This window comes from Actinocatenispora thailandica (genome assembly GCF_016865425.1).
Classification (GTDB): domain Bacteria; phylum Actinomycetota; class Actinomycetes; order Mycobacteriales; family Micromonosporaceae; genus Actinocatenispora; species Actinocatenispora thailandica.
Genome location: NZ_AP023355.1, coordinates 3,504,885 through 3,618,388, shown reverse-complemented (window position 1 = coordinate 3,618,388; position 113,504 = coordinate 3,504,885). Strand labels below are relative to the sequence as shown.

Below are 113,504 nucleotides of genomic sequence, written 5' to 3'. Positions count from 1 at the left end.
CAGGCCAGGAGACGCCGATGCACCCGACGACCGTCGAAGTCGAAGCCTCACTCCAGCTTGTTGCCCCTGACTCGGTGATGCTCCCGGTCCGGTCGAGCCTGCGCTACGACCCGACCGACCCGTACGCGGTGCACGTGCTGTTCCACCCGGACGGCGTCACCGGTGGCCCGGTGAGCTGGTCGTTCGCCCGGGATCTGTTGGTGTCCGGGCTGACCGAGGCGACCGGCATCGGCGACGTGCGGGTCTGGCCGTGGTCCTCGTCGCGCGGCGACGTGGTCGCCCTCGCGCTGTCCTCGCCCGACGGTAACGCGCTGTTCGAGGTGCCGCGGGAGATCCTGGTCCGGTTCCTGCGGCGTACCTTCGCCGCGGTGCCGACCGGCGAGGAGAGCCGCTACCTCGACGTGGACTCCGCGGTCGGCCGCCTGCTGCGCCAGTCCCCGCGCCCGGAGTAGCCCGGGGCGCGGGCCCGGCGTGTTGCTGGCCCACGCCCGTGGTGGCCGCTCGTCGGGATCGGTCCAGCCGGCGTGTCGGTGGCCGCCCGGACGGTCCTGCGGCGTCAGCTCGGATCCCCCGGGTACTGGGTCTCGGTGATGCCGAACGTGTCCGCGAGCATCCGCCGGCCGCCGTCGGTGACCCGCAGGCCGCGGTGCCCGGAAGCGCGGAGTACCAGCAGGCCGTGGGACAGGAAGTGGGCGCAGAGCGCGGCGCCGAGCGCGCCGGCCAGGTGGCTGCGCCGCTCGGTGAAGTCCAGGCAGGGCCGGGCGAACGCGCGGCGCGCCGAGCGCGCCGCCGCCACGTCCACACCGAGGCCGGTGAGCAGCTGCCCGCCGGCCGGGGTCAGCTGGTACCCGTTCGGGACGGTGCGCAGCGCTTCCCGGGAGACGAGCGCGTCGTGCACCGCGACCCCGACCTGCCCGGCGAGATGGTCGTAGCAGGTACGGGCGACGAGCAGCGCGGCGTTCGCCCGGGACTGCCGCAGGGTGCGCACCGGCTTGGGCTGGCCGACCAGCGCCAGCGCCTCCAGTACCTGACCGACTTCGGGGGACGCGAGCCGGTGGTAGCGGTGCCGGCCGGCGGCCACCACCTCGACCAGCCCGCCGTCGCGCAGCCGGGCCAGGTGCTCGCTGGCCGTGCCGGGGGAGACGCCGGCGATGCGGGCCAGCTCGCCGGCCGCGAGCGCCCGGCCGGCGAGCAGCGCGTCCAGCATCGCCGCCCGCGCCGGCTCGCCGATCAGCCGAGCCACCGCGGCCACGTCCACGTCGCCGGCGCCGACCGGCCGCGCCGGTGCGTCGCCGGTGGCGGTCGCCGACCCGACCGGTTCGGTACTCATGCCTGCACGCTAGCGCGGGCACGTTTCGGCCGGCGGCGAAGCGTGCGGGCCGTAGCGTCTGGCGGCGTGACCCGCTATCTGAGCATCGAGGACGACGACGGATCGGTACCCGAGACCGACGAACGCGACGTGACCACCCTGATCCCGGACGCGGTGGACGCGGTGCTGGCGATCGCCGAGACGTGGCTCGCCTTCGACGGGAGCCCCGTCGTACGGGACGGGAACGCCTGGACGCCGCACAAGGCACTGCGCCGGGTGGCCGACCACCTCATCGACCATCTCGCCGAGATCGAGTGCCGGCTCGCCGGCGTACCCACCGAGCCGGATCGCTGGCACGGCCGCCGGCTCACCCTCGACGCCGATTTCGCCCGGTTCACCGAGGCGGACCTGGACGAGGCGACGAGCCGGCTGCGGCGGCTGGCACTCTGCTACCGGTCCCGGCTGGCCGGGTTGCCGGCGGCGACGCTCGACGCACCATCGGCCCCGGCCTCCGGCGCCTGGACGATCCGCCAGATCGTCCACCACGTCGCCGGCATCACCGCCTACGCGGAGCTACTCGGCCCCCTCGCCTGACAGTGAGGATTCCCCTCGCGCCCGAGGACCACGGCGTGGCCGATGGCCTCCATGGTCGGATCGGGCGCGGCGGAAGTCTCGGTCACGAGATTGCTTCGGTCCTTGCCATCCTGGGTGGGCGAACGGGGTCGTCGAGCACTCGTTCAGGGCGCCGCGGGCGGCGTGCGTCCACGATCGGCGGTGCCCAGCCCGGCACGGCGCCTCGGGTGGCGGGGTGCAGCTGCGTAGCCTGAGCCGATGCGAGCTGTCCTGCGGTACCTGGCCGCCGCGGTCGCGGTGGTCACCCTGGCGGCGTGTTCGTCGAGCGGCGACCGGTCGACGGCCGGTGCGCGCCCCTCACGTACCCACGCCACCGCGAGCCCGAGTCCGACCGGGCCGCCGACGATCACCATCGATTTCGCCGGCGACGTGCACTTCACCGGCCGTACCGCCGGGTTGCTCGACCACCCGGACACCGCGTTCGGCCCGGTCGCGAAGCAGCTGTCGGCGGCGGACGTGACGATCGTGAACCTGGAGACCGCGGTGACCACCGGCGGCACGCCGCAGCCGAAGGAGTTCCACTTCCGCGCGCCGCCGGCGGCGTTCGACGCGGTCAAGGCGGCCGGGGTGGACGTGGTCACGATGGCGAACAACCACGCGATGGACTACGGCCGTACCGGCCTCGCCGACTCCCTGCGCTACGCCAAGGCGGCGGGGATGCCGGTGATCGGGGCGGGCGCGAACGAGGCGGCCGCGTACCGGCCGTGGATCACCACGGTGCGCGGGGTGCGGATCGCGTTCCTGGCGTTCAGCCAGATCACCGAACTCGCACAGCAGTGGCGGGCGACGCCGGACCGGTCCGGGATCGCCGAGACGTTCGACACCGCGAAGGCGGTCGCCGCGGTACGGGCGGCGAAGAAGCGGGCCGACGCGGTGATCGTCTACCCGCACTGGGGGCAGGAGGGCAACCACTGCCCGATCGCCGACCAGCGCAGCTTCGCCGCGGCGATGGCGAAGGCCGGCGCCACCGCGGTGGTCGGCACCCACGCACACCTGCTGCTCGGCGCCGGCTGGGAGGGTCGCACCTACGTCGACTACGGGTTGGGCAACTTCCTGTGGTGGCGAGACGACGCGTACAGCAACGACACCGGGGTGCTGCGACTGACGCTGACCGGTGGCACGCTGACCGGCACCCGGTTCCTGCCGGCCGAGATCTCCCGCCGTACCGGTCAACCGATCCCGGTGACCGGCGCCACGGCGCGCCGCGTCACCAGCAAGGTCGACGATCTTCGTGGCTGTGCTGGATTGTCCGATACGCCGGGATGAACGACCGCATCGGTGCTGTTCGATGCCGGGGGAGTCGGTACGACCCCGGGTTTGGCCGGTACCGAGCGATCGGCTACAGTTTCACTCGCCGCCGGGGCAGCAAGCACCGGCGACGTGCGGACGTAGCGCAGCTGGTAGCGCATCACCTTGCCAAGGTGAGGGTCGCGGGTTCGAATCCCGTCGTCCGCTCGGATGCGGCGCCCGCGTGGCGTTCGTCCCTCGCCCGGCGGTGCCGGGACACCCGGTGGGGTGGCCGAGTGGCTTAGGCAAGGGCCTGCAAAGCCCTGTACGCGGGTTCGATTCCCGCTCCCACCTCGCGCGGTTAGCTCAGCGGGAGAGCGCTTCCCTGACACGGAAGAGGTCACAGGTTCAATCCCTGTACCGCGCACCAGGCACAACGCCCCGGTCCGATCTCGGATCGGGGCGTTGCCAGCTACGAAGTACAGCAGTAGGTCACTCACCCAGGCTCTCCCCAGTCGCTTGAGCGCGTCCCGGGTCTTCGCCGAGGTGGCCTGCGCGTAGACCTTCATCGTCATTGCGACCTGTGCCATCAGCCGGCAAACGATCCAAGATTGGATCCGGCGAGGCAAGAGCGAGCCGAGCCACGCGCCGGCACAGCTCGCCCGCCGTGTCCATGTCGACAAGTAGCCGATCGACTCTGGACGTACTCTGATGGCCATGTTCGCCGTAGAGGCTCCGGCCCACAACCCGACGCGTGCCGCCATGGCCGCTGGTGCTCTGTTCGTGGACGACGCCGGCCGGGTCATGCTGGTCGAACCCACGTACAAGAACTACTGGGACATCCCCGGCGGCTACGTCGAACCAGGCGAGAGCCCGGCCGATGCTTGCGCCCGCGAAGTGCGGGAGGAACTGGGGATTGAGCCGAGGATCGGGCGGCTGCTGGTCGCGGACTGGGCGCCCACGAAGAAGGACGGCGACAAGATGCTGTTCATCTTCGAGGGCGGCCGACTCACCCCGGAACAGCACGACGCGATCCGATTTCCGGACGGCGAAATCAGCCGCTACGAGTACATCGCGCCGAATGACCTTGCCAAGTACACGATCGATCGCCTCGTCCAGCGCATCACGGCAGCCGAGGAAGCGCGTCGCGCTGGCCTGTCGCTCTACCTGGAAAACGGTGCGGTGGAACGCCAGCAGTCGTAGCAGTTGCGCACTCACCAGCTACAGCGATTCGGCTTGCTCGGTGAGGGTGAGCCGGTCGTCGGTGAGCGTGGCGGTGACTGGAATGGTGCTCCCGTCCTGGAATCGCAGCATGAACAGCGGATCCAGGCCGTACAGGAAGGCGAAGGTCTTCCGGTCGTCAGGGTTGACCAGGTAAGCATGTGCATCCCAGCCATCCGAGGTTGAGGCGATCACCGCAGAGACAGCGATGCCGGCAAGGTTGGTGGCGGAGTTGGCCCACCAGTCCAGCCAACACTCGCCTGCGAAGCAGTCCATGCTGGTCATCATGCCCCGCCGCCGTGCGGCCCCATCGCTCGAATCGTGGCTACTTGCCGCGCCGGTCACCGCCGGCGCCGGGCGGCGGGGGCACGCCGGGCGGTCCCGCCGGACAGCGGTCGTCAGGCGGTGCCGGTTACGGCGCCTCCGGCGGGGCGCTCAGGCTCCAAGGTGGCCGGGGACCGCTGGCCGGCCGGCGGGTTGCGGGGTGGTCACTGGCCGCCATCCCGTCACCGTCGCCCCAGGCACAGCCGAGCAGACCGCCGCCGGGGCCGCCAGCGTGGGCGGGCACGTCCAGGCCGTCGGCAGGTGGCGGCCCCGAAACCGGCCCGCTCCCCAGACGGTGGGACGACGGCGACGGGATGGCTTGAGTGGCTTGCAGTGAGACGAGTCAGCTATCTGGAAGCCTGACCACAGGTAGTTCCTTAATTTGTATCATGGCGCTTTTACGCTTCTGAAGCCATTCGCGGCGGCGGTCTTCGGCAACCTCGCGGCTCATGAGAGTTGCTATGGGGCCCGGGCTGAATCGGCCTGATCCTTTAACCCGTTGCTCAATTTCTCGGATTTTTTCTGCTGTCTTCTTTTGGAGATACATCAATTGAAGATCAACGGAATATGGATCGACCCTTTGGTCATCGAAGAGCAATAGTCCACCTTCGGGGTAAAAGATGCGTAACCCCACCGCGGTTTGGTGGCCGTTCTGCGGCGTCATCATGACGGTACCGTCTGATATGTACCAATCGCTGACGCACTCGGCTCCTGAATCGATCCTCTGATCGAGTCTTTCGTCGAAATGTTCAAATGCGTTTCGAACTTCGGCAACTTGCAGAAGAGGTGAGTCATCTCCCATGTCTAGAAGATCTTTAATGCGATCCGATCGGTTGGTCGACACTGCCCGCGCATGGTGTCGGTCCCCATTTGTTGGCTGCCAAAGGATCCGATCTGATGAGTAGATCAATCTAACTACACAAATGCATGCAAACAATGAAGTCTGAATAGATGCCCAAACCTCTGGATCGCGGGAGTCGTGATTCAGTCCGAGACGCAGAGCTTTCACGATGGCCTCGCTGCCGATAGTCGCTTGCCTGGCGACCTCTTGGAGATAGAGGATTTCCATCGCAGCGTCACTTGCGTCTTGGGTCGGGAACTTCATGGTTTGCATTGGGATGCGACGCTCCACGGCACCTCCTGGTATTGTGCTCGATTAGACTTAGAGCGTGTCTCACTTGGTTGGCGCCTGATCAGGTGTGATGATCATCCACTGTGGATGATCGGCTTGCGAAGCGGCTTGTTCCGGACGGGTTGTGGGAGATCGTGGCGCCGTTGCTGCCGGCGCCGAAGCGTAGGCGGCAGGGTGGTGGGCTGCGTCCAGTTGACGATCGGGCGGTGTTCACGGCGATCGTGTACGTGCTGACCTCGGGTTGTGCGTGGCGGCATCTGCCGGCAGAGTTCGGGGTGAGCACGCCGACGGCGCATCGCCGGTTCCAGGCGTGGACGCGGGCCGGGGTGTGGCGGCGGCTGCATGTGGCTGTCCTCGACCAGCTCGGCGCCGCGGGTGAGGTGGACTGGTCGAGGGTGGTCGCCGACGGCGCGGTGGTACGGGCGAAAAGGGGGGCGCGCTGACCGGGCGAAACCCTGTAGATCGGGGCAAGAAGGGCTCCAAGATTCACGTGCTGGCCGACCGGACCGGCCTGCCCCTGGCCGTCGCGATCTCGGCGGCCAACACCCACGACAGCCTTGCTCTGGAGCCGCTGGTGCAGGCCATCCCCGCGATCCGGTCCCGTCGCGGCCGGCGGCGCCGCAGACCCGACAAACTGCATGCTGACAAGGGCTACGACTTCCCACACCTGCGCGCCATGCTCCGCCAGCGCCGGATCACGCCGCGGATCGCCCGCCGTGGAATCGAACCATCCGACAAACTCGGCCGACACCGCTGGATCATCGAAAGCTGCATCGCCTGGCTGTTCGGCCGACGGCGCCTGACCATCCGCTACGAGCGCTACCCCCACCTGTTCCTCGGCCTCGCCGCCGCCCTGATCTGCTACAACCGCCTCACCAAGTGAGACACGCTCTTATACGCTCGTCCGTAGACATTCTCATCCACTTTTTGGGCAGATCAGCGAGGCGGGCGGCGGTGGGTCGGGCGAAGGGTGCTTGGCTCAAGCGACCTCCTGGCGCGCCATAGGTAACCCATGTCGTTGGATGGGAAGTGATGGGAACTGAGGGCAACCAGAAGGCTCGATGGTTGGCTAACGTCGCAGGTGGGGAGGGGTAGAGGGAAGCAGTGGGCAACGCTGAGAGTGAGGGCCCGGAACCGGCAGGTTCTTGGTCGACGCGGTAAGCCGTTTGGAGAAGATGCACGGTTTGTGTCGCGTTGACGACACTGGGTGCACTCGGTGTCCCGTTTAGTAGATAGAGTCCGGTCCATGAAGGGGATCGGGAAGTACTGGGGCTACCTTGTGTTGCTTCTGCTGATCACGGCGTGGTGGACGTCGGCGGTCGGTCCATTGGCCTTGGTCGTGCTGTCGGTGCTGGTCATGGTGTTCTTTCTGTTCCGGGCGCCGGTGTTCTGCTGCGCGGTGAACCGCGATGGTTCGCTGTGCCGGAACAACTCTCGCGGGCTGCTGCTGGGTTGCAGCTATCGGCAGCACAAGTTGCAGAAGTTGAAGATGACGATCGTTCCGCACCAGTGGCGGGCGTTGAATCGGGGTCTGTGGGTGTCGCCCAAGGAGGGGCTCGCCACGCTGGTATCGGTCGGCGGGCTCGTGTCGACCGTAACGAGCTTGGTCATGTTGGCGGTCAAGAGTTGACGATGTCTGTCCCGCGCGGTGCCGAGCGAGGCTCTGTGCGAAGGCCGGGCGGGTCGATGTACAGCAGAGAAGTACCGCAACGAGCCCAGCCAGACGCGACCTGATCATGACGCGCCAGGCCGCTGACCTGCGGTGAAGGCTGCATCGGACCTCGCTGCTGGTAACTGACGCGGAACAGGTTCGATCCCTGTACCGCGCACCAGGTACAACGCCCCGGTCCGATCTCGGATCGGGGCGTTGCCCGTTACCGAACGGCCCTGTCCGTCATCGCGGTTCGCACGTTGTGCTGGGTAGGTGGGCGTTCGGTAGCTGTTGGGCAGGGCGCTGGCGTGGGCCGGACATGATGTGGCCATGACGCACACTGCTCGGCGCATGTTCGAGCTTCTGGAGCCGATCTGCCTGGTCACGTTCTTCGCCGACGAGTGCAACGAGGCGTTGGCGGCGCTGGGGCACCGCGCCTACTGGGACGGCTACTTCGCCAGCCGCGCGGCGCCGCTGGGGCGGGTGCCGGCGCAGGTCGTCCACGCGGCGTTCTACAACTTCGCCGACGGGGAGGCGGCGCGGCACATCCCGAGTGCGTGGGAGACGATCCCGCCCGAGGCGTCGGTGGCGGCCCGGGAGCGGGGCAGCGCGGCCTCGCTGCGGCGCATCCTCGGTGCCGAACTGGCCGCCTCCCCGGGGCTGGTGCGCGCCGCCGATCTGACCACCAAGGCCGCGACCAGTGCACCCACCGAGGGGCGGGTCATGTACGCGGGGATGCGTACCCTGCCGGTGCCGGCCGACCCGGTGGCCCGGCTGTGGCACTCGGCGACGATGCTGCGCGAGCACCGCGGCGACGGGCACATCGCCGCGCTCGTCGGCGCGCGCATCGGCGGTACCGAGGCGCACGTGCTGTCCGCGCTGCAGATGGGCGTCCATCCGCCGGAGTCGTTCGGGCGCATCCACCACCTGCCGAAGCAGCGGCTGGCCGCGGTCATGAACGGGCTGCGCGAGCGGGGGCTCGTCGACGCGGACGGTCGGTTCACCGACGCCGGACGCGCGACCAAACAACGCATCGAGGACCTGACCGACGAGCTCGCCGCCGCGCCGTACGAGACCCTGGCGCCCGCCGAACTCGACGAGCTGGTCGCCGCGCTGGAACCGATCACCGCGACGCTGGTGGCCGCGGGGTCGCGGTGACGATTCGGCCGGGCACGAGGTCACCTCGCGTCCCGGGTCGGTCGGTGACGCCGGACCGGATCGGGTGATCCGGCCGGTCCGGACCTGGCTGTGCCGTGGGCGACCCGGCGTCGTCGCCGAACCGCGCACCAGAGGATGACCCGGTCGAGCGGGTATCCGGGCGACTTCGCGCTCGTACCGGGGCAGGCCTTGCGCAAGGCAATAGACTCCGGGCACCCGTATATTTCCAACATGTTGAGGGTGTGCGTTGAAAACCAGCTACCCCCGCGCCGAGTTGGCCCGGCCGGCCCGAGGCCGGCACCTGCGGCGACTCGCCGCGACGGCGGCTGCGGTCGCCGCCGCCCTCCCGATGGCCGCCGCCGGGCCGGCCCACGCGTCCGACCAGGCAGCGCCCGCCACCCCGCCGGCCCATGCGTCCGACCCGGCGGCGCCCGCCACCCCGCCGGCCCATGCGTCCGACCCGGCGGCGCCCGCCACCCCGCCGGCCCATGCGTCCGACCCGGCGGCGCCCGCCACCCCGCCGGGCACGATCGCCGCGGCGCCGTACTACTACGTCGACTCGTACAACCGGCCGGACCCGGTGGACATCATGCGGCGGACCGGCGTGCGCTGGTTCACGCTGGCGTTCGTCGTCGCGCCGGACGCGACCACCTGCTCCCCGCAGTGGGACGGGGGCGCCTCGCTCGACCCGGAATCGGCTCCGAGCAAGGCGATCGGTGCCATTCGCAGGGCGGGCGGGGACGTGATTCCCTCGCTCGGCGGCGGTGGCGAGGACAAGCTGGGGCAGGCGTGCGGCACCGCGCAGGCGCTGGCCGACGCCTACCAGCGGGTGATCGACGCGTACCGGTTGACGGCGGTGGACCTCGACATCGAGGGTGCCGAGTTCGCCGACCCGGCGGCGCGGCAGCGCAACGTCGCCGCGCTCCGGCTCCTGCAGGACCGCAACCCGGGCCTGAGGGTGTACCTGACGGTGCCGGTGTTCGACACCGGGTTCAGCGGCAACGGCGTCGCGCTGGTGCACGAGGCCCGGGCGGCGAGGCTGGACGTGACCGCCTGGGCGGGGATGGCGTTCTGGTTCGGCAAGGGAGCCATCGACATGGGCGACGCGTCGATCCGGGCGATGAACGGCATGCAGGCCGTCGTTCGGGACGTGTACGGGATGAGCGACCGCGAGGCCTACCGGCGCATCGGGTTGTCCAGCCTGGCCGGCGTCAACGAGGACCCGGGCGAGGTGATCACGCTGCAGGATTTCCGCCAGGTGCTCGGCTACGCGTACCGGCACCGGATCGGGCGCCTCACGTTCTGGAACGTCAACCGCGACCGGCAGTGCCGCGCGGACGGGTCCGACCTGCCGGACACGTGCAGCGGCGTGCGACAGGCACCGTACGAGTACACCAGGATGGTCGCCCGGTACCGCCAGCCACCGGCGTGAACCCAGGCACGGCAACGGTGCCGCCGTGGCGCCCCGGCCGGAAGCCGGGGTGTCGCCGGCGTACGGGCACCCGATCGGGCGGGACCGATCGGCCCGCCTCGCCGCCCGCTCGGCCGGTGTTCGTGACCCGCGTGCCTGCGGGATCATGGGCACCATCGGTAAGGCGGTGATGGCGATGCGTACCGTGATGCGCTTCGAGATCGACACCGGGGCCGGCAACGACCTGCTCAAGGACGGCGCGTTGCAGAAGGGCCTCGATCGGATGCTGGAGATGCTGAAGCCGGAGGCGGCCTACTTCTTCCCGATGAACGGCTGCCGCGGCGGGATCCTGGTCTTCGACCTGGCCGACCCGTCCCAGCTGGTGTCGCTGACCGAGCCGATGTGGACGTCGATGCGGGCCCGCATCGACGTGAGCCCGGCGATGAGCCTGGACGACCTGCGGGCCGGGTTGGGCTCGCTGGCCTCGTCGTAGCCGGCCCGGGCCGGTGCCCGGGTCAGGTGAGAATCTTGTTGGCCAGGTTGGTGGCCTGGTCGGCGTCGAAACCACCGGATATCTCCAGCTCGCCGCCGGCGATCGGGTCCTGAACCACCGGGGCGGACACCACCTCGTCGCGCACCACGATGGCGAGCTGGTTTCCGGGTGGCGAGGCTGCCGAGATCTTTTTCGTCAGGTCGGCGAACCGCTTCGCGTCCGCGGGCCGCAGCGAGATCTGGATCAGCACGCCGCCCCCGTACGGGCTCGGCTCGACCCTGAGATCCTGCACCGCGCTGAGGCTCATCCCGGAGTCGAGCCGGAAACAGAGCGCCTGCCCGGTCGTGTCCTTGCCCGGCAGGTCGTCGCCCTTGCAGGGCGCGGGATGCGACGCGCCGACCGGGCGCAGCCCGACGAAGTGGTCGAGCGTGCGCGGCCCGCTGTGGTCGCCGACGCCGATCGGCCCGTCGCTGGACGAGCGCCGGACCAGCACCACGGCCGTGATCGCACCGCCGACCACCACGACGACCCCGAGCACGAGCACCAAGATCAACCACGCCGGCACGCGGCGCCGGGCGGTCGGGTCCGGTGGCGTGAACGCCGGTACGCCGTCCGATTGCTGGGGCTGCATGCGGTGAGCGTACCGATCGCCGCCAACCTCGCCGCCCGGACAGCGGGTCGGGGTGCCGGTGCAGCAGTCCGGAGGGCCGGCCGACCCCGATCAGGTGGCCGCCCGGATCCCGGTGTCCGGGTCCGGGTCACGTTCCTTCCCGGTCGTCGCCGAGGGCGAGCAGGTCGGTCAGGGCGTACGTCGCGCCCGCGGCCGGCAGGTTCGGCTGCCAGCCGGGTTCCAGGCTCAGGTAGCTCGCCGGATCGGCGCGCAGCAGCCCGATCAGCACCTCCGCCACGATCGTGCCGCCCACCGGGCCGAGCCGGTCACCGCCGCCCCGGTGCTGCGCCTCCCGGAGCACGTAGTACCAGAGCGGGGTGCCGTGCGGATGGTCGTGACCGAGCTCGTCGGCGGTCAGCGGGGCGGCGCCGAGCAGCCGGGCGACCGCCTCGCCGCTGGGCAGTCCGGTCGACGCGCCGCGGAGCAGGTCGCGGGCCGCGAGTGACCGCCGGTGGCCGGCCTCGACGTCGCCGGTGACCGTCTCGGGCAGGCCGACCAGGCTCGTCGCGAGCCGCCCGTCGAGCCGCTTCGCCCGCTGCGCCGCCGGGCGGCCGGGCAGGTCGAAGAGCTGCGCGAAGTCGAGCCGCCGGTCCGCGCGCAGCGGCCCGAAGCCGACCAGGTCGGGAAACAGCGGTACCGCCGTGCCGCCCGCGACGAGCCGGTAGCTGTGCCGGATCTGGCCGTGCCCGTACCGGTAGGCGGCGTCGGCGAACTCCAGCGGGACGTACCCGTGTCCGGGCTCCGGCGCGAACCACCGGCCGCCTTCGACGAGTACCCGCTCGACCAGCTCGGTGCCCACCAGCCGGGGCAGGAAGTCGTGCACCACGATCCACTGGTAGTGCCAGGTGAGTGTGACGCGCGCGGCGTCGACCAGGTCGGCCTCGGCCACCCCGGCGGTACGCAGCCGGTCGACGATCCGGTTGTGCGCCCGCAACAGCGCGACGTGCAGGCTCAGCGCGAACAGGTGTACGTCGTTGCGCGGGTCGCCGATCAGCGCGACGCCCTGCCGGTTGCGCGGTACGTCCCGGCCGTCCGGCCCGAGCAGGAACTTCGCCGGATCGTCGAGGTCGAACAGGAACGGTGAGCCGATCGGGCCGTCGGCGTACAGCAGCTGCAGGTCGAGCTTCGGGGCGCGCGCGTCGTGCGGTTGGCCGGGTTCGGTCGCGCCGTCGGCGGGGGAGCGGCCGGCGGTGATGTCGTGCCCGACGAGCTGCCCGAAGAACGGCCAGCCGGCGGCCTCGGCGGCGTCGTCGCCGGCGCCGTCCGGTCGGTCCAGGGCGGCGCCGGCGTCGTGGGCGTCGCCGGCCCGCAGTACCGACGTCGGGTCGCCGGCGAGCGGTTCGAGCTGCGGGAACATCCGGCCGTACCGGGCCGCGGCGCTCGGCCGGCCGGCGGCCCGCGCCGGGTTCAGGCAGTGGTCGTGGGCGGGCACCCGGCTGCCGTGCCGGTACGGCACCGCGGCCATCCGCCGCGCCGCGCCCAGGGTGTCGGACGTCGACGCGGTCGGGCGGGACGCGTGGCCGGCGCCCGGCATCACCTCGTGTACCGAGTCCTCGGCGGCCTCGACCGCGCCGAGCAGGTTCCGCAGGCCGATCTCGTACCGCTGGGCGTCCGGGTCGAGCCACTCGTCCACCGGCCGGGGATCCGGTCGCCCGTCGGGCCCGTCCTCCGCCAGGTCGAGCTCGGCCTCGACACCGTGCTCCAGCTCGTGCAGAAAGCCGTCGTGCGGTAGGCGCCGTCGCCGGATGTCTCGCCTGGCGTCCTCGTCCCCGGTAGGGCTGCTCATCGTGTCCCCTTTTCGTCGATCCCGCTCGTCAGCTACGACAGCGTGGTCCGGCCGGACGTGACGGGTCGGCTGTCACAACCCGGGTGCGTGCCCTGTCAGACGAGATGGAGGGCGATCGCCCTTCCCGGCGGCTGCGGGGGCGCGGTCGCCGAAGCGGACGACGGCGGGGCACACATCCCGCACGGCGAAGGAGACAACAGATGCCGGACAGCGAAACCAGCACGGTGGGTGACGAGCGGCGCGCGGGTACGTGGCAGACCGCGCTGACGATGATCCAGGAGGTCGAGCCGCCGACGATCCCGGCCGGCGCCCACGCCATGACGGTCATCGTCGAGTTCCCGGCCGGCGACCCGGGTACCCCGCCGCACCGGCACAACGGCCCGTGCTTCGGGTACGTGGTGTCCGGCGAGATGCTGTTCGAGCTGGAGGGCGAGGCGCCGCGGGTGGTCCGGGCCGGTGAGGCCTTCTGGGAGCCGGGCGGCGACGTCATCCACTACCAGAACGGCAACAACCGGGACGACATGCCGGTACGCTACACGGTCACGATGCTGTGCCCGCCCGGCTCACCGATGCTCACCCTGGTCGACGAGGACGAGCTGGCCGCGCGGGCGGACCGCCGGGTCCCGGCGACCGCCTGAGGCACACCGGCCCCGGGCACGCCATCGCGCGGTGCCCGGGCCCGGTGTGACGCGGTTCCGGACGGCCCGACCAGGAGGATGCGGTGACCACCAACCGGTTGGAGGCGTTCAGCGACGGGGTGATGGCCATCATCATCACCGTCATGGTGCTGGAGCTGGCCGTGCCGTCCGGTCACCAGCTCGCCGACCTGGTGCACAGCACCGGGATCGGGTTGCTGACCTACCTGCTCAGCTTCGTGTACGTCGGCATCTACTGGAACAACCACCATCACATGTTCCAGCTGGCGAAGCAGATCACCGGCGGTGCGCTCTGGGCGAACCTGGCGATGCTGTTCTTCCTGTCGCTGTTCCCGTTCACCACCGCGTGGATGGACGAGTCGCGGTTCGCCCCCACCCCGGTCGTGCTGTACGGCGTGGACCTGCTCTGCGCCGCCGCCGCGTACCTGGTGCTGCAGCGGGTGATCATCCACCTGGAGGGGCCCGGATCGCCGCTGCGCCGGGCGATCGGTGCCGACGTCAAGGGCAAGGTCTCGGCGGTGCTCTACCTCACCGGGGTACTGGCCGCGCTGACCGTCGACCGTGCCGGCCACCTCGGCGTCTGGATCGCGCTGGCCTGCTACGTCGCCGTCGCGGTGCTGTGGATCGTGCCGGACCGCCGGATGGACCGTGCGGTCCGCCAGGCGGTCGCGGACCGGTCGGGCGAGCGGGGGTGAGAAGTCTGTCGCGGTTCCCGCCCCTCGCCCCTTCCTGACCCGCCAGCGGGCCGACGACCTCGGTACCGAAGTGGCGAACACCTCGTGCGCGACCGCCGGTGACGGCAGATGATGGAGATCGCGTACGCAGGGAAGGGGACGTCGCCGGATGCCCGAGATCGAGACGCCCGAGGAGGACCTGTCGGATGCCACGGCGGTGTTCCTCGCCGTGCGACCACGCCTGTTCGGCATCGCCTACCGGATGCTCGGCAGCGCCGCCGACGCCGAGGACCTGGTGCAGGAGGTGTGGCTGCGCTGGCAGCGCACCGACCGGGCCGCGGTGCAGAACCCCGCGGCGTACCTGGCGACCGCGGTGACCCGGCTGGCGATCAACGCCAGCCGCAGCGCGCGGGCCCGGCACGAGACGTACCCCGGGCAGTGGTTGCCGGAGCCGGTGGACACCGCCGCCGACCCGCAGCTGGGTGCCGAGCGTGGCGCCGCGTTGGAACTGGCGGTACTGCTGCTGCTGGAGAAGCTGTCGCCGACCGAGCGCGCCGCGTACGTCTTGCGCGAGGCGTTCGACTACCCGTACCGGCAGATCGCCGACATCGTGCAGACCACCGAGGTCGCCGCCCGGCAACTGGTCAGCCGGGCCCGGCGCCGGCTCGCCGCGGACCGGCGCCGGCCGGTCGACCGGGAACAGCACGAGCGGATGCTGACCGCGTTCGTCGGCGCGGCCCGGTCGGGGGACCTGGCGGAGTTGGAGCGGCTGCTCAGCGCGGACGTGGTGAGCACCTCGGACGGCGGCGGGCTGGCCCGGGCCACCAAGATGCCGGTGGTGGGCGTCGAGCGGGTCGCGAAGTTCGTGCGGGCGATCGGCCCGCGGTTCTGGCCCGGTACCGAGGTGGTCGTGGTCGAGGCGAACGGTCAGCCGGTGCTGTTGGTTCGCCGGGACGGCGAGCCGGTCGGCCTGGTCGCGCTCGATGTCGCCGCGGACGGGATCCAGCGGGTGATGTGGCAGATCAACCCGGAGAAGCTGGCCACCTTCCGGCTGTGACCCGGTAGACGCCGGACACCGGTCACGAACGGGCCCGCCGCGTTGTCGAACAGGGTGAACCCACAGATCGGGGGTACACCGTGAAGCGGATCCTCATCGTCGGCGGCGGGTACGCGGGCTTCTACGCGGCGTGGAAGCTGGAGAAGCGGCTGCGGCCGCGGGAGGCCACCCTCACCATCGTCGACCCGCGCCCGTACCTGACCTACCAGCCGTTCCTGCCGGAGGTCGCGGCCGGCTCGATCGAGCCGCGGCACGCGGCGGTGTCGCTGCGCCGTCACCTGCGCCGGACCCGAGTGGTGCCCGGCTGGGTGACGAAGGTCGACCACGCGCACCGCCGGGTGACGGTACGGCCGGATCCGGGCCCGGAGTTCGACCTGGCCTACGACGTCATCGTGCTGACCGCGGGCGCGGTCACCCGCAAGTTCCCGGTGCCCGGAGTGACCAGCCAGGCGATCGGGATGAAGCACGTCGAGGAGGCGGTCGCGATCCGGGACCGGCTGCTCACCTCGTTCGACCGCGGGTCGGTGCTGCCCGCCGGGCCGCTGCGGCAGCGGCTGCTGACCGTCACGTTCGTCGGCGGCGGCTTCTCCGGTGTGGAGGGTTTCGGCGAGACGCTGTCGCTCGCCCACTCGCTGCTTCGCCGGTACCCGCAACTGCACCGCGACGAGCTGCGGTTCCACCTGGTCGAGGCCACCCGGCGGATCCTGCCCGAGGTCGGCGAGCCGGCCAGCCGCTGGGTGGCGCAGTCGTTCGCCGAGCGCGGCGGGCGGGTGCACCTGGACACCAAGGTCGCCTCCACTCTCGACGGGCACGTGGTGCTCTCCACCGGCGAGGAGTACGACTCGGGGCTGATCGTGTGGACCACCGGCAACGACGCGAACCCGGTCGTGCGCAAGGACACCGACCTACCGATCGGTGACCGCGGCCAGCTGGTGGTGCGCGCGGACCTGCGGGTGGGTACCGAGGCCGAGCCGGTCGCCGACGCCTGGGCCGCCGGTGACGATGCCGCGGTGCCGGACCTCACCGCCGGCACCCCCGGCCGGTACGTGGTGCAGAACGCGCAGAACGCGCTCCGGCAGGGCAAGCTGCTGGCCCGCAACATCGCCGCGAGTCTGCGTGGCCGCCCGACCAGGCCGTACCTGCACCACAGCCTCGGCGCGGTCGCCACCCTCGGCATCGGCAGCGGGATCTTCCAGTACAAGCGGATCGTGGTGAAGGGGCTTCCGGCGTGGCTGATGCACCGCGGGTACCACGTGCTCGCGGTGCCGACCTGGGAGCGCAAGATCCGGGTACTCGCCGGGTGGCTCACCCAGGCGATGTTCGGCCGCGACATCGTCTCGCTCGAATCGGTGGAACACCCGCGGCGGGCGTTCGTCGCGGGCGGCGAACCGAAGTGAACCGGCCGGATCCGGAGCGCCGCCCCGGGACCGCCCGGCTGGCGTCCCCGGCCGGGCCGGGGGTCAGCGACCGGCCGGCGAACCGAGCGTGACGGTGCGCGGCAGGGCCCGGGCCGTTCCGGCCGGTCGGTCCGGGCGCCGGAGCGCGCGCAGCGCCAGCACCGTCAGTACCAGGCCGGCGAGCATCGCGACCAGGCACACCGCCACGTATCCGGGTTGCGGCGAGTGGTCGCTGCTCAACGCGACGCCGGTCGGGCCGGACAGCGCGATGACCGCGGTACCGGCCCAGCCGGCGACGTAGCGCACCCGGCTCGGGCGGCGTGCCGCCGCCACGGCGAGCACTCCGACGACGACCAGCACCGCACCGGCGGCCAGGTACGTGCGCTGCGCGAGGGTCTCGAACCCGGCCGGCCCGGCGAACCGGCTGCCGGTCGCCGCCCACAGCGTCAGCGCCCCGGCGTACCCGACGGCGACCGCACCGGCCACCCGGACCGCCCAGCGCGGGCCGGGGACCACGCTGGCCGCGCGGTCGCGCAGCAGGCCCGGCCAGCGACCCCGGACGTACCCGGGAAACAGCGCGAACAGCCCCACCGCCTGCACCAGGAAGCCGCCGTAGACACACCCGTACACCCAGCCGTGCAGCCCGTTGCCGGCCGGCGCGGGAGAACCACCGGCGACCGCCTGAACGGCCAGTCCCAGCGGCACGCCGGCCGCGATCGGGGCGAGCAGTCCGGTGCCCACCCACATCGGGAACAGCACCAGCACCGCCGGCACCCGGCGTCCCCAACCGCAGGTCAGCGCGAGCGCCAGCGCGATGGCCGCCACCTCGAGCCCCGCGGTCACCACATCACCGACCAGATGCACGGTGTCCAGCAGAACCGCGCCGCCCGCGGCGTCGGCCGCCCCGGTGCCGTGCCCGGTCAGCCACAGCGCCTTCAACGTCAGGTAGGGCAGGGTCGCGGCGATCGTCATCGCGCAGACCGCCCGTCGCGTCACCAACTTCTCCGTCATGCCGCACAGCTTCGCGGTGATCGCGGCCGGTCGGCTCCCTCCGGCGGGGGACGGCGTTCCGACCCGGGCGTGAACCGGCCGCCGCGTCGGATCGACGCGGCGGCCGGTGGGTGTCCCGGTGCACCGGGACGGTGCCAGGTGTCCCGGCGCCGGGACGGTGCCAGGTGTCCCCGTGCCGGGACGGTGGCTCAGACCAGGTCGTACCGGTCGGCGTTCATGACCTTGTGCCAGGCGGCGACGAAGTCACGGACGAACTTCTCCTGCGCGTCGTCGCTGGCGTACACCTCGGCGACGGCGCGCAGCTCGGAGTTCGAGCCGAAGATCAGATCGGCGCGACTGCCGGTCCACTTCAGCTCCCCGGTGCCGCGGTCCCGGCCCTCGAACGTCTGCGCGTCCTCCGCGGTCGGCTTCCACTCGGTACCCATGTCGAGCAGGTTGGCGAAGAAGTCGTTGGTCAGCGTGCCGGGCCTGTCGGTGAGCACGCCCAGCGACGACTGCTGGTAGTTCGCGCCGAGCACCCGCAACCCGCCGACCAGTACGGTCAGCTCCGGCGCGGAGAGGTTGAGCAGGTTGGCCCGGTCGACCAGCAGGTACTCCGCCGGCAGCTGGCTGTCCTTGCCGAGGTAGTTGCGGAACCCGTCGGCCTTCGGCTCCAGCGGCGCGAACGACTCCACGTCGGTCTGCTCCTGGCTGGCGTCGGTGCGGCCCGGGGTGAACGGCACCTCGACCTCGACACCGGCCTGCTTCGCCGCCTGCTCCACGGCGGCGACGCCGCCGAGCACGACCAGGTCGGCCAGCGAGACCTTCTTGCCGCCGGTCGCCCCGGCGTCGAACGACTGCTTGACGCCCTCCAGGGTGCGCAGCACCTGGGCCAGCCGGTCCGGCTCGTTGACCTCCCAGCCGCGCTGCGGCTCCAGCCGGATCCGGCCGCCGTTCGCGCCGCCGCGCTTGTCGCTGTTGCGGTACGTCGACGCCGCCGCCCACGCGGTCGACACCAGCTGCGCCACGGTCAGGCCCGAGTCGAGGATCTGCCGCTTCAGCGCGGCCACGTCCTCGGCCGACACCAGCTCGTGATCGACCGCCGGTACCGGGTCCTGCCAGATCAGCCGCTCGGTCGGCACCAGCGGGCCCAGGTAGCGCTGGATCGGGCCCATGTCGCGGTGCGTCAGCTTGAACCAGGCCCGCGCGAACGCGTCGGCGAACTCGTCGGGGTGCTCGTGGAAGCGGCGCGAGATCCGCTCGTAGACCGGGTCGAAGCGCAGCGACAGGTCGGTGGTGAGCATCGTCGGCGGCCGGGACAGCGAGCCGTCCTGCGGGTCCGGGACCGTGTTGGCGCCGGCACCGTCCTTCGCCACCCACTGCTTGGCCCCGGCGGGGCTGTCGACCAGCTCCCACTCGTAGCCGAAGAGGGTCTCGAAGAACGTGTTGTCCCACGCGGTCGGCGTCGGGGTCCAGGTGACCTCCAGGCCGCTGCCGATCGCGTCCCGGCCCTTGCCGGAGCCGTAGCTGCCCTTCCAGCCCAGCCCCATCTCCTCCAGCGGGGCGGCCTCCGGCTCGGGGCCGACGTACTGGTCGGCGTCGGCGGCACCGTGCGTCTTGCCGAAGGTGTGGCCGCCGGCGATCAGCGCGACGGTCTCCTCGTCGTTCATCGCCATCCGGCGGAACGTCTCGCGGATGTCGCGGGCCGCGGCCACCGGGTCCGGGGTGCCGTTGGGGCCCTCCGGGTTGACGTAGATCAGGCCCATCTGCACCGCGGCCAGCGGCTTGTCCAGCTCGCGGTCACCGGTGTAGCGCTCGTCGCCGAGCCAGGTGCGCTCGGGGCCCCAGTACACGTCCTCGTCGGGTTCCCACACGTCGGGGCGGCCACCGGCGAAGCCGAAGGTGCGGAAGCCCATCGTCTCCAGCGCGCGGTTGCCGGCGAAGATGTACAGGTCGGCCCACGAGATCTTCTTGCCGTACTTCTTCTTGATCGGCCAGAGCAGTCGCCGGGCCCGGTCCAGCAGGACGTTGTCCGGCCAGCTGTTCAGCGGCGCGAACCGCTGCTGGCCGCCCCCGGCCCCACCGCGCCCGTCCTCGATCCGGTAGGTCCCGGCGCTGTGCCAGGCCATCCGGATGAACAGCGGGCCGTAGTTGCCGAAGTCCGCCGGCCACCAGTCCTGCGAGCTGGTGATCAGCGCGTCGACGTCGGCGGCCAGCGCGTCGAGGTCGAGCGAGGAGAACTCCTTCCGGTAGTCGAAGTCGGCGTCCATCGGGTTGGCCGCCGCGGTGTGCTTGCGCAAAATCGCCAGGTTGAGCTGGTTCGGCCACCAGTCGCGGTTGCCGCCGACCACGGTCGGCCGGCCGGCCCGACCGTGCACGACCGGGCAGCCGGCGGCACTTGGCTCGTTGACCTCGCCCAGCGCGGCGTCAGAACTGTCAGACACGGGATTCCCTTCGCTCTCACGTGTTCAGTTACTTGCTGAGATGGAGCAGTCGGGGCACAGCCCCCGGTAGACCACCTCGGCCTCGTCGATGACGAAACCGTGGTCGTCCGACGGGGTCAGGCAGGGTGCGTCACCGACGGCGCAGTCGACGTCGGTGATCACGCCGCAGGAGCGGCACACGACGTGGTGGTGGTTGTCCCCGACCCGCGCCTCGTAGCGCGCCACCGAGCCCGGCGGTTCGATCCGGCGCACCAGGCCGGCCGCGGTCAGCGCCCGCAGCACGTCGTACACGGCCTGGTGGGACACGCCGCCGAGGCGGGTCCGGACGGCGCCGATGATCGAGTCCGTGTCGGCGTGCGGGTGCTCGTACACCGCGGACAGCACCGCCATCCGCGGGCGTGTCACGCGCAACGCGGCGGCACGCAGCATCCGCTCGAACTCCGATGTCGTGGGCACCCTCCGAAGTCTGCCGCAATTTCTGGAATCAATCAAGAACAGCCGCGCCCGGAGTTGCCGGATCTTCCCGGGGCACCGGGTCGTCCGGCGGATCTTGACGGAATCACCGGGTCTGCATACGTTCGTTCGCGGACGCCGCCATCGTCGCCGGCGACGCCGTTTCTCCGGGTCCGGGCGCCTCCGGGGCCGGCCGGGATCAGCGAGCTGACCGCAGGAGAGTGCCGTGCGACCGAGAACCATTCTGCCCGCGATGGGTGCCCTACCAGCCAGGATCGGTCGACGCGCGAGGATCGCGAGCGCCGTCCTGGCGGCCGGGCTGGCCGCCCTGGTCGCCCTGTCCGGGGCCCCGGCCGGCGCGTCACCGGCCTCGGCCGCGGCCCGCGCCGCGGCGAGCTACCGGGCGTTGCAGACCTACTTCGCCGCATCCGACGGCTCCGGGCTGTACCACGAGCAGTACCCGGTGCAGGCGGGTGACAACGTTTACTCGTACGAGTGGCCGTACTCCCAGGTGCGCGGCGCGACGCTGGACCTGACCGGGATGCCCGGCGCGCTCGGCGCCCGGTACCGCGCCGACCTGGCCGCCCGGGACGCCGGCCAGCAGCGGTACTGGCTCGGCTCGGGCGGCACCACCGGCGTGCCGGGCTACGCCTCGTACCCGGTGGCGCCGTACGGCGGCGGTGGCGACTTCTTCTACGACGACAACGAGTGGGTCGGCCTGTTCGACGTCCAGCGCTACCTGGACAGCGGCGACCGGCAGGCGCTGGGCCGGGCCCGGCAGATCTTCGACCTGGTCGTCTCCGGCTGGGACACCGACGCCAGCCACGCCGATCCCGGCGGGGTGTTCTGGACCCAGGCGAGCTGGAGCACCGACCGCAACACCGTGTCGAACATGCCCGGTGCCGAACTCGGGCTGCGGCTGTACCAGATCACCGGCCAGCGCAGCTACCTCGACTGGTCGCGCCGGATGTACGACTGGACCAACGCGCACCTGCTCGGCCCGGACGGGCTGTACTACGACCACCTGGACCTGGCCGGCACCGTCGAGCAGACCTACTGGTCGTACAACCAGGGCGTGCCGGTCGGTGTGGACGTGCTGTTCTACCAGGTGACGCACGACCGCAGCTACCTGGCGCGAGCCCGCCGCACCGCCGCCGCGGCGTACGACTACTACGTCGGGCAGGGGCATCTCGCGACGCAGCCGCCGTACTTCAACGCGATCTTCTTCAAGAACCTGCTGTTGCTGGAGTCGGTGACCGGCGGGCACGCCTACCGGGACGCGTTGCGTGCCTACGCCGACCGGGTGTGGGTCACCGACCGGGACGCCGCGACCGGCCTGTTCCACTTCGACGAAAACGGTGCGACGCAGGCGATCCAGCAGGCCGCGATGGTCCAGATCTACGCGGTCCTGGCCTGGAGCCCGCAGCGCTACCGGCTGCTGTACTGACGGTCCACCGAACCGCTGGCGGCGCCCGCCTACGATCGGCCGCATGATGATGTCGCGGGCGCTGCCGCGCCGAATCGTCCTGCTCGCCGCGGTGCTGGCGGTGGCGCTGGCCGGCACCGTCGTCGGCGCTGCCGGCCGGGCGGCTGCCGCGGCGCAGCACCCGTGGCCCGGCCGGCAACTGCTGTTCTTCAACCACGCCTACGGGGTGTTCGACCGGGTCACCGCCGACGCGATCGAGCACTCCGACTACCTGCGCGGCTTCGCGAACTTCCAGGTGCGGACCACCACCGGGGCCGGCGGCGAGACCTGGACCGGGCGCTACCTGCTCGGCCACCAGACCTACCTGGAACTGTTCGGTACCGGTGACGTGCCCGGAAAGGACGGCGAGCTGGGCGCGGCCGGGATGGGCGTGTCGAGCGAACACGCCGGTGACCTGGCGACCGTCACCGGCCGGCTGCCGGCGGAGGGCGTGCCCGACCCGGTCACGTTCCAACAGACCCGCGACTTCGGCGACGGCGTGCCGGTGCCGTGGTTCGACGCGGTGTACACCAGCGAGCAGTACGACACCTTCGGCGCCTGGGCGATGGAGTACCGGCCGGAGTACTTCGCCGATCCGCGCAGCGGCACCGAACCGGCCCGCTTTCCGGGCGACGTCGGCCGCGACCGGTACCTGTCGAACGACTACCGCCAGCACCTGATGCGCGACGTCAGCGGCATCGAACTCGCGGTCACCCGGCGCGACCTGGACAGCACGCTGCCGCTGCTGCGGGCCGGCGGATTCGTGGTGCGCGCCGACGGCACCGGGGCGGTCGCGTTGCGCGGCGGCACCACCATCCAGTTCGACGCGGTCCCGGTCGCCCACGTCGGCCTGCGCCGCATCACCATGTCCCTCAACCACCCCACCGGCCGCCGGGACACCGAGACCATCGGCCACTCCAGCCTGGCCGTGGGGCCCGGCCCGCGCGCCGTCTGGACCTTCGCCACCAACTGAGCCGCCCGACCGGTGCCGCACGATCCGGCCGGCGAGCCGGTCACGGCCGACGGTGCCCCGGCGCGGCCGACGACCGGTCAGCCTGGCTGCCGTTCGGCCACCGGTGCCGGTGCACCGAGCGGAGCGGTGAGCCGCCGGATCCGGGGCACGAGCAGGATCGCCCCGGTGCTGCCGACCGCGACCGCCGCCGCGCCGAGAACCAACGGCGTCGCGTGATGGGAGAACCGCGCGGTGAGCGCGAGAACCGAGACCGCTCCGGGGCCGAGCAACCGTAGCCCGGCGGTCCGGCCGATCACCGCGGCCGAGACGTGCAGCTCCAACACCGTCTCGGACAGCAGATCCAGCACGCTGTGGCTGATCGAGGCCACCCCGAGCGCGGCGAGCAGCAGCCAACCCGGCGCGGCGGTGGCGCCGACCAGCAGGACAGGTACGGCGCCGAGCCCGACCAGCAACGCGAGCCGGGCCGGCCGGCGTACCGGAGCGAGCACCAGGATCACCGCGACCGCGGCCACCCCGGTCGCGGCCACCACCGAGCGGATCGGCCCGACCGTCCCGACGCCGTACCCGGCCGGTGGACCGGTGGCCGCCGCCACCGTCGCCACCGCGGCGAGGATGCCCAACTGGCCGGTCAGCAGCCACCTCCACCGGCGCGGCAGTGCCGGCCCGTGCGGGACCGAAGGGCCGCGTCGGGGGCCGGCGCGGCCCGGAGCGAGGTTGCCGGTCGCAGGGTCCCGATGCAGCAGCAGGCTGCCGGCGCCGGCGAGCGCCGCCAGCACCGCGGCGGCCGCGAGGGCCGCCGCCCAGCCGACCAGCGCGATCAGCACCCCGCCGAGCAGCGCGGCGAGGAACGCGGTCAGGGAGCTGGCCAGCAGCAGGACGGCGTTGCGGCGCAGTAGCCGCGGCGCCGGCACCAGCTGCTGCATCAGCGCGGTGGCCGCCGGCAGGAACAGCGCACCGGCGGCACCGGCGATCGCGGCGCTGGCGCAGGCGACCGCACTCGAGGCACCCCAGCCGGCGGCCACCGCCCACGCCCCGGCGGTGAGCGCCGCCCCGGCTACCAGCGGTAGCGGCCTGCCCAGCCGGTCGGTGACCGCGCCGCCGGCGCCCCCCAGCACCCCTTGCACCGCAGCCACCCCGAGCGGGATCGCCGCCGCGCCGGCCACGCCCCGCGGCAGCAGCGCGAACGGCAGCGCCAGGGTGCCCATCGACACCGAGCCGAGCTGCAGCGAGCGGGACACGATCAGCAGCACCACGGTGCGGCGCGTCCCGAACCCGACCATCGTCTGATTGTGCCGCGATCCGCCCGGCCCCGCCGAGCGGCGCACAGCCCGGCCGGCCGTGCCGAGCAGTCCACGACCCGCCCCGCCGTGCCGAGTGACGCGACCCGCCGGGGGATGCCGAGCCGGGTGCGAGGTGCCGGCGGCGGTAATGCGCTTCCCGGTGCGGGGCGGCGCGGCTAGCGTGCCGGCTGAGCGAGGAGGCGCGGATGCGGCGACGCGAGGCGGGCGGCGGCGCCGACCTGCGGGCGATGCAGGCGGCGGTGCAGCGCAGCTGGAGCCCGCGGCAGCGCTGGCACGCGGGCGATCTGGCCTGGCAGTGCCATGCCGGCTTCGCGGGCCCGGCGGCGATCTGGACCGAGGGGGCCACGCCGATCGCCTGGGCCATGGTCGAACCATCCGGCGAGGCCGGCCTGCACGTGGATCCGGACCGGCCGGGCGCCGCCGACCCGGTACTCGCATGGCTGCGCGCGCACGCGCCCGGCGGGCGGCCCGCGGTGACGGTGCTCGACACCGAGACGCACCTGACGGATGCCCTGCACCGCAACGGCTTCGGCCCCGTCGACGATGCACCGTACTTCCTGCACTGCGAGCGGGCCCTGGATTCGCTGCCGGATCGGCCGCGGCTGCCGGCGGGCTTCACCACCAGGGCGGTACGGCCCGGTGAGATCCCGGCGCGGGCCGCGGCGCATCGCGCTGCGTGGCGGCCGGCACGGGTCGGTGCGCTGCTGGTACCGCCGGTCGCACTCGCCGGCGAGTCCGAGATGTCGGCGCAGCGGTACCGCTCGGTGACGACGACCTGGCCGTACCGGCCGGAGCTGGATCAGGTGGTGGTCGCGCCGGGCGGCGGGTTCGCCGCGTTCGCGCTGGGCTGGCTGGACGGCGCGAACGCGGCCGGTGAACTGGAGCCGGTCGGTACCGATCCGCGGTACGCGCGGCGTGGCCTGGCCGCCGCGGCGAGCATCGCCTGCCTGCACGCGCTGCGTGCGGCCGGCGCGACCCGAGCCGTCGTCTACCCGCGCGGCGATGCCGCCTACCCGGTGCCCCGCCGGCTCTACACGGCGCTCGGCTTCCGCCCGGTGGCCCGCACCGTCACCTATCGCCCGCGGCCCTGAACCGCTTCGTGACCGGCGCCGGTCGCGGCCCTGAACCGCGCCGTGGCCGGTGCCGGTCACCGGTCCGGGTGCCACCACTCGGGATGGCTGCGGTACCAGTCGACGGTGTCGGCCAGGCCGTCGGCGAACTCCACTCGGGGCCGGAAGCCGAGGCGTGTGATCCGCGCCGAGTCGAGCGAGTAGCGCAGGTCGTGGCCCTTGCGGTCGGTGACGTGCCGGACCAGCCCGGGATCGGCGGCGCAGAGCCGGACCAGCCGGGCGGTCAGCTCGGCGTTGGTCAGCTCCACCCCGCTGCCGACGTTGTACACGCCGCCCGGCGCTCCCGCGGTCAGCACCAGCTGGATCGCCGCGCAGTGGTCCGCGACGTGCAGCCACTCGCGCCGGTTCCGGCCGTCCCCGTACAGCGGGACCGGCGCACCGGACAGCAGGTTGGTGACGAACCGGGGGATGAGCTTCTCGACGTTCTGGTGCGGGCCGTAGGTGTTGCAGCCGCGGGTGATCCGCACGTCCATGCCGTGCGTGCGGTGGTACGCGCGGGCGAGCAGCTCGGCGCCCGCCTTGGCCGCCGCGTACGGCGAGTTCGGCGCCAGCGGGGCCTCCTCCGACCAGGAGCCGACGTCGATCGACCCGTACACCTCGTCGGTGGACACGCACAGCACGGTGCCGATCCCGGCGCGACGGCAGGCGTCGAGCAGCCGTTGGGTGCCGAGCACGTTGGTGGACACGAAGTCGTCCGCGTCGGAGACCGATCTGTCCACATGCGACTCCGCCGCGAAATGCAGCACCGCGTCGTGGCCCGGCACCACCTCGGCCAGGGTGGCGGCATCCCGCACGTCGCCGTGCACGAACCGCAGCCGCTCGTGCCGGGCCGGCAGGTTGTCCCGGCGACCGGCGTAGGTGAGCAGGTCCAGCACGGTGACCTCGGAGGGGCCGGTCGGCCCGTACTCGCCGGCCAGCGCCGCCCGCACGTACGCGGAGCCGATGAACCCGGCGCCGCCGGTCACCAACACCCTCATGCCGCAACCGGCGGCACGGCCCGCCGCAGGTTCGCGCCGCTGGCGCACCGGTAGCCGATCACGGCGCCAATCTAGCCGATGCCGGCGGCCGGCCCGCCGGCCGTGACCGGTCCGCCGCAAGGCTGCCACGCCGCAGCGGGCGGACCGGACGGATCGCTAGGATCCACCCGGCGGCGATGACCGACACGCAAGCACGGCCAACCGGTACGGAGGCGGGACAGATGGACAGCGGGCGGCACGGCGAGGCGGGCTCGGGCGGCTTACGCCGCGCGCTGCGCACCCGGCAGATCCGGATGATCTCGGTGGGCGGGGCGCTCGGTACCGCACTGTTCCTCGGCTCGGCGCAGGCCATCTCGATGGCGGGCCCGTCGGTGGTGGTGCTGTTCGCGATCGGCGCGGCGTTCGCCGCGGCGCTCGCGTTCGCGCTGGCCGAGATGGTGTCGGTGCATCCGGACGCCGGTGGGTTCGGCGCGCTCGCCGACCGGTACCTCGGCCCGCTCGCCGGCTACCTGCAACGCTGGGCGTACTGGGTGAGCATGGTGGTGGTGATCGGCGCCGAGATCGTCGCCGCCGCCATCTACGTCCGGTACTGGCTGCCCGGGTTGCCGGCGTGGCTGCCGGTGCTGGTGTTCGCGGCCCTGGTGATCGTCGTCAACTGCGCCTCGGTCGGCGTGTTCGGCGAGCTCGAGTACTGGCTGGCGATGGTGAAGGTCGCCGCGGTGCTGGCGTTCATCGTGGTCGGCGCGGTGTTCGTGGTGGTCGGCGGGCCCGGCCGGGACCCCGTCGGGTTGCACAACTGGACCGCGCACGGCGGCTTCGTGCCGAACGGTCCGGTGCCCGCGCTGATGGCGCTGGCGGTCGTGACGCTCGCGTACGCGGGGACGGAGACGGTGGCGATGACCGCGGCCGAGTCGACCGACCCGGCGCGGGAGATGCCGCGCGCGGCCCGCGGCACCGTGCTGCGGCTGCTGCTGTTCTACGTGCTGGCGATGGCGGTCGTGGTGTCGCTGGTGCCGTGGCAGCAGGCCGGGGACGTCCAGCACATCGGGCAGAGCCCGTTCGTCCGGCTGTTCACGCAGGTCGGGTTGCCCGCCGCGGCCGGGGTGATGAACGCGGTGATCCTCACCGCCGCGCTGTCGACCGCGAACACCAACCTCTACGTGGCGACCCGGATGCTGCACTCGTTGGCGCTGGACGGGTACGCGCCGCGGCGGCTGCGCGGGCTCGGCCGCCGCCGGACCCCGGTCGCCGCGGTCCTGGCGTCGGCGGTCGGCCTGCTGGTCGCGCTGGTCGCCTCGGTCGTGTCGCCGAACCTGGCGTTCCCGCTGTTGCTCGGTGCGGCGCTGTTCACCGGCCTGGTGGTCTGGATGATCATCTTCGGTACCCACCTGGCGTTCCGCCGCCGGCGCGCCGCGACCGGCGCGCCGCCCGCCCCGGTACGGCTGCCCGGCGGTCCGGTGATCCCGGTCGTGGCGCTGGCGTACGCGGTGTTCGTCGTGGTGTTGACCGCGTTCGTGCCGGGCTACTCGATCGCCTGGCAGGTGGGCATCCCGGCGATGCTGCTGATCCTGGTGTCCTACCTGGTCGTCCGGCGCCGCCGCGCGGTGCGCACCGTCCGGGAACCAGAGCCGGCCGCCGAACCGGCCCTGCCCGACCGCACCTGACCCGCCGAACCATCTACAGTGGGTGGCGCCGCGGCGGTCGGCGCTGCCCGCCGGCGCGTCGCCGGCCGGGGGAGCGAGGTGAATCGGTGATGTGGTGCATACTGGCGTTCGACAGCGGAACTGATCGCGTTGCCTGGAGCCGTGATCTGCCCGAACTCCGCTGGAATACGGTGTGGCGGATCCTTGGCCTGTCGGATTGCCGGGCCCAGAATGGAGACTCGTTCGAGCTGAGCCCAGACCTCGCGACGACGTTCGCGCGGGCCGGCGGGATCCGTTGCCTGCCGGCCGAACTCTCCTCGTATGCCCTGTTCCTGGACGAGTACGAGGCCGGGCGTTGACCGTGGTCGCACCGGCGATCCGGCCACGCCGCCGCGCCTTCGGGAGGATGTCGATGGCAGGTTCTTTCCTGGCATGCGGTGCCGAGATCGCGCCGATCGACGGGGTGGCCGGCGCGGTGGTTCGTTGAGTACCAGCGGGGCACAGGCGGCGGCGTTCTTTCGGGAGATCGTGCGGCATCCCGTCGTGTGGTCGGTTCGTGACGACGAGGGTGGGCCGACGTGGCCGTCGGCTTCCGGCGGGCAGGTCGTTCCGTACTGGTCGTCGGAGGTGCGGGTGAAACGCGCCGTCGCGATCTGGGGGGCACGGTTTCGCGCCGTGTCGATGCCGTTGCGGCACTGGCAGCAGGTGGAACTGCCGGACCTGGCGGCGGGACGGCTGCGGGTCGGGATCAACTGGAGCGGGCCACGGCTGACCGGTTGGGACTTCACGGTCGCGGAGGTCCTCAACCGTCTCGCGCACGCGCTTGGCGAGCCGCCGTACGACAGATAGGTCCGGCCCGCGGCGGTTGCGACCCGCGTCGGCTCGGGCCGTCGTGGCGTGCCGGCAACGGTGGCCGCTCGCGCCCTGCTGGCCGGGCCGAGCCGACGCGGGTCGCCGGAGGACGTCCGACCCGGCCCGGTCAGGACCGGTGGGCGTCGGTGGCGAGGGCGAGGGCACCGTGCAGGGCGCCGTCGGTGCGGAAGCGGGCCGGAACCAGCTCGGGCGGGAACGGGACGGCCGCGTCGAGGCGGGCGCGCAGCGCGTCGAACAGCGGGGCGCCGATGCCGGTGAGGCCGCCGCCGACCGCCACCCGGCGCGGGTCGATCGCGATGCACAGGTTCGCCACGTGCATTGCGAGTTCGGCCAGCACCTCAGCGGCGAGCTGACGTGCCGCCGCGTCGGTACGGGCGAACAGCTGTCCGGCGGTGACCGGTTCACCCAGCACGGCTGCCGCTCGCTCGGCGACACCGCGCCCGCCGACCGCGCGTTCCAGCGGGCTGTACCCGTCGGCGGCGGCCCGCGGCTCGTCCGGGGTGCGCAGGTCGTAGCCGAACTCGCCGGCCGCGCCGTGCGCCCCGACGAGTACCCGGCCGCCGACGGTGATCGCCGCCGCCACACCGGTACCGAGGCTGACGAACAGGCCCGGGTCGGTGCCGCGCAGCGCGCCGTGCCGCAGCTCGGCGAGACCGGCCGCCTTGACGTCGTTGTCGACGGCGACCCGCGCGGTGCCGAACCGGGTCGCGATCTCGTCGGCCAGCCGTACCCGGTGCCAGCCGGAGATGTTGGGGGACAGGGCGACCCCGTCCGGGCGGACGATCCCGGGACCGACCGCGCCCACGGCCACGACCGAGCCACCGCTACCGGCCAGCAGCCGGTGGCCGGCGGCGGCGAGCCGGGTCAGGATCGCCTCCGCACCCTCGTCGGCGCCGGTGGGCAGCACGTCGGTGGCCAGCACCATACCGTCCATGGTGGACACCGCCAGCGCGATCTTGGTGCCACCGATGTCGATACCGAGCAGCCGGCCCGCGCTGCTGTCCTGCGGCGCGCCGTCCCCGCTGCCGTGCGGCGGGCGGTCGCCGCCGTCGTGCGGCGGGTCGCCGCCACCGCGACGCGGTCGGGCGCCGGTGCCGGGCTGCCGTACCTCGGTCACGCGCGCACCGCCTCGGTGCGGTACGCCTCGCGGATCTGCTTGGGGCCGAACGGCCACGTCCGCTCCACCCGGGCCCAGATCAGGAACGCCACGCAGCCGGCGGCCACCCAGGCCAGCGACAGCTCGATCGGGTGCCGCCCGGGCGAGGCGGCGTCCGAGTACACGTAGATGACGATCCAGCCGACCGCCGCCACCACCGCGGGCAGCGGGTAGAGCCACATCCGGTACGGGCGGGGCAGGTCGGGTTGCCGGCGGCGCAGCACGACCACGGCGACGATCTGCGCGAGCGCCTGGACCAGCACCATCACCGTGGTCAGCAGCTGGATCAGGGTGGCCAGGTCGGTGAACCGGCCGAGCAGGAAGCCGGCCGCGGTGATCACGCCCATCGCGGCGAGCCCGACGGTGGGGAAGCGGTGTTTCGGGTGCACCCGGGCGAAGGCACGGAAGAACACCCGGTCGCGGGCCGCGTCGTAGGGCACCCGGGAGCCGCCGAGCAGCCCGGCGAACACCGAGGTGCAGGCGGTGATCAGGATCAGCACGGTGACCACGACCGCCGCGGCGTGCCCCCAGGTACGTTCCAGCAGCGCCGAGGCGACCGACCGGGCGGCGGCCGAGTGCGGGTCGAGCAGTTCGTGCCAGTCGATGACGCCGAGCACGCCGACCTGCATCAGCAGGTAGATGCTCATGATGCCGACGATCGCGACGACGATCGAGCGGGGGATCACCTTGCCGGGCCGGCGGATCTCCGCCGCCAGGTACGAGGTGGTGTTGTAGCCGAGGTAGTCGTAGATGCCGATGGTCAGCCCGCCGGCGAAGCCGACCCAGAACCCGCCCCGGGTGATGTCGAACGCGTGCGCCGGGTAGGTGAACGCCAGCGACGGGTGGAAGTGGGTGTACGCGGCGAGGATGACCGCGAGCACGCTGACGATCATGACGACCCACAGCACCACGGTCAGCTTGCCGATCGACTCGATCCGGCGCCACAGCGCGCCGATGATCAGCGCGATCAGCAGCAGCCCGACCAGGTCGCCCTGCCAGCCGGTCATCGACGGCCACAGGTAGGTCAGGTACTGCACGAAGCCGATCACGCCGGTGGACATGATCAGCGGGATGAACAGCATCGCCGTCCACACGAACAGGAACGGCATCAGCCGCCCGGTCCGGTACTGGAACGCCTCGCGCAGGTAGATGTAGGTGCCGCCGGAGCCGGGCATCGCGGACCCGAGTTCGGCCCAGACGAGGCCGTCGGCCAGCGCGAGCACCGCGCCGGCGATCCAGCCGACGATCGCCTGCGGCCCGCCGAACGCGACGACCATCGCGGGGATGGTGATGAACGGTCCGACCCCGCACATCTGGCTCATGTTCAGGGTGGTGGCCTGGAAGCCGCCGATCCGCCGGCGCAGCGCGCCGTCGGGTCGTGCGGTGGCCGGCGCGGCGTCGGATGTGCGGCTGTCTGCCATGGCTCCTCCCGGGGGACGGACTCGCTTCAAGTTAAATACCTTTACTTGATCGGGTCAATCCCCACCGGCGCATACGGGGGCGGTACAGTCGCGCTGCCGGCCGGGGAAGCGGAGGACGATGGGCGAGCGCGACGAGTCCACCTTCACCCGGGCGCGGCTGCGCGGCATCAACGAACGGCTGCTGCTGGACCGGCTGCGCGCCCTCGGCCCGACCTCGCGCGCCGAACTCGCCCGCCGTACCGGACTGTCCAAGCCGACCGTCTCGGCCGCGCTGGCCAGCCTGGAGTCCGCCGGACTGGTTCGGGCCGCCGGCAGCCGCCCACCGGCCGGTCGCGGCCGGATCGCGCTGCTGTACGAGGCGGACCCGACCGCCGGCTACGTGGCCGGCGTCGACATCGGCCGCGGCCTGGTCCGGGCCGCGCTCGCCGACCTGTCCGGCGAGATCATCGCGCGGGCCGAAGCGCCCAACCGGGCCCGTTCCGGCGCCGCGCTCGCCGAGCTGGTCGTGGCCACCGCACGGGACGCGGTGAGTGCCGCCCGCATCGGGTGGTCCCGGGTCGACCGGGTCGTGATCGGCACGCCCGGGGTGTACGAGCCGGACGCCGACCGGATCCGGTACGCGGTGAACCTGCCCGGCTGGGGGCGCCCCGGCGTGCGGGAGCGGCTGCACGCCGCTCTGGGCACCGACGTCGAGCTGCACAACGACGCCAACCTCGCCGCCCTCGCCGAGTACCGGTACGGGGTCGGCGCCGGCAGCCGGCTCTTCGTGTACCTGTGGATCGGCACCGGCCTGGGCCTCGGCGTGGTGGCCGGCGGGGCGCCGTTCGTCGGCGCGCACGGCGCCGCCGGCGAGATCGGCTTCCTGCCGATGGCGCCGGACGCGCCGGTCGGTACCGGGGCGCCGCGCGGGGTGCTGGAGACGGCCGTGTCGGCCGACTCGGTGGTGCAGACCGCGCAAGAGCTCGGCATGCCCGGCCGGCTCAGCGCCCGGCAGGTGTTCGACGCCGCGCGCGCCGGCGACGAGCGGGCGGTGGCCACGGTACGGCGGGAAGGGGAACGGCTCGCCTACGTCGCCGCCGCGGTGTCCGCGGTGCTCGACCCGGACCTGATCGCGCTCGGCGGAACCGTCGGCGGCAACGCGGACCTGCTGCTCGCCCCGGTGCGGCACACCCTGCCCCGGCTCACCCCGCTGCGCCCGCACGTCACCGTCGGTACGCTGGCCGATCCGGTACTGCGCGGTGCGTGCGCCCGCGCCCTGGACACCGCCCGCGACGACGCCTTCGTCCGCCGCGCCGGTACCGGCTGACCGCCGCACCCGTCACACCGGGCCGCACCCGCCGCACCGCCGCGCCCCGCCGGCCGCGCCCGACCGCCGCACCGCGCGGGCCGGCGGTCCATCCCGGCCGGCCTCGCCGCCCGCGGTGGCGGGCGCCGACGGCGACGCTACTGGTAGGAGATCATGTCCGGGCGGGGTTGCTTGGCCAGGGTCTGTCCCGGGCTCAGCATCGGATGGTCCTTGGTGCAGAAGTTCTTCCAGCCCAGCGCCACGCCGTCGGGCCGGGCACCGACGACTCCGGACCAGGTCTCGTCCTTGAGATCCGGACTGCCCTGCCCGTCCATGTGGATCAGCAGCGACAGGTTGTCGTGTCCGGTGTCCAGCCGGTCCTCGTGTCCGATCATGGACAGCTGGAACTGGTGCAGCACCAGCAGCTTCTGCGGCAGCCGGTGCGTCGCGGTCAGCCCGGACAGCCAACCGCTCACCCGGTTGATCTCGCTCGCGTCCACGGTGCCGATCTGCTCCAGCGGCCGCTGCCCGGCCGCGAGCTTCCACTCCGGGTCCAGCGCCAGCCCGACGTAGGGCAGGGCCAGCAGCGACCGGTAGCGCTTGGCCTGGTCGAGCAGGTCGGCGCGGCCCGGCTGCAGGTCGAGCACCACGTACATGCCGGCGGCGCCGGCCGCGCGCACCCACGGCCGCAGCGACGCGACGCTGGACACCGCCGAGTACCGGCCGTCCGGACCGGGGGAGGCCTGCGCGGTGGTGGCGATGATCTCGAAGGTCGGCACCACCGGCACCCCGCCCGTCCGGTACGGCTGGGCGACGCGCTTGGCGCGGGCGATGCTCGCGGCCAGGTCCTGCGCGCCGAGCGCGCCGAGGACCGGGGTGCCGGGATGGCCGTACAGGGCGACGAGCCGGCGGCCGGGGAACATCACCTGGCCGCCGCCGGGCAACTGCCGGCCGGCGACGGCCACCGCGAGCCGCTCGGTGAGCCGGTCGGCCGGGCCGAAGCCGGTACCGGCCGCCAGCACCGCCGCCGGGTCGCGGTGCGCGAGGGCGTCGATCGCTGCCGGGTCCGCGCGCGGGTCGTCGCCGTGTACCGGCACCACGCGGGCACCGGCCGCCCGAGCGGTGGCGGTGGCCGCCGCGGCACCGGCCCGGGTGGCCTGGTCGCCGCCGGCGTGCACCAGCACGGTCACCCCGGGCAACCCGCGCGCCGGCCGGGTGGTGGGCACGGCCGCCGGATCGGTCCGCACCGCGGTGGCCCCCGACGCCGAGCCGAGTGCCGAGCGCACCGCCCGCTGCGCCGCCGGGTCGACGGTGAGCACGTTCTGCGGGTGCAGCCGGCGCAGTTCCGCGCCGAGCGCGGCGGTACTCGCGTGCGTCGCCGCGCCGCCGGTGGCCGGTGGGGAGTCGGCGGCGGACGGGGAGCCGCTGGGCGCGCCACCGGCGCGACCGGTGCCGGCCGCGGTGCCGGCGACGAGCATCGGCACGTGGCGCTGCGCGGCCAGGGTGGCGGCCTGGTGCAACCCGCGCGGGTCGGTCGCCGCGGCGACGATCACCGCGGGCGTCGCGGCGAACAGGTGCCGGCTGACCGCGACCGACAGCTCCGTCGGGCTCGGGTCGTCGAGCACGGTGACCGACCGTACCGGCGTGGCGACCTCGGCCGGTGTCGGATCGTTGCCGGCGGCCGGCCCGGTACAGCCGGCCAGCGTCCCGGTGAGCAACGCGGCGGCGCCGACCAGCACCGCGTACCGCCGGCCGTGAGCACCATCCGTTCGCACGACTCGCCCCATATTCCCGCCTCATACCGAATGTCGGCGTCGACCATACTGGCCCCGCGATCGCGTGTCGCGCCGCCACACCGACGGACCGCGACGGGATGGCGGCCGACGGTCCACTATGGACAACGCTGCGGTGATGACGAGGTGACGCCCGGTACGGAAACGGTGTGACCGCCGAGCCAGAGGCCCGGCGGTCACGGGGTGGTACGACGGCTCAGTCGTGGTTGGTGGCGAGCGCCCGGAGCCGGGTCATGCTGCCGTTGAACTTGTCCTGGTCGCCGGGGAACGTGCCGGAGTCGGCGTTCTGCCACATGGTCCAGGTGGCGGTGCCGGCCGGGATCGACGTCGGCGGGGTGGAGCGGTAGATGGCGATCCAGAACGGGTTCGTCGAGGCGAACGCGCTGGAGTTGCCGGTGCAGGTCTTCCACCAGTCGAACGTCGTGTAGATCATCGGGTACTTGTTGTACCGGGCGTGGATCTCGTTGGAGAACGCCTTGATCCAGCTGACCATGCCCGAGTGCGTCTTGCCGTAGCAGGTGCCGCCCGAGTACGGGTTGTACTCGATGTCCAGCGCCGGGGGCAGCGTCTTGCCGTCGGCCGACCAGCCGCCACCGTGGTTGGCGAAGTAGTCGGCCTGCGCCTTGCCGCCGGACACGTTGGGCCGGGCGAAGTGGTACGCGCCGCGGATGAACCCGGCCTTGTACGAGTTGGTGTAGTTGGTGTTGAAGTTCGGGTCGCGGTAGCTGCTGCCCTCGGTCGCCTTCATGTAGGCGAACCGCGCGCCCTTGCTGTACTGGCTGGCCCAGTTGATCGTGCCCTGGTAGTGCGACACGTCGAAGCCCTTGACGTACGTGGCGGCCTGCGCGGGCGCGGCCATCCCGACGCACGCGACGCCGGTGGCGAGTACTGCCGCCGCGGACACGAGGACGCGTCCCACGGCGCGGGGAATGCGGACGATCATGCAGAACCTCCCGTAGGCGGCAGGCCGGACATGGCCGGCTCGGTCGGCAAACATTCTCATTGCCGGCGGAAGGTCTCAAGACCGTTTGAAGGATTCTTCCAGAATAGTTTCCGTTAGGTCGCTTTTGTGCCATGCTGCGGTTGCGGGCTGCGCGCCGGCCGGAGCCGGCGCGCAGCCGTTTCACCAGCGCCAGGACGTCACCGGCGAACTGCGCACGATCGGGTTGCTCGCCTCCGGCGGCTCGGTCACCGAGGACACCGCGACCCGGCCCGGTCCGATCAACCGCAGCCACACGTTGCGGTAGCTGTAACTGCGGGTGAAGAACCCACCGTTGCTGCGCGGGTACTCCAGGTGCAGGTGCATCTGCACCGACCGGTCCCGGTAGAGCAGCGCGGACGGCTGGATCAGCAGCGGCTGGTTCGGCGCCAGGTCGCGGACGAACGTGTTGCCCGGCGAGTGCAGCAGCAACAGCCCGGGTGCGTCGCGGGCGGTGAACACGTCACCGAACATGCCGATCGGGTAGTGCGTCTCGGTCTCGTCGCCGTTGCGGGTGCGAAACCAGATGCCGGTGTTCTGCCAGTCGTAGGTCACGTTGCCGGTCGCGGCGAGAAACCGGTGCTCGCGCGTCCAGATCGACTGGCCGTGCTCCAGCGGCAGACAGACGAGATCGCCGGCATGGTTGTCGGACAGCGCGATGTGCCCCGGCCCGCGTCCGGTGATCATGAACAGCGGCAGCCCCGACATCACCCGCTTCCAGCCACCGGACAGCCCCATCGAGGCCAACCGGGCCTGCGGGTCGGTCCACAGCAGCGAGTGGTGCGAGAAGTAGATGGACTCGTCCCCGGCCAGGGTGAAGTCGGCGACCGGCACCTGGGTCCCCTCGACCTGCAGGTACGACTGGCCGAACTGGATGCGCGCCATGTCGGTGATCGGCTCCTGGCGCTGCCAGCCGGACCGGGTGACCGCCGCGGTGACGTCCACCGGCGCCCCGCAACGCGGGCACGACACCCCGGTCGGGTCGCTGGAGTGCCGGCAGTACCGGCAGGTGTAGTGGTGCGTGGGTGCGGTCATCGGCGGCTCACCCGGTCTTGTGGTGCACGTACATCGACTGGATGCCGACCCGGCCCGGCCCCGTCATCTCCGCCAGGTACATCTTGCGCATCAGGCCGACCTTCAGCTCCTGCTGCACCGCCTGCATCTGCACGCTGGCGTCCTTGTACAGGAAGCCGCCCGGCTCGACCAGGATCTTCTCGCCCGGCCGCAGCATCCGCTCCATCACGTTGCCGTTGCCGTGCAGCATCAGGATCCCCGGCGCCGGCCCGGTGACGAACCGGTCCAGGTACATGCCGTTGCCGCCGTGCAGGATGTTCGCGAGGCCCTTGATCCGGATGAACGAGTAGCCCACCGAGCCCGCGGCGAGCAGGAACGCGTGCTCCCGCACGTCCAGCTCGATGCCGGCCGGCATCGGCAGCACCACCAGCTCACCCGGCGCGTCCCGGGAGAAGGCCACCCGGCCGGGGCCGCTCGCCACCGACAGCACGAACGGCATCCCGCCCAGCATCCGGCGAAACCCGCCGCCGGTCTGCATCGCCGACAGCGGCACCCCCTCGTCCTTCCACAGCATCACCTGATGCTCGAAGTACACCCAGTCGTTCGGGGCGAGCGCGAGTTCGGCCACCGGCACCAGCTCGCCCTCGACCTGGCACACGCTGCCGGAGAAGCGGAACTCGGTCATGTCGCGCAGCCGCGGCGCCTCACGCCACCCCGAGTCGCTGACCTTGTTGCGTACGTCCAGCGGCGCGCCGCAGGTCTGACACGTCGTGGTGCCCGGCGGGTTCTGCACCCGGCACCACTCGCATGCGATGCGATCCACCCTGGCTGCCTCCGTCCCGCCCCCCTCGGGGCCGGGTCGAAGGTAACAACCGGTGGCGAGGCACCGCGCCGCGGCCGCGCCCGCGCCGGCCCGCGGGTACGGCCGGTGACGGCCGGGTGGCAGCTCAGCCCTGCGGTCCCGCGGACCCGGGCGGTCGCCCGATCCCCCGAGTGGGCTGCGCGGCGCCGGCCGGGTACCCCTTCGGGTACAGCGTCAGCACCTGCACGATGCCGACGAGCGCGTCCGTGGACAGCGTGGGCTTGGTGCGCTGCGCGTGCGGATCGGTGGCCTTGCTCGGCGGCTGGTCGTGTTCGGAGTAGTTCTCCTCCATCAGGTCGATCGCGGTGCCATCCGCCCGCTGCGCGTTCACCGCGTACCGCAGGACGCCGTTGCCCAGCTCGTCGACCTGCACGGTCAGCGCCGTCCCGTCGGCCAGCTGGCGCCGGGTGCAGGAGCCGGGCGCGTCCGTGCAGGTGTACGGGTAGACGCCGGCGCCCGGGTTGACGTCGATGAACAGGTACGACTTGCCGGCCCGGTCGTTGAGGATGCCGGCCGCCTTGTATCCACCCTGGCTGCCGTAGTAGGTGAACGGGGCGTCGTGCCGTCCTTGGTACAGCGCGACCCAGCTCGACGTGGCCTGCGGCGCGGCGCGCTGTAGCGCGTCCACGGTGACCGCCCGCAGGCGCGCGGTGGCGTGCCGGGGAGGCTCGGTGACCGAGCCACCCGGCGATCTGCTCGGGGCCGATCCCGGCGTCCGGCTCGGGTGGGCGCGCGCGGACGACGCGTGACCACCGGTCGGCCCGGCCGGCTCGGCCCGCTGCCGGTCCCCGGACGGTACCGCGAGCGCACCGACCACGACCGCGACGGCCGCGGCGGTGCCGCCGCCGGCCGCCAGCCGCCGGCGGTGCCGCCGCCGGTCCTCGGTGCGGACGATCCTCGTCACGTCGAAGCCCGGTGGCGGCGGCGCGGCGCTGGCCCGTTCCAGCAGTTCGGACAGCTGTTTCATGTCAGTACTCCCTTGCGAAGGCGATCCCGCTACCCAGCCGGCCGCGCAGCGTCTCCAGGGCCCGAGCCGTCTGGCTCTTCACCGTGCCCGTGCTGCAGCCCATCGCCACCGCGGTCTGCTCCACCGACAGGTCGTTGAAGTAGCGCAGCACCAGCACCGCCCGGCGGCGTGGCGGCAGCTCGGCCAGCAGCGCGACCACCGCCATCCGGTCGTGTGTACCCTCCGGGCCAGACCCGGCGTCGGCCGGCCGTTCCGGCGGTGTCGCGGTGGCGTGCTCGCGCCGCCACGGTCGCCGCCGCTCGTCCAGCCAGGCGCGCAGCAGCATCCGCCGGGCGTACGCGTCGAGGTCGGCGAGGTGCTCGACCCGGCGCCAGCGCCGGTACAGCTTGGCGAGCACGATCGCGGTCAGGTCGTCGGCCGTGTGCCAGCTGCCGCAGAGCAGGAAGGCCGTGCGACGGAACCGGTCCAGCCTGCTGCGGGCGAACTCCGTGAACGATGTGGCCGCGTCCGGCCCCGTGCTCGTCACCTGCCACCTCCTCGGTGCACCTGGAAGCTAAACGGAGCCCGGAGGCGTCCCGGTTGCCCGTGCGCACGAGGAATCCGCGAGACCGTGCGCCGCACCGCCGGGCCGCTCGAGGTCGGCTCCTGCCGGCCGACCGGCGCACTCGGCAACGGACGCGGTGCCGGGCTGCGGGCGCCACCGGGGGTGCCCGGCCGCTCAGTGCCGGATCGCGAGGACGCAGTCGCCGCAGAGGTTGCCGGGCCGGGCGCGCCCGGCCGTCCGGTAGATCAGGCAGCAGCTGCGGCGGCGCAGTCGGCCGGCCCGGTCCACGGTGGCCGTACCGCGCAACGGCTGGGTGCGCAGCAACGCCGAGAGCAGCGCCAGAGTCCGATCGCGGCGCTCGGGCGCGCCGGCGGACAGCATGCCGGCCGCCCCACCGAGCGCGGATGCCACGTTGCCCCAGCGGATCCGTACCGACAGCGGCCACCGGCCGGCGGCACCGACCAGGTCGCCGGCCACCGTGTCGAGCACTGCGCGCCGGAAGTCGCCGGCCACCGCGTCGGTGTGCCATGGCCGGCCGGGCGCCGGGTTCGGTACCGCGAACGGGAACGGACCGCCGAGCGCCGGCTGCCAGTACAGGTTCCGGAGCGACCACGGCAGTACGGTGCCGGTTTCGACGGCGACCGCCAGTGCCGGGGACAGCACCCGGGCCATCAGCCCCAGCTGGGTGACCGACGCCGCGACCCGTTCCTCGACGGCGGTCGGCGCCACACCGGCCGCCATGGCGAGCCCGGCTCGTACCCGCTCGACCCGGTCCGTGAGCACCGCCGGATCGTCGGTCAGTTCCCGCATCGGCCGCCACGGTGGGCCGGGCGGCGTCGCCGGGTCGAAGGCCTGGACCGCGAAGAACGGGCCCAATCCGGCCAGCATCGCGACCGGATCCGCCGGACCACCCGGCTCGGCCGCGGCCGAGCCGACCCCGCCGTCAGCCATCCGCCGGCTCAGCCGCCTGCGGTGACGACGACGCCGGCGAGGGCGGCGCCATCGATCACGGTGCCGCCGGAGCCCGCCGCGGTCGGGATGTTCGCGGCGGTCAGCCCGTCGAGATAGAGCCCGGCCTGGTCGCCGGCGCCGGCGACGGTCGCCGCGCGGTGGCCGACCTCGATCCGCCGCACGGTCACCTCGCGCGGGCCGTCCGGCAGCTGGATGACCGCCTGCGCTCCGACCTGGACGGTGCCCTCGACGACCGAGCCGACGGCGACGACACCACGCAGCGGCACCACGAAGGCGTTGTCCAGCACGAACCGGAACGAGCCGGCGGGCGGGGTGGTGCGGTGGCCGCGCAGCCTCACCGGCGTCCGAACAGGCGGGCGAAGAAGCGCCCGATCGGCCCGGACGGCCCCGGCTCGCGGCGGGTCACCGGCGGCGGGGCGGGGCCGTCGGCGGGCGGCTCCGGCTCGGTGCCGGGCTGCCCGGAGGCCACGTAGACCAGCCGGAACTTGCCGATCTGCACCTCGTCCCCGCTGGCCAGCGTCGCGGTGTCGATGCGCTCCTTGTTCAGGTAGGTGCCGTTGAGGCTGCCGAGGTCACGGGCGACGATGCGACCGCCGTGCCGGGCGAACTCGACGTGCTTGCGCGACACGGTCGCGTCGTCGAGCAGGATGTCGCTGTCGGCGTGCCGGCCGGCCACCGTGCTCGGTGCGTCGAGCAGGAACTGGGCCGGCGCGTTCGGGCCGTTCTTGACCACGAGCATCTTCGCGCCGGGCGGCAGGTTGCGGGCCAGGTCGGTGGCGGCCACCTCGGTGCGCGGATCGTCCAGGACGTCAGCGAGGTCACCGAGATGCAGCACCGAGGTTGCGTCCGGCGCGGCGGGCGGCACCTCATCGTCACGTCGCATCGGCCCACCCTAGCAGCGTGTCGGACGCGGACGGCGCACCGGCCGCACACCGGTACGAACCGTCCGCCGGCCGTCGCCGACCGCAGCGGGCGCCGAGGTCGCAGAACAGGATGAATCTGTTCGTACCGCGACGATCCCGGCGCCGCGCTCAGCGCTCGCTGACCGCCGCGTCGTCGAAGGTGGCCACCTCGTGCAGCGTGCGTGCCGCCGCCTGCACCAGCGGTACCGCGAGCAGTGCGCCGGTGCCCTCGCCCAGGCGCAGATCGAGGTCGATCAGCGGCCGGAGCCCGAGCTGGCGCAGCGCCGCCTGGTGTCCCGGCTCGGCCGACCGGTGGCCGGCGATCATCACGTCGACGGCCCGCGGCGCCAGTGCGGTGGCGACCAGCGCGGCGGCGCCCGCGATCACCCCGTCCAGGACCACCGGGACCCGGGCCGCCGCCGCGCCCAACAGGTAGCCGGCGAGCCCGGCGTGCTCCAGCCCGCCGACCGCGGCGAGCACCCCGACCGGGTCGGCCGGATCCGGCCGGTGCCGTTCCAGCGCTCGGCGCACCACGTCGACCTTGTGCGCCAGCATCGCGTCGTCCACCCCGGTACCGCGGCCGGTGACGGACTCGGCGCCGGCGCCGGTGTACGCGGCGATCAGCGCCGCCGACGCGGTCGTGTTGGCGATGCCCATGTCACCGGTGACGAGCAGTCGATAGCCCTCGTCGGCCAGCCGGCCGGCGACTCCGGCGCCGGCCACCAGCGCCGCCTCGGCCTGCTCCCGCGTCATCGCCGGCTGCCTGGTCAGGTCGGCGGTACCGGGGCGGATCTTGGCGGCGATCAGGTCCGGCCCGGCCGGCAGATCGCTCGCCACGCCGATGTCGACGGTGCGCATCGCGGCGCCGACCTGGCGGGCGAACGCGTTCACCACCGCGCCGCCGGCCCGCATGTTCGCCACCATCTGTGCGGTGACCTCCTGCGGCCACGCGGTGACGCCCTGGGCGTGCACCCCGTGGTCGGCCGCGAAGACCGCCACCGCCACCGGCTCCGGCAGCGGCGGCGGGCAGGCGCCGGCGACCCCGGCCAGCCGTACCGACACCTCCTCCAGTACGCCCAGCGAACCGGGAGGCTTGGTCAGCCGGTCCTGCCGGGACCGGGCGGCCGCCATCGCGGGCTCGTCGGCCGGGCCGATGCGGGAGAGAACGGTGGTCAGGCTCGACATCGGCACATCCTCCGGTTCGCGGGACACCGCACCCTACCCAGCGCCCGGCCGGGTGGCGTGCTGGGCGACGTGGCCGGTTGCCCGGCTCACGGCGACCTTCCGGTGCTGGATGCCTCGAACGGGGCACATCCGACCAACCGCGCATGGCCGCCCGCCCGGTGTGCAAGCATTCGGGCCATGGGGAGCAACGGGGCGGCGTCGGGCGCATCGTCGCGGGTGGGCACCTTCGAGGTCGTGCTGTGGGGATACGACCGCAAGCAGGTCGACGCGTGCATGGCACAGCTGGAGGAGCAGCTCACCGCGCTCTACGACGAACAGCGCCAGGCCATGGCACTCACCGACGAACTGCATCGGCTGCGGTCCGAGAACGCCGACCTGCGGGCCCGGCTGTCCGGGGTGCCGGTGGTCCACCCGGTCGGCGCCCGGGTGCAGCAGATCCTCGCGATGGCGGAGGAGGAGGCGACCGAGCTGCACAGCACGGCCGACCGGCACCTCGCCGCGGCCCGCGAGGACGCCGCCGCCATCGTCGCCGCCGCCCGGCAGGAGGCGACCCGGGCCCGCCGGGACTGTGAACTCGCCATGCAGCAGCTGCGGCGCAGCCAGCAGGACGAGGCCGAGCAGCTGATCGCCCGGGCGCGGGCGGATGCGGACCGGATCCACGCCGAGGCGCGCAACGCGACGGGCACCCGGCGCCGCCGCCCGGCGCGCGCCGACCGGGGCCGCGCCGAGCACCCACCGGCCGACCACGCGCCGGCCGGGCCGGCCCGCCCGAATGCCGACGGAGGTACCGAGCCGCGGCGCAGCCGGGCCGCGAGCCACGACCGGTCCCGCCCGGTACCGGCGCTGCGCGACGATCCGGCCTGAGCACCGTTTCGGCGCACCGTGCGGGCCGCAGGGCCCGCGCCGGTGCGCGTTTCATCCTGCGGGAAGGCCGCCGCACCGGCCGGTGAGTTCGACCACTGGCGCTTCGGACATAGCCGGCGCGACTGACAGGCTGACGGTGTGAGTACGACTGTCGACGCCGGGCCCCACCGGCTGCTGCGCCGGGCCGCCTACGCCACCGGTGGGGTGTTCGCGCTGTCCGGCGCGGTGCAGGCGACCTGGGTGTCCCGGCTGCCGGAGGTGCGCAGCACACTGCACGCCGACCCGCGGTCGCTGGGGCTCGCCCTGCTGGGTACCGCGATCGGATCGGTGGCGTCGACCCCGGTCACGGGCCGCCTCGCCGCCCGGTACGGCAGTCGCGCCGTCGTCGCGGGTGCGATGGTGGTGAGCCTGGTCGGGCTGGTCGGGCTGTCGCTGGTGCACTCGGTGCCGGCGCTCGGGCTGGTCCTGGTGCTGTTCGGGTTCGGGTACGGCGGCTGGGACGTGGCGATGAACATCCACGGCCACCACGTCGAGTCGGCGGCGGGCCGGGCCTGGATGCCGCGGTACCACGCGGTGTGGAGCGTCGGTGGATTCGTCGCCGCCGGGCTGGGCGCGGCGGTGGCCGGCGCGCGGGTGCCGGTGCCGGTGCACTTCGCGGTGGCCGCGGTGCTGATGGCCGGTGGCGTGCTCGGGTTGCTGACGCTGTTCCGGCGAGACGGCCGCAACGCGCGGGACCCGGCGTTTCCCCCACCGGCGGTGCCGGTGGGCGACGCGGAGCCGACGCCGACGGTGTCGGTGGGGCGGATCGTGACGCTCCCGTTCATCCTGCTGGGGGTGGTGATGGCGTGCTCGACGGTGGTCGAGGGCGCCGCCTCGGACTGGCTCGGCATCTACTTCAACACGGTGCGGGACGCATCCCCGGCCGCGAGCTCGGCGGCGTACACGGTGTTCGCGATCGCGATGGCGGCCAGCCGCGGCGCCGGTACCTGGACGATCGCCTGGCTCGGCCGGGGCCGGGCGGTACGGGCGTCCGCCCTGCTCGCCCTCGCCGGGGTGGCGGTGCTGCTGCTGGCGCCGGTCACCGGGCTGGCCTACGCCGGCGCCGCGCTGTGGGGCCTGGGCACCGCGATCGTGTTCCCGGCGGTGATCAGCGCGGCCGGCGACACCGCGCCGGGCCGCGCCGCGCAGGCGATCTCGATGGTCACCCCGATCGGCTACACCGGGTTCCTGGTCGGGCCGCCGCTGGTCGGGCTGCTCGCCCAGCACACCGGGCTGGAGCACGCGCTGTGGCTGATCGGCGGTCTCGCCGCGGTGATGGCGCTCCTCGCCGGCGTCACCCGGGACCGCCGCGCCCCGGCCACCGCCCGTACCTGACCGCCGCGGCCGGCGCGCGGTCAGGTCTCGGCACGGCTCAGCGATCGTGCAGCCGGTGCCGGGCGGTGCGGTAGCGGGCCCGCAGCTCGGCCGGCCAGTCCGCGCCGGCCGGCTGGTACCGGGTGCCCTCGGGTCGCGGCCATGCCGGCGGCTCGGCGGCACCGGACAGCGCCCAGGCGGCCTGCCGGGCGGCGCCGAGCGCCACGTACTCGGCCGGCTCGGGCACCAGCACCGGCACCCCGAACACCTCCGGGGCCGCGGTGCGCACCGCAGCCGACCGGGAGCCGCCGCCGATCAGCAGCACCGTGTCGATCGTGGCGCCGTGCGCCCGCAGCTCGTCGAGCGCGTCGGCGAGCCCGCAGAGCACGCCGAGCACGCTGGCCCGGGCCAGGTTCTCCGGGGTCATCGCGGCGCGGGTGAGCCCGAGCAGGGTGCCGGTGGCGTCCGGCAGGTTCGGGGTGCGCTCCCCGTCCAGGTACGGCAGCAGGGTCAGGCCACCGGCGTCCGGCGCGGCCGCGGCGGCCAGCGTGTCCAGGCCGGCGAGGTCGGTACCGAGCATCCGGGCCGTGGCGCCGAGCACCCGGCTGGCGTTGAGCGTGCAGGACAGCGGCAGGAACCGGCCGGTCGCGTCCGCGAAGCTCGCCACCGCGCCGGTCGGGTCCACGACCGGCGCGCCGGCCAGGGCGAACACCGCCCCGCTGGTACCGATCGAGACGACCGCCTCGCCCGGTGTGAGGCCGAGGCCGAGCGCGGCAGCGGCGTTGTCGCCGGCACCGGCCGCGAGCAGGGCCCCGTCGGCGGTCTCGCCGGCGACCGCGTCGGGCGCGAGCACCTCGGGCAGCGCGGTGTCGTGGCCGAGCGCGGCGGTGACCAGGTCGTGCCGGTAGCGGCCGGTCGCGGCCGAGAAGTACCCGGTGCCGGAGGCGTCGCTGCGGTCGGTGGTCGGCTCGCCGCGCTCGCCGCGCAGCCGCCAGGTCAGCCAGTCGTGCGGCAGCAGCACCCGGGACACCCGAGCGGCGTGGGCCGGCTCGTGTTCGGCAAGCCAGGCCAGCTTGGTGACGGTGTACGACGCGACGGGCACCAGGCCGACCGACGCCGCCCAGCCGTCCGCCCCGTACTTCGCGGTCAGCGCGGCGGCCTGCGGCGCCGAGCGCACGTCGTTCCACAGCAGGGCCGGCCGGACCGGGCGGCCGGCATCGTCGAGCGCCACCATGCCGTGCTGCTGGGCGCCGACACCGACGGCCGCCGCACCCCCGGCCGTACCGCCGGCGTCGGTCAGCGCCTGCCACCACGCCTCGGGGTCGACCTCGGTACCGTCCGGGTGCGGCGCCTGGCCGGCCCGCAGCACCCGGCCGGTCTGCTCGTCGACGGTCAGCACCTTGCAGGACTGGGTCGACGAGTCGATCCCCACCACGGCCATCCCGGTTCCTCCCACCCGATCGGCTCCGGCCCGCGGCGTACGGACCGGTTCCGATCATGCCTCGCCGCGCCGGACCGCGGCCCGGCGCGGTGCCGTCGCGGGTCGGCAGCCGCCGGCGGGGCCCACGGTGCCGCCGCGGGACCGGCCGGCGAACAGGTCGGTGCCGGCTCGCGATCAGCCGGCGAGGCGGGCCCGGTACAGGTCGCGCAGCAGGGCGATCTCGGCGCCGTGGTGGATCGCCTCGCGGTGGATGTGCAGCACCAGCGCCGCCATCGGCAGCTCGCCGTACGGCCCCTCGGCCGGCCCGCACGGCTCGGCGAGCTGCGCCGGCGTCAGCGCGCGCACCCCGGCCATCCAACGGGCGTACTGCTCGTCGAGCTGGGCGAGCGCGGTCGCGGCGTCGCCGGCGTACCCGAAGCTGTCGTAGTCGGTGGCGGGGGCGCCGAAGTGGCTCGCGTTGCGCATCGCGAACACCCCGACGATCACGTGCGCCAGGCGCCACGCGATCGTCGTGACCGGCGCCGGGTCCGGCGCGGGATGCGCGAACTCGACGACGTACCCGCCGGCGCCACCGGCGTGCGAGGTACCGCTGGCGCCGGCCGGCCGCACGCTCCAGCAACCCGCAACCGGTTCCCAGAAGTACTCGTCGTCGGTGAGGCCGGCGAGCCGCGGTCGCAACTGATGGTTCCAGTGCCAGTCGAGCTGGTCGGCGAGGTTGCCGGTCCAGTCGATCTCGGTGCTCATCCGTGTTCCTCCCGGGTCGGCGGCGCCCACGAGACGCCGCGTCGGGCGGTGCCCCCTGGTTCGTTCGGTCCTGCCGGGGACGCTAGCGCCGGTTGCGGTCAGCTCCGGTCCGCATCGCGCCAGCGTTGCTCCAGGCCGGTGAAGAACCGCTCGGCGGCGGCATCGAGCGCCGCGTCGTCGCCGGTGGCGAGCCAGTCCAGGGCGAGGCCGCGGGCCACCGCGAGGCAGAGCCGGGCGTCCGCGGCGGCCTCGGCCGGCGGTACCCCGGCGGCGGTGACGAACTCGACGAGCGGGGTGAGCCACGATTCGACCACCCCGGCGAGCATCGGCCGGGTCGCCTCGTCCGCGCCCAGCGCCCGCCCGTACAGCTCGAAGAACAGCCGCATGTACGGGGCGAGCGCCGGATCGTGCAGCTGCCGGTACATGCCGCGCATCACCTGGCCGGGCTCGGCGCCGGGCGCCTCGCGCAGCGCGGCGAGGGCGGCGAGCTGGCGGCGTTCCATCTCCCGGGCGACCGCGACGAGCAGGCCGTCCTTGCTGCCGAAGTGGTAGATGAGCATCCGGTGGCTGGTGCCGATGCCGGCGGCCAGACCGCGCAGGGTCACGTCGGTGGTGCCGTGCTCGGCGAGGTGGTCGATCGCCCGCTCCACCAGCGCCGAGCGGGGGTCGTGAGCGGCTGCCATGTACCAGATGGTACATGTACCATCTGGTACATCAGCCCAGGAGGCAGTCATGCACGTGGAGAAATCAGTACGGATCGCCGCGCCCGCCGACGAGATCTGGCGGGTGCTGGTCGACGTCGAGCGCTGGCCGGAGTGGACCGCGTCGATGCGGCGGGTGGAGCGGCTCGACGACGGCGAGTTCACCGTCGGCAGCCGGGCCCGGGTGCAGCAGCCGAAGCTGCGCCCCACGGTCTTCGAGGTCACCGAGTCGACGCCGGGCGAGTCGTTCGTGTGGCGAGCCCGGGTCAGCGGCACCGAGATGCTCGCCGGCCACTACCTGCGACCCGACGGGGACGCGACGCTGACCAGGTTGACGTTCGACCACACCGGCGGCCTCGCCGGGGTGATCGACCTGTTCTACGGCAAGCTGATCCGTGAGTACGTCGGAATGGAGACCGCCGGCCTGCGCCGGGTCTGCGAGGCCGCCTGACGCTCACCCGGCGTGCGGACACAGCGCGGCGACCACCGCCTTCGCCGCGGCCGCGACGAGCGAGTCGTCCGGTGTCGCGCCCTTCGCCTGCCTGGTGCCGAACACCGCCAGGACGATCGGCGCCCGGTGCGGCGGCCACACCACGGCGACGTCGTTGCGGGTGCCGTAGGCACCGGTGCCGCTCTTGTCGCCCACCGTCCAGCCGTCCGGGACACCGGCACGGACCAGCCCGGTACCGGTGGTGCTGCCGCGCAGCCAGCCGTCGAGCAGGCGGCGCCGGTCGGGCGGCAGCAACCCACCGACCGCCAGGCCGGCGAGGTCGGTGGCCAGCGTGCGGGGCGTGCTGGTGTCCCGGGCGTCACCCGGTACGGCGGTGTTGAGTGAGGTTTCGGTGCGCACCGGCCGGGTCACCCGGTCGCCGAGACCGGGCAACCGGCCGGCGAACGCCCGGACGCCGCCGAGCTGGTCGGTGAGCAGGTTCGCCGCGGTGTTGTCGCTGTCCCGGATCGCCGCCACGCACAGCGCCCGCACGCTCATCCCGTCGGCGACGTGCTTGCCGGTGTCGGGGGAGTAGTCGACCAGCTGGCTCCGGTCGTAGTGCACGACGCGGTCGAGCCGCACCGACGGTGTCCGCAGGACCAACCCCACCAGCACCGCCTTGTACGTCGAGGCGTACGGGAACCGTTCGCCGCCGCGCCAGGACACCGTGCGGTGGCTGCCGGTGTCGATCGCGTACACGCCGAGCCGGGCCCGGTGGGCCGACTCCAGCCGCCGGAAGCGGGCATCGGTACCGGCCACCGGGGAGCCCGACCCGGCAGCCGCGGTCGGCAGCGCGGTCGACGGTGCCCGGCCCGGCGCCGCCTGCCGGGTCGTCGAGCAGCCGGCGAGCGCCAGCGGGACCAGTGCCGCGAGCGCGGCGGCGCGGAGCGGGCGGATGGTCGAACGGGTCATCCGGCGGGTCCTGTCCTGTGCGGAGATCGGCGGTGACGCCGGCGGGTCACCGACCAGAGTGCCATCTGCGGTCCGCGCGACCGGCCGGTCCGGGCCGGGGTGAGCGTCGGGTACCGGAGCGGCCGGAGCGCGGCGGGCTACCGCGGGCTCCCGGCGCGCAACGCGGCGGCGAGCGCGCGGCCGGTCGCGGTGTCGGCTGCCGCCAGGTCGGCCGGTGGGCCGGTGAACACCACCCGACCGCCCTGCCGCCCCGCGCCCGGGCCGAGGTCGATCACGTGGTCGGCGTGCGCGACGACGTCGAGGTCGTGTTCGACCACCACGACGGTGTGCCCGCGCGCGACCAGGCGGTCGAAGATGGCGAGCAGGCCGTCGGTGTCCGCCGGATGCAACCCGGTCGTCGGTTCGTCGAACAGGTACACCCGGCCCGGATGGCGCAGCTCGGCGGCCAGCTTGAGCCGCTGCCGCTCGCCACCGGACAGCGTGGTCGACGGCTGGCCCAGTGGCAGGTAGCCCAGCCCGACCTCGACCAGCCGCTCCAGCACCGGCCGTATTCTCGGCTGGCCGAACACCTCGACCGCCTGCACAGCGGACATCCGCAGCAGGGCGCCGATCGTGTGGCCGGCCAGCCGGTACCGCAGGGCCTCCGGGCCGAACCGTTCGCCGCCGCAGTGCTCGCACACGGTCACCATCGGGTCGAGAAACGCGAGGTCGGTGTAGATCAGACCGAGCCCACCGCAGTGCCGGCAGCCGCCTTCGGCGTTCGGGCTGAACAGCGCCGGGGAAACGCCGTTCGCGGCGGCGAACAGCGCCCGGATCGGGTCCAACAGGCCGAGGTAGGTGGCCGGGCAGGACCGGCGGGACACGTGCACGGCGGCCTGATCGACCAGCACCGCCGCCGGACACGCCGCGACCAGACCGGTGCACACCAGGCTGCTCTTGCCGGAGCCGGCGACACCGGTTACCGCGGTCAGCACGCCGGTGGGTACCGCGACGTCGACGTCCCGCAGGTTGTGCTGGTGCGCGCCCCGAATCGAGATCGCGCCGGTCGCGGGCCGGGGGCAGGTCCGCACTACCGGTGGCCGGCGCAGCCGCCGACCGGTGTCGGTGTCGAGCCCGGCCAGCGGCCCGGCGTGGGTGAGCCGACCGCCGGCCGCCCCGGCACCGGGGCCCAACTCCAGCACGTGATCGGCGGCGGCCACCAGCGCCGGATCGTGCTCGACCACGATGACGGTGTTTCCCTTGTCCCGCAGCGAGGTCAGCAGGTCGATGACCTGGTGCAGGTCCCGCGGGTGCAGGCCCGCGCTGGGTTCGTCGAACACGTAGGTCAGGTCGGTCAGGCTGCTGCCCAGGTGCTTGACCATCTTGACCCGCTGCGACTCGCCGCCGGACAACGTGCCGGTGGGCCGGTCCAGGGTCAGGTAGCCGAGGCCGATGGACACCAACCGGTCCAGCTGGGCCCGCAACGCCGCGACGACCGGTGCGACGGTCGGGTCGGTGACCGCGGTGACGACCGGTACCAGCTCGGCGATCTCCATCGCGGTGCACTCCGGCAGGGTGTGCCCGTTCAGCCGGGCGCCGCGGGCCGCGGCGGACAGCCGGGCGCCGTCGCAGGCGGGACAGCGACGCTGGGTGACGACCCGTTCGAACGCGGCCCGGGTACCGCCGGTGAGCGACGCGACGTCCTTGCCCAGCCAGATCCGCTCGAAGCGGGTCAGCAGCCCCTCGTACCGACCGTGCGGCCGGCCGGCGGTACCGGTGTCGCCGCGCAGCAACAGCTGCCACTCGGCCTCGGTGTAGTCGCGCAGCGGTTTGCCGGTGTCGAAGTGGCCGGATTCGGCCAGGCTGCGCCACATCCAGCCGCCGGCCTGGAAGGTCGGGAAGCGGATCGCCCCGTCGTCGAGGGACCGCCCGGTGTCCAGCAGCGCACCGATGTCGACGGAGCGCACCGTACCCAGGCCGGTACATTCCGGGCACCAGCCGGCGGGTTCGTTGAACGAGAACGCCGAGGAGTCGCCGATCCCGGGCCGGGCGGCACGCGAGTACAGCAACCGCAGCAGGGACGCCGCCTCGGTGACGGTGCCGACCGTGGAGCGGGCGTTGCCGCCGAGCCGGCGCTGGTCCACCACGATCGTGGCTCCGAGCCGGTGCATCGCGTCCACGTCCGGTGCGCCGTAGCGGGGCAGCCGGTTGCGCACGAAGCTGGTGTAGGTCTCGTTGAGCTGTCGCTGCGCCTCCGCGGCGAGCGTGTCGAAAACCAGCGACGACTTGCCCGAGCCGGACACCCCGGTCACCGCGGTCAGCCGTCGTTTCGGGATGTCCACGTCGATGCCGGTCAGGTTGTGCTCGCGGGCGCCGACGATCCGGATCCGTTCGGTGTGCATGCGGCCGACGGTGGGAACCGATGTGGACACCTGGTGGCCACTACTCGCGGCATGCTGGGTGATGTGAGCGGACCGAGCACGCGGATCCTGCGGCTGCTGTCGCTGCTGCAGTCCGGTCGGGGTGTCGCCGGAGCCGAACTCGCCCGCCGGCTCGGCGTGTCGACCCGAACGCTGCGCCGCGACCTCGACCGGCTGCGCGAGCTGGGCTACCCGGTCGTCGCCGACCGCGGCCCGGGTGGCCGGTACCGGCTGGTCGCCGGCGCCGCGCTGCCGCCGCTGATGCTCGGCGACGACGAGGCGGTGGTCACGGTCCTCGGACTGCGGCTCGCCTCCGCCGCCGAACTGGGCGCCACCACCGGCGCGGCCCAGGCGGCGCTGCGCACCATCGAACGGGTACTGCCAGACCGGCTCCGGCAGCGCGTCGCCGCGGTGTCGGCGACCATCGACGCGGTCGGCCGGCCGCCCGGCTCGGTGTCGCTGGACGCCGTCGCGGCGCTCGCCTCGGCCGCGTACCACCACCTGGACGTGCGGTTCCGGTACACCACCCGGGCCGGTACGGACCAACTGCGCCGCGCCGAGCCGTACCGGCTGGTGCTCTTCGGCCGCCGGTGGTATCTGCTGGGCCACGATCGGGACCGGGACGGCTGGCGCACGTTCCGGCTGGACCGGATGGTCGGGCTGACCGTACCCGGTACGACGTTCCGGCCGCGTCCGGTGCCGGCGGCAGGCGCCGTGCCGTTCGTCGCGGCGGCGGGTACTCCGCCCGGCCGGCAGCGCGGCGTGGTGCGGTTCGCGGCGCCGGTGGCGACCGTCGCCGACCGGTTGCCCGCCGAGGCGGGCGAGCTGGTGGCCGTGGACGAGTCGTCCTGCCGCTACACCACGCCGGCCGACAGTTGGGAGTGGCTCGCGTCGATGCTGGCCCTGGTGGGAGTGCCGTACACGGTGGAGTCGCCGCCGGAGCTGATCGAGCACACCCGCCGGCTGGCGGCCCGGCTCGCCGCCGCGGCCGGCGACGCGCCGGCGTCGTAGCGCGCCGCGGCGGCACCGACCGGCTGCGGTCGGCGGCTCGGGCGGCCGACGCTCAGCCGAGGCCGTCCCGGAGGGCGGTGACGCGGTCGCCCGCGGCGGTGAAGTCGGACCGATCCAGCGAGCCGTCCTGGTAGCCGGCGGCCAGCGCGGTGACCGCATCGGCGCCCTGCGCGGGGTCGCGACCGGAGCAGAGCAGCAGGTCCATCCCGGCCGCGGCGGCGGCGAGAGCGCGGTGCCCGGTGTCGCCGTACGACTTGAGCGCGCCGGCCTCCAGCGCGTCGGTCACCGTCACGCCGTGGAAGCCGAGCCGGCCGCGCAGCTCGTTGGCGATCACGGTGTGCGACATGCCGGCCGGGTGCTGCGGATCCAGCGCCGGGTAGGTCGCCCAGGACGCCATCACCAGCGGCACGCCGGCCGCGATGGCCCGCTGGTAGGGCTTCTCGTCGATCGACCGCAGCTGCGCCGCGGTGGTGTTCAGGGTGACCGGCACCTCGTCGGTGTTCTGATCGGCGCCGGCCGAGCCGAGGCCGGGGAAGTGCTTGGCGGTGGCGAGCACGCCGCCGGCGGCCTGCGCGGTGACGAACGTCGAGCCGAGCTTCGCCACCCGGTCCGGATCCGAGCTGTAGGACCGGCCGTACTGGTCCATCAGGTCGCCGGGGCTGCGGTACACGTCGAGCACCGGTGCCAGGTTGACGTTGAGCCCGGCCTTGCTGAGGGTGGCGGCGGCGCCGGTCCCGGCCGCCTTCGCCGCCGCGGTCGGGTCGCTCGCCTGCCCGATCTGCTTCGCCGACTGGTTCGGTTCGCCGGGCAGCCGGCGGATCTCGCCGCCCTCCTGGTCGGTGAGCAGCAGCAGCGGCTTGGCCAGCGGGCTCTTCCTCGCGGCCGCCTGCAACCGGTCGGCGACCCGGCGCACCTGGGCGATGCTGGAGACGTTGTCGGAGAAGAAGATCACCCCGGCGACCTCACCCTTGCCGATCGCGGTCAGTAGGCTGTCCGGCGGGGTCAACCCGGAGTACGACCAGATGACCCGCTCGCCGGCGAGCTGCCGCGGCGTGAGGGTGGCCCGGGTCGCGGACGGCGAGGGCGTGCCGCTCGGTGCGGGTCCGCCGGCCGCGGGCAGGAACGACGCGTGGCCGCTCCCGTCGCGGCCGAGGAACAGGCCGACCGGCACCGCGACCGCGATCACCAGGACGGCGGCGAGCAGCCAACCGCGTCGCCGGCTTCGCGCCGTACCGCCTCCGCGCTGCCGCGCCGTACCGCCTCCGCGCTGCCGCGCCGTACCGCCTCCGCGCTGCCGCGCCGTACCGCCTCCGCGCTGCCGCGCCGTACCGCCTCCGCGCTGCCGCGCCGTACCGCCTCCGCGCTGCCGCGCCGTACCGCCTCCGCGCTGCCGCGCCGTACCGCCTCCGCGCTGCCGCGCCATGTCGATCCGTCCTCACCTGCCGGTTTGCTGGCGATTTCCCGCGCTTTCGCCACCCTACCGGCGACCCGGGCGGCGCGCCCGCCCACGACATCCAACGACGGGGGAGAAGTATGCGTCATGTGCTCACCGGTGGCCCCGGCGCCGGCAAGACCACGCTGGTCGAGGCGCTGGCCGCGACCGGCCTGCCGGTCGTACCGGAGTCCGGCCGGGCCATCATCCGTGATCAGGTCGCGGCCGGTGGGGACGCCCTGCCGTGGCGTGACGCGGCCCGCTTCGCCGATGCGATGATCGAGGCAGACATCACCGCGTACCGGACGGCGCCGGCCGGCCCGGTGATCTTCGACCGGGGCATCCCGGACACCATCGGCTACCTGCGGCTGTGCGGGCTGCCGGTGCCGCGACGGTTGACCACGGCGGCCCGGCAGGCCGAGTACCGGCGGATCTTCGTGGCGCCGCCGTGGCCGGCGATCTACCGCACCGACGGGGAGCGCCGGCAGGACCTGGCCGAGGCGCGCGCCACCCACGACGCGATCGTGGCCGTCTACCGCGAGCTGGGGTACCGGCCGCAGCGGTTGCCGCGCGCCGGGGTCGCGGCCCGGGTCCGCTACGTCCTGGACCGACTCGGTTGAGCCGGATCAGTACTCGTCGCGGCGCGCGCCGCGCTGGTACGGGTTCTGCTGCGGCCAGCCGTCCGGCGAGTCCTCCCAGGTCTCCTGCCGGCCGTAGGCGACGCGGTCGAGGTAGCCGGGAAAGCTCATCAACGGCTCCACGCCGCGGCCGGTGGTGGTGTAGGTCAGGTACACCTCCTCGCCGACCCGCAGGTAGCAGCTGACGCCCGGGATCTCCGCGTCGTCGACGGTCCAGCCCCAGTCGGTGTTGAAGTCGTTGTGGTACGACGACACCCAGGGCTCCGGCCAGCCCATCCGCCGCCGGTACGCCTGCAGCTTGTCGATCGGCGCCCGGGACACCCGCGCGAAGCCGACGTCGTACGGTCCGAAGTGGACGGTCGGTGGCACGTTGTCGGCGAACATCGAGCAGCTCGGGCAGCCGGCGTCGGCGTCCGGGTGGAACATGAAGTGCTGCACGACCAGCTGCGACGCGTCGCCGAACAGCTGTCGCAGGCGCACCGGCCCGGCCTCGCCGGCGAACACGTAGTCGCCCACCGGTGTCATCGGCAGCCGCCGTCGCCGCGCGGCCAGCCGGTCGCCGGCCCTGGTGTGCTCCTTCTCCGCGGCCAGCAGCTCGTCGCGGGCCCGTTGCCAGCCGGCCCGGTCCACGATCGGCGGATGCGCGCGTGTCATCGGGATGTCCCTTCGTCGCTGATGCGCTGCGGTCGTGGTGTGGACGACGCCGGTCGCCGCGATTCATCGGTACCGGCGCCCCCGCGGCCCCGGCCCGCGGTGCCGCGTTACCGTGGGGGCAGCCGAGGCGGAAGGCGGCGCCGATGGACAGCTCGCAGTACGAGTCGCTGATCGACCAGCAGATCCGCGAGGCCACCGAGCGCGGTGAGTTCGCCGATCTGCCGGGCGCCGGCAAGCCGCTGCGCAACCTCGACGCGACCAAGGACGAACTGTGGTGGCTGCGCGAGTACATCGCGCGTGAGGGGCTGTCCAGCGACGCGCTGCTGCCGCCGGCGCTGCAACTGCGCCGGGAGATCGAGCGGCTGCCGGAGACCGTGCGCGGGGCGCTCAGTGAGCAGAACGTCCGGGAGACCGTGTCCGGCCTCAACCGCCGCATCGCCGACTACCTCAAAGCCCCGACCGGGCCGGCGATGCCGGTCGCCCCGGTGGACGCCGACACCGTCGTGGCCCGCTGGCGCGCCGACCGCGCCGCCCGCTCCCGCCGGCCGGCCGCCGCGCCGGCCGCGCCCGCGGGGGACGCGCCGGCCGCTGCGCCGCGGTCCGGGCGGTCCTGGTGGCGCCGGCTGGTTCGCCGCCGTTGACCGGGGCGGTGCCGTTCGGCGCCGCTCCGGATCGTCGACATCGCCCGACCAAGTCGGATCTGTCCCCTTGATCTGGGCGTCTCGGACAGGGAAGCTGACAGCGTTGTCAGTGCCCGCCTGGAGGACGCCCATGGAATCCGCATCGCAGCACAACAGCCGACCCGACGCCGGCCCCGCCCGTACCGGCCTGCCCCGCCGACGGGTGCTCGGCGCCGGCGCCGCCGGACTCGCCGCGGCGGGCCTCGCCGGTGTCGCCGGCCCCGCGACCGCCGCGCCGCAGCGGGCCCCGGAAGGCACCGCGGTGCCCGGTCCGGCCGCGGCGGACGATCGACCGGCCATCGAGTTCGCCGCGGCGGTCGACCGGTCGCTCGGCGCGGCGTACCGGGCCGCGCTGCACAACCTGCTCGACATCAACACGGTGCCGTACGACCCGGCCGTCTACGACCGGACCGGGCTGCTGAGCGACCCGCCCGGCACCTTCCTGCGGGCCGGCGGCGGCTACGACCAACCCTGGACCCGGGACGCAGCCACCAACTCCGCCAACGCGGGCAGCCTGCTGTGCCCCGCGGTGGCGCGCAACACGCTGTGGGCGGTGTGCGACCGGGACACCGACGGCGGCCTGATCGTGCAGCAGGACAACCAGTGGTGGGACCAGATCGGGTGGGCGGTCGCCGCCTGGCACCACCACCTCGTCACCGGGGACGACCGGTTCCTCGCCGACGCGTACCAGGCGGCGCGGAACACCCTGCGGGCCAACCGGTCCGCGCACCACAACGCCGACTACGGGCTGTTCGAGGGGCCGGCGTTCATGCAGGACGGGATCGCCGGTTACCCGGCCCCGCCGTACGCGGACGGCAACGGTTCCTCGTTCGTGCTGGACTATCCGGGCGCGGAGACGATGATGTGCCTGTCCACGAACTGCGTCTACCACGCGGCGTTCCTCGCCCTGGCGCAGATGGCCGAGGCGCTCGGCGACCGTGGCGCGGCGGGCGGCTTCCGCGGTGCCGCCGCCCGGCTGCGTGCCGCCATCAACCGACACCTGTGGCATGCCGGCACCGTCAGCTACGGCTACTTCGTGCACGGCAGCGGCGCCAAGGCCGGGGTCCTGGAGCCGTACCAGGAGGCCGCCGGCCTGGCCTTCGCGGTACTGGCCGGCGTCGCGTCCGGCGCGCAGGTGCGCCGGCTGTTCGCCACCGCCCACCGCGAGCCGCGCGGCGTGGTCAACGTCTGGCCGCACTTCGCCCGGTTCGACGACACGCATCCGGGCCGGCACAACGTGATCGTGTGGCCGATGGTGGTCGGCATGTACGGCCACGCCGCGGCGGTCGGCGGCCGGGGCGACCTGTTCGCGCGGGCGGTCACCGACATCGCCGCACTGGCCGGCGGCGACGGGCACTTCTGGGAGCTGTACAACGCGCGCAGCGGCGCCCCGGACGGCGGCTGGCAGGTCGGGCACCAGTGGGACTCCGAGCCGGACCAGACCTGGTCGGCGACCGGGTACCTGCGGCTGATCCACCGCGGGCTGTTCGGTCTCCGGTTCACCCGGCGCGGGCTGCGGCTGGCGCCGACGCTGCCCGCCGGGTGGGGCCCGGTCCGGCTGCGCGGGCTGCGGTACCGGAACGCGACGATCGACCTCACCCTCACCGGGGCCGGCAGCCGGGTGGTCGCCGCCACCGTGGACGGCCGGGCCCGGCCGCCGGTGCTGCCGGCCGACACGGTCGGCCACCACACGATCGCCGTCGAGCTGGCCTGACCTGCCGCCGGGCCGCAGGTGCGAGCGGGCCCGGCGCCGCTGGCGGGCCGGCTCCGTGGGCGCTGCCGGCGGGCCGGCTCCGTGGGCGCTGCCGGCGGGCCGGCTCCGTGGGCGCTGCCGGCGGGCCGGCTCCGTGGGCGCTGCCGGCGGGCCGGCTCCGTGGGCGCCGCCGGCCGGTGTCACCCGGATCCCGCTCACGGTCGGAGAACTGGCGGCAAGCTAACCGAATGCTTGCCGCGGGCCACATAGCGTTGGCTCATGAGTCGACGTGCACGAGCCGGTGTCGGAGGCGCTGCGGTGCGCCGCTGCGGGGTACCGGCGAAGGAGGAACGCCCATGAGCGGGCGGCCGCGAGCCAGTCGCGGGTGTCGTGCCTGGCGGTGGCCCGGGCGGGTGCCGGCGGGGGAGGGACGCCCGTGAGTCTCACCGGGGTGCCGCTGCTCGTCCTGGTCGCCGTGCTGGCGGTCGCTCTACCGGTCGCGGCGGTGCTGTGCTGGCGCTGGCGGCGGCTGCGGCTGACCAGGACGGCCGCGCTGGTGCTGTGCGGCCAGGTGCTGATCACCTCGACGTTGCTGCTCGCGGTCAACCGGCAGCAGCAGTTCTTCACCAGCTGGTCCGACCTGTTCGGCGACCAGGACATACCCAGCCTGCCCAGCCCTTCGCACGGCGCCCGAGCGCTGGGCAACGGGCACGAACGGCGCGCCGCCGACCCGGCCGGACAGGTGTACGCGATGCGCATCAGGGGGCCGCGCAGCCACCTGAACCTGCCGGCCGACGTGTACCTGCCGCCGCAGTACGACCAGCCCGGATGGGCGCACCACCGGTTCCCGGTGGTGGAGTTCCTGGACGGCTTCCCGGGCAACCCGCAGCGCTGGCTCGGCGCGCTGCGGTTGCGCGACACCCTGGACAGCCAGATCGGTACCGGACGGATGCCGCCGGTCGTCGGGGTGCTGCCCACGCAGTCCACCAACGCCCTGCACGACAGCGAGTGCATCAACCAGGTACACGGCCACCAGTACGCGACGTACCTCATCGACGACGTGCGCAGCGTGATCGGGAAGCGGCTGCGGGTCGCCACCGGCCGCCGGTCCTGGGGCCTGATCGGCTACTCGACCGGCGGCTTCTGCGCGAACAACCTGGCCCTGCAGCCCGGGTACCGGTTCGCCGCCGCGGCGAGCCTGTCCGGCTACTTCCAGCCCTACCTGGACCGCTCGACCGGTGACCTGTTCGCCGGCAGCCGGGCCGCCCGCCAAGCCAACGACCCGCTGTACCAGGTCACGCACGCCTCGCGGCTACCCGCGCTGTCGTTCTTCGCCATGTGCGCCACGCCGGACCCCCAGCCGTGCGCCGAGGGCAGGTCGTTCGCCGCCGCCGTGCACGCCCCGGTCCGGCTCCGCCGGCTGGTGCTGCCCACCGGCGGGCACAACATGGTGACCTGGCGGGCGGTCACCCCGACCGCGCTGGACTGGCTCGGCGGCAAGCTGCGCGCCGGTACCGGACCGGCCGCGCCGGCGCCGTCGCGCACCGCGCTCCCAGCCCCGTCGCGTAGTGCGGCACCGGTACCGGCCCGGCTGCCGGCCACCCCGACCGGCGGGCCGCCGGCCACCCCCGACCGGCGGGCCGCCGGCCGGCGCTGACCGGGGCATCCGGCTGCGCGGCCGGAGCCGATCTCGTAGGTTCGGCGGGGACGGCCGGCATTCCGCCGCGTCGCGTCGGGCGGGGGAGACGGACATGATCGCGGTGACCGGGGCGAGCGGTCAGCTGGGCGGGCTGATCGCCCGGCTGCTGGCGGTGGCCGGCGAGCGGACCCGGCTGATCGGCCGCAGCGCGGCGCGGCTACCGGTGCTGCCGGGCGGGACGCCGGCGCCGGTCCAGGACTACGCCGACGGCGCGTCCATGGGCCGGGCGCTGGCCGGTACCGACACGCTGTTGCTGGTGTCGGCGACCGAGGCGCCGGACCGGGTCGAGCAGCACGCCGCCGCCATCGACGCCGCGGGGCGGGCCGGAGTGCGGCGCATCGTCTACGTCTCGTTCGTCGGCGCCGCGCCGGACGCCACCTTCACGTTCGCCCGCGACCACTGGCACACCGAGCAGTACCTGACCGCGAGCGGGCTCGCGCACACCGTGCTGCGCGACAACCTGTACCTCGCCGGGCTGCCCGCCATGGTCGGCGACGACGGTGTGCTGCGCGGCCCGGGCGGCACCGGCCGGGTGGCCGCGGTGGCGCACGAGGACGTCGCGGCCGTCGCGGCCACGGTACTGACCGGGGACGGCTTCGACGGGGTGACACTCGACGTGACCGGTCCGGAGGCGCTCACCCTGTCCGAGGCGGCCGAGGTGATCGGCCGTTTCGCCGGCCGGCCGGTTCACTACGAGGCCGAGACCGAGCAGCAGGCGTACGCCTCGCGCGCCCGGTACGGCGCGCCGGACTGGGCGGTCGCCGGTTGGGTCAGCTCGTACCTGGCGATCGCCGCCGGTGAGCTGGCCGCCGTGCGGCCGACGGTGCCCGACCTGACCGGGTATCCGGCCCGCACGCTGGCCGACTTCCTGGCCGAGCATCCGGACAGCTACCGGCACCTGGTGCGGTGACCGGCGCCGCCGGCCCCGGCCGGTCCCGCGAGTCCGGTCGTGTACAGTTAGCGCTCGCATGCGCCCTTCCCCGAAGGCAGGCCGAGACCGGCCGGAAGGTAGGGTCGATGCAGCAGGTCCGAGTGGCGGAATGGCAGACGCGCTAGCTTGAGGTGCTAGTGCCCGGTTTAGGGCGTGGGGGTTCAAGTCCCCCCTCGGACACCCTTCAGCGATCGATGTTCTGGCTGGTCAGCCCCGTTTGCGAACGGGGCTTCTTCGTTGCCGGCGCGGGCTGGGCGCCGGGGCGACCGCCGCACGTGCTGGGCCAGGTCCGGTGCCCGGGGTTTGCCCGGTGGGCCGGTCGGCTTCCCGCCTCTCCCTGCTCACCCGCAGCGCGCCACCGATCGCGACCAGGTCCAGGACGGCCCGGTCGACCAGCAGCCCGTACGCGGTGTCGACGGCGCGGCGTGGTCGAACGCGCCGGTCAGCTCTCGTCGAGGCGGCGACCGCCCGCCGCCGTCAGGCGGTGACGCGGCGAAGGAAGCCGGTCAGGTTGGTGACGAGCCGGTCGACCTTCTCCGGTACGCCCAGCGACTCCTGGAGCCGGCTCGCGGCCCAGATCTCCTTCTTGCCACGCAGGTACAGCGAGCAGGCGAGGTCGCTGCAGGCGTACAGCCCGACCGAGTTGCCCTGCTGGCCGGCCTTGCCGGCGCGGCGCGCGGTCAGCAGGGACACCCCGCCGGCGGTGTGCGTGGTCAGGCACAGCGAGCACATGGTGCGCCGCATCCGCCCGGCCCCACCGGCGGCACGCCGCAAAGCCACCCCGACCGGTGCGGCGCCGAACTCGGCGACCAGGTACGCGCGGTCCGGTGCGGCGCCGTCCTGCCAGCCGAGGAAGTCCAGGTCGTCCCACGAGACGGTGGTGAGGTCGCGGGGTAGCGCCAACCGCTTCGCCTCGCCCTTGCTGCAGTTGACGAACGAGGCGCGGATGTCACCCTCGGCGATCGGTCTCATGCCGGCGAAGCTAACCGCCACCCGTTCCGGGTCGCAAACGGTTAAGAACCGCTGACGGGCCGGGGGTCGGCCGCTCCCCGGGCCCCGGTCGGGGCGGCTGGGGCCCGGGACCGGGGTCGGGACGGCCGCGTCCCGGGCGAGCCGCCACGCCGCTGTAAATGCGGGTGAATCCCGGCACTCCGGATGTACAGGCGGGGCACAGGTCGGCCTCATGGACGGCACAATGGCCCCCGGCACCGTCGGCGGCATGGTCACATCGACGTACGCGACGCCCGCAGGGGAGCCGTCGCCGGACACGGCGGCACGGCACGCCGACCGACCCGTACTGGACGTGGTGGTGCCGGTCCACAACGAGCAGGACGACCTGGCGCCCTGCGTGCGCCGGCTCACCGACTACCTGGCCGAGACGTTCCCGTACCGGTACCGGATCACCGTCGCGGACAACGCCAGCACCGACGACACGCTGGCGATCGCGCACCGGCTCGCCGCCGAGCGCCCGCAGGTGCGGGTCGTGCACCTGGACCAGAAGGGCCGCGGCCGGGCCCTGCACGCGGTGTGGTCGGCCTCCGACGCGACCGTGCTGTGCTACATGGACGTCGACCTGTCCACCGACCTCGCCGCGTTGCTGCCGCTGGTGGCGCCGCTGATCTCGGGCCACTCGGAGCTCGCCATCGGTACCCGGCTCTCCCGCGGCTCCCGGGTGCTGCGGGGCACCAAGCGGGAGGTGATCTCGCGCTGCTACAACCTGCTGCTGCGCGGTACGCTCGCCGCCGGCTTCACCGACGCCCAGTGCGGCTTCAAGGCGATCCGGGCCGACGTCGCCGCGCAGCTGCTGCCGCTGGTCGAGGACACCGGTTGGTTCTTCGACACCGAACTGCTGGTGCTGGCCCAGCGCGCCGGGCTGCGGGTGCACGAGGTACCGGTCGACTGGGTGGACGACCCGGACAGCCGGGTGGACATCGTCGCGACCGCGATCGCCGACCTGAAGGGCATCGTCCGGGTCGGCCGGGCGCTCGCGACCGGCCGGCTGCCGCTCGCCGAGGTACGCCGGCAGCTGAGCCGGGCGCCGATCGAGCCGGCGACGCCGGGGGTACCGGCCGGGCTGTTCCACCAGCTGGTCCGGTTCGCCGCGGTCGGGGTCGGCAGCACCGTGGCCTACCTGCTGCTGTTCGTCGCGTTGCGCGGCCCGGTCGGGCCGCAGTGGGCCAACGGTGTCGCGCTGGCGCTCACCGCGATCGCGAACACCGCGGTCAACCGGCGCCTGACCTTTGGGGTGACCGGGCTCCGGTACGCCGGCCGGCACCAGTTGCAGGGGCTGCTGGTGTTCGGGCTCGGGCTGGCGCTGACCAGCGGCTCGCTCGCGGTACTGCACGCGGTGACCGCACCCGGCCGGCCGACCGAACTCGCGGTACTGGTCGCCGCCAACCTGGTGGCGACGGCGCTGCGGTTCGTGCTGCTGCGCGGCTGGGTGTTCGGCCGCGGCTGGCCCGCGCCCGCCCGCCCCAGGGACCGTGACGGGTGGCCCGGCGCCGGTACCGGTGTGCGGCCGGCCGGTGCGGGTGCGCCGCCGCCGGAGCTGAGCGTGCGGCCGGCGCTCGCCGACGGCACCGAGCTTGCGCCGGTCACCGAACTTCCGCTGGGTACCGCGCCTGCGCCGGGCAGCGAGTTCCCGCCGGTCACCGAACCTCCGCTGGGTACCGCGCCTGCGCCGGGCAGCGGACACCCGCTGGGTACCGACGACGCAGAGGAGCAGGCATGAGCAGGCGGCAGCGAGCCGGCCACGGGGCCGGCGCGGCCCGATGCGTTGCGATCCGGAGGGACTGCCGATGAGCGCGACGACGCTGACCACCCCGATCCGGGCGGCGTTCGCCCGCACCACGAACCGGCCGGCCTGGGTGCGCCCGGCGCTGGCAGTGCTGCTGCTGGGTACGGCCGCGCTCTACCTGGTGAACCTGTCCGCGAACGGCTACGCCAACTCGTTCTATGCCGGCGCCGTGCAGGCCGGCACGATCAGCTGGAAGGCGCTGCTGTTCGGTGCCGTCGACGCCGGCTCCGGCATCACCGTGGACAAGCCGCCGGCGTCGATCTGGCTGATGGCGCTGTCCGGCCGGGTCTTCGGCTTCTCCTCCTGGAGCATGCTGGTACCGCAGGCGCTGCTGGGTGTCGCCTCGGTGGCGTTGCTGTACGGCGCGGTGCGCCGGGTCGCCGGGTACGCGGCCGGCATCGCTGCCGGCGCGATCCTCGCGCTGACCCCGGTGGCGGTGCTGATGTTCCGGTTCAACAACCCGGATGCGCTGCTGGTGCTACTGATGGTGGCCGGCGCCTACGCGGTGACCCGGGCCATCGAGCGCGGCTCGATGTGGTGGCTGGTGCTCGCCGGCTCCGCGCTCGGGTTCGGCTTCCTGACCAAGATGCTGCAGGCGTTCCTGGTGCTGCCGGCGTTCGCCGTGGTGTACCTGGTCGCCGCCCCGATCTCGCTGCGCCGCCGGATCGGCCACCTGCTCGCCGCCGGTGCGGCGCTGGTGGTCTCCGCCGGCTGGTACGTCGCGCTGGTCGAGCTGTGGCCGGCCGGGTCCCGCCCGTACATCGGCGGTTCGACCGACAACAGCCTGCTGCAACTGGCCATCGGGTACAACGGGCTGAGCCGCATCACCGGCGGCTCGGGCGGCGGCCCGGGTGCCGGTGGGATGCCGGGCGGTGGGCCATCGAGCGCCGGCAGTGGGCTGCCCGGCGGTGCCCGCGAGGTCTTCACCGGTGCCGGCCTGCCCGGCGGTGGCGGGCCCGGTGGCGGCGGCAACTCGATGTTCGGCGGGGCGACCGGGCCGCTGCGGATGTTCTCCGACACGTTCGGCACCCAGATCTCCTGGCTGCTGCCGGCGGCGCTGCTCGCGCTGGTGGCCGGGGTGTGGCTGACCCGCCGGGCGGCGCGCACCGACCGCACCCGGGCCGCGCTGGTGCTGTGGGGCGGCTGGCTGCTGGTCACCATGGCGGTGTTCAGCTTCATGTCCGGGATCATCCACCCCTACTACTCGGTCGCGCTGGCGCCGGCGATCGCCGCGGTGCTCGCGATCGGCGTACACGCCGGGTGGGAACGGCGGGAACGCACCGGCGCCCGGGTGGTGCTGGCGGCCCTCGTCGCGGTGACCGGGATCTGGTCGTACCAGCTGCTCGGCCGGGCGCCGTCGTGGCAGCCGTGGCTGCGCTACGCGGTGCTGGTCGCCGCCGCGGCCGGCGTCTGCTGGCTGGTGATACCCGGCCGGTGGGTGCGTCGGGTGGCGCTGGTCGCGGTACCGGTGCTGGCGCTGGCCAGTATCGGCGCACCCGCCGCCTACGCGGCCCAGACCGCGGCGACGGCGCACACCGGCAGCATCCCCACCGCGGGCCCGAGCGGCCGCGGCACGGGTGGCTTCCCCGGCGGCGGGCGTGGCTTGGGCGTCCGGAACCGGTACGGCTTCGCCGGCGCCGGCCCCGGAACCGGCGGCGTGCCGGGGAACGGGAGCACCCGCGGCGGCAACGGAACCGGGGTCAGCGGTGGTACCGGCAACGGTGCGCCGGGCGGGATGCCCGGGCAGGGGAGCCGCGGTGCCGGCGGCAATGGGCAACCGCCGGGGGGCGCTACCGGTACCGGCCCGAGCCAGGGCGCCGGCACGCAGGGCGACTCCGGCCAGGGCAGCGCTGGCCAGGGCGACTCCGGCCAGGGCAGCGGTGCCGGGCAGCCGGATACCGGCGGGCAGGCCGGTACCCGCGGCCCCGGCGGTGCCGCGTCGGTCGCAGGCGCGGTGGCGACGCTGCTGAAGAACGCGCACGGGTATCGGTGGGCGGCGGCGACCAACGGCACCCAGCAGGCCGCCGAACTGGAGCTCGCCTCCGGTGGCGCGCCGGTGCTGGGCATCGGTGGCTTCTCCGGCAGCGACGCCTACCCGACCCTGGCCCAGTTCGAGAAGTACGTGGCGGCCGGCGACATCCGGTACTACCTCCCCGGCGGGATGGGTGGTGGCCGCGGCGGGCCCGGTGGCGCCGGTGCCAGCAGCTCGATCGAGAGCTGGGTGGCCGCGCACTTCACCAAGAAGACGGTCGGCGGCAGCACGGTCTACGACCTCTCCAAGCCGACCACGTGACCGGCCGGTGCCGGGCCTGGTGCCCGGCACCGGCCACCGGACGGCCGTGCTTCGGCGCCCCGGATCGCGGTGCCCCGGAGCGCGGCTCGTCGGAGCGCGGCACTCCGGGGCGCGGCGGATCGCGCGGGCCCCGCCCTCCGGTTCGTCCCGGCCGTCACGCGATGTGCGCACCGTCCCGGATCGGCGGGCACGTCGCGCCGCCGCGGGCCGCGCCGCCGGCCCCCGAGTGTGCCACCCCCGGTACCTGCCGGGGTGGCCACACCGCCTGCCGGTCGGCCGCGGGCCACACCCGACCGTCCCGGGCGCGGAACCGCAGGTACCGCCTTGGCGGCGGACCGGACCTGGACCCGAAGTACCCTTATCGCAGTAACTGACAGTAACAGGGTTCGGAAGGTTCGGTCTCGGCATGTCCCACGGCGAGCTACGCGTCTACCTCGGCGCCGCGCCGGGCGTCGGCAAGACCTACCGGATGCTGGAGGAGGGCCGGCGCCGAATGGACCGGGGCACCGACGTGGTGGTCGGCCTGGTCGAGACGCACGGTCGGCCCCAGACCGCGGCGATGATCGGCGACCTGCCCGTCGTGCCACGGGCCACCGTGGACTACCGCGGCGCGCGCTTCGCCGAGCTGGATCTGGACGCGCTGCTGGCCCGCCGGCCCGACGTGGTGCTGGTGGACGAGCTGGCGCACACCAACGTGCCCGGCTCCCGCAACGTCAAACGGTGGCAGGACATCCAGGAGTTGCTCGCCGCCGGCAGCACGGTGATCACCACGCTCAACATCCAGCACCTCGAATCGATCAACGACGTCGTCACCGAGATCACCGGGGTGCCGCAGCGTGAGACGGTGCCGGACGCGATCGTGCGCCGGGCCGACCAGATCGAGCTGGTCGACCAGACACCGGAGGCGTTGCGGCGCCGGATGGCGCACGGCAACATCTACGGGCCCGACATGGTCGACGCGGCGCTCGCCAACTACTTCCGGGTCGGCAACCTCACCGCGCTGCGGGAGCTGGCGCTGCTCTGGCTCGCCGACAAGGTCGACGACCAGCTCGACCGGTACCGGGCCGAGCACCGCATCTCGCAGCCGTGGGAGACCCGGGAGCGGGTGGTCGTCGCGCTGACCGGCGGGTCGGAAGGGGCCACGCTGATCCGGCGCGCCGCCCGCATCGCGGCGCGTACCAAGGGCGCCGACCTGCTCGCCGTGCACGTCAGCCGCAACGACGGGCTGGCCGGTGGCGCTGCCGACCCGGCCAACCTGGTCCGGCAGCGCACCCTGATCGAGGACCTCGGCGGGACCTACCACCAGGTGGTCGGCAACGACGTCCCGACCGCGCTGCTGGACTTCGCCCGCGGCGTCAACGCCACCCAACTCGTGCTCGGCGCGAGCCGCCGCAGCCGGTTCGCGCAGATCCTGTCCCGGGGGGTCGGCGTCACCACGACGGCGGCCTCCGGGGCGATCGACGTACACCTGGTCACCCACGAGCGGGTGCACGGGGGTCAGGGCGGCACCACCTCGACGGGAGCGCTGAGCGGGCGCCGCCGGCTGTTCGGGTTCGCCCTCGCCGTGGTCGGCCTGCCCCTGCTGACCGTGGGGCTGACCCAGTTCCGCGCCGAGCTGACCCTCACCAGCGACATCCTGCTGTACCTGGCGGGGGTCGTCGTGGTGGCGCTGGTCGGCGGGCTGTACCCGGCGCTGACCGCCGCCGTCCTCGGCTCGCTGCTGGTCAACTTCTTCTTCACCCCGCCGTTCCACACCCTGACCATCAGCCAGCGGCAGAACATGCTTGCCCTCGCCGTGTTCCTGGCGATGGCGGTGGCGGTCAGCGTCACCGTGGACACGGCGGCCCGGCGGACCAGGGAGGCGGCGGCGGCGCGGGCCGAAGCCGAGACGCTGTTCACCCTGTCCGGCAGCGTGCTGCGCGGCTCGCACGCCGTGCGTGAGCTGCTCGACCAACTGCGGGAGACCTACCGGCTGCGTTCGGTCAGCCTGCTCGAACGCCGGCCGGACGTACCGGACAGCCCGGACGTGCAGCACGACCGGCAGGCCTGGTCGGTTGCCGCGACGGTCGGCGGCCAGCCGTGCCTGACCCCCGGCGAGGCCGACGCCGACATCGTGGTCGACGACGACATCAGCCTGGTGCTGCGCGGGCAGCCGCTCGCCGCCGCCGACCGCCGGGTGGTGCAGGCGTTCGCCGCCCAGACCGCGCTCGCGCTGCGCGAACAGCGGCTCGCCGAGCAGGCCGCCGCGGCCGGGTCGATGGCCGAGGTGGACCGGTTGCGGACCGCGCTGCTGTCGGCCGTCAGCCACGACCTGCGTACCCCGCTGGCGTCCGCGATGGCCGCCGTCGACGGGTTGCGCAGCCCCGGGTTCGCCCTGTCCGCCGAAGACCGGGCCGAACTGGTCGACACCATCGCCGAGTCGCTCGACCGGCTGCACCGGTTGGTGGACAACCTGCTGGACATGAGCCGGCTGCAGGCCGGCGCGCTCGCCATGCGGCCGCAGCCGATGAGCATCGCCGAGGCGACCGCCGCGGCCCTGGACGAGCTCGGTGCGCCGGGCCGGCCGGTACCGGTGCGCATCCCGGACGACATCCCGGAGGTACGGGCCGATCCCGTCCTGGTGGAGCGGATCCTGGCGAACCTGCTGCGCAACGCGCTGCGGTACAGCCCGGCCGACCGGCCACCGCAGCTGGCCGTCAGCGAGCACGCCGGCTACGTGGAGGCACGGGTGATCGATCATGGACCGGGCATTCCGGCGAGCAAGTGGGACACGGTCTTCCTGCCGTTCCAGCGGCTCGGTGACCGGGACAACGACACCGGCGTCGGGCTCGGTCTGGCGCTGTCGCGCGGGCTGGCCGAGGCGATGCACGGCACGCTGGACCCGGACCACACTCCGGGCGGTGGGCTGACGATGATCCTGCGGCTGCCGGTGGTCGAACTCCCGGTCGGCGGTGCGGAGCAGCAGCCGGCCGACGCGGCGCTGCGGCGGGTCGACGACTGGCGGCGGGTGCACCGAGATGACGTGGAGGCGGCCGGTCGGCCGCACGGGGAGGCGTCGTGACCCGGGTACTCATCGTCGACGACGAGCCGCAGATCGTGCGGGCGTTGCGGATCAACCTGACCGCCCGCGGCTACACGGTGGTCACCGCGGCCGACGGCGCGCAGACCCAGCGGGCCGCCGCCGGCGAGCATCCCGACCTGGTCATCCTCGACCTGGGGCTGCCGGACATCGACGGCGCCCAGCTGATCCGCGACCTGCGCAGCTGGACGCCGGTGCCGATCGTCGTGCTGTCCGGCCGCACCGACGCGATCGACAAGGTGGAGGCGCTGGACGCCGGCGCCGACGACTACGTGACGAAGCCGTTCAGCATGGAGGAACTGGTCGCCCGGCTTCGTGCGGTGACCCGCCGGCGCAGCCCGGCCGAGGCGGCGCCGGCGGTGCCGATCGGTGCGCACACCGTCGACCTCGCCGGCCGCCGGGTGTACCGGACCGACGAGCCGGCCGAGGCGGTGCACCTGACCAGGACCGAGTGGCAGCTGCTGGAGGCGCTGCTGCGCTTCCCCGGCAAGCTGGTCGGCCAGCGGCAGCTGCTGCAGCAGGTGTGGGGGCCCACCTACCGGGACGAGACCCAGTACCTGCGGCAGTACATGGCGCAGCTGCGCCGCAAGCTGGAGGCCGACCCGAGCCGGCCGGTGCACCTGATCACCGAACCGGGCATGGGCTACCGCTTCCAGCCGTGACCGGCGCACCCGGATTTCCCCGTATCGATCTGTCGGCGGGTCCGCCGCCCTAGGATCGACGCGTCGGTCACGACGTATCCGGGGGGACGAATGAGTGATCTGGCGGCAATCGCCTACCGTGACGTGGGCACCGCGGAACAGGCTCGGGACAAGCTGTTCGAGCTGCAGAAACAGGGGCTGATCTCGATCCGGGACGCGGCCATCGTGGAGGCGCAACCCGACGGCAAGGTCAAGCTGCACCAGGGGCGCAACCTGACCGGTGCCGGCGCGGCCGGCGGCGCGCTGTGGGGCGGCCTGATCGGGCTGCTGTTCTTCGCGCCGTTTTTGGGCATGGCACTGGGCGCGGCCGGCGGCGCGGTGGCCGGCAAGTTCACCGACGTCGGGGTCGACGACAGCTTCATGAAGAACGTCGGCTCGGAGCTGCGCCCCGGGACCGCGGCGCTGTTCGTGCTGGTCGACCAGGTGACGATCGACAAGGTCGCCGGCGAACTCGCCCAGTACCAGTTCGGCGGCAAGATCCTGCACACCTCGCTGAGCACCGAGGCCGAGCAGCACCTGCGCGACGTTGCGCAGCGCGCCCAGGCCGCGGCGCGGGCGCAGAGCGCACCGGCGGCCGGCTGACCACCCGCGTCGGCGTCGAGCCGGCGCGGTCCTGTCCCGGCGCCGGGCCGGCGCGCAGCGCGGCTCGGCGCCGGGTAGGTGCATCCACGCCGCTCCGGGTGGTGCGTCCGGGCCGCGCCGGCTGACGTGCGTCCGGGCCGTGCCGGGGTGGGTGCGTCAGGCTGGGCCTGGCCCGGGCGGCCCGGATCGTGGCCGTGGGCGAATCCGCACCGGCCCGGCGCCCCGGCGGCCAGACTGGGTGAATGGTCACGGTCGCGGTGCTCGTCGCCGTCACGATCCTCTGGTACCTGCTGCGCGCGGTGGCGCGCGTCGCTGCGCCGGCCGAGCGAATGGTGCGACGGCTCGGCCGGTGGACCGGCCGGTTGCACGCCTGGGTGCTGACCGCACCCGCCACGTTCGGCTACTGCGCGATCTTCACCGCATCCACGCTCGTCCAGCGGGCCGCGCCGCCGCGACTGATCACCGTGCTGACCACGATCCAGTCCACCAACCTGGTACGCCTGCATGCCAAGCCGATCAGCGTGCTGGTGGCGAGCGGGCTGTGGGTCGCCGACCGGGGCGCCGGGCTGGTCGGCTACCTCGCGGTGTTCGCCGTCGTCGTCGCGTACGCCGAGCGCCGGTACGGCACGCCCCGGCTGGTGCTCGTCGGCCTCGCCGGGCACGTACTCGGGTCGCTGCTGACCGCGGTGGTGGAGCTGCACGCGATCCGTACCGGCGCGGCGCCGCGCTCGCTGGCGGTGTCCACCGACGTCGGGGTCAGCTACGTGATGGTCGGGTGCTGCGCCGCGGCGCTGGTGGTGCTGCGCGGCTGGCTGCGGATCGCCGGCGCGGTGGTCATGCTGCTCGCGGTGCTGACGCCGGTGCTGGTGCACCGCACGATCTGGGACCTGGGCCATCTGCTCGCCACCCTGTGCGGGCTGGGCATGGCGTTGCTGCTGCTCGCGATCCGGCCCAGCCGGACACCGGTGCCGATCGACGACCTCGCCGCCCGGCTCGCGGTGCGGCACGACCGGCGGCGTTGAGCGGCGCTCAGTGCAGCCGGACCGGGAGCGCGCGCAGGCCGTTGAACAGCAGCGCCGGATGCCGCTCCGGTTCGCTGCCGGGGTCGGCCAACCGCAGCCGCGGGAACCGGTCGAGCAGGGTGCGCAGCGCGATACGGGCCTCCAGCCGGGCCAGCGGCGCGCCGAGGCAGTGGTGGATACCGTGGCCGAACGCGAGATGCCGGGCCGGTGCGCGGTGCAGGTCGAGCCGGTCGGGCTCGGCGTAGCGGCGGGGGTCGCGGTTGGCCGCGAGCACCGCGGCGAGCACCACCTGACCGGCCGGGATCGTCGTGTCGCCCAGCCGTACCTCGGTGGTGGTCCACGCCGGGATAGTCGACTGCACCGGCCCGTCGAGGCGCAGCAGCTCCTCGATCGCGTCGGGCAGCCGGTCCGGCTCCGCCCGCAGCAGCGCGAGCTGGTCCGGTGCGGTGAGCAGTTGGTACACCGCGGTACCGATCAGGTGGGCGGTCGTCTCGTGCCCGGCGGCGAGCAGCAGGAACACCATCGAGGTCAGCTCGTCGACCGACAGCCGGTCGCCGTCGTCGGCGCGGACCGCGAGCAGCGCGGAGAGCAGGTCGTCGGCCGGCGCGGCCTGCTTCGCGGCGATCAGGCCGCGCAGGTAGTCGACCATCTCCCGGGTCGCGCCGATCCACACGTCGGCCGGGTACACGGCCCCGTAGCTGACGATCGACGACCAGTGCCGGAACGCGTCCCGGTCGACTGCCGGCACCCCGACCAGCTCGGCGATCACCGCGACCGGCAGCGGAGAGGCGTATTCGGTCACCAGCTCGACCGACCCGGCGGGGTCGGCGGCGGCCATCGCGTCGGCGAGATCGGCCGCGAGGCCGGCGATGCGCGGCGCCAGCTCGGCGACCCGGCCGCGGGTGAAGCCGGCCGACACCAGGGCGCGCAGCCGAGTGTGCTCCGGCGGGTTGGCCGACAGCAGGTGGGTGTTCATCGCGGCGGCCAACTCGGCCGGCAGCGCGTCGCGGTGCGGCACCTCGTCGGTGGAACGCACCACCCCGGGGTGGGTCAGCAGCGCGCGGGCCTCGTCGTACCCGGCGACCACCCAGACCCGGACGCCGGTGAACAGCGTGACCTGGCGTACCGGCCCGTCGGCCGTCAGCGCGCGGTACGCGGCGAACCGCGCGCTACCGGTGGTCTCGGTGAACGGCGAAGGATCATCCATCACCACCGATCCTACGGCCCGCCGCCGGGCACCGCGGGTGGCCGGTCACCGGGACCGACCACCCACCCGTTCAGTGCCGTGCGGTGACGGCGAGGCCGGCGAAGAACAGCGGCCCCTGCGGGGTACCGACACCGGTCTCGGCGTCGTAGCCGCGGGTGCTGTGGATCGTGCTGGTCTGCACGTCGATCGTCTGCAACTGGTAGCTCTTGCCCGCCGTGGTGTCGACGCCGTCGACCAGGTTGGTGCGCACCTCGGCGAGCGGGGCGCGCGGCGCGGTCACGTCGTACAGCGCGGGGGTGTGCAGCAGCCGGTAGTAGGCCGGGTTGACGAACCCCAGCGGGTGCCGGGTGAGCTGGTCGGCCATCGCCACCACGCCGGCCAGCAGCGGCGAGGACAGGCTGGTGCCACCGATGCGGTACTGGTCGAAGTAGGTGCCGTCCGGGAACACCTGCGTCTCGCCGACCACCATGCCGGTGTTCGGGTCGCCGACCATCGAGATGTCCGGCACCGCGCGCATCGGCGCGCCCCCGTTCGTCTCCGAGATCGCCGCCGGTACCCGGTCCCGCTGGTAGAACGGCTGGTCGAACAGCACGCTGGTGCCGCCGCCACCGCCGGAGGAGTACGGCCCGGGCAGCGCGCCCCAGGAGCCGCCGGACAGGTTGGCGTACGAGGTCTGCCAGCCGTGCTCGAAGATCCGCCGGCCGTGCGCGTCGATGCCGATGCTGGTGCCGCCGACGCCGGTCACGTACGGCTCGTCGGCCGGGAACTCCACCGTCTTCGCGCCCGGTTCGGTACCGCCGGCGGTGTGGTCCCCGGCGTCACCGGAGGAGAAGTTGACCGTGATCCCGGTCAGCGCCGCCTCCAGCGAGAACTGGTCGTAGAAGTCGACGTAGTCCTGGCCGAGCAGCGACACGTCGTCGGTGCCGTCGGTCCACGAGTTGGTGACGACGTCGGCGACATGGTCGTCGATCGTCTTCGCCCAGGCGTCGTCCAGACCGGACGCGCAGTCCCTGGCCCCGACGTACACGACGTTCGCGCCCGGCGCCATCGCGTGCACCGCCTCGACGTCGAGGGTCTCCTCGCCGTACCAGCCGTTGCCGCCGCACTCGGCGATCATGTCGTAGCCGTCCGGTCCCGGGGTGATCTGCCGGAACTGGCCGGGCCGGAACCGCGGCTGGTGGTGCACCCTGTTGTACTGCTGGGCGTCGGCGTAGATGGTCGGCGCCGCGTAGGCGTCGGTGATCGCCACGGTGACGCCGCGGCCGGTGATGCCGGCGCGCAGCAACGCGCTCTCCCCGTACGCGGACTGCAACTGCTGGGGCCCGTACCCGCAGGACGTGTACGGCTGGTGCTTCCCGTACGCGGCGGGCTGGTCGGTGGCGGTGCGCTGCCCGAAGTAGTCCGAGCAGGGCTGGACGTGCACGCCGTAGCGGGCGCCGTCCGGCGGGCCGGGCGCCGCGTCGGCCGGCTTGTGCAGCTGGGAACCCTGGTCGACGCCCAGCACGCCGGCCACCGCGCGGGTGACCTGCGCCGGGGTGCCCGCCGGGAACGACAGCGCGCCGTCGTTGGAGCGCACCCGCACGCCGCGGTACGAGTACGTCTTCAGGGTCGTCGCGAACGCCCGCTCGACCTGCTTCGCGGTACCGCTGGCCTCCACGTACATGCCGCCGCCGAGCGAGTCGCCGACCCGGAAACCCTGGCCGGCGAGCCAGGACCGCACCGCGGACACGTCGGAGGCCGCCGGCGCGTACCGGGACCGGAACTGCGCCGAGGTCAGCCAGTCGCCGTAGTGCGCGCTGGCCGGGTCCGACACGTCGCGCAGCGTGTCGACGGCGCCGGCCCGGTTCCGCATGGTCAGCAGCACGCCGAAATCGACCCGGCTGGTCTGCGGGGTGGCACCGACGGCACGCGCGTGCGGCAACCAGCGCGGGGTGCTGTCGGCGATCTGGTGCCGGCCGCCGGCCCAGGCCGGGGCGGACAGGACGGTGAGCCCGAGTGTGGTGGTGGCGACGAGCGTGCCGACGAACAGCCGCCCCGGTCGCACGGTTCTTCCCATACGGGTGCCTCCTTGAGGGCACGGGAACCGGACAGACGACCGCCAGCCAACTCCCGGCCGGGAACCGGGTCAAGCGCCGCGCCGGCGCTCGTGGCCGAGTCGAGTCACGCTTTACCGTCGTCGAACCTTCGAGGCGACATTTGCCCCAGAACGGCACACTGGGCGGCACGACACGTCGGGCGCCCCACCCGGCGGCGACGGTACGGGAGGTCGCGATGAACGTGCGTCGGATGTGGTGCCGGGCCCTGGCGGTGGTCGCCTGCGGCGCCACGCTGGCCGTGGCACCGGCCGCCGGGCCGGCGGTGGCCGCGAACCAGACGGTGTGCAACAAGTACTGCGACGGGCGCGACCCGGCACTGGCACCGAGGGAGCGGGTCCCGGTCGCCGCGACCCTGTCCGGCCGGACCATCCGGCTGCACGTCGACGACACCGACGCGATGGGCTGGGCATCGATCGACGGCGGCACCGGCGGCGACGAGGTGTGGCTGGACCGTTCGTACGACGGCGGGCGGAGCTGGTCGACCGGCAGCAAGCTCGGTGCCACGGTCACGCCGAGCGGCCGCAGCGGCTGGCGCACCCTGATGTACAACGTGGACGACTGGAACGACGCCGGGGTCGGCGCGCTGCGCGCCTGCGGCCAGGCCGCAGGCGCTTCGGCGATCGCCTGCACCCCGTGGGCCCGATCGGACTGGAACGCGTGGAGCCGCAGCACCGCGGCGGCGACCGGGCTGATGATGATGTACGACCGGGACACCGGGCTGTTCGGCGGCAACGGCTGGTGGACCTCCGCGAACGCGCTCACCGCGATCATCGACAACGCCCGGGTCAGCGGCATGCCCAGCTACGAGTACGCGATCGCCACCACCTACGACAAGAACGTCGGGGCCCAGGGCGGCGACTTCACCAACGAGTACGTGGACGACACCGGCTGGTGGGGGCTGACCTGGCTGGACGCGTACGACCTGACCGGCGACGCCCGCTACCTGACCACCGCGCGCGCCGACGCCGACTACATGGCGCGGTACTGGACCGACCTGTGCGGCGGCGGTGTCCTCTGGAAGACCAGCGACACCGGGTACAAGAACGCCATCGCGAACGAGCTGTACCTGGAGCTCAACGCCGCACTGCACAACCGGATCAGCGGCGACACCACCTATCTCGACCGGGCGCGAAAGGAGTGGAGCTGGTTCACCGGCACCGGCATGATCAACTCCTCGCACCTGATCAACGACGGGCTCGACGCCGGCTGCCACAACGACGGGCACCCGACCTACACCTACAACCAGGGCGTGATCCTCGGTGGCCTGGCCGAGCTGTACCGCGCCACCGACGACACCGCGGTGCTGGACACGGCACGTACCCTTGCCGACGCCTCGACCGGCTCGACGGACCTGAATCCGGGCGGGACGCTGCGCGACCCGAACGAGGCGGACAGCTGCGCGGGCGACGGGCCGTCGTTCAAGGGCGCGTACGTGCGCGGCCTGGGCGCCCTCGACGGCGTGCTGGCCGACCACCCGTATGCCGACTACCTGCACCGGCAGGCGGACACCGCCTACGCGAACGACCGGGACCCGCTGGACCTGTACGGCCCGCACTGGGCCGGGGACGGCCGCGGCCCGACCGGCCACGGCTGCCAGCACAGCGCCCTCGACCTGCTCGACGCCGCCGCCTGACCGGCCCCCTCCCGATCGCCGCCCCGGCCACCGTGCTGCGCGGCCCCGGACCTCCGGCGGCTACCGCGGTGGGGCCGCTGCCGGGGCGGCCGGCGTCGGGTACACCCGGGTGCCGCCGAGCCAAGTGCCGAGCACCTCGATGGCACCGATCCGGTCCGGCGGCACGGCGCGCGGGTCCTCGGCGAGCGCGACGAAATCGGCGAGCTGGCCGGCCGCGATGCGTCCCTTGGTGGCCTCCTCCCCGGACGCGTACGCGGAGCCGGTGGTGTACACGGCCAGCGCCTGCTCGGCGGTGATCGCCTGGCTGCCGCCGAACGGCGCCCCGGTCCGGTCCCGGCGGGTCACCAGGCTCTGCAGGGCGTAGAGCGGCTCGTAGGGCCCGCACGGGTGGTCGGAGGAGCCGGCCACCGGGATACCCGCGGCCAGCAGCGTGCGGTGCGCGAACATCCGCTCGATCCGGTCGGGGTCGTAGAACCGCCGCAGCTTGTCCCCGTGTGCCGCCGGGTACTGGCCGAACGGCACCGCCACCACCCGCAGCGCGCGCATCGCGGCGACGATCTGGTCGTCCACGATCGCGACGTGCTCGACGCGGTGTCGTACCTCGGGCCGCGGCCGGTGCCGCTGTGCGGCCTCGATCGCGGCCAGCACCTCGGCGATGGCCCGGTCGCCGTTGGCGTGCACCGCGATGGTGCCGCCGTGCTCGTGCACGTCGGCGACCACCTGGCGCAGCTGCGCCGGCGACATCCGCGGCCTGCCGGGCGCGGTCGCCGCCGGAACCGGCTGCTTGGTCCAGCACACGCCGCCGTTGACCGCGCCGTCCGCGAACGCCTTCACCCCGCCGATGCGCAACCGGTCGGTCGGTGCCGGCGCCGGCAGGTCCATCGCCCGGAACGACTCCCAGTGCTCGTATCCGACCAGTGCGTTGACCCGCAGCGGCAGCTCCCCGGTCGCCGCCAGCCCGGCCAGCGTCGCCCACGACTCGGGGCCGACCATCGCGTCGCCCACCGAGGTGATGCCGGCGGCGTGCAACCGCCCGGCGAACCGGACGAACGCCCGCTGCGCCGCCGCCCGGTCCGGCCGCGGCACGACCGTCGCACGCCGGGTGAACGCCGGGAACGCGACGTCGTAGAGCGCCTGGTCGACCAGCACCCCGGTCAGCCGGCCGGCCGCGTCGTGGCCCAGCTCGCCGCCGGCCGGCGCGTCGTCGGCCCGTTCGTACCCGGCGAGGGCCAGGCCGGCCGTGTTGAGCACCCCGGCGTGCAGCGTCACGTCGACCACCAGCACCGGCTGCCGCGGGCAGGCGGCGTCCAGCTCGTCCCGGGACAGCGGGACGCCGCCGAGGCTGCGCGCCGGGTCCACCCCGAATCCGAGGATCCACTCGCCGGCCGGGGTGCCGGCGGCCCGCTCCGCGAGCGCGGCGAGCATGGCCGCCCGGTCGGGCACCCGCTGCGGCGAGAGGTCGAGCTGCAGCAGCTGTTCGGCGCACACGGTGGGATGGCTGTGCGCGTCGTTGAAGCCGGGAACCACGGTGACGTCGCCGAGATCGATCAGCGTCGCGTCCGGCCGGGCCGCGCGCAGCGCGGCGACCGGTCCGGTCTGCGTGATCCACTCGCCGGCCACCACGAACGCCTCCGGCTCGGTCCCGTCGCCGGTCGCGATGCGCCGCGCGGTGATGATCCGCGCGGCCCCCGCCTCGGTGTCCGACATCGGCGCCCCTCTCACGTTGACTGCATCCCAGTGAAGCACCGGGCCGGACCGGTGACACCGGCCCGGCCCGATTCGCCGCGGCGGCGGTCAGGGCCCGTAGGTCGCCTGGGTGACCGCGAAGACGTTGCGGTGACCGGTGGGTTCCTGCAGCGACCACAGCAGGTCCGGCCCGGACGCGTCCTCCCAGTAGCTGAGGCTCTCGCCACCGCCGACCCAGTTGTAGGTGTGCGAGCCGGTCGACGGGGTCCAGTAGTAGAGCTTCTTCGCGCCCGAGGAGTTGAACCACCAGCGCCCGTTGTGCGAGCCGACTCCGTTCAGGTTGTACCAGGGCAGGTGCAGCGCCTGGGTCGCGGTGGTGGTCGCGGCGAACGTGGTGGCACCCGACGCGAACGGGAACCGTACCGCACGCGGGGATCGCTGCGGGTAGTTCGTGCAGCTGGCGCAGGTGTACTCGGTCATCACGATCGACCTGCTCACCCGGTCCAGCGAGATCGTCGACCAGACCAGCGAGGTGCCCGAGGTGGTGTGCGAGGTGATCGTGCCGACCTGCGGTAGCACGTAGGCGTAGTTGTGCGCGTGGTAGGTGCCGTCGGACTGGCGACCGATCTCGCTGGAGCTGCCGCTGGTGTCGGTCTTGAGGATCTTCTTCATGTTGAACACCCGCATGCCGTGCCCGGTGTCGGCGACGTAGAGGTAGTCGCCGTACCAGGAGACGCCGCCGGCATGGATCGGGATGTCGGTGAAGTTCGGCGTGCTGGCGGTGCCGGCCGGCTCCACCAGCAGGATCTTGCGGTACTTGTTCGGCCAGGTGGCGTCCCAGTCGACCAGCGTGATGCGGCTGCGGGCCTGGGATCCGCCGCAGCCGGCCTTGGTGTACCAGCTGACCAGGATCAGCTGGTGGCCGTCGTAGTTGCCGCTGTTCGCGGTGCCGATCGCGTCCCGGCTGGAGGTGATGCCCTGCGGGTAGTTGGTGCAGTCGGAGTTGTCGCCGGAGTCGAACCGGAACCCGGTCTGGTAGCCGGCGATGCCGAGGGAGTCGGTGATGCCGGTGCGGGTGTGGTTGGCGTTCTTCATCACCGTGTCGACCGAGGCGGTGCCGAGCTTGCTCACCAGCGCGGAGTCGAGCGTGTCGTACTTGTGGTAGTCGGAGGTCAGGGTGTACTGACTGGCCGGCAACGTGGTCGGACCGCCGGCCGCGGAGGCCATGGTCGAGGTGGTGGCGGTGAGGGCCGCGCCGGCCAACAGCACCGCGCCGGTGGCGGCGAGCGCCACGAGTCTCTTCCGGACTGCCATGACGGAACCCCTTGTCACTGAGCCGAAATGGGGCTCTCACGGTATCCCGCGAGAGATGTAGCCCGCTGCCCTTGTTGACCGAAAGATTGTAATTTTCTGCCGGCTGGCCTTCGCTGCGCGCCCGTGGTGCGCCCGCCGCGCGCCCGCCGCCCGGGGTCGTGGTGCGCTCGTCGGTGTCGGTGTCGGTGTCGGTGTCGGTGTCGGTGTCGGTCGTGGTGCGCGGGCCGCGCTCGCTGCCGCAGCCGCGCGGTGCTCGTCGCGGACCCGCGTATAGCACTCGCCGCGCGGATCGGCAAGGTTGTCCACAGGGGGTCGGTCGTCCACAGATTCGTTGCGGCCCAGCCGATCCGGCTCGGAGCCGGCCGACGATGGATGCCGTCCCACCCGCCGTGCGGGTTCCGCACGAACGAAACGGAGCAGTCATGTCGCTGCAACACTCCCGCCGGGCCCGACGCCTGTCGATCGCCGGCCTGGCCGTCGGCGCGATGTGCGCGGTCGCGCCGGCCCTGCCGGCGCACGCGGGCGCCACCGCGTCTGGTGTCCGTGACTGGTCGACCCCGGTCGTGTCGCCCGCCGCCGCGTCCCGCCGGGCACCGGTGCTCGACGGGTTCCGGCTCACGCACCTGCCCACCGGCCTCGGTACTCCGTCGGACTTCGAATACGAGTGGAACGACGTGACCTTCCACTCCCGTGACTGGGAGAGCCGGCACGGCGCCGGTTGGCGGGTCGACCTGACGATCGAAACGCTGCGCGGTGACCGGCTGTCCAGCCTGGCCGCGTTGCGCGGCTACCTGACCGACTATCTGGAGCAGGATCCGGGCAGCTGGCGGTTGAGGCCGGTGCCGGTCGGCAGCCACCCCGGCCTGCGCACCGACGACCGGGTGTTCTGGCTGGTCCGACCCGGCCTCGCGGTCTCGGTCGACATGGATCCCGAGCGGTACGGCCCCTCGGAGTTGCTGCGCACCGCCCGCGGCGTGCACGAGCAGCGCTGACCCGGCGCCCCCGGCCGGCGCCCGACGCCGTCGTGCCCCCGGGCCGGCGCTCGGCGCCGTCGTGCCCTCGGCCGGCGTCCGGCGCGGTCGTGCGCGCTGGGCGCCGGCCGGGTGACCATCTGCGGTGCCGCGGCCCGACCGGTGCCGGGCCTGCCACCCGCGGTCGCGCTCAGCCCGTTGGGCGGCTGGCGGCCAGTGGCGCGGTGAAGAACGCCACTTCGTGCTGGCAGGAGACCCGGAAGGCATGCCACATCCGGTCCCGAGTCGGCTCGTCGGCCGTCGCCGCCGCGGTCGTGACGAGGTCGATGGCCCGTTCGTTCTGGGCCGCGAACTCGTCGTCACCGTAGGCGTCCAACCAGGCCCGGTACGGGTGGTCCGGCCCGCCTCGCCGGGCCAACCGGCTGCCGAGGTCCTGGTAGATCCAGAAGCACGGCAACAGCGCCGCGACGAGCACCCGGTAGTCGCCGCGCGCCGCGGCGGCCAGTAGGTGGTCGACGTAGCGGGCGGTGCTCGGCGCGACCGGTGGCTGCCCCAGCCCGCCGAGCACGGCGCGGTGCAGCCGTTCTCGCTCGGCCAGCGCGCCTCGTGCACACTCCGCCCAGAACCGTTGCTCTGTCGGACCGGTAGCGAGCATGCTCGCCGAGGCCAGCGCGCGCGAGTAGTCCCGCAGGTAGCACGCGTCCTGAGCGAGGTACCAGTCGAACGCGGCGCGGTCCAGACTGCCGTCGGCGAGTCCACGGACGAAAGGCAGCGACTCGATGTCACGTCGCACGTCGGCAACCTGGTGCCACCACCGTCCTGCCAGCTGGGCCGGCACTGGCCGGGTGTGCAGGCCGCCCCGTGACCAGAGCCCGGCGAAGTGGTGCACCGGGCCGTTCCCGCCGCCGACACGCAGATCGGCGCCGGCCGCGATCGACTCGGCCAGCCACTCCCGTGCCGACCCGACAGCGGGCACCCAGTCGCCGTGCCGCACCCGCAGTGTCGCCACCGCGGAGGACAGCGAGCAACCGGTGCCGTGCGTGTTGCGGGTGTCCACCCGCTCGCCGCGGAACTCCACGATGGTGCGGCCACCGGCCAGCCGTCCCGCGGCGTCGACCAGCGCGTCGCGCACGGTGCCCCCGGGTAGGTGCCCACCCTTGGCGAGCACCAGCACCCCGAACCGCCGGGACACGTCCAGCGCCTGTGTGGTGGCTCCGCCCCAGTCGGTGGCCGGCGCCGAGCCGGCGAGCACCGCCAGCTCGGGGATGTTCGGCGTGACCAGATCCGCCTGGCCGATCAGCCCCCGCAGCGCCCGCTCGGCACCCGCATCCAGCAACCGGTCACCGCTGGTCGCCACCATGACCGGGTCGAGGACCACCACCGGTGGCCGGCAGCTGCGCAGCCAGTGCGAGACGGCCTCGATGGCGGCGCCGTCGGCCAGCATCCCGATCTTCACCGCATCGATCTCGACGTCGTCACTGACCGCGGCCAGTTGCTCGGCCAGAAACCCCCGCGGTGGCACGTGCACGCCGCGAACACCACGGGTGTTCTGCGCGACCAGCGCGGTCACCACCGCCATGCCGTACCCACCGGTCGCCGCGATGCTCTTCAGGTCGGCCTGGATGCCGGCGCCGCCGGTGGGGTCGGTGCCGGCGATCGACAACACCCGGGGGATCACGCCGCCTCCCGCCAGGCGGCGGCCAGCCGCGTCGCTGCCCGGTACGGGTCGGGCGCCCGGCACACCGCGGCGGCCACGGCCGCCCCCGCGGCGCCGGCGGTGCGCAGGCCGGGCAGATCGTCGGCCGAGATGCCGCCGATCGCCACCACCGGCCGACGGCACAACCCGGCGAGCCGGCGAAACCCGTCGGTACCCAGCGGCGGCGGCGCATCCTGCTTCGTGTCGGTGGCATGCAGCGCGCCGATTCCGACGTAGTCGACCGGTGCCCGGTTCGCCGCAGCGAGCTGGTCGGCGGTGGCGGCGCTGAGCCCCAGTAGCGCGTCCGGGCCGATCATCGTCCGGGTCACCGGCACCGGCAGGTCGGACTGCCCGATGTGGACTCCGGCAACCCGGATACCGGCCAGCCGGGCGGCGAGATAGACATCGACCCGATCGTTGACGATCAGCGGGATCCGCGGCGGCAGCACCTCGGCGACCCGACGCACGGTGTCGAGCAGTTCGCCGCCGCGAGCGCGCTTGTCCCGCAGCTGGACGGCGGTGACGCCGCCCCGCGCGGCGGCCGCCGCGGTCTTCACCACCGACCGGCCGGCGGTGCGGCAGCTGGTCACGTCGGCGATCAGGTAGAGGGACAGGTCGGGTCGTGCCCCGGCGCCGGTCATGCCAGGCTCGCCCGGGCATCGAGCACGGCACCATCCACGACGGACAGGGCGTCCAGGAAAGCGGGGGCGAAGCTGCCCGGCCCCGCCGCGCGCTCGGCAGCGAGTTCGGCGGCCACCGTGTAGGTCAGTACCGCGGCGACGGTGCTCGCCAGCCGGTCCGGGCCGGTCGCGGCGAAGGCGGCGATGACCGCGCCAAGGGCGCAGCCGCCGCCGGTCATCCGGGTCAGGTGCACGTGCCCGTTGCGTACCCGAACGGTGTCCCGGCCGTCGGTGATCACGTCGACCGGGCCGGACACGGCGACCACCGCGCCGGTCCGGACGGCCAGCTCCGCCGCGACGTCGGCCGCCGCCTCCGCGTCGTCGGTGGCGTCGACGCCGCGTCCACCGGCGCCGGCTCCGGCCACCGCGAGAACCTCCGATGCGTTGCCGCGCACCACGTCCGGGCCGGCGTCGGACAGCACGGCGGCGAGCTCGGTGCGTACCGGCAGGGAACCGACCGCGACCGGATCCAGTACCCACGGGGTGCCGGCGGCCGTGGCCCCGGCCACCGCGGCGCGCATCGCGGCCCGGTGCTCGGCCCCGGGCGTGCCGAGGTTGACCAGCAGGCCCGAGGCGGCGGCGGCGAACCCGCCGGCCTCCTCGGGGAGGTCGACCATCGCCGGTGCGGCGCCGAGGGCGAGCAGCGCGTTCGCGGTGGTGTTGACGGCGACGGAGTTGGTGATGCACTGCACCAACGGGGTCGAGGAACGGACGGCCGCCAGCGCAGCGCGACCGGCGGCGAGCAGGGAGACAGGCGTGCGCGACATGCGCGACATCCCTTCGCTAGTACAAACTAGATCAGGTTCGACGGGTGTGATCTCAGCCCCGATGCGGGGCACCCCGTGTCACGAGTGCGGGTGACGGCCACCTCGGCGGCCGTCACCCGCACCATACATCGCCGCACCGGTCGCACCGGTCGCACCGGCCGCACCGGCCGCACTGGCCGCACTGGCCGCACTGGCCGCACCGGCCGTGCCGCCCGGGCCGCCCGGGCCGCCCGGGCCGGCCCGGTGACGATCGCGACCTCGGCGGTCCGAACACGTAGGCGTTCGGCAGGCCGGCACCCGCTGACCCGAGCCGTCAGGTGCTCGGACGAGCGCCGATCCTCGGCTGCGCCGAGCACCGCGCCGCGTTCACCACCCATGAACCGCCCGCGGCCTGCGCTGGTCCTGCACTCGAACCCGCCGAACCCCCGGGCCGACAGCGCACGACCGGGTCGAGCGATGCGGCACGCGACCGTTCCGGGCGAGCTGCACTCACGTCGGTCCCACCGATTGCCGGCGCCGCGGGTGGCCGTCGGCACCGTCCGCAGGGGGAGCGCCGTGACAGCTGTCGCCTTCTTCGGTGCCACCGGGTATGCCGGTGGCCACCTGACCAAGGAACTGCTCGCTCCTGGGCACCACGTCGTCGCGGTGGCCCGGGACGTCTCCGGGATCGAGCTGCGGCCGGCCCTGGCCGGCCCTGGCCGCCGAGGCCGGCTCGCTGTACGACGAGGCGTTCCTGGGCCGGATCGCCGGAGACGCCGACGTGCTGGCGATCGCCGTGCACGGCAACAGTGAACCAAAGCTCGCCGGCCAGATCCCGATGATCCCGCGGGTCGCCGTGGCCCATCACGTCCGTGTCGGCTTGGTCGGCGCGGCGTCGAGGGTCCCGCCGCGCGACGTCGAGACCGCACGGTGCCGCACCGACCTGCGCGGCAGGCGGCTCGTCGGACGCCGTAGCCACGGGCGCCTCGCGCGAGGTCCCGATCCAGCGGAGGCGGCGGCGGATCCTCACCGAGCAGGGTTGCGAGCGGTCACATCGCACCGGCGGACGGCGCGTGACCTGCACAGCGGGAACAGCGGCGCGAAGCGTCCGCCGGTCAGACGGGATCGGTGAACGAGACCGGCTTGCCGGTGGCGCGGGCATAGGCGATCTCCCTGCTCGTCGACTCACCGACGTACCCGCCGGGGTTGACGACCAGCACCCGGTCAGCCAGGTCGATCTTGCGCAGGTGGAGGGCGCCCAGCACGGTCCTTTGCTCGTTGGTGAGCAACTCGTCTGCTTCGTGGTCCCCGGTGCGCGGGAAGACGCCCGGTGCGACGACGATGACTCCTGCGAAGGTCAGGTCACGGTTCGCTGCACGCATCTCGTCCACGAACCGGGTGGAGCCGCAGATGCAGACGATCTCGGGTCGGCCGGGCACCCTCAGTCCTTCGGGTCGAACGGAAACCGTCAGTGTGTACCGGCAGCGCAAACAGGCACCCGAGCAACGTGGCCTAGCCGGTCGGTGCGGACAGCGGGAGGATGATCTGGAACCGGGTGTCGCCGGGATGTGAGGTGACGCGCAGGTCGCCGCCGTGCCGCTTGACCACGATCCGCCAGCTGACGTCCAGCCCGAGCCCGGTGCCCTGGCCGATCGGCTTGGTGGTGAAGAACGGTTCGAAGATCTGCTGCTGCAGCGCCGCCGGGATGCCCGGCCCGGTGTCGCCGATCTCGACGACGGCGCGGTCACCTTCCCGGCGAGTACGGATGGTCAGGGTGCCGGTGCCGTCCATCGCGTCGACCGCGTTGTCGATGATGTTGGTCCACACCTGGTTGAGTTCCGCCGCGTAGGCCGGCACCGGCGGCAGCGCCGGGTCGTACTCCTTGACGACCTTGACGTTCTCGCCGAGCTTGACCGCCATCATCACCAGCGTCGAGTCGAGCCCCTCGGTCAGGTCGACCACCCGGTGCGGCGCCCGGTCGAGCTGGGAGTACTGCTTCGCGGAGCCGACCAGCGCCGAGATGCGTCCCACCGCCTGCTGGATCTCGTTCATCAGGGTCTCGGTCTCCACCGAGTAGCCCAGCCACTTCAGCGCCGGCTCCAGGAACTCCGGCTCGGTGCTGGCCGCCAGCAGGTCCAGGTCGTCCACGGTGATCCCGGCCGCGGTCAGCACCGGTGCCATCTCCCAGCCGCGGGCGACGTCGTGGTCGTCCAGCCAGTCGGTGATGGCGTCCTCGCGGTCGCTGGTCTCCAGGGCGGTCAGCGCCGGCGCCTTCGCGACCCGGGCGACGAACTCCTCCTGCACCCCGGTGAGGTGCTTGAGCTGCTGGACGTGCAGGTCGCCGGCCGCCAGCAGGGACAGCTTGTGCCGCATCCCGGCGACCCGCTCGCGCAGCGCGTCGGTGGCCCGTACCGCGGCGGCGGCCGGGTTGTTCAGCTCGTGCGTGAGCCCGGCGGTCAGCTTGCCCAGCGCCAGCAGCCGTTCCCGCTGGGTCACCAGCGTCTCGGTGCTGCGCTTGCCGGCGAACATGCCCTGCAGCAGGTGCACCGCCATCGGGAACCACCGGCCGAACGCCGCGTTGAACTCGTCCGCCGGCAGCGCGTAGAACACGCAGTCGGTCACCGCGCGCACGCTGGAGTCGTAGGACTGCTCGATCTGGTCGCCGAAGTAGAACCGCACCGCCCCGCAGTACGCCCCGACGTGGTCGGTGCGGTTGAGCTCCACCTCGTCGCCGCGCACGGTGCGAAACAGCGACAGGGTCCCGGAGCGCAGCACGTAGAAGCAGCGGGCCGGCTCGCCCTCCCGCAGCAGCATCTCGCCGGCGGCCACCGACACCTCGTCGGCGTGTTCGGCGATCCACTCCGCCTGCTCGTCGGTGAGGTGCTCGAACAGTGCCATTCCGTCCAGCTGCGACCGTTCGACACTCATCGGCCAGCCTCCTTCGTCGCAACGTTCCCGCGGCGGGCGGTGCGCCGCCGCGCGCCCGTCGGTGTTCGGCCTCCGCCGGCAGCCATCACTGGTCTTCCAGGTACCGGTGCACCAGGGTGACGGCCATCGCGCCCTCGCCGACGGCGGCGGCGACCCGCTTCACCGACGCGGACCGGACGTCGCCGGCGACGAACACCCCCGGCTGGCTCGACTCCAGGTAGTAGGGGTCGCGGTCGAGCGTCCAGCCCGCCGGGCGCTGCCCGCTGACCAGCAGGTCCGGCCCGGTACGCACGAACCCGAGCGGGTCGCGTTCGACGACGCCGTCGAGCCAGTCGGTGTGCGGCCGGGCGCCGATGAACACGAACAGGTGGCTGGACGCGACCTCGTCGACGGCGTCGGTGAGCCGGTCGCGCAGCCGCAGCCCGACCAGGTGATCGTCGCCGAGCACCTCCTCGACCACGGTGTGCGGACGCACCGTGATGGAGTCGATCGCCTCGATCTGCTCGATCAGGTAGTGCGACATGGACCGCTTCAGCGATTCGCCGCGCACCAGGATCGTCACCGACCGGGCGTGCCGGGAGAAGAACACGGCGGCCTGGCCGGCGGAGTTGGCGCCGCCCACCACGTACACCGACTGCCCGCTGCAGGACGGCGCCTCGGTGTTCGCCGAGCCGTAGTAGACGCCGCGACCGGTCAGCCGGTCCGATCCGACGGCATCGAGCGTCCGGTACGCCACGCCGGTGGCGAGGATCACCGCATGCGCGGCGACCTCGGTACCGTCGCCGAACCGCACCACCCGGGCCGAGCCGCGGGCCTCCAGCGCCACCACGTCCCGGGCGGCCAGCACCTCGGTACCGAACTTGACCGCCTGCCGGCGGGCCCGGTCGGTCAGCTGCGAGCCGGAGACGCCGTCCGGGAAGCCGAGATAGTTCTCGATCCGGGAGCTCTGCCCGGCCTGGCCGCCGGTCGCCTCCCGCTCGACCAGGACGGTGCGCAGCCCCTCGGAGGCGCCGTAGACCGCCGCGCCGAGCCCGGCGGGACCGGCGCCGATGACGACCAGGTCGTAGAAGTCGGCGGACGGTGCGGTGGACAGCCCGACCGCGCCGGCGAGTTGGACCTCGTCGGGGGAGCGCAGCACACCGCCGTCCGGGGTGATCACCACCGGGATGTCGTCGGCGGTGGCCCCGGCCGCGGACAGCAGTCGCTGCCCCTCCGGCTCGTCGACGCTGAACCACCGGTACGGCACGGTGTTGCGGGCGAGGAACTCGCGGGCCGCGAACGACGGCGCCGACCATCGGTGCCCGACGACCTTCACCTCGTCGACCGGGGCCTCGCCGGTGGCGCGCCACATCTCGATCAGCGCGTCGACCACCGGGTACAGCTTCTCCTCCGGTGGATCCCACGGCTTGAGCAGGTAGTGGTCGACGTCGACCACGTTGATCGCCTGGATCGCCGCGTCGGTGTCCGCGTACGCGGTGAGCAGCGCCCGGCGCGCGCGGGGGAACAGGTCCATGGCCTGCTCCAGGAAGTCGATGCCGGTCATTTCCGGCATCCGGTAGTCGGCGAGCATCGCGGCGACCGGCTCGCCGCGCAGTTTGAGCTCCTTGAGGGCGTCGAGGGCGTCCCGACCGGAATCGGCCCGGACGATCCGGAAGTCCTCGCCGTACCGCCGCCGCAGGTCGCGCGCGACAGCCCGGGACACGCCCGGGTCGTCGTCCACGGTGAGCAGCACCGGTTTCGCCTGGCGCCGGTCGATCATCGCTTGGCCCTCCCCGCCACCGGCGCACCCCCGTACCGGTACGCCACCGGCAACGATACGGCCGTCGCGGGCCCGCCGGGCCGGCGCCGGCCGGCCGGCCGACATGACCCGCGCCACGAGCCTGGCTGGCGGGCCGGGCCGCGGCAGGCGAGACTCGTGCCACGAGCCCGGCGGGCGGCCGGTTCGCTGCCGCCGCAATGCGGCTCCGCGTCCTGAGCAGCGCTCCCGCGCCGCGGGTACTAGGGTGGGTCGCGGTGCGCCGGGAAGTCTGGTCGGCAGTGACTCGACCGACCCCACCCGACGAAGGGCGCCCGATGCACGCCAGTGAACTCGCCGCACCGTTCCCCACCGTCCGGATGGACACCCCGGCGCTGGACGCCGCCCGGCTGCTGGCCGGTCGTGACCTGCCCGGCCTGCTGGTGCTCGACGACGATGGCCGGCCGGCGGTGATCCTGCCCGGCACCGAGGTGCTCTCGCTCGCGATCCCGGCGTACTGCCAGGACGACCCGGCGCTGGCCCGCGCCGTCGACGAGGCGGCGGCGGACGTGTTCCTGCGCGGCGTCGCCGACCGCACCGTCGCCGAATGCCTGCCCGAGAAGCACCGCCCGGTGCCAACCGTGCCGCCGGACGCCACGGTGTTGGAGGTGGCGTCGGTGATGGCCGGTACCCGCATCCCGCTGGTCGCCGTCTCCGACCACGGCCGGCCGTACCAGGGTGTCGTCACCCTCGACGCGCTGCTCGACCGCCTGCTGGGGACCTGACCGTGCTGGCGTGGGCCGCGGTGGCGGTGTTCGTCGGCGCGTACGCGCTGATCGCGACGGAGAAGATCAACCGGGTGGCGGCGGCGCTCGGCGGCGCCTGCGTGATGTTGCTGATCGGCGCGGCCACGCCGGCCACGGCGTTCTTCGCCGAGGACACCGGCATCGACTGGAACGTCCTGGTCCTGCTGGTCGGCATGATGCTCGTGGTCGCGGTGCTCAAGCGCACCGGCGCCTTCGAGTACCTGGCGATCTGGGCGGCGAAACGCGCCAGGGGCCGCCCCTTCCGCGTCATGGTGATCCTGGTGCTGGTCACCGCGGTGGCCTCGGCAGTGCTCGACAACGTCACGACGGTGCTGCTGGTCGCGCCCGTCACGCTGCTGGTGTGCGAGCGGCTCGGGGTGCCGTTCCCGCCGTTCCTGATCGCCGAGGCGATGGCGTCCAACATCGGCGGTACCGCCACGCTGGTCGGTGACCCGCCGAACATCATCGTCGCCAGCCGCGCCGGCCTGAGCTACAACGACTTCCTGGTCAACCTCGGCCCGCTGGTGCTGATCCTGCTGGTGGTGTTCGTGTTGCTGTGCCGGGTGCTGTTCCGCGGCGCCTTCCGGTACGACGCGGCGCGGGCGGCCCGCATCGCGACGCTGCGGGAGCGGGAGGCGATCCGGGACCGCCGGCTGCTGGTCATCGGGCTCGTGGTGCTGGTCGCGATCACGGCGGCGTTCGTGTTGCACCCGGTGCTGCATCTGCAGCCCTCCGTGGTGGCGATCGTCGGCGGGCTGCTGCTCGTCGCGGTGTCCCGGCTGGACGTCGGCGAAGTGGTGGCCGACGTGGAGTGGTCGACGCTGGCGTTCTTCGTCGGGCTGTTCGTGATGGTCGGTTCGCTGGTGCACACCGGTGTGATGGACACCGTGTCGCACGCCGCGATCCAGGCGACCGGCGACCGGCTCGCGGTGTCCACGTTCGTGCTCGCCGGCGGCTCGGCGGTGCTGTCCGCCGTGGTCGACAACATCCCGTACGTGGCGACGATGTCGCCGGTGGTGTCCGACCTGGTGGCGGCCGAACACGCCGGCTCGGGCAGCCACGTGCTCTGGTGGGCGCTGACCATCGGCGCCGATCTGGGCGGCAACGCCACCGCGGTCGGCGCGTCGGCCAACGTGGTCGTGCTCGGCCTGGCCGAGCGGTCCGGCCAGCGGATCAGCTTCTGGCAGTTCACTCGGTACGGGCTGATCGTGGCCGGCGTCACGGTGCTGATCTCCATCGGGTACCTGTGGCTGCGGTACTTCGCGTTCGGCTGACCGGCCCGGCGGGCCGACCGACCGGCCGGGCGGGCCGACCGGGCGGGTGGGCCGATCGGTCGGCCGCGAGCCCGACCGATCACGCCGGCCGGGGCGCCGTACCGGCAGCCGGGCCGTGTCCCCGGGCGCCCCGCCGGTGCTGGTATGAAGGGCCCATGAACGAGCGAAGCACCGACCGGGCGGGCGCATGACCACGACCGATCCCCAGCCGAACCCGCCCGCCGCCACCGACGAGGTGGTGCGGATCTGCCAGGAGTTGCTGCGCATCGACAGCACCAACACCGGCGACAACGACACCAGCGTCGGTGAGCGGGCCGCGGCCGAGTACGTCGCGGCGCAGCTGGCCGAGGTGGGCATCGACTCGTTCCTGACCGAGAGCGCCCCCGGCCGCGCGTCGCTGATGGCGCGCATCCCCGGCGCCGACCCGTCCCGCTCGCCGCTGCTGGTGCACGGCCACCTGGACGTGGTGCCGGCCGACCCGGCGGAGTGGCGGGTACACCCGTTCTCCGGTGAGGTGCGCGACGGGTACGTGTGGGGTCGCGGTGCGGTGGACATGAAGGACTTCGACGCGATGGTGCTGGCGCTGGTCCGGCAGTGGCGGCGGACCGGTTGGGTGCCGCCGCGCGACATCGTGCTGGCGTTCTTCGCCGACGAGGAGGCCGGCTCCACCTACGGCGCGCACCACGTCATCGAGCATCACGCCGAGCTGTTCGAGGGCGTCACCGAGGCGATCGGCGAGGTCGGCGGCTACTCCGTGTCGGTCTCCGACGACCTGCGGCTCTACCTGATCCAGACGGCCGAGAAGGGGCTGAACTGGATGCGGCTGACCGCCCGTGGCGCCCCCGGGCACGGCTCGATGGTGCACCACGACAACGCGGTCGCGGCACTGTGCCGGGCGGTGGCCCGGATCAGCGCGCACGAGTTCCCGGTGGAGCTGACCCCGACGGTGCGCCGGTTCCTCGACGAGGTCTCCGAGGCGTACGGGGTGGAGCTGGATCCGGCGAAGCCGGAGCAGGTGATCGCCAGCCTGGGGCCGATGGCGCGCGCGATCGGCGCCACCGTGCGCAACACGGCCAACCCGACGATGCTGTCCGCCGGGTACAAGACGAACGTGGTTCCCGGTGAGGCGCGCGCCACCGTCGACGGCCGGGCGCTGCCCGGTCACGAGGACGGCTTCCTCGCCGAGATCCAGCGGCTGGCCGGCGCCGACGTCGACATCAGCTACGAGCAGCACCAGCCGGCGCTGGAGACCGAGTTCAACGGGCCGCTGGTGGACGCGATGGCCGAGTCGCTGCGGCACTTCGACGCCGGCGCCCGGCCGGTGCCGTACATGATGTTCGGCGGTACCGACGGCAAGGCGTTGAGCCGGCTGGGCATCCGGCACTTCGGGTTCGCGCCGCTGCGGCTGCCGGCCGACCTGGACTTCACCGGCCTGTTCCACGGCGTGGACGAGCGGGTCCCGGTCGACGCCCTGCAGTTCGGCGTCCGGGTCCTGGACCGCTTCTTCGCCCACTGCTGAGCGGCGGCCACCGGGCCGTCGCCGACCGTACCCATCGGAGGAGCCGATGACCGACCGCGATCTCGAAGCCGCGCTGGACCAGGTGGTCGAGGCCGCGCGGGCCCATCTCGCGGCGGTGCGCGCCGCCGGTGGGCGCTCGGACGACGAGGCGGTGTGGCGCAGCTACGTGGCGCTCAACAACGCCTCGTTCGGCTACGACGAGCTGCTGCTGGACACCTTCGGCGAGGTCACGCCGTGGGATCTGGAGCCGATCGATCCGACCGAGGCCGACCGGCAGTGGGCGCCGGCGGCGGACGCGGAGTCCGACGAGCAGGTCACCATCTCGGTCCGGCAGCGACGCGACTTCACCGTACCCAGCGTCGCCGGCCTGCTGCGTGCCGCGGAGACGATCCGCCGGGCGGTGCCGCACGCGGAGGCGGCGGCGGAGCCGATCACCACAGTCGGTGCGGCGGTCGCGGAGCTGATGCAGGCCGGTGACGGGGCGCTCGGTTCGCTGGACGTTCCGGAGCTGGAGCCGCTGCGCGGCGTGGTCACGGTCAGCCAGCTGCCACCGGGGGTGGCGGAGTCCGACGAGGAGGACGAGGACGATCCGTTCGTCGCCGACCCGGCCGAACTGCCGCTGTTCCGGTTCGACGAGTATGTCGAGGAATCTCCGGAATCACGATGAGTCGGCGGCGGCCCGGTGGCGGGTCGTCGCTGGACGGTGGCCGCTTCAGTAGGAGAGGCCGGGCAACGGGGGCTCGGCCTGTCTGCGCCGGCGGCGCAGCATCACCTGGCGACTGCCGTCGCGGAACAGCCGAACGGTGGCCAGCTCCCAGCCGCCGAACTCGGCCTGGATGGCGAGCCGGACGGCGGCGGTCAAGCGGTCCACGTCCGGCGGGATCCGGAGCGGGACGTACTCGTAGTCGGATGGCACCCCCCGATCCTGCCCAATGCCGCCACCGGATCGCCAGTCCAGGGTCATCTGCCGGTCACCCCGGTCCGATGCCGCCCAGGGCGGGGGAGGAGACGTCGTCCAGCGCGTACTGGATCTCCGGCGGCAGGGTGAGCGCCTCGGCCTGCAACGAGCCCAGCAACTGCCCGACGGTACGGGCGCCGACGATCGGCGCGACCACCCCGGGCTGGTCCCGCACCCAGGCGAGGGACACCGCCAGCGGCGACACGCCGAGGCCGTCGGCGGCGGTGGCGACCGCCTCCACGATGCCGGCCGAGGTGTCGTCCAGGTAGCGCTCCACGAACCGGTCGAACTGCGGCGACGCGGCCCGCGAGTCAGCTGGCGTGCCGTGCCGGTACTTGCCGGTCAGCACGCCACGGCCGAGCGGTGACCAGGGCAGGACGCCGATGCCGAGATCCTGGCAGGCCGGCACCACCTCGCGTTCCGCGCTGCGCTCCACCAGCGAGTACTCCACCTGTGCGGACACCAGCGGGGTGCGGCCCGGCCAGGCCCGCTGCCAGGTGGCCGCCTTCGCGGTCTGCCAGCCGGAGAAGTTGGAGATGCCCACGTAGCGCACCCGGCCGGAGGAGACGGCATGGTCGAGCGTCGCGAGCGTCTCCTCCAGCGGGGTGAGCGGATCGTAGCCGTGCAACTGCCACAGGTCGACGTAGTCGGTGCCGAGCCGGGCCAGCGACGCGTCCAGGGTGCGCAGCAGGTGCAGCCGGCTGGAGTCGCGGCGCCGGCTGGTGCTCGGCCGCAGCCCGGCCTTGGTGGCGATGACCAGCTCGGAGCGCGGCACCAGCGAGTCCAGCAGGCCGCCGACGATCTGCTCGGCGTCGCCGTCCGCGTACACGTCGGCGGTGTCGAGCAGCGTGCCGCCGGCGTCCACGAACGACTTCAGCTGCGCGGCGGCGTCGTCCGGATCGGTGTCGCGTCCCCAGGTCATGGTGCCCAGACCGACCCGGGACACCCGCAGGCCGGTGCGGCCGAGCGCGCGCTGCTCCATATCAGCGGACGGTACCGGCGCGGATCCACCCACCGGCGGCGACCCGCCGCTGCGCCCCGCGGTGCCGTCACCCCCTTCGGCGGCGGCCCGCCGTAGAGCACCTCTCGGCGGCGGCGCCCGCGGTACCTCTCGGCGGCGCCCGCGCGGTACCTCTCGGCGGCGCCCGCGCGGTACCTCTCGGCGGCGCCTGCGGCAGGCCTCGGCGGCGGCGCCGCCAGCGGTACGGCTCGGCGGCGCCCGCGGTACCCCTCGGCGGCGGCTCGCCGTGCTGCCGCCGCTACCCTGCACGCTCAGGACCCGCCGGCCGGCGCGCTCTCCCGGCCCTGTCGGTAATGTCGGGCATCTCGGTGATCGGAGGCACGGATGGGGATGCGGCTCGGACTCAACCTCGGCTACTGGGGTGCGGGCAACGACCCGCGCGCCCACCTGGCCCTCGCGCAGGAGGCCGACCGGCTGGGTTACTCGGTCGCGTGGGCCGCCGAAGCGTACGGGTCGGACTCGCCGACGATGCTCGCCTGGCTCGCCGGCCAGACCGAACGCATCGACCTGGGCAGCGCGATCATGCAGATCCCGGCCCGCAGCCCGGCGATGACGGCGATGACCGCGGCCACCATCGACGGCATCTCGGGCGGCCGGTTCCGGCTCGGTCTCGGCGTCTCCGGGCCGCAGGTGTCGGAGGGCTGGCACGGGGTCCGGTTCGCCAAGCCGCTGGCCCGCACCCGGGAGTACGTCGACATCGTCCGGCTGGCGTTGCACCGCAAGCCGGTGACCTACGACGGGCAGTTCTACCAGCTGCCGCTGCCGGACGGCCCGGGCAAGGCGCTGCGGCTCACCGTGCACCCCACCCGCGAGATCCCGATGTACCTGGCCGCGGTCGGTCCGCGCAACCTGGAACTCGCGGGTGAGCTGGTCGACGGCTGGCTCGCGGTGTTCCTCGCGCCGGAGTTCGCCGCCGAACAGCTCAAGCACGTCGAGGCCGGCCGTGCCAAGGTCGGCAAGACGCTCGCCGGATTCGACGTGGTGCCGACCGTGCCGGTGGTGGTCGGCGACGACGCGCAGGTGTGCGCCGAGCCGATCCGCGGGTACGCCGCCCTGTACGTGGGCGGGATGGGCTCCCGGGAGCAGAACTTCTACAACCGCCTCGCGGTACGGATGGGCTACGAGCAGGCCGCCGCCCAGGTGCAGGACCTGTTCCTGGCGAAGAAGCACCGGGAGGCGATGGCCGCGGTGCCGTTCGAGTTCATCGACCGCACCTCGCTGCTCGGTTCGCCGGAGCGCATCGCCGACCGGCTCGTCGGCTACGCGGAGGCCGGCGTCACCACGCTGACCGTCGCGCCGTACCCGCCGCCCGGGATCAGCGAGCCGGCGCAGATCCTGGAGCACGCGATCCGCACCCTTCGGGTGCTGGCGGAGGCGCTGGACCGGGCCGGCGTCGGCGCCTGAGCGGGGCGTGCCCGCCGGCACCGCGGGCCGGGGCGGCGGGGCACGTCGCCGCCGGCGGTTAGGGTTGCGCCATGGCGATCCTGGTACTGCTGCGGCACGGTCGCACCACCGCCAACACCGAGGGGGTGCTGGCCGGCTGGACCCCGGGCGTCGGTCTGGACGACACCGGCCGCGCCCAGGCCACCGCGGCGGCCACCCGGCTCGGCGCCCTGCCCTGGCGGGCGGTGCTCAGCAGCCCGCTGCAGCGATGCCGGGAGACGCTGCAGGTGGTGCTCGGCGACCGCGCGGACGTGACCCCGGTCACCGACGAGCGCATCGGCGAGTGCCGGTACGGCGACTGGGAGGGCCGGCCGCTCAAGCAGCTGGCGAAGGAGCCGATGTGGAAGGTCGTGCAGTCGCATCCGTCCGCAGCGGTGTTCCCGGGCGGCGAACCGCTCGCCGCGACCTCGGCCCGCGCGGTCGCCGCGGTGCGCGAGTGGGACGGCCGGATCACCGCCGAGTACGGCCCGGACGCGCTCTGGCTGGCCTGTAGCCACGGTGATGTGATCAAGGCCATCGTGGCCGACGCGCTCGGCCTGCACCTCGACCAGTTCCAGCGCATCACCGCCGCACCCTGCTCGGTGACGGTGATCCGGTACACCCCGCTGCGGCCCTTCGTGGTCCACCTCAACGATCTCGGCAGCGACCTGTCCGGCCTGGTGCCGAAGAAGCGGCGGCGGCGCAGGCCGAGTTCGGACGCCGCGGTGGGCGGCGGCGCGGGCTGACGGGCCGGCCCGGGCGTGCCCCGTGGGTCGCGGCGGTGCTGGTCGGGTGCGGCACGCCGGTGCCCGCGCGCGGGCGGCGGCGGCACCGGGCGGATAGGGTCGAAGGATGTCACGCCAGGTCTATGACTTCGAGCCACCGGAGCGGTTCGTCGCCGGCACGGTCGGCGAGCCCGGTGACCGGACGTTCTTCCTGCAGGCCCGCGGGGGCGGCCGGGTGATCAGCGTCGCCCTGGAGAAGATCCAGGTCACGCTGCTCGCGGACAAGCTGGAGGAGCTGCTGGCCGAGGCGGCCCGCCGGTTCGACGCCGACATTCCCGACTCGCCGGACCCGCTGCCCACCGACAACGAGCCGCTGGACACCCCGCTCGACGAGGAGTTCCGGGTCGGCACCCTCGGCCTCGCCTGGGACTCCGACGACAACACGGTGCTGATCGAGGCGGTCGCCGCCGGCGCGGAGGGTGAGCTGCCCGCCGAGGAGGACGAGGAGCCGGCCGGCTCCGACCTCGACGACGAGACCCGCGACCTGCTGCGGGTACGGCTCGGGCCCCGCCAGGTTCGGGCGTTCATCGAGCGTGCCCGCCGGGTGGTGTCCGCCGGTCGGCCGCCGTGCCCGCTGTGCGGCCTGCCGCTCGACCCGGACGGTCACCTCTGCCCGCGGCAGAACGGCTACCACCGGATGGTCCCGAGCGGCGAGTGACCGGCTCGTGCACGTGGTTCGCCCGGCCCGTCGCGCGGCACAATGGCAGCACGCGGGCGATCTGACTGGGGAGGTCGGGATGGCGCGGTGTGCTCTCGCACCCGGACGGTGCCCGTACGGCCCGACACCGGGACGGTGCCGGTGAGCGATCCGGTGGCCGATCCGGTCCGTACCCCGCGGCTGGCGGCCGAGGCGGCGGAACGGCTGCTGCGGCACGGGTCGATCGAGCCGGAGGGGTTGCTGCCCGGCTCCTCCAACGCCAGCCTGCGGGCGGTGATCACGCTCGACGACGTGCGCGCCCGCTGCGTGTACAAGCCGGTGCGGGGCGAGCGCCCGCTCTGGGACTTCCCGGACGGCACGCTCGCCGGCCGGGAGGTCGGTGCCTACCTGGTGTCCGCCGCGACCGGGTGGGGCGTGGTGCCGCCGACGGTGCTGCGGGACGGTCCGTTCGGTCCGGGTGCCTGCCAGCTGTGGATCGACACCGACGACGAGGCCGACCCGGTCGGGTTCGTGCCCGCCGACGAGGTGCCGGCCGGGTGGCGGCCGATCGCGGCGGCCCGGGGCGAGGCCGGCGAGCGGTACGTGCTGGCGCACGCGCCGGACGAGCGGCTGGCGAAGATGGCGGTGTTCGACGTGGTCGTCAACAACGCCGACCGCAAGGGCGGGCACGTGCTGCCCGGCACCGACGGCCGGCTGTACGGGGTGGACCACGGCGTGTGCTTCCACGCCGAGGACAAGCTGCGCACCGTCCTGTGGGGCTGGGCCGGCGAGCCGCTGCCGGCCGGTGTCACGGACACCCTCCGCGAGCTGCGCGACGCGCTGGCCGGCCCGCTCGGCGACCAGCTGGCCGAACACCTGACCCGGCCCGAGGTGCGGGCCACCCGGCTGCGCGCCGACCGGCTGCTGGCCGGCGGCCGGTTCCCGATGCCCGGCGACGACTGGCCGGCCCTGCCCTGGCCCCCGGTCTGACCTGCCCCCGGCCCTGCCCGGCCCCCGGCCTGACCTGGCCCCCGGTCTGACTCAGTCCGCGGCCAGATGCAGGTAGCCGGTCCGGACCCGCCAGTGCCGGCCCGCCCGCAGGTGGTCGACGACCGCGCGTTGCAGCGTGGTGTCCCGGGGCAGCGCGTCGAGGTCCGGGTCGACCCGGCGGAACACGAACTCCAGCACGTTCGCATCGCCGTCCAGGCTGGCCGCGAACGGCTCGTCGACCAGCCGGAACCGCCGCTGGAAGCGCAGGATGTTCGACCCGGCCGGCAGGTACTCGGCGAGCTGATCGTCCAGCAGCCAGGAGGTGCAGGTGGCGATCCGGTACCGGGTGCCGAAGTGCGCGGCGAAGAATTCCGGCGCGGCGGCGAACGACGCGTCGCAGTCGGCCGGTGTCATCGGGCCGGTCTCCGGGATGTGGGTGCCGAGGCACGGCGTGCCGGGCGCGAGGTCGGCGGCCTCGTCACGGATCCGGGACACGTTGAACTGCAGCCGGCCCAGCGCGTACAGCAGGCCCCGGTGGTGCAGCGTGAACCAGTCCTGCTTGTCCAGCCCGGGGGCGCCCCGGGTGCGGCGACGCAGCACCGCCTTCGAACCCAGGTCGGCCAGCGTCGCGGCGCTGACCGCGGCGTCGACACCGTGCCGTTGGTGGTAGGCCAGCAGCTGCGGGGTGGCGGCGAGGAACGTCCACAGGTAGAACCAGCGGCCGGCGGCGCCGAGCCGGTCCGGCAGCTCCGGCCAGCGGGCGAGCGGTGCCTGGTCGCCGAGTCGCTCGGCGAGCAGCCGCCGGCCGTGCTGCAGCAACCACCACAGTTGCGGGTCCCGGTCGGGATCCGGCGCGGCGGCGAGCGCCTCGGCGTGGTCGCCGGCGGGGATCTGCATCAGCGTGAGGAGCCGGCGGGCCTCGGTCTCGTCCGGCAGCGCCACGTCGGGGCCGGTCGCGGCGGCCAGCTCGGCCAGCCAGCCGGTCTGCTCCGGTGCCAGCGCCGTGAAGCGCGTCAGCTCGGCGATCTCGCCCATCGGTGTACCACCCTCCCTGTGCTCGGCAAGATTGTTTCCCATCGCCGCCGGCGAACCGGGGGAGTGTGCCGACGCTCACCCCCACCCGGTACCGGGTGGGTATCGGTGGCTGTCGTTACGCTGGCGGTATGGATACCTGGTCGGCGCCCGAGCTGCCCCGTCTTCCCGGCACCGGAACGCAGCTGCGGCTGTACGACACGGCGAGCCGGTCGGTGCGCCCGGCCGCACCTGCCGACGTGGCCCGGCTCTACGTGTGCGGCATCACGCCGTACGACGCGACCCACCTCGGTCATGCCGCCACGATGATCGCGTTCGACCTGATCAACCGTGCCTGGCGGGACGACGGTCACCCGGTGCGGTATGTGCAGAACGTCACCGACGTGGACGACCCGCTGCTGGAGCGCGCGGAGCGCGACGGCATCGACTGGGTGGCGCTGGCCCAGCGGGAGACCGAGCTGTTCCGCAGCGACATGGCGGCGTTGCGGGTGCTGCCGCCGGATCACTACGTCGGCGCGGTGGAATCCATTCCGCGCATCGCCGAGTTGGTCGGCCGACTGCTCACCGACGACGCCGCGTACCGGATCGACGACGGTACCGGCGACGTCTACTTCGACGTGGCCGCCGCGAAGCGCTTCGGGTACGAGTCGAACTACGACCGGGAGACGATGCTCGCGCTGTCCGCCGAGCGCGGCGGCGACCCGGAACGTGCGGGCAAGCGGGATCCGCTCGACCCGCTGCTGTGGCGCACCGCCCGCGAGGGCGAGCCGAGCTGGGATTCCCCGTTGGGCGCCGGCCGGCCCGGCTGGCACATCGAGTGCGCAGTGATCGCGCTGCAGCGGTTGGGCAACCGGATCGACGTCCAGGGCGGCGGCAACGACCTGATCTTCCCGCACCACGAGATGTCCGCCGCGCACGCCGAGACGCTGACCGAGGCGTGGCCGTTCGCCGAGCACTACGTGCACGCCGGGATGATCGGCTGGCAGGGCGAGAAGATGTCGAAGTCCAAGGGCAACCTGGTGCTGGTCTCGACGTTGCTGGCCCGCGGCGAGGAGCCGGCGGCGATCCGGCTCAGCCTGCTCGACGGCCACTACCGCACCGACCGGGAGTGGACCGAACGGCAGCTCGACGCCGCGCGGGAGCGGCTCGCGGCCTGGCGGGCCGGGGTGGCGCGGCCGGCCGGGCCGGACGGCGCCGCGCTGCTGTCCCGGCTGCGCGAGCGGGTCGCCGACGACCTGGACACCCCGGGCGCGCTCGCCGTCGTCGACGACTGGTGTGTCGCCGAGGGGACCGACACGGCCGCGCCCGCGCTGGTCGCCGACGCGGTCGACGCGCTGCTCGGCGTGCGCCTCTGAGCGCTGCCGTGGGCACCGGCCGGGAGCAGTGCCGGCGCCCACGACGACGTCGGCGCCGAACCGTGCGCCGGCCGTTGCGCTCGCGCTGACCTGGTGCCGTCCGGAAGCGTCGCGGGCCCGGGGACCGGCCGGGAGTCTCACGGGCCCGGGTCGGCCGGGAGTGTCGCGTCGGGCCCGGGTCGGCCGGGGGTGTCGCGCCGGGCCCGGGTCGGCCGGGAGTGCCGCGTCGGGCCCGGGCCGGCCGGGGGTGTCGCGCCGGGCCTGGGGCGGCCGTGGCGTCAGCCGGCCGCCCGGACCGCGCCGAGCGAGGCGGCGATGCCGTCCGCCGTCGGGGTCGGCGTCATCGAGAACGCCGTCTCGAACGCGGTCGAGTCGAACAGGTACGGCGCGGTGTACTGGTACCCCATCTCCAGCGTCTCCCGGGCGCCACCGTCGAACAGCGCGCCGAGCCGGATCGTCCCGGCGGTCATGGTCCGGCCCGGCCCACCGGCGAGTTCCAGGTACTGGCGGCCGGTGAGCGCCGGCGCGGTGGGCAGGTGCCAGACGTGACCGCGCGCCGCCGGGTCGGTACCGAGGATCGCGAGCGCGGCGCCCATGTCCGGGGTGTAGGACATCGAGTGCGGTTGGTCGCTGTCGAACAGCCAGATACCGGCCTTGCCGGCGGTGATCCGGTCCAGCGCGTAGGTGTTGAACACGCTGGTGGTCGCGCCGGGGCCGTAGAAGTCGGCACTGCGCCCGACGGTGCGGACCAGCCCGCGTTCGGCGACGGCCCGGTCGAGCAGGTCGAGCGCGGCGGCCCGCACCCGCCCCTTCCGGCTGCTGGGGTCGACCGGCGTCCGCTCGGTCATCGGCCCGTCGACCCGTCCGTATGCGTACACGTTGTCGAAGTACACCAGGTGGGTGCCGTGCGCGATCGCCGCGTCGATCGCGTTCCGCACGATGACCGGCCACTGGTTGGCCCACACCCGGGCGGAGTACGGCAGCCCGGCGGTGAGGTAGGCGACCTCCGCCCCGGCGACGGCCCGCTCGACGGCGGCGGGGTCGAGCAGGTCGGCGGTGATCGACCGGACCTGGTCGACGCCGGCCGGCCGGCGGCCGACCGACGCGGCCGGCACACCGAGACCGATCAGCGCGCGCAGGGTTTCGCGGCCGATGACGCCGTTGCCGCCGAGAACGACGTGGGTACTGGCAGTGGTCATGCCCGGACTCGTTTCTGCTCGGGGGAGAGGTCGTGGGTGGCGCCGCGCCGCCGGCGGCGGATCGTCACCCGCCCCGCCGATTCGGACATCCGCACCGTCGGATGGTAGAACCGTCCACCACTCGGGCCGGCCGACGCCGCCGTGGTGTCGTCGTCTCCCCGGGCCCGCCGTCTCCCAGGCCGTCTTCTGCACGACACTGTGCTCCGGCCGCCGCTCGTCAGCGCAACTCGACGCCCGGCCGGCGCAGCGCACCGCGCTCCGGCCGGGCACCATCAGGCTGGCAACGGCATCCTCACGGTCAGGCCAGGACGATGTCGAAGCCGCCGTCGTCCTCGCGCGGATCGGGGCGGTCCGGGCCCTGCGGCACCGGGTACTCGTCGACCAGCATGGTGCCCGGCCCCGGCCAGGTGGCCTGGCTGACCTCCAGCACCGCGCCCTGCTCGTCGCGGGCCACGTGCAGCAGCGCCAGTACCGGGGTGTCCGGCCGGATGTGCAGCAGCTCCGCCTCGGTTCGACTCGGCTGGCGCGCCGTGATGTGGTCGCTCGCCTTCGTGTAGCGCCGCCCGGTGGCCTCCTCGACGGCCAGGTAGAGCGGACCGCGCGGCGCGTCGAGCGTGTCCAGCCCGCTGCCGGCGACATCGGCCGGAAGCAACCAGCTCGCGCCGACCTCCGCCGGCTGGTCACCCAGGTAGAGCACGTGCCGGCGTAGCACCAGCCGGGTGCCGACCTCGACCCCGAACGCGCGGGCCACGTCGTCGGGACAGGCCTCGGTGCCGGCCGAGATGAGGTGCTGGCGGTAGCGCACCGGCATGTCGCGGTGGTAACCCCGGGCGCGCCCGTACCGGGAGCGGGACAGCCGGTGCATCTGCCGCCGGCTGCCACGCACGAACGTGCCGGAGCCGGGCTTGGTCAGCACCAGCCCCTCGACCCGCAACTGGTCGAACGCGCGCTGCACGGTCTGCCGGGCCACCCCGTAGCTCGCCGACAGTGAGGGGATCGAGGGCAGCCGGTCGCCGGGTTGCAGCGAACCGGAGCGGATCGCCGCCCGCAGGTGCTCGGCGATCTGCCTGCTGGGTGCCTCCGCCGTACCGGGGTTGATCGTCACGGCTCGCCTCCTTCGGGTCGCTGCGGCGAGCATAAGCCCTAGCTTCCTAGGATGGCGTGCCCGCCGCGCCGGCAGCCGGGCGGCGGGCCACGGACGCGTGCAGCGAGCGGTGGGCCGCGCTCCGGGTCACCGGCCGACGTGGCGGGCGCGACGGCGCTCAGCGGCCGACGGGCCGCGGCAACCTGGCTCGCGGCCTACCGGCCGCGGCGACGGGGCTCAGCGGGCGGCGGGGCCGCCGCCGCGGCGCCGCAGGTACTTCTCGAACTCCTTGGCGATCTCGTCGCCGGACAGCGGCTCCAGGCCGGGCTCGTCGTCGCGCTGCTCCAGCGACTGCACGTACTCGGCGATCTCGGAGTCGGACGCGACGAGTTCGCGCACCTGCTCCTCCCAGTCGGCCGCGTCGGCCTCCAGGTTGCCGGTCGGCACCGGCAGGTCGAGCACCTCCTCGACCCGGTGCAGCAGCGCGAGCGTGGCCTTCGGGCAGGGCGGCTGGCTGACGTAGTGCGGCACGTGCGCCCAGAACGAGATCACGTCCAGCTCGGCGTGCTCGGCGGCCTCGTGCAGCACCCCGACCACGCCGGTCGGCCCCTCGTACTTGGTGGGGGCGAGGGAGAGCCGACGCATCAGCTCCGGGTCCCGGGCGCTACCGGTGATCGGCAGCGGCTGGCTGAACGGAACGTCGGCGAGCAGCGCGCCCAGCAGGACCACCTGGTCGATCTCCAGCCGGTGGCACACGTCGAGGATGTCGTCGCAGAAGCTCTTCCAGCGCATGTTCGGCTCGATGCCCCGCAGCAGGACCACGTCGTGCTCGGCCTCGGGCAGCCGGCAGAGGTAGAACCGGCTGGTCGGCCACTCGATCACGTCCGGGCCGGATTCGGACATCGTCACCGTCGGCCGGGTGACCTGGAAGTCGTAGTAGCTCTCCGGGTCGATCTGGTCGATCAGGTGCGCTTGCCACGCCGTGCGCAGGTGGTCCACCACCGCCGTCGCGGCGTCGGCGGCGTCGTTCCACCCCTCGAACGAGGCGATCAACACGGGGGAGCGCAGCACGGGAAGTCCGTCGAACTCGGTCACGCGGCCAGCCTACGTCGAGCCACCGACACCGCCTGCGGCGCTCCAGCGACACGCCGATATCGGTACAAAAGTGATCATTCGATCAGGCGGTCGCCGGGGGTGTCCGGGCGGTGTCGCGCCGGTGTCCGGCCGGCGTCCACCTCATGGCCGCCGAGGAGTGCCGGTCGAGCGAGGCGGTCGACGCGCGGCTAGCCTTGGCGGGTGGCAAACGCGAAGCTCTTGGACATCGTCCGTGACCGGGTGCTGCTCGCCGACGGCGGGATGGGCACCATGCTGCAGGCCGCCGACCCCACCCTGGACGACTTCCAGGGGCACGAGGGCTGCAACGAGATCCTCAACGTGACCAGGCCCGAGGTGGTGCGCGGCATCCACGACGCATACTTCGCGGCCGGCTCCGACTGCGTCGAGACGAACACGTTCGGTGCGAACTTCGGCAACCTCGGTGAGTACGGCATCGTCGAGCGCACCGCGGAGCTCGCCGAGGCGGGCGCCCGGCTGGCCCGCGAGGTGGCCGACGGCTGGGCCAGCCCGGATCGGCCGAGGTTCGTGCTCGGCTCGATGGGCCCCGGCACCAAGCTGCCCACCCTCGGCCACGCGCCCTTCGCGACGCTGCGCGACTCGTACCAGCAGGCCGCCGCCGGCCTGATCGCCGGCGGCGCGGACGCGCTGATCGTGGAGACCTGCCAGGACCTGCTGCAGGCCAAGTCCGCGGTGATCGGGGCCAAGCGCGCGATGGCGGCCGCCGGCCTGACGGTACCGCTGATCTGCCACGTCACGGTCGAGACGACCGGCACCATGCTGGTCGGCAGCGAGATCGGCGCCGCGCTCACCGCGCTGGAGCCGCTCGGCGTCGACTTCATCGGCCTCAACTGCGCGACCGGGCCGGCCGAGATGGCCGAGCACCTGCGCTACCTGTCCCAGCACGCCCGGGCGCGGCTGTCGGTGATGCCCAACGCCGGGCTGCCGGAGCTGACCCCGGACGGCGCGCGCTACCCGCTGACCCCGGACGAGCTCGCCGAGGCGCTGCACGAGTTCGTGTCCGACTACGGCGCGTCGCTGGTCGGCGGGTGCTGCGGCACCACGCCCGAGCACCTCGCCCGGGTCGCCGAGCGGGTCGCCGGCCTCACCCCGGCGCCGCGGACGCCGGGCAGTGAGCCCGGCGTCTCCTCGATGTACCACCACGTGCCGTTCCGGCAGGACGCCGGCGTGCTGATGATCGCCGAGCGGACCAACGCCAACGGCTCGAAGGTGTTCCGGGAGAAGATGCTCGCCGGTGACTTCACCGGCTGCGTGGAGATCGCCCGGGACCAGGCCCGCTCCGGTTCGCACCTGCTCGACCTGTGCATCGACTACGTCGGCCGGGACGGCAGCGTGGACATGCGCGAGATCGCCGGCCGGTTCGCCACCGCGAGCACGCTGCCGATCATGCTCGACTCGACCGAGCCGGCGGTGATCGAGGCCGGCCTGGAGGCGCTGGGCGGCCGGTGCGTGGTCAACTCGGTCAACTACGAGGACGGCGACGGGCCGGAGTCCCGGTTCGCCCGGGCCATGCCGATCATCCGCGAGCACGGTGCGGCGGTGGTCGCCCTGACCATCGACGAGGACGGGCAGGCCCGCACCGCGGAGTGGAAGGAACGCGTCGCGGTCCGGTTGATCGAGGACCTGACCACCAACTGGGGCCTGTCGACGGCGGACATTCTGGTCGACTGCCTGACCTTCCCGGTGTCCACCGGCCAGGAGGAGACTCGGCGCGACGCGCTGGAGACGATCGAGGCGATCCGCCGCATCCATGCCCGGTACCCGGAGGTCAACTTCACCCTGGGCGTGTCGAACGTGTCGTTCGGGCTCAACCCGGCGGCCCGGCAGGTGCTCAACTCGGTGTTCCTGCACGAGTGCGTGCAGGTCGGGCTGTCCTCGGCGATCGTGCACGCGAGCAAGATCCTGCCGATGTCGAAGATCCCGGACGAGCAGCGCGAGGTCGCGCTCGACCTGGTGTACGACCGGCGGCGGGAGGGCTACGACCCGCTGCAGAAACTCATCGAGATGTTCGAGGGCGTCGACGCGGCGTCGGCCCGGGCCAGCCGGGCCGAGGAGCTCGCCGCGCTGCCGCTGACCGAGCGGCTCAAACGCCGCATCATCGACGGCGAGCGCAACGGCCTGGACGACGACCTCGCCACCGCGCTGGCCGAGGGGTACAAGGCGCTGGACATCGTCAACGACATCCTGCTGGACGGGATGAAGGTGGTCGGTGACCTGTTCGGCTCCGGGCAGATGCAGCTGCCGTTCGTGTTGCAGTCGGCCGAGGTGATGAAGGCCGCAGTGGCCTACCTGGAGCCGCACATGGAGGCCACCGACGACTCCGGCAAGGGCACGATCGTGCTGGCCACCGTCAAGGGCGACGTGCACGACATCGGCAAGAACCTGGTCGACATCATCCTGTCCAACAACGGGTACACGGTCGTCAACATCGGCATCAAGCAGCCGATCGCGGCGATCCTGGAGGCGGCCGAGCAGCACCAGGCCGACGTGATCGGGATGTCCGGCCTGCTGGTCAAGTCGACCGTGGTGATGAAGGACAACCTGGCCGAGATGATGGCGCGCGGGCTGCACTCGCGGTGGCCGGTGATGCTCGGCGGCGCCGCGCTGACCCGGGCGTACGTGGAGGACGACCTGCGCGGCCAGTTCGACGGCGACGTGCACTACGCCAAGGACGCGTTCGAGGGTCTGTCGCTGATGGACAAGGTGATGACCGCCCGGCGTGGCGGTGCGCCGGTCGTCGACCCGGAACGCGAGGCGCAGCTGGCGAAGCGCCGTGAGCGGCGCGCCCGGCAGCAGGCGATGGTCACCGACACCGCCCCCGACCTGTACGACGCGTCGGTGCGCTCGGACGTCGCGACCGACGTGGCGGTGCCGCGACCGCCGTTCTTCGGTACCCGGGTGGCGAAGGGCATCCCGCTGGGCGACTACGCGGCGATGCTGGACGAGCGCGCCACCTTCCTCGGGCAGTGGGGCCTCAAGCCGACCCGCGGCGGTGACGGCCCGTCGTACGAGGAGCTCGCCGACTCCGAGGGCCGCCCCCGGCTGCGCTACTGGCTGGACCGGCTGGCCGCCGACAAGGTCATCGAGGCGGCCGTGGTGTACGGCTACTTCCCGTGCTACTCGGAGGGCAACGACCTGGTCGTGCTGGACGAGAACGGGCACTCCGAGCGGGCCCGGTTCACCCTGCCGCGGCAGCGCCGCGAGCGGCGGCTGTGCATCGCCGACTACTTCCGCCCGAAGGAGTCCGGCGAGCTGGACGTGGTGGCGTTCCAGCTGGTCACGGTCGGCGAGGCGATCAGCGACTACACCGCGAAGCTGTTCGCCGACAACGCCTACCGCGACTACCTGGAGGTGCACGGGCTGTCGGTGCAGCTCGCCGAGGCGCTCGCCGAGTACTGGCACCGCCGGATCCGGACCGAGCTGGTGCTGCCCGGCGGGGAGAGCGTCGCGGCGTCCGACCCGGGTGATCTGGCCGGCATGTTGAAGACCGACTACCGCGGCTGCCGGTACGCGTTCGGTTACTCGGCCTGCCCCGACCTGGAGGAGCGGGCGAAGGTCGTCTCGCTGCTCGACCCGGAGCGGATCAACGTCTCGCTGTCCGAGGAGTACCAGCTGACCCCGGAGCAGTCGACCGACGCGCTCGTCGTGCACCACCCGGAGGCCAGCTACTTCAACGCCCGCTGACCGGCTGCGACCGCCGCGTCTGTGCTGCGGACGCGGCGGTGTGCCGCAGCACGGCGAGGTACTCGTGCGCCTGGTGCAGCAGCGGCGCGTGCCCGACGTGATCGCCGTCGAGGTCCAGCTCGATGCCGTCGACGAACAGCCTGGCGACGGCCAGATCGGTGCCTTCCAGTAGCAGCATCAGGTCGGCCGGTGTGTAGCACCGGCCGACCTGGGTGATCGCGTCGTCCGGTCGGTCGGTCTCCCACCAGGTGTCGGTGTAGCGGCTGTGCACCGGGTCGAAGTCGGTGCGCTCGTCCACGGTGTAGGCGTAGCCGCGCGCTGGGTCGGCGTCCCGGTGTTCCCGGTCACCGGCCCAGCGCGCCCAGACGAACGGGTTCATCACGTCGATCAGTGCGTGCCCGCCCGGTCGCAGCCACTCCGCGCTGATCCGGCGCAGCAGCCTGCGCTGGTCGGCGTCGGTGCCGATCCCGAAGCCATTGAAGTAGCACACCACGTCGTGATCGCCGGGCAGCTGGACGGCGTAGAAGTCGTCGTGGACCACCCGCAGCCGCGGCCCGGCGTGCCGCTCCGCGTGCTCGGCCCGGTCGCTGATCTCCACCGCGGTCACCTGGTGCCCGCGTTCGGCGAGCGCCGCGGCCGTGTTGCCGTACCCGGCGCCGAGTTCGAGGATGCGGTACGGCCCGGGGCCACAGATCCGGCCGACGAGCTCGGCGCGCGCACGCTCCTGCTCGCCGACGGCGGCGAGGGCGGGCGCCCACCAGCGCCCCGTCGTCGAGTAGAACTCCGGTACCCAGTCCATCCCGGCAGCAGAGCATAGGCACCGGCGCCGTACCAACCGGGTTTCGCTCGGACCGCCGGCTCTGCGGCAGCGGCGCCAGGTGCGGTTCGGCGGATCCGGCGGCGTCGGGCGCCCCGCGGGCCCGGCGGGCGTGCGGCAGCATGCCGCGGACGCCGGTGTCGGGCACCATGGGCGGATGGATGGACGCGTCGAGGGCAGTGGCCCGCGGGAGAGCCGGCACGACTACTGGGGCGTGGTGCTGGACGCGCCGGACGGCCCGGCGCTGGCCCGCTTCTACGCCGAACTGCTCGGCTGGCAGGTCTCCTCGGCGGGGCCGGAGTTCGCGACGGTCGGTCCGCCGGACGGTGTCGCCTACCTGGCCTGCCAGACCTCGCCGGAGTACCGCCCTCCGGTGTGGCCGGCGGTCGGCGACGCCCAGCAGATGATGCTGCACCTCGATTTCGAGGTATCGGATCTGCCCGTCGCGGTGGCGGCGGCGCAGCGGCTGGGTGCCCGGTTGGCCGAGTTCCAGCCGCAGGAGTCGGTGCGGGTGCTGTTCGACCCGGCCGGCCACCCGTTCTGCCTGTACCTCGGCGACTGAGCGTCCCGGGCGGCACCTCCGGCCGTACCGAGCCGTCGGCGCGAGCCCTGGCTATCGGTTCAGTTACCTAGGAAGCAGTGCCTACGGTGATCCGCGCCACCCGAACGCGGCGGGCTGCCACGGCGACCCGCACTGACCGGCAGGATCGTGACATGCAGACGACGACCGACCTCGCCGCCGTCCTGTTCGACATGGACGGCACGCTCGTGGACAGCGAGAAGGTGTGGACCATCGCGCTCTACGAGCTGGCGGACAGGCTCGGCGGGCGGCTCTCCGACCGGGCCCGCGCCGACATGGTCGGTACCAACATGAGCCGGTCGATGGTGATCCTGCACGAGGACCTCGGCCTGCCGCTGGACGACACGACCGCGAGCGTCGCCTGGCTGGAGAACCGGATGGGGGAGCTGTTCGCCGAGGGCCTGGTCTGGAAGCCGGGCGCCCGCGGCCTGCTCGCCGCCGTCCGGGACGCCCGGGTACCGGCGGCGCTGGTCACCGCGACCCGGCGCCGCCTGGTGGACAAGGCGCTGAACACGATCGGCCGCGAGTTCTTCGCCGCGGTCGTCTGTGGCGACGACATTCCCGAGACCAAGCCGGATCCGGCCCCGTACCGGCGCGCCGCGGAGTTGCTCGGCGCGGACCCGCGGCGCTGCGTGGCGATCGAGGACTCGCCGACCGGGCTGGCCAGCGCCCGCGGCGCCGGTTGCGTCGTGCTCGGCGTGCCGAGCGAGGTCGACCTGTCCGGCATCGCCGGCGTGACCCTCGTCGGCAGCCTGGTCGACGTCGACGTCGACTACCTGCGCCGCCTCGCCACCACGGGCTGAGCGGCGCCACGCAGGGGCTGAGCGCCGCGACACGGGCTGAGCGCCGCGACACGGGCTGAGCGGCGCGACATGGGCCGAGCGGCGCGACACGCGGTGAGCGGCGGCACCACGGGCTGGGCGGTGCCACCACGGGGTGAGCGGCGCCGCCACCTGCCGGCCGGCAGGTGGCGCCCGGCGTACCTGAGGGGCCGTGGCGCGGGCCAGCGGCACGTCAGGCGTGGCCGGCCAGCGGGACCCGCGGATCGGCGCCGGCCCGGTCGGCGAGCCGGACCTGCCAGAGCACGAACGGCAACAGCAGCACGCCGAGCACCCCACCGGCCGCGATCACCGTCGGTACCGGCAGTACGTCGGCGGCGGCACCGGCTGCGGTCATCGCGAGGCCCTGGGCGGTCATCTGGCCCGCGGTCAACAAGGTCAGTGCGCTGCCGCGCAACGACTCCGGCACGGCGGCGAGGAACCGCTGATCCAACCCGAGGCTGTAGGTGATGGCGAGCCCGGTCGCCAGCTGGCAGCCGAGGCAGACCCACAGCGGCGGACCGAACGCGTACGCCAGCGACGGTACCGCTGCCCACAGCGCGGCCGGCGCCATCAGACGGGCCCGGCCGCGCGGGCCGAGCAGCGCGCCCGCGAGCGTCTCACCGAGGACAGCGCCGATCGGCATCCCGCACATCAGCAGGCCCAGCCAAGCCGGCGAGCCGTGCGCGCCGGCGACGAGCGGCGTCAGCAACGCCTCGCCGACGACCACGAACATCGGCGGTACCCAGGCGAAGATCAGCAGCGAACGGATCCGCCGGTCGGCGAGCAACCGCCGGGTCGCGGCCAGCGAGTCACCGAGCAGCCGGCCCGCGGCGGCGCGCGCCGGCCGGGTACGGGTACCGAGGCGCAGCACCGTCGCCGAGGCGAGGAACGTCACCGTGGTGACCGCGAGCACGCCGTGCGGGGAGACCGCGAGCAGCAGCAGCCCACCGATCCCGAACCCGGCCAGCTGCGCCGACTGGGACACCAACCGGATCACCGACCGGCCCAACACGTACCGGTCGCCGGTGCCGAGGATGTCGGTGAGCGTCGCTGCCCGGGTACCGGTGAACACCGGTGCCACGGCGGCGAGCACGCAGCGCAGCGCGAGCAGCGCGCCGACCGGCATTCCCGGTACGACCAGGCCGGCCGCGGCGGTGGCGCACACCAGGTCGCAGCCGACGAGTACCCGTCGGGTGGGGAACCGGTCGGCGACGCCGGACAGCAGGATGCCGCCCAGCGCGTACGGGAGCAGGCCGAGGGCGAGGCTCAGCGCGCTGAGCAGCGGGGAACCGGTCAGCCGGTACACCAGGACGGACAGGGCGATCTCGCCGAGCACCTCGCCGAGCATGGACAGCACGTGCGCGGCGAACACGGCGCGGAACTCGGGTACCGCGAAGACCGAGCGATAGCCGGCGCTGCGAGGGGACGACATGGCGGCACCCTGCCGGGCCGTGCACGCCACGTCCTATTGTTTCGGCTGGAGCCGAAAGATCGGGGAGTGTCGGTGGCGCTGCGGATCCGGTTCGGGGTGGACGACCTCGCGCGCTGCCGGTTCGCGCTGTCCCCGCTGTGCGAGACGCACGAGGCGGTGCGCACGCTGCGCCGCTCGGCGCGACACGCCTACCACCTGCCGTGGCTGCGGCGCACCAGGGACGCGGCGCGCGGCCTCGACCTGGCGGAGCTGTCGCTGGTGATGCCCGATCCCGGCTACACGCCGGACTTCCTGGGCCCGCCGCCGGCGACGCCGTACACGACGCTGGTGTCGTTCGAGACCGAACTGGCCCGGCTGGCGGGCACCGATCCGCAGCTGGCGGGACGCGAACTGCGGCGCTCGCTGGAGACCACGCCGGGGGCCGCCGACTCGCCCGCGGGCCGGCGGCTGCTCGCCGACCCGGCGGGCGCGGTACGGCGGTTCGCCGCGGCCACCGAGCGGGCCTGGCACGCGCTGGTCGCGCCGGACTGGCCGCGGATCCGTACCGTGCTGGAGGCCGACATCGCCCATCGGGCACGGCAGCTGGCCGTCGGAGGGCTGCGGGCGCTGTTCGCAGACCTGCACCCGCGGCTGCGGTTCGCCGACGACACCCTGACCGTGCTGACCGCGGACGGCACGCCCCGCCGCCAGGAGCTGGCCGGCCGCGGACTGGTCCTGATGCCGAGCGTGTTCTGCTGGCCGGAACCGATCAGCGGGTTCGCGCCGCCGTGGCAACCGACCGTGATCTACCCGGCCCGCGGCATCGACGGGCTCTGGCAGCCCGGTCCGACCGCCACCGCCGCGCTCGTCCGGCTGCTCGGCGCGAACCGGGCGGCGATTCTCGCCGCGCTGACCGAACCGACCACCACCACGGTGCTCGCCGACCGGCTCCGGCTGGCGCTGTCGTCGGTCTCGGCGCACCTGGCCGTGCTGCGCGATGCTGGCCTCGTCACCGCGCACCGCAGCGGCCGGCACGTCTGGTACCAGCGCACCGCGGTGGGCGCCGTCCTCACCGCCGAGTAGAGGTGTCTCCAGGTCGGGTCGGCCGGGCCGGGCGGATTCGACCCGCCCGGCACGGATCGAGACGGTGCCACCGGTACCGGTAGGCTTCCCGCATGTCGTCCGCGAGGAGCCGGGTGATCGTCGCCGCCACTGTGGTGTGGTGTTGCGTCTTCGCGGCGGTCCACGCCTTCTGGGCGTTGGGCGGCGGCGTCGGCCTGGCCTCCTCGGCCGGCGCCCAGCTGGCGACCCGGCGTCCGCTGTGGTTCGTGCTTCTCGGCCTCTGGGGGACGGCGGTGTTGCTGCTGGCCGGCGCCGGGCTCGCCGGCTGGTCGGCGGTCGTGGCGTCGTCACCTCGCTGGCGACGTGCGGGCACCGGAACGATCGCCCTCGTCGGCGTCGTGCTGCTGGTCCGGGCGGTGGCGGTCGAGTCCGCTCTGCTGGCCAACGTCGGCGGGGTTCGCACCGCCGCCGGACCGGTCGAGACCCGCTGGAGCCTGGCGCTGTGGAACCCGTGGTTCGCCTTGGGAGCCGCGCTGTTCCTCGCGCTGGCCGTCCAGCTCTCCCGCCGGTACCGCGGCGAACCGCGGACCGAGTCCTGACCGGGTTCCGCTACGCCCGGCGCCGGAGAAACGCCGGGCGAGGACGCTCGTCGCCGGCGTCAGTAGAGGTTGATCTCGACCGGGCCCATCCGTTCCCGGGCGAGCGCCGCGGCGTTGGCCGCCGCCGAGCGGATCGCCTGGGCGATGGCGTTCTCCAGGGCCGCGGTGTCCGCGGTGGCGAAGACCCCGGGATCGACCTGGACGGACCGGAGCCGGCCGAGGCCGCTCGCGCGCACCGTGACCGTACCGTCGTCGGACCGGCCACGGACCTCGGCCGCGGTCAGGTACGCCTCCGCCGACCGCATCCGCTGCTCCAGCGCGCGGCCGGCGGCCAGCATCTCGTCTCTCGTCGGCGGATCGGCCACGGCGTTCCTTCCGTCGTTCCGGTCAGCCCACCGTGGCGAAGCCGCCGGAGGCCGTGGGCGAGGCGCCGTTGGAGGCGCTGACCAGTCCGTTGACGTCGGCCAGTGCCAGAGTTCGCGATCGCGCGGCGCGGCTCAGCCGCCAGGACAGCTGATGCGCGGCCCGGGCCGTGGGCGCCGGCAGCCGGGCCGCGAGCCCGACCAGCGCCGACCGCACCTCGTCGGGCACCTCGTGGCCGCGTTGCACCAGGTGCCGGGCCGTGATCTCGGCCAGCTCGGCCGCCTCGTACTCCGGGATGGTCCAGGTCTGGCCGAACACCTCGGTCAGGGCGGGTACCGCGGCCCGCAACCGTTCCGCGACTCCGGGCTCGGCGAGCAGCAGCACGACCGGATCGCCGAGACTGCCGCGGACCTGGCGGACCAGCGACTCGATGACCTCGATGCCGTTCGACTCGCCGTCCTCGGTGTGGTCGACGACGAGGACACCGCCCTTCGCGTCGTGCAGCGCGTCGGCGACCAGGCTGTGCTCCTGGCCGGGCCAGCCCGCGGCCAGTCGCTGCCGGGTCGAGGCGGTCACCAGCTGCCCGACCGGAACCACGTCCAGCTCGGACAGCCCCGCCGCGTAGTGCCGGGCGAGTTCGCTGCGGCCGCTGCCCCGGGCGCCGACCAGCAGCGCGTTGCCGTGCCGGCCGATGCCGCGGTACCGGTTGCGCATCTCCCGCAGCTGAACCAGTGTCGCGCCCATCGCCTCCCGCACCTCCGTCGCCCCGACGAGCCCGCCCAGCCGCTGCCAGCTCTGCGAGGCGCTGACCGCCCCGTTCGGATCGGTGGTCGCGTCGACGCGGGTCTGCTCGGCCGGCAGCTCCTCCAGCTGTGCCAGCTCGACAGCGAGGTCCGCGGCGGTCAGCCGGCTCAGGTCGGTGTTCTTGGTGGGCGGCTCGCCGGCGAGCCGGGACGCCTGGTTGTTGATCATCGACTCGAACAGCTTGCGAGCCACCCGGCCGTTGCCGAACGTCGAGTTGCGGGGTACCCGCTCGAAGTACGTGCGCAGCGCGTCGATCCCGTCGTCGTCCAGCTCGTAGTAGTGCTGCCGGCAGAGGTTGGAGGTGATGGTGATCAGCTCGTCGACCGAGTAGTTCGGGAACTCGATGGTCCGGGTGAAACGCGACGCGAGCCCCGGGTTGGAGGCGAGGAAACCCTGCATCAGCTCGGAGTAGCCGGCGACGATCACCACCAGTTCGTCCCGGTGGTCCTCCATGATCTTCATCAACGCGTCGATCGCTTCCTGGCCGAAGTCCGGGCCCGAGCCACCGGTGTCGGCCGCCAGCGTGTACGCCTCGTCGATGAACAGCACCCCGCCGATCGCCTTGCTGACCAGCTCGGTGGTCTTGATCGCGGTCGACCCGATGTACTGCCCGACCAGGTCGGCTCGCGCCGCCTCGATCATGTGTCCCTTGCGCAGCACCCCGAGCTCGGCCAGGATCGATCCGTAGAGTCGCGCCACGGTGGTCTTCCCGGTCCCGGGCGGGCCCGCGAAGACCAGGTGGCGACTGATCGGCGGCATCGGCAGCCCCATCCGCTGCCGGGTCTGCGCCATCTTGATCAGGTTGATCAGCGCGTTGACTTCCTGCTTGACCCCCTGCAGGCCGATCAGGTCGTCGAGGTCGCGCAGCGGCCCGGTCAGCTCCTCGGCGTCCGGTCGCTCGGCGACCGCATCCGGAGCGGGTTCGGTGGGCCGGCCGCGGTCGGCCGGAGCCGGCGCCTCCGCCGGCGTCCCGGTACCGGCGGAACCCTTGGTGCCGTTGGTGGTCAGCGACTCGACGGTCAGCGCGGCGTCGGCGCACTGCTGGATGTCCTGGGCACCGTTGCCGGACACCACGCAGCGCGTGATCGAGACCGGTTCGCCGGTGTCGACGTCGAACCCGTGCGTCCGGCTCTGCAGGATCTCGCACTCCACGAAGCTGCCGCGGGCACCGGGCTCCAGGCGTACCCCGGCCCGGCCCGCCCGGCGGATCC

Annotated in this window: 100 protein-coding genes, 4 tRNA genes, 2 pseudogenes and 1 riboswitch (1 of these 107 only partly in view); of the genes and pseudogenes, 55 read left to right on the top strand and 51 right to left on the bottom strand. The window is 73.5% G+C overall.

The genetic code is table 11. The annotated features are described in order from the left end of the window. The first annotated feature begins 17 nt into the window (after positions 1-17). Positions 18-452, top strand: coding sequence for an SsgA family sporulation/cell division regulator (locus tag Athai_RS16065; RefSeq protein ID WP_203962227.1), 435 nt, complete (start codon positions 18-20; stop codon positions 450-452). A gap of 104 nt (positions 453-556) precedes the next feature. Here the strand turns inward: Athai_RS16065 and Athai_RS16060 are convergent, their stop codons facing one another. Beyond that, on the bottom strand, positions 557-1,330 hold the full coding sequence (locus Athai_RS16060; protein WP_203962226.1) for an ArsR/SmtB family transcription factor: 774 nt from the start codon (positions 1,328-1,330) through the stop codon (positions 557-559). A gap of 66 nt (positions 1,331-1,396) precedes the next feature. Here Athai_RS16060 and Athai_RS16055 point away from each other — a divergent pair, with 66 nt between their 5' ends. From Athai_RS16055 to Athai_RS16030, 6 genes are all read left to right on the top strand, one after another. Then, the gene (locus Athai_RS16055; protein WP_239156966.1) at positions 1,397-1,903 is read left to right on the top strand and encodes a DinB family protein; all 507 of its coding nucleotides are present in this window, start codon (positions 1,397-1,399) and stop codon (positions 1,901-1,903) included. A gap of 237 nt (positions 1,904-2,140) precedes the next feature. Further along, positions 2,141-3,208, top strand: a complete 1,068-nt coding sequence (locus tag Athai_RS16050; RefSeq protein WP_203962225.1) for a CapA family protein — start codon at positions 2,141-2,143, stop codon at positions 3,206-3,208. 116 nt (positions 3,209-3,324) lie between these two features. Further along, positions 3,325-3,397: transfer RNA gene (locus tag Athai_RS16045), tRNA-Gly, on the top strand. A 54-nt stretch (positions 3,398-3,451) separates the two neighbouring features. Continuing rightward, a tRNA-Cys gene (locus Athai_RS16040) sits at positions 3,452-3,523 on the top strand. Between the two features lies 1 nt (position 3,524). Further along, positions 3,525-3,599: transfer RNA gene (locus Athai_RS16035), tRNA-Val, on the top strand. A gap of 287 nt (positions 3,600-3,886) precedes the next feature. Then, a complete protein-coding gene (locus Athai_RS16030) occupies positions 3,887-4,372 on the top strand; it encodes an NUDIX domain-containing protein (protein WP_239156965.1) in 486 nt (161 codons plus the stop codon). Between the two features lie 18 nt (positions 4,373-4,390). Here Athai_RS16030 and Athai_RS16025 read toward each other — a convergent pair whose 3' ends face one another. Together Athai_RS16025 and Athai_RS16020 are read right to left on the bottom strand one after the other, a co-directional pair. Next, on the bottom strand, positions 4,391-4,666 hold the full coding sequence (locus tag Athai_RS16025) for a hypothetical protein (RefSeq protein WP_203962224.1): 276 nt from the start codon (positions 4,664-4,666) through the stop codon (positions 4,391-4,393). Between the two features lie 391 nt (positions 4,667-5,057). Continuing rightward, on the bottom strand, positions 5,058-5,846 hold the full coding sequence (locus Athai_RS16020; RefSeq protein ID WP_203962223.1) for a hypothetical protein: 789 nt from the start codon (positions 5,844-5,846) through the stop codon (positions 5,058-5,060). Positions 5,847-5,929: 83 nt separating this feature from the next. Here Athai_RS16020 and Athai_RS16015 point away from each other — a divergent pair. The 5 genes from Athai_RS16015 (at position 5,930) to Athai_RS15995 (ending at position 10,559) form a co-directional block, all read left to right on the top strand. Beyond that, positions 5,930-6,729, top strand: a protein-coding gene (locus Athai_RS16015) for an IS5 family transposase (protein WP_203962222.1) whose coding sequence is annotated in 2 segments (ribosomal slippage) — positions 5,930-6,277 and positions 6,280-6,729 — 798 coding nt in all. Because the reading frame shifts where the segments join, the coding sequence is not laid out codon by codon here. Positions 6,730-7,092: 363 nt separating this feature from the next. After that, entirely contained in the window at positions 7,093-7,476 is a 384-nt protein-coding gene (locus tag Athai_RS16010; RefSeq protein WP_203962221.1) for a hypothetical protein, read from the top strand. 372 nt (positions 7,477-7,848) lie between these two features. After that, a complete protein-coding gene (locus tag Athai_RS16005) occupies positions 7,849-8,655 on the top strand; it encodes an SCO6745 family protein (RefSeq protein ID WP_239156964.1) in 807 nt (268 codons plus the stop codon). A 247-nt stretch (positions 8,656-8,902) separates the two neighbouring features. Then, complete coding sequence (locus tag Athai_RS16000) at positions 8,903-10,087, top strand: chitinase (protein WP_203962220.1); 1,185 nt, start codon at positions 8,903-8,905, stop codon at positions 10,085-10,087. Positions 10,088-10,232: 145 nt separating this feature from the next. After that, positions 10,233-10,559 (top strand): hypothetical protein, encoded by a 327-nt coding sequence (locus Athai_RS15995; RefSeq protein WP_203962219.1) that lies wholly within the window; start codon positions 10,233-10,235, stop codon positions 10,557-10,559. A 22-nt stretch (positions 10,560-10,581) separates the two neighbouring features. Here the strand turns inward: Athai_RS15995 and Athai_RS15990 are convergent, their stop codons facing one another. Both Athai_RS15990 and Athai_RS15985 read right to left on the bottom strand, forming a co-directional pair. Beyond that, complete coding sequence (locus tag Athai_RS15990) at positions 10,582-11,190, bottom strand: SecDF P1 head subdomain-containing protein (protein WP_203962218.1); 609 nt, start codon at positions 11,188-11,190, stop codon at positions 10,582-10,584. A 127-nt stretch (positions 11,191-11,317) separates the two neighbouring features. Next, entirely contained in the window at positions 11,318-13,015 is a 1,698-nt protein-coding gene (locus Athai_RS15985) for a peroxidase family protein (protein ID WP_239156963.1), read from the bottom strand. Between the two features lie 200 nt (positions 13,016-13,215). Between Athai_RS15985 and Athai_RS15980 the strand changes: the two genes are divergently transcribed. From Athai_RS15980 to Athai_RS15965, 4 genes are all read left to right on the top strand, one after another. Beyond that, positions 13,216-13,653, top strand: coding sequence for a cupin domain-containing protein (locus tag Athai_RS15980; RefSeq protein ID WP_203962217.1), 438 nt, complete (start codon positions 13,216-13,218; stop codon positions 13,651-13,653). Between the two features lie 83 nt (positions 13,654-13,736). Further along, the gene (locus Athai_RS15975) at positions 13,737-14,366 is read left to right on the top strand and encodes a TMEM175 family protein (RefSeq protein WP_203962216.1); all 630 of its coding nucleotides are present in this window, start codon (positions 13,737-13,739) and stop codon (positions 14,364-14,366) included. 148 nt (positions 14,367-14,514) lie between these two features. After that, complete coding sequence (locus Athai_RS15970; RefSeq protein ID WP_203962215.1) at positions 14,515-15,402, top strand: RNA polymerase sigma-70 factor; 888 nt, start codon at positions 14,515-14,517, stop codon at positions 15,400-15,402. A gap of 80 nt (positions 15,403-15,482) precedes the next feature. Continuing rightward, positions 15,483-16,799 (top strand): NAD(P)/FAD-dependent oxidoreductase, encoded by a 1,317-nt coding sequence (locus tag Athai_RS15965; RefSeq protein ID WP_203962214.1) that lies wholly within the window; start codon positions 15,483-15,485, stop codon positions 16,797-16,799. 63 nt (positions 16,800-16,862) lie between these two features. Here Athai_RS15965 and Athai_RS15960 read toward each other — a convergent pair whose 3' ends face one another. The 3 genes from Athai_RS15960 to Athai_RS15950 all read right to left on the bottom strand — a co-directional run bounded on the left by Athai_RS15960 (position 16,863) and on the right by Athai_RS15950 (position 20,662). Next, positions 16,863-17,810 carry a hypothetical protein gene (locus tag Athai_RS15960; RefSeq protein ID WP_203962213.1) on the bottom strand — a complete coding sequence of 316 codons (948 nt, stop codon included), beginning with the start codon at positions 17,808-17,810 and terminating at the stop codon, positions 16,863-16,865. A 188-nt stretch (positions 17,811-17,998) separates the two neighbouring features. Then, positions 17,999-20,233 (bottom strand): catalase/peroxidase HPI, encoded by a 2,235-nt coding sequence (gene katG, locus Athai_RS15955; RefSeq protein WP_203962212.1) that lies wholly within the window; start codon positions 20,231-20,233, stop codon positions 17,999-18,001. A gap of 24 nt (positions 20,234-20,257) precedes the next feature. Next, a complete protein-coding gene (locus Athai_RS15950; RefSeq protein ID WP_275422645.1) occupies positions 20,258-20,662 on the bottom strand; it encodes a Fur family transcriptional regulator in 405 nt (134 codons plus the stop codon). A gap of 277 nt (positions 20,663-20,939) precedes the next feature. Between Athai_RS15950 and Athai_RS15945 the strand changes: the two genes are divergently transcribed. Both Athai_RS15945 and Athai_RS15940 read left to right on the top strand, forming a co-directional pair. Beyond that, positions 20,940-22,133 (top strand): glycoside hydrolase family 76 protein, encoded by a 1,194-nt coding sequence (locus Athai_RS15945; protein WP_203962210.1) that lies wholly within the window; start codon positions 20,940-20,942, stop codon positions 22,131-22,133. A gap of 43 nt (positions 22,134-22,176) precedes the next feature. Continuing rightward, complete coding sequence (locus Athai_RS15940; protein WP_203962209.1) at positions 22,177-23,124, top strand: DUF5829 family protein; 948 nt, start codon at positions 22,177-22,179, stop codon at positions 23,122-23,124. Positions 23,125-23,201: 77 nt separating this feature from the next. Here the strand turns inward: Athai_RS15940 and Athai_RS15935 are convergent, their stop codons facing one another. After that, positions 23,202-24,404 carry an MFS transporter gene (locus tag Athai_RS15935; protein WP_203962208.1) on the bottom strand — a complete coding sequence of 401 codons (1,203 nt, stop codon included), beginning with the start codon at positions 24,402-24,404 and terminating at the stop codon, positions 23,202-23,204. Between the two features lie 206 nt (positions 24,405-24,610). On the opposite strand from Athai_RS15935, the gene Athai_RS15930 reads away from it, so the two are divergent. Further along, the gene (locus tag Athai_RS15930; RefSeq protein ID WP_203962207.1) at positions 24,611-25,516 is read left to right on the top strand and encodes a GNAT family N-acetyltransferase; all 906 of its coding nucleotides are present in this window, start codon (positions 24,611-24,613) and stop codon (positions 25,514-25,516) included. Between the two features lie 56 nt (positions 25,517-25,572). Here the strand turns inward: Athai_RS15930 and rfbB are convergent, their stop codons facing one another. Then, positions 25,573-26,532, bottom strand: coding sequence for a dTDP-glucose 4,6-dehydratase (rfbB, locus tag Athai_RS15925; RefSeq protein ID WP_203962206.1), 960 nt, complete (start codon positions 26,530-26,532; stop codon positions 25,573-25,575). Positions 26,533-26,708: 176 nt separating this feature from the next. On the opposite strand from rfbB, the gene Athai_RS15920 reads away from it, so the two are divergent. From Athai_RS15920 to Athai_RS15910, 3 genes are all read left to right on the top strand, one after another. Then, the gene (locus Athai_RS15920; protein ID WP_203962205.1) at positions 26,709-28,196 is read left to right on the top strand and encodes an amino acid permease; all 1,488 of its coding nucleotides are present in this window, start codon (positions 26,709-26,711) and stop codon (positions 28,194-28,196) included. An 89-nt stretch (positions 28,197-28,285) separates the two neighbouring features. Continuing rightward, positions 28,286-28,534 (top strand): hypothetical protein, encoded by a 249-nt coding sequence (locus tag Athai_RS15915; RefSeq protein ID WP_203962204.1) that lies wholly within the window; start codon positions 28,286-28,288, stop codon positions 28,532-28,534. 124 nt (positions 28,535-28,658) lie between these two features. Next, on the top strand, positions 28,659-29,024 hold the full coding sequence (locus Athai_RS15910; RefSeq protein WP_203962203.1) for a DUF2750 domain-containing protein: 366 nt from the start codon (positions 28,659-28,661) through the stop codon (positions 29,022-29,024). Between the two features lie 130 nt (positions 29,025-29,154). Here Athai_RS15910 and Athai_RS15905 read toward each other — a convergent pair whose 3' ends face one another. After that, entirely contained in the window at positions 29,155-30,165 is a 1,011-nt protein-coding gene (locus tag Athai_RS15905) for an ROK family protein (protein WP_239156962.1), read from the bottom strand. After that, complete coding sequence (locus tag Athai_RS15900) at positions 30,162-31,625, bottom strand: APC family permease (protein WP_203962202.1); 1,464 nt, start codon at positions 31,623-31,625, stop codon at positions 30,162-30,164. The genes Athai_RS15905 and Athai_RS15900 overlap by 4 nt, the downstream gene beginning before the upstream one ends. A gap of 118 nt (positions 31,626-31,743) precedes the next feature. On the opposite strand from Athai_RS15900, the gene Athai_RS15895 reads away from it, so the two are divergent. Further along, positions 31,744-32,931 (top strand): ROK family transcriptional regulator, encoded by a 1,188-nt coding sequence (locus Athai_RS15895; protein ID WP_203962201.1) that lies wholly within the window; start codon positions 31,744-31,746, stop codon positions 32,929-32,931. A gap of 137 nt (positions 32,932-33,068) precedes the next feature. On the opposite strand, the gene Athai_RS15890 is transcribed toward Athai_RS15895, so the two are convergent. The 10 genes and pseudogenes from Athai_RS15890 to cobT form a co-directional block, all read right to left on the bottom strand. Further along, on the bottom strand, positions 33,069-34,685 hold the full coding sequence (locus Athai_RS15890) for a hypothetical protein (protein WP_203962200.1): 1,617 nt from the start codon (positions 34,683-34,685) through the stop codon (positions 33,069-33,071). Positions 34,686-34,899: 214 nt separating this feature from the next. After that, positions 34,900-35,646: a lysozyme gene (locus tag Athai_RS15885; protein WP_203962199.1), complete on the bottom strand. Its 747-nt coding sequence runs from the start codon at positions 35,644-35,646 to the stop codon at positions 34,900-34,902. A 180-nt stretch (positions 35,647-35,826) separates the two neighbouring features. Further along, positions 35,827-36,717 carry an AIM24 family protein gene (locus Athai_RS15880; RefSeq protein ID WP_203962198.1) on the bottom strand — a complete coding sequence of 297 codons (891 nt, stop codon included), beginning with the start codon at positions 36,715-36,717 and terminating at the stop codon, positions 35,827-35,829. A gap of 7 nt (positions 36,718-36,724) precedes the next feature. Next, a complete protein-coding gene (locus tag Athai_RS15875; RefSeq protein WP_203962197.1) occupies positions 36,725-37,519 on the bottom strand; it encodes an AIM24 family protein in 795 nt (264 codons plus the stop codon). 124 nt (positions 37,520-37,643) lie between these two features. Then, entirely contained in the window at positions 37,644-38,525 is an 882-nt protein-coding gene (locus tag Athai_RS15870; protein WP_203962196.1) for a hypothetical protein, read from the bottom strand. Position 38,526: 1 nt separating this feature from the next. Then, positions 38,527-39,051 (bottom strand): SigE family RNA polymerase sigma factor, encoded by a 525-nt coding sequence (locus tag Athai_RS15865; RefSeq protein WP_203962195.1) that lies wholly within the window; start codon positions 39,049-39,051, stop codon positions 38,527-38,529. Between the two features lie 192 nt (positions 39,052-39,243). Beyond that, positions 39,244-40,020 carry a (2Fe-2S)-binding protein gene (locus Athai_RS15860; RefSeq protein WP_203962194.1) on the bottom strand — a complete coding sequence of 259 codons (777 nt, stop codon included), beginning with the start codon at positions 40,018-40,020 and terminating at the stop codon, positions 39,244-39,246. An 8-nt stretch (positions 40,021-40,028) separates the two neighbouring features. Next, positions 40,029-40,379 carry a hypothetical protein gene (locus tag Athai_RS15855; protein ID WP_203962193.1) on the bottom strand — a complete coding sequence of 117 codons (351 nt, stop codon included), beginning with the start codon at positions 40,377-40,379 and terminating at the stop codon, positions 40,029-40,031. A 104-nt stretch (positions 40,380-40,483) separates the two neighbouring features. After that, a pseudogene (locus tag Athai_RS15850) lies at positions 40,484-40,924 on the bottom strand (FHA domain-containing protein); the annotation flags it as partial. A gap of 148 nt (positions 40,925-41,072) precedes the next feature. Continuing rightward, positions 41,073-42,128: a nicotinate-nucleotide--dimethylbenzimidazole phosphoribosyltransferase gene (gene cobT, locus Athai_RS15845; RefSeq protein WP_203962191.1), complete on the bottom strand. Its 1,056-nt coding sequence runs from the start codon at positions 42,126-42,128 to the stop codon at positions 41,073-41,075. Positions 42,129-42,305: 177 nt separating this feature from the next. Here cobT and Athai_RS15840 point away from each other — a divergent pair, with 177 nt between their 5' ends. Continuing rightward, entirely contained in the window at positions 42,306-42,992 is a 687-nt protein-coding gene (locus Athai_RS15840) for a DivIVA domain-containing protein (protein WP_203962190.1), read from the top strand. Positions 42,993-43,130: 138 nt separating this feature from the next. Then, the gene (locus Athai_RS15835) at positions 43,131-44,366 is read left to right on the top strand and encodes an MFS transporter (RefSeq protein ID WP_203962189.1); all 1,236 of its coding nucleotides are present in this window, start codon (positions 43,131-43,133) and stop codon (positions 44,364-44,366) included. Positions 44,367-44,403: 37 nt separating this feature from the next. Here Athai_RS15835 and xylB read toward each other — a convergent pair whose 3' ends face one another. The 3 genes from xylB to Athai_RS15820 form a co-directional block, all read right to left on the bottom strand. After that, positions 44,404-45,786, bottom strand: a complete 1,383-nt coding sequence (xylB, locus tag Athai_RS15830) for a xylulokinase (RefSeq protein ID WP_203962188.1) — start codon at positions 45,784-45,786, stop codon at positions 44,404-44,406. A 174-nt stretch (positions 45,787-45,960) separates the two neighbouring features. After that, entirely contained in the window at positions 45,961-46,530 is a 570-nt protein-coding gene (locus Athai_RS15825; protein WP_203962187.1) for a DinB family protein, read from the bottom strand. Positions 46,531-46,628: 98 nt separating this feature from the next. Continuing rightward, on the bottom strand, positions 46,629-47,213 hold the full coding sequence (locus Athai_RS15820; protein ID WP_203962186.1) for a TetR/AcrR family transcriptional regulator: 585 nt from the start codon (positions 47,211-47,213) through the stop codon (positions 46,629-46,631). Between the two features lie 49 nt (positions 47,214-47,262). On the opposite strand from Athai_RS15820, the gene Athai_RS15815 reads away from it, so the two are divergent. Further along, positions 47,263-47,682, top strand: a complete 420-nt coding sequence (locus Athai_RS15815) for an SRPBCC family protein (protein WP_203962185.1) — start codon at positions 47,263-47,265, stop codon at positions 47,680-47,682. Positions 47,683-47,685: 3 nt separating this feature from the next. On the opposite strand, the gene bla is transcribed toward Athai_RS15815, so the two are convergent. Together bla and Athai_RS15805 are read right to left on the bottom strand one after the other, a co-directional pair. Then, a complete protein-coding gene (gene bla, locus Athai_RS15810) occupies positions 47,686-48,633 on the bottom strand; it encodes a class A beta-lactamase (RefSeq protein ID WP_203962184.1) in 948 nt (315 codons plus the stop codon). 137 nt (positions 48,634-48,770) lie between these two features. After that, positions 48,771-51,014: an ATP-binding cassette domain-containing protein gene (locus tag Athai_RS15805; protein WP_203962183.1), complete on the bottom strand. Its 2,244-nt coding sequence runs from the start codon at positions 51,012-51,014 to the stop codon at positions 48,771-48,773. A gap of 63 nt (positions 51,015-51,077) precedes the next feature. Between Athai_RS15805 and Athai_RS15800 the strand changes: the two genes are divergently transcribed. Further along, positions 51,078-52,043: a helix-turn-helix transcriptional regulator gene (locus tag Athai_RS15800; RefSeq protein WP_203962182.1), complete on the top strand. Its 966-nt coding sequence runs from the start codon at positions 51,078-51,080 to the stop codon at positions 52,041-52,043. Positions 52,044-52,095: 52 nt separating this feature from the next. Here Athai_RS15800 and Athai_RS15795 read toward each other — a convergent pair whose 3' ends face one another. Both Athai_RS15795 and Athai_RS15790 read right to left on the bottom strand, forming a co-directional pair. Continuing rightward, positions 52,096-53,229 carry a glycoside hydrolase family 3 N-terminal domain-containing protein gene (locus Athai_RS15795; RefSeq protein ID WP_203962181.1) on the bottom strand — a complete coding sequence of 378 codons (1,134 nt, stop codon included), beginning with the start codon at positions 53,227-53,229 and terminating at the stop codon, positions 52,096-52,098. After that, on the bottom strand, positions 53,226-53,585 hold the full coding sequence (locus Athai_RS15790; RefSeq protein WP_203962180.1) for a hypothetical protein: 360 nt from the start codon (positions 53,583-53,585) through the stop codon (positions 53,226-53,228). Before Athai_RS15790 ends, Athai_RS15795 begins: the two co-directional genes overlap by 4 nt. On the opposite strand from Athai_RS15790, the gene Athai_RS15785 reads away from it, so the two are divergent. Further along, on the top strand, positions 53,577-54,095 hold the full coding sequence (locus tag Athai_RS15785) for an AAA family ATPase (RefSeq protein ID WP_203962179.1): 519 nt from the start codon (positions 53,577-53,579) through the stop codon (positions 54,093-54,095). The two genes, Athai_RS15790 and Athai_RS15785, sit on opposite strands and share 9 nt — an antisense overlap. Before the next feature lie 6 nt (positions 54,096-54,101). Here Athai_RS15785 and Athai_RS15780 read toward each other — a convergent pair whose 3' ends face one another. Continuing rightward, positions 54,102-54,767 carry a DUF899 family protein gene (locus tag Athai_RS15780; RefSeq protein WP_203962178.1) on the bottom strand — a complete coding sequence of 222 codons (666 nt, stop codon included), beginning with the start codon at positions 54,765-54,767 and terminating at the stop codon, positions 54,102-54,104. 143 nt (positions 54,768-54,910) lie between these two features. Here Athai_RS15780 and Athai_RS15775 point away from each other — a divergent pair, with 143 nt between their 5' ends. The 5 genes from Athai_RS15775 (at position 54,911) to Athai_RS15755 (ending at position 59,950) form a co-directional block, all read left to right on the top strand. Then, positions 54,911-55,408 (top strand): DnaJ family domain-containing protein, encoded by a 498-nt coding sequence (locus Athai_RS15775; RefSeq protein WP_203962177.1) that lies wholly within the window; start codon positions 54,911-54,913, stop codon positions 55,406-55,408. Between the two features lie 130 nt (positions 55,409-55,538). After that, on the top strand, positions 55,539-57,161 hold the full coding sequence (locus tag Athai_RS15770; protein WP_203962176.1) for an MGH1-like glycoside hydrolase domain-containing protein: 1,623 nt from the start codon (positions 55,539-55,541) through the stop codon (positions 57,159-57,161). A 415-nt stretch (positions 57,162-57,576) separates the two neighbouring features. Further along, positions 57,577-58,797, top strand: a complete 1,221-nt coding sequence (locus Athai_RS15765; protein WP_203962175.1) for an alpha/beta hydrolase — start codon at positions 57,577-57,579, stop codon at positions 58,795-58,797. A gap of 94 nt (positions 58,798-58,891) precedes the next feature. After that, positions 58,892-59,749, top strand: coding sequence for an SDR family oxidoreductase (locus Athai_RS15760; protein ID WP_203962174.1), 858 nt, complete (start codon positions 58,892-58,894; stop codon positions 59,747-59,749). Between the two features lie 116 nt (positions 59,750-59,865). Then, positions 59,866-59,950 (top strand) — tRNA-Leu (locus tag Athai_RS15755). A gap of 297 nt (positions 59,951-60,247) precedes the next feature. Here Athai_RS15755 and Athai_RS15750 read toward each other — a convergent pair. After that, entirely contained in the window at positions 60,248-60,742 is a 495-nt protein-coding gene (locus Athai_RS15750; protein WP_203962173.1) for an FBP domain-containing protein, read from the bottom strand. A gap of 247 nt (positions 60,743-60,989) precedes the next feature. On the opposite strand from Athai_RS15750, the pseudogene Athai_RS15745 reads away from it, so the two are divergent. The 6 genes and pseudogenes from Athai_RS15745 to Athai_RS15720 form a co-directional block, all read left to right on the top strand. Next, positions 60,990-62,204: pseudogene (locus tag Athai_RS15745) on the top strand (bifunctional glycosyltransferase family 2/GtrA family protein); the annotation flags it as partial. Between the two features lie 364 nt (positions 62,205-62,568). Beyond that, positions 62,569-64,860, top strand: coding sequence for an ArnT family glycosyltransferase (locus Athai_RS15740; protein WP_203962171.1), 2,292 nt, complete (start codon positions 62,569-62,571; stop codon positions 64,858-64,860). 406 nt (positions 64,861-65,266) lie between these two features. After that, a complete protein-coding gene (locus Athai_RS15735) occupies positions 65,267-67,921 on the top strand; it encodes a DUF4118 domain-containing protein (protein WP_203962170.1) in 2,655 nt (884 codons plus the stop codon). After that, positions 67,918-68,601 (top strand): response regulator, encoded by a 684-nt coding sequence (locus Athai_RS15730; RefSeq protein ID WP_203962169.1) that lies wholly within the window; start codon positions 67,918-67,920, stop codon positions 68,599-68,601. The genes Athai_RS15735 and Athai_RS15730 overlap by 4 nt, the downstream gene beginning before the upstream one ends. Before the next feature lie 90 nt (positions 68,602-68,691). Further along, a complete protein-coding gene (locus Athai_RS15725; RefSeq protein ID WP_203962168.1) occupies positions 68,692-69,222 on the top strand; it encodes a DUF1269 domain-containing protein in 531 nt (176 codons plus the stop codon). 242 nt (positions 69,223-69,464) lie between these two features. Next, entirely contained in the window at positions 69,465-70,244 is a 780-nt protein-coding gene (locus tag Athai_RS15720; RefSeq protein ID WP_203962167.1) for a rhomboid-like protein, read from the top strand. 7 nt (positions 70,245-70,251) lie between these two features. Here Athai_RS15720 and Athai_RS15715 read toward each other — a convergent pair whose 3' ends face one another. Beyond that, positions 70,252-71,451, bottom strand: a complete 1,200-nt coding sequence (locus Athai_RS15715) for a cytochrome P450 family protein (protein ID WP_203962166.1) — start codon at positions 71,449-71,451, stop codon at positions 70,252-70,254. Between the two features lie 70 nt (positions 71,452-71,521). Further along, complete coding sequence (locus Athai_RS15710) at positions 71,522-73,507, bottom strand: S53 family peptidase (protein WP_203962165.1); 1,986 nt, start codon at positions 73,505-73,507, stop codon at positions 71,522-71,524. Positions 73,508-73,722: 215 nt separating this feature from the next. Here Athai_RS15710 and Athai_RS15705 point away from each other — a divergent pair, with 215 nt between their 5' ends. Beyond that, positions 73,723-75,180, top strand: a complete 1,458-nt coding sequence (locus tag Athai_RS15705; RefSeq protein ID WP_239156961.1) for a glycoside hydrolase family 76 protein — start codon at positions 73,723-73,725, stop codon at positions 75,178-75,180. A 60-nt stretch (positions 75,181-75,240) separates the two neighbouring features. Here the strand turns inward: Athai_RS15705 and Athai_RS15700 are convergent, their stop codons facing one another. After that, entirely contained in the window at positions 75,241-76,887 is a 1,647-nt protein-coding gene (locus Athai_RS15700; protein ID WP_203962164.1) for an amidohydrolase, read from the bottom strand. 87 nt (positions 76,888-76,974) lie between these two features. Next, positions 76,975-78,180, bottom strand: a complete 1,206-nt coding sequence (locus Athai_RS15695) for a hypothetical protein (protein ID WP_203962163.1) — start codon at positions 78,178-78,180, stop codon at positions 76,975-76,977. Positions 78,181-78,602: 422 nt separating this feature from the next. Between Athai_RS15695 and Athai_RS15690 the strand changes: the two genes are divergently transcribed. Beyond that, positions 78,603-79,172: a hypothetical protein gene (locus tag Athai_RS15690; RefSeq protein ID WP_203962162.1), complete on the top strand. Its 570-nt coding sequence runs from the start codon at positions 78,603-78,605 to the stop codon at positions 79,170-79,172. A gap of 169 nt (positions 79,173-79,341) precedes the next feature. Here Athai_RS15690 and Athai_RS15685 read toward each other — a convergent pair whose 3' ends face one another. From Athai_RS15685 to Athai_RS15655, 6 genes are all read right to left on the bottom strand, one after another. Continuing rightward, a complete protein-coding gene (locus Athai_RS15685; RefSeq protein WP_203962161.1) occupies positions 79,342-80,829 on the bottom strand; it encodes a bifunctional hydroxymethylpyrimidine kinase/phosphomethylpyrimidine kinase in 1,488 nt (495 codons plus the stop codon). Continuing rightward, positions 80,826-81,488 (bottom strand): thiamine phosphate synthase, encoded by a 663-nt coding sequence (gene thiE, locus Athai_RS15680; protein ID WP_203962160.1) that lies wholly within the window; start codon positions 81,486-81,488, stop codon positions 80,826-80,828. Before thiE ends, Athai_RS15685 begins: the two co-directional genes overlap by 4 nt. Continuing rightward, positions 81,485-82,294, bottom strand: coding sequence for a hydroxyethylthiazole kinase (gene thiM / locus Athai_RS15675; protein WP_203962159.1), 810 nt, complete (start codon positions 82,292-82,294; stop codon positions 81,485-81,487). The genes thiE and thiM overlap by 4 nt, the downstream gene beginning before the upstream one ends. Further along, positions 82,286-82,380: riboswitch (TPP riboswitch) on the bottom strand. It overlaps the preceding gene by 9 nt. Before the next feature lie 1,008 nt (positions 82,381-83,388). Next, positions 83,389-83,712, bottom strand: a complete 324-nt coding sequence (locus Athai_RS15665; RefSeq protein ID WP_203962157.1) for a hypothetical protein — start codon at positions 83,710-83,712, stop codon at positions 83,389-83,391. A 73-nt stretch (positions 83,713-83,785) separates the two neighbouring features. Next, positions 83,786-85,201: an ATP-binding protein gene (locus tag Athai_RS15660; protein WP_203962156.1), complete on the bottom strand. Its 1,416-nt coding sequence runs from the start codon at positions 85,199-85,201 to the stop codon at positions 83,786-83,788. 85 nt (positions 85,202-85,286) lie between these two features. Next, complete coding sequence (locus Athai_RS15655) at positions 85,287-86,960, bottom strand: NAD(P)/FAD-dependent oxidoreductase (RefSeq protein WP_203962155.1); 1,674 nt, start codon at positions 86,958-86,960, stop codon at positions 85,287-85,289. A 314-nt stretch (positions 86,961-87,274) separates the two neighbouring features. On the opposite strand from Athai_RS15655, the gene Athai_RS15650 reads away from it, so the two are divergent. The 4 genes from Athai_RS15650 (at position 87,275) to Athai_RS15635 (ending at position 91,202) form a co-directional block, all read left to right on the top strand. After that, positions 87,275-87,721, top strand: coding sequence for a CBS domain-containing protein (locus Athai_RS15650; protein ID WP_203962154.1), 447 nt, complete (start codon positions 87,275-87,277; stop codon positions 87,719-87,721). Positions 87,722-87,723: 2 nt separating this feature from the next. Further along, positions 87,724-89,016 (top strand): ArsB/NhaD family transporter, encoded by a 1,293-nt coding sequence (locus Athai_RS15645; RefSeq protein WP_239156960.1) that lies wholly within the window; start codon positions 87,724-87,726, stop codon positions 89,014-89,016. 187 nt (positions 89,017-89,203) lie between these two features. Continuing rightward, positions 89,204-90,535, top strand: coding sequence for a M20/M25/M40 family metallo-hydrolase (locus tag Athai_RS15640; protein WP_203962153.1), 1,332 nt, complete (start codon positions 89,204-89,206; stop codon positions 90,533-90,535). Between the two features lie 46 nt (positions 90,536-90,581). Further along, positions 90,582-91,202, top strand: a complete 621-nt coding sequence (locus tag Athai_RS15635; protein ID WP_203962152.1) for a hypothetical protein — start codon at positions 90,582-90,584, stop codon at positions 91,200-91,202. 45 nt (positions 91,203-91,247) lie between these two features. Here Athai_RS15635 and Athai_RS15630 read toward each other — a convergent pair whose 3' ends face one another. Together Athai_RS15630 and Athai_RS15625 are read right to left on the bottom strand one after the other, a co-directional pair. Then, positions 91,248-91,451 (bottom strand): DUF5703 family protein, encoded by a 204-nt coding sequence (locus Athai_RS15630; protein ID WP_225918894.1) that lies wholly within the window; start codon positions 91,449-91,451, stop codon positions 91,248-91,250. 55 nt (positions 91,452-91,506) lie between these two features. Further along, positions 91,507-92,475 carry an aldo/keto reductase gene (locus Athai_RS15625; RefSeq protein WP_203962150.1) on the bottom strand — a complete coding sequence of 323 codons (969 nt, stop codon included), beginning with the start codon at positions 92,473-92,475 and terminating at the stop codon, positions 91,507-91,509. Between the two features lie 369 nt (positions 92,476-92,844). Here Athai_RS15625 and Athai_RS15620 point away from each other — a divergent pair, with 369 nt between their 5' ends. The 4 genes from Athai_RS15620 (at position 92,845) to Athai_RS15605 (ending at position 96,348) form a co-directional block, all read left to right on the top strand. After that, the gene (locus Athai_RS15620) at positions 92,845-93,918 is read left to right on the top strand and encodes an LLM class F420-dependent oxidoreductase (RefSeq protein WP_203965776.1); all 1,074 of its coding nucleotides are present in this window, start codon (positions 92,845-92,847) and stop codon (positions 93,916-93,918) included. A 71-nt stretch (positions 93,919-93,989) separates the two neighbouring features. Next, positions 93,990-94,682 (top strand): histidine phosphatase family protein, encoded by a 693-nt coding sequence (locus tag Athai_RS15615; protein WP_203962149.1) that lies wholly within the window; start codon positions 93,990-93,992, stop codon positions 94,680-94,682. A 106-nt stretch (positions 94,683-94,788) separates the two neighbouring features. Beyond that, positions 94,789-95,379, top strand: a complete 591-nt coding sequence (locus Athai_RS15610; protein WP_203962148.1) for a DUF3090 domain-containing protein — start codon at positions 94,789-94,791, stop codon at positions 95,377-95,379. Positions 95,380-95,520: 141 nt separating this feature from the next. Continuing rightward, positions 95,521-96,348 (top strand): SCO1664 family protein, encoded by an 828-nt coding sequence (locus tag Athai_RS15605; protein WP_420829787.1) that lies wholly within the window; start codon positions 95,521-95,523, stop codon positions 96,346-96,348. 51 nt (positions 96,349-96,399) lie between these two features. On the opposite strand, the gene Athai_RS15600 is transcribed toward Athai_RS15605, so the two are convergent. Continuing rightward, entirely contained in the window at positions 96,400-97,383 is a 984-nt protein-coding gene (locus tag Athai_RS15600; protein WP_203962146.1) for an acyltransferase domain-containing protein, read from the bottom strand. Positions 97,384-97,511: 128 nt separating this feature from the next. Here Athai_RS15600 and mshC point away from each other — a divergent pair, with 128 nt between their 5' ends. Next, positions 97,512-98,735, top strand: a complete 1,224-nt coding sequence (gene mshC / locus Athai_RS15595; RefSeq protein ID WP_203962145.1) for a cysteine--1-D-myo-inosityl 2-amino-2-deoxy-alpha-D-glucopyranoside ligase — start codon at positions 97,512-97,514, stop codon at positions 98,733-98,735. 278 nt (positions 98,736-99,013) lie between these two features. Here the strand turns inward: mshC and Athai_RS15590 are convergent, their stop codons facing one another. The 3 genes from Athai_RS15590 to Athai_RS15580 form a co-directional block, all read right to left on the bottom strand. Further along, the gene (locus Athai_RS15590; RefSeq protein WP_203962144.1) at positions 99,014-99,934 is read right to left on the bottom strand and encodes an NAD-dependent epimerase/dehydratase family protein; all 921 of its coding nucleotides are present in this window, start codon (positions 99,932-99,934) and stop codon (positions 99,014-99,016) included. 298 nt (positions 99,935-100,232) lie between these two features. After that, positions 100,233-101,039, bottom strand: coding sequence for a GntR family transcriptional regulator (locus Athai_RS15585; RefSeq protein WP_203962143.1), 807 nt, complete (start codon positions 101,037-101,039; stop codon positions 100,233-100,235). Between the two features lie 216 nt (positions 101,040-101,255). Further along, complete coding sequence (locus Athai_RS15580) at positions 101,256-102,113, bottom strand: PAC2 family protein (protein WP_203962142.1); 858 nt, start codon at positions 102,111-102,113, stop codon at positions 101,256-101,258. 201 nt (positions 102,114-102,314) lie between these two features. On the opposite strand from Athai_RS15580, the gene metH reads away from it, so the two are divergent. Further along, the gene (gene metH, locus Athai_RS15575; RefSeq protein ID WP_275422481.1) at positions 102,315-105,836 is read left to right on the top strand and encodes a methionine synthase; all 3,522 of its coding nucleotides are present in this window, start codon (positions 102,315-102,317) and stop codon (positions 105,834-105,836) included. On the opposite strand, the gene Athai_RS15570 is transcribed toward metH, so the two are convergent. After that, complete coding sequence (locus Athai_RS15570) at positions 105,823-106,635, bottom strand: class I SAM-dependent methyltransferase (RefSeq protein WP_203962141.1); 813 nt, start codon at positions 106,633-106,635, stop codon at positions 105,823-105,825. The genes metH and Athai_RS15570 overlap by 14 nt on opposite strands. Before the next feature lie 175 nt (positions 106,636-106,810). On the opposite strand from Athai_RS15570, the gene Athai_RS15565 reads away from it, so the two are divergent. Further along, positions 106,811-107,215 carry a VOC family protein gene (locus Athai_RS15565; RefSeq protein WP_203962140.1) on the top strand — a complete coding sequence of 135 codons (405 nt, stop codon included), beginning with the start codon at positions 106,811-106,813 and terminating at the stop codon, positions 107,213-107,215. 152 nt (positions 107,216-107,367) lie between these two features. After that, positions 107,368-108,036 (top strand): HAD family hydrolase, encoded by a 669-nt coding sequence (locus Athai_RS15560; RefSeq protein ID WP_203962139.1) that lies wholly within the window; start codon positions 107,368-107,370, stop codon positions 108,034-108,036. A 211-nt stretch (positions 108,037-108,247) separates the two neighbouring features. On the opposite strand, the gene Athai_RS15555 is transcribed toward Athai_RS15560, so the two are convergent. After that, on the bottom strand, positions 108,248-109,486 hold the full coding sequence (locus tag Athai_RS15555; RefSeq protein ID WP_203962138.1) for an MFS transporter: 1,239 nt from the start codon (positions 109,484-109,486) through the stop codon (positions 108,248-108,250). Between the two features lie 72 nt (positions 109,487-109,558). On the opposite strand from Athai_RS15555, the gene Athai_RS15550 reads away from it, so the two are divergent. Together Athai_RS15550 and Athai_RS15545 are read left to right on the top strand one after the other, a co-directional pair. Next, positions 109,559-110,548: an ArsR/SmtB family transcription factor gene (locus Athai_RS15550; protein WP_203962137.1), complete on the top strand. Its 990-nt coding sequence runs from the start codon at positions 109,559-109,561 to the stop codon at positions 110,546-110,548. A 92-nt stretch (positions 110,549-110,640) separates the two neighbouring features. After that, positions 110,641-111,126 carry a DUF3995 domain-containing protein gene (locus Athai_RS15545; protein ID WP_203962136.1) on the top strand — a complete coding sequence of 162 codons (486 nt, stop codon included), beginning with the start codon at positions 110,641-110,643 and terminating at the stop codon, positions 111,124-111,126. Between the two features lie 59 nt (positions 111,127-111,185). On the opposite strand, the gene Athai_RS15540 is transcribed toward Athai_RS15545, so the two are convergent. Both Athai_RS15540 and Athai_RS15535 read right to left on the bottom strand, forming a co-directional pair. Beyond that, entirely contained in the window at positions 111,186-111,491 is a 306-nt protein-coding gene (locus Athai_RS15540) for a YbaB/EbfC family nucleoid-associated protein (RefSeq protein WP_420829786.1), read from the bottom strand. Positions 111,492-111,513: 22 nt separating this feature from the next. Next, positions 111,514-113,504: the 3' portion of a right-handed parallel beta-helix repeat-containing protein gene (locus Athai_RS15535; protein ID WP_203962135.1), read on the bottom strand. It continues 1,339 nt past the right edge of the window; only the last 1,991 of its 3,330 coding nucleotides appear in the window; its start codon lies beyond the right edge, outside the window; its stop codon occupies positions 111,514-111,516.

Bases quoted from the DNA above. Each gene is read 5' to 3' on its own strand.
- Athai_RS15725 (WP_203962168.1), top strand. From the start codon at position 68,692: ATGAGTGATCTGGCGGCAATCGCCTACCGTGACGTGGGCACCGCGGAA.
- Athai_RS15805 (WP_203962183.1), bottom strand. From the start codon at position 51,014: ATGCACACCGAACGGATCCGGATCGTCGGCGCCCGCGAGCACAACCTG.
- Athai_RS15775 (WP_203962177.1), top strand. From the start codon at position 54,911: ATGGACAGCTCGCAGTACGAGTCGCTGATCGACCAGCAGATCCGCGAG.
- rfbB (WP_203962206.1), bottom strand. From the start codon at position 26,532: ATGAGGGTGTTGGTGACCGGCGGCGCCGGGTTCATCGGCTCCGCGTAC.
- Athai_RS15715 (WP_203962166.1), bottom strand. From the start codon at position 71,451: ATGGATGATCCTTCGCCGTTCACCGAGACCACCGGTAGCGCGCGGTTC.
- Athai_RS15610 (WP_203962148.1), top strand. From the start codon at position 94,789: ATGTCACGCCAGGTCTATGACTTCGAGCCACCGGAGCGGTTCGTCGCC.
- Athai_RS15760 (WP_203962174.1), top strand. From the start codon at position 58,892: ATGATCGCGGTGACCGGGGCGAGCGGTCAGCTGGGCGGGCTGATCGCC.
- Athai_RS15980 (WP_203962217.1), top strand. From the start codon at position 13,216: ATGCCGGACAGCGAAACCAGCACGGTGGGTGACGAGCGGCGCGCGGGT.
- bla (WP_203962184.1), bottom strand. From the start codon at position 48,633: ATGACCCGTTCGACCATCCGCCCGCTCCGCGCCGCCGCGCTCGCGGCA.
- Athai_RS15790 (WP_203962180.1), bottom strand. From the start codon at position 53,585: ATGACGCATACTTCTCCCCCGTCGTTGGATGTCGTGGGCGGGCGCGCC.
- Athai_RS15635 (WP_203962152.1), top strand. From the start codon at position 90,582: ATGACCGACCGCGATCTCGAAGCCGCGCTGGACCAGGTGGTCGAGGCC.
- Athai_RS15655 (WP_203962155.1), bottom strand. From the start codon at position 86,960: ATGATCGACCGGCGCCAGGCGAAACCGGTGCTGCTCACCGTGGACGAC.
- Athai_RS15750 (WP_203962173.1), bottom strand. From the start codon at position 60,742: ATGAGACCGATCGCCGAGGGTGACATCCGCGCCTCGTTCGTCAACTGC.
- Athai_RS15930 (WP_203962207.1), top strand. From the start codon at position 24,611: ATGCGGCGACGCGAGGCGGGCGGCGGCGCCGACCTGCGGGCGATGCAG.
- Athai_RS15620 (WP_203965776.1), top strand. From the start codon at position 92,845: ATGCGGCTCGGACTCAACCTCGGCTACTGGGGTGCGGGCAACGACCCG.
- Athai_RS15960 (WP_203962213.1), bottom strand. From the start codon at position 17,810: ATGACGGAGAAGTTGGTGACGCGACGGGCGGTCTGCGCGATGACGATC.
- Athai_RS15600 (WP_203962146.1), bottom strand. From the start codon at position 97,383: ATGGGCGAGATCGCCGAGCTGACGCGCTTCACGGCGCTGGCACCGGAG.
- Athai_RS15545 (WP_203962136.1), top strand. From the start codon at position 110,641: ATGTCGTCCGCGAGGAGCCGGGTGATCGTCGCCGCCACTGTGGTGTGG.
- Athai_RS15940 (WP_203962209.1), top strand. From the start codon at position 22,177: ATGATGATGTCGCGGGCGCTGCCGCGCCGAATCGTCCTGCTCGCCGCG.
- Athai_RS15870 (WP_203962196.1), bottom strand. From the start codon at position 38,525: ATGAAACAGCTGTCCGAACTGCTGGAACGGGCCAGCGCCGCGCCGCCG.
- Athai_RS15640 (WP_203962153.1), top strand. From the start codon at position 89,204: ATGACCACGACCGATCCCCAGCCGAACCCGCCCGCCGCCACCGACGAG.
- Athai_RS15590 (WP_203962144.1), bottom strand. From the start codon at position 99,934: ATGACCACTGCCAGTACCCACGTCGTTCTCGGCGGCAACGGCGTCATC.
- Athai_RS15900 (WP_203962202.1), bottom strand. From the start codon at position 31,625: ATGGCAGACAGCCGCACATCCGACGCCGCGCCGGCCACCGCACGACCC.
- Athai_RS15555 (WP_203962138.1), bottom strand. From the start codon at position 109,486: ATGTCGTCCCCTCGCAGCGCCGGCTATCGCTCGGTCTTCGCGGTACCC.
- Athai_RS15990 (WP_203962218.1), bottom strand. From the start codon at position 11,190: ATGCAGCCCCAGCAATCGGACGGCGTACCGGCGTTCACGCCACCGGAC.
- Athai_RS15840 (WP_203962190.1), top strand. From the start codon at position 42,306: ATGGGGAGCAACGGGGCGGCGTCGGGCGCATCGTCGCGGGTGGGCACC.
- thiE (WP_203962160.1), bottom strand. From the start codon at position 81,488: ATGACCGGCGCCGGGGCACGACCCGACCTGTCCCTCTACCTGATCGCC.
- Athai_RS15815 (WP_203962185.1), top strand. From the start codon at position 47,263: ATGCACGTGGAGAAATCAGTACGGATCGCCGCGCCCGCCGACGAGATC.
- Athai_RS15825 (WP_203962187.1), bottom strand. From the start codon at position 46,530: ATGAGCACCGAGATCGACTGGACCGGCAACCTCGCCGACCAGCTCGAC.
- Athai_RS16065 (WP_203962227.1), top strand. From the start codon at position 18: ATGCACCCGACGACCGTCGAAGTCGAAGCCTCACTCCAGCTTGTTGCC.
- Athai_RS15700 (WP_203962164.1), bottom strand. From the start codon at position 76,887: ATGTCGGACACCGAGGCGGGGGCCGCGCGGATCATCACCGCGCGGCGC.
- Athai_RS15565 (WP_203962140.1), top strand. From the start codon at position 106,811: ATGGATGGACGCGTCGAGGGCAGTGGCCCGCGGGAGAGCCGGCACGAC.
- Athai_RS15995 (WP_203962219.1), top strand. From the start codon at position 10,233: ATGGGCACCATCGGTAAGGCGGTGATGGCGATGCGTACCGTGATGCGC.
- Athai_RS15820 (WP_203962186.1), bottom strand. From the start codon at position 47,213: ATGGCAGCCGCTCACGACCCCCGCTCGGCGCTGGTGGAGCGGGCGATC.
- Athai_RS15920 (WP_203962205.1), top strand. From the start codon at position 26,709: ATGACCGACACGCAAGCACGGCCAACCGGTACGGAGGCGGGACAGATG.
- Athai_RS15735 (WP_203962170.1), top strand. From the start codon at position 65,267: ATGTCCCACGGCGAGCTACGCGTCTACCTCGGCGCCGCGCCGGGCGTC.
- Athai_RS15885 (WP_203962199.1), bottom strand. From the start codon at position 35,646: ATGATCGTCCGCATTCCCCGCGCCGTGGGACGCGTCCTCGTGTCCGCG.
- Athai_RS15740 (WP_203962171.1), top strand. From the start codon at position 62,569: ATGAGCGCGACGACGCTGACCACCCCGATCCGGGCGGCGTTCGCCCGC.
- Athai_RS15720 (WP_203962167.1), top strand. From the start codon at position 69,465: ATGGTCACGGTCGCGGTGCTCGTCGCCGTCACGATCCTCTGGTACCTG.
- Athai_RS15570 (WP_203962141.1), bottom strand. From the start codon at position 106,635: ATGGACTGGGTACCGGAGTTCTACTCGACGACGGGGCGCTGGTGGGCG.
- Athai_RS15785 (WP_203962179.1), top strand. From the start codon at position 53,577: ATGCGTCATGTGCTCACCGGTGGCCCCGGCGCCGGCAAGACCACGCTG.
- Athai_RS15935 (WP_203962208.1), bottom strand. From the start codon at position 24,404: ATGGTCGGGTTCGGGACGCGCCGCACCGTGGTGCTGCTGATCGTGTCC.
- Athai_RS15915 (WP_203962204.1), top strand. From the start codon at position 28,286: ATGTGGTGCATACTGGCGTTCGACAGCGGAACTGATCGCGTTGCCTGG.
- Athai_RS15895 (WP_203962201.1), top strand. From the start codon at position 31,744: ATGGGCGAGCGCGACGAGTCCACCTTCACCCGGGCGCGGCTGCGCGGC.
- Athai_RS16030 (WP_239156965.1), top strand. From the start codon at position 3,887: ATGTTCGCCGTAGAGGCTCCGGCCCACAACCCGACGCGTGCCGCCATG.
- Athai_RS15650 (WP_203962154.1), top strand. From the start codon at position 87,275: ATGCACGCCAGTGAACTCGCCGCACCGTTCCCCACCGTCCGGATGGAC.
- Athai_RS15985 (WP_239156963.1), bottom strand. From the start codon at position 13,015: ATGAGCAGCCCTACCGGGGACGAGGACGCCAGGCGAGACATCCGGCGA.
- Athai_RS16050 (WP_203962225.1), top strand. From the start codon at position 2,141: ATGCGAGCTGTCCTGCGGTACCTGGCCGCCGCGGTCGCGGTGGTCACC.
- Athai_RS15860 (WP_203962194.1), bottom strand. From the start codon at position 40,020: ATGGCTGACGGCGGGGTCGGCTCGGCCGCGGCCGAGCCGGGTGGTCCG.
- Athai_RS16010 (WP_203962221.1), top strand. From the start codon at position 7,093: ATGAAGGGGATCGGGAAGTACTGGGGCTACCTTGTGTTGCTTCTGCTG.
- Athai_RS15770 (WP_203962176.1), top strand. From the start codon at position 55,539: ATGGAATCCGCATCGCAGCACAACAGCCGACCCGACGCCGGCCCCGCC.
- Athai_RS15560 (WP_203962139.1), top strand. From the start codon at position 107,368: ATGCAGACGACGACCGACCTCGCCGCCGTCCTGTTCGACATGGACGGC.
- Athai_RS16005 (WP_239156964.1), top strand. From the start codon at position 7,849: ATGTTCGAGCTTCTGGAGCCGATCTGCCTGGTCACGTTCTTCGCCGAC.
- thiM (WP_203962159.1), bottom strand. From the start codon at position 82,294: ATGTCGCGCACGCCTGTCTCCCTGCTCGCCGCCGGTCGCGCTGCGCTG.
- Athai_RS15950 (WP_275422645.1), bottom strand. From the start codon at position 20,662: ATGCTGCGTGCCGCCGCGTTGCGCGTGACACGCCCGCGGATGGCGGTG.
- Athai_RS15615 (WP_203962149.1), top strand. From the start codon at position 93,990: ATGGCGATCCTGGTACTGCTGCGGCACGGTCGCACCACCGCCAACACC.
- Athai_RS15945 (WP_203962210.1), top strand. From the start codon at position 20,940: ATGGGTGCCCTACCAGCCAGGATCGGTCGACGCGCGAGGATCGCGAGC.
- Athai_RS15880 (WP_203962198.1), bottom strand. From the start codon at position 36,717: ATGACCGCACCCACGCACCACTACACCTGCCGGTACTGCCGGCACTCC.
- Athai_RS15710 (WP_203962165.1), bottom strand. From the start codon at position 73,507: ATGGGAAGAACCGTGCGACCGGGGCGGCTGTTCGTCGGCACGCTCGTC.
- Athai_RS15660 (WP_203962156.1), bottom strand. From the start codon at position 85,201: ATGAGTGTCGAACGGTCGCAGCTGGACGGAATGGCACTGTTCGAGCAC.
- xylB (WP_203962188.1), bottom strand. From the start codon at position 45,786: ATGGCCGTGGTGGGGATCGACTCGTCGACCCAGTCCTGCAAGGTGCTG.
- Athai_RS15970 (WP_203962215.1), top strand. From the start codon at position 14,515: ATGCCCGAGATCGAGACGCCCGAGGAGGACCTGTCGGATGCCACGGCG.
- Athai_RS16025 (WP_203962224.1), bottom strand. From the start codon at position 4,666: ATGGACTGCTTCGCAGGCGAGTGTTGGCTGGACTGGTGGGCCAACTCC.
- Athai_RS15625 (WP_203962150.1), bottom strand. From the start codon at position 92,475: ATGGAGCAGCGCGCGCTCGGCCGCACCGGCCTGCGGGTGTCCCGGGTC.
- Athai_RS15780 (WP_203962178.1), bottom strand. From the start codon at position 54,767: ATGACACGCGCGCATCCGCCGATCGTGGACCGGGCCGGCTGGCAACGG.
- Athai_RS15690 (WP_203962162.1), top strand. From the start codon at position 78,603: ATGTCGCTGCAACACTCCCGCCGGGCCCGACGCCTGTCGATCGCCGGC.
- Athai_RS15695 (WP_203962163.1), bottom strand. From the start codon at position 78,180: ATGGCAGTCCGGAAGAGACTCGTGGCGCTCGCCGCCACCGGCGCGGTG.
- Athai_RS15705 (WP_239156961.1), top strand. From the start codon at position 73,723: ATGAACGTGCGTCGGATGTGGTGCCGGGCCCTGGCGGTGGTCGCCTGC.
- cobT (WP_203962191.1), bottom strand. From the start codon at position 42,128: ATGTCGAGCCTGACCACCGTTCTCTCCCGCATCGGCCCGGCCGACGAG.
- Athai_RS16060 (WP_203962226.1), bottom strand. From the start codon at position 1,330: ATGAGTACCGAACCGGTCGGGTCGGCGACCGCCACCGGCGACGCACCG.
- mshC (WP_203962145.1), top strand. From the start codon at position 97,512: ATGGATACCTGGTCGGCGCCCGAGCTGCCCCGTCTTCCCGGCACCGGA.